The organism is Pseudomonas sp. JV449, assembly GCF_032424295.1.
In the GTDB taxonomy this organism is placed as follows: Bacteria; Pseudomonadota; Gammaproteobacteria; order Pseudomonadales; family Pseudomonadaceae; genus Aquipseudomonas; species Aquipseudomonas marginalis.
The window spans coordinates 173,015-288,357 of record NZ_VYKD01000015.1 but is presented as its reverse complement, the minus strand read 5'-3'; the positions used below and the strand labels follow the sequence as shown (position 1 = coordinate 288,357).

Sequence of the window (115,343 nt, the reverse complement as noted above, 5' to 3'; positions counted from 1 at the left end):
TGTTCCAGCGCATCGATGCCTCGCCGGCAAAGCTGTACTCGTTCACGGAGGTCGCGAAACTGGCGCCCAGGACCCGGATATCTTCCGGGTAGACCCAGGAATATTCGCCGACTTGCCCGGTACTGAAGTTCGGCCCGGTGGCATTCGGCTTCAAGTACAGCGTTGGGGTTTTCTCGTGATATTGAAGTGCGTACAGGCCGTAATCCGTCGTCCCGGTGTTGTACTTGAGCTGCAGGCCGCCCTGGCCGGAACTCCTGGCTTTCTTGTCCTTGCCATGGAAAAACGCAGCCGGGCTGTTGGCATTACCGCCGAGGAAATCCGGGAACGGCCCGCCGGTGATCAGCCGTTCATTGCCGTCGCCGATGGTATCGCTGGTGGAGAAATAGCTACCGGCGCCCGGCAAGCGGGTGGCTTCCCACTCCAACTGGTAGAAGGCGCCCAATGACACATCGTCGGTTAGTTGGTAGGCGGTCGAGAGCTGGTTGACCGGTCGGGTGATTTCCTTGAATTGGGTGTTGGGCACCGATTGCGCCTTGACCACGTCCACCGGCGCCATGGCTCCGGCAATGCCGTTGCCGCCGAAGAACAGGCTCTCGCCCCAGATCAGCCCGTGGCGCCCGGCGCGAACCGACAAGGTACGGTCGGCCAGCTCACCGTTCCAGTAGACGAACGCATCCAACAGTTCACCGTCACCGCCGTGCAGTTGACGGGTATCACTGGTGAACTCGTTGAAACCCACCGAACGCTGGTTGGCACTGGCCGCGTCGTTGTTGTCGTTGCGGTCCTGGTAGACAGTGTCGTACCAGGCCGCACCGCTCAGACGGGCACCAAAGTTGTGAAAACCGATGTCCAGTTCGGAAAGAATATCCAGGCGATTGGAGATCAGGCCCTTGCCGAAGTTGTGATCACCGTCATTCTGGTTCAGCGCCGTCTGCCCCTCGCTAAGCTTGCTGCTGGGCTCCTTCAGGCGCCAGGCCGCGCTGTACTTCAGCGTGTTGTCCCAGCGTAAGCTGAGATCGGGACTACCGGTGTCGATCTGAAAGGCCTGGGCAGCCGAAGCGCCAAGCCCCAGGCTGGCCGCAAGGGTCAGGGTGAAGGGGACGCGCCGCGACGCAGCGAACTTGCGAGTAGCCATCGAAGTAACCCTCTTTATTGTTGTTGTATGTCAGCTCTTCTGGTGGAACGGCGCCCGCAGTCGAACCGGGCCAAGCCTGCACAGGCATGAAGCATCCATGGGAGAGCAAATTCAGTTTTGCCGGCGCCTCAGATAGGCGCTGCCGTGACGTCGAGCATCCGCCTGACCAGGCCGATCCGGTCGAAGCTGCTGTCGTGGGCCATTTCCTTGTCACCGGCCAGCACCGAGCTGTCGCTGATGAATTTGCAGCGCTCATAACGGCGCGCCATAAAGCGTTGGAGCTGCTGTTCGAGGCTGCCGCCGGCGATCAACTCTTCGCCAAGCACGACAGCATCTTCAATGGCCATGCCGGCCCCTTGGCCCAAGTGCGGCGTCGTGGCATGCACTGCGTCGCCAATCAACACGACACGGCCGCGGTACCAGGGCTCGCTGACGAACAGCACCTCCAGCGGCTTGTAGACCACCTGGTCGCTGTCGGTTATTTGCTCGCGCAGTTCGCCGATCAGCCCGGTGAAACCACTCAGGCGCTGGCGCATCTGGGTCGCCAGCGTGGCAGCCTCCATCCTGGGGTTGGCGGGCTCATGGGAAGTCACGAACAGGTACATCTGGTCGCGGCCCAGCGGCACCAGTCCGGCGTTACCGGCAGGTCCCTGGAAGGTGGCCAGATGATCAATTCCAGCGGCACGAGGAAAGTTGTAGCGCCACACCGATTGACCGGTGAAGCGCGGCAGGTACTGCTCGCCAAACAGCAGACCGCGCAGGTGGGAGTACAGGCCATCGGCGCCGACGACCAGGTCGTAGCGACCGCGACTGGCATCGGTGAACAGCACATCGACGCCCTCGCCCATCTGCTCCAGCGACTCGACACTCAGGCCCAGACGAACCGAGACGCCAAGGGCAGCAACGGTTTCGCTGAGGACTTGATGCAGGGCCAGGCGCGAGATGCCGACGTTGGCTGGATACTCGGGCCCCGCCAGGCGCTTGCCGGGAATTCGCGCCAGTTGTTCACCGGCGGTGGTGTTGATGGTCACATCCTCGAACGCGTAGGCGGCATCCAAGTAGCCGTCCAACACACCCAGCTTGGCCATCTCACGGACGACGTTACTCTGCTGGATGATGCCAACGCCATAGACTGTCCACTGCGTCTTGAGCTCGACAAGATCGACTTCGATGTCCTGGCGACGCAAAGCGATTGCCGCACATAGACCACCGATACCACCACCGACGATAAGCACCTTTTTCACTGCGTTCATGCTCGTCTCACTCTTATTCTTGTTATTCACGCTAGCGTTCTGCCGGAGCGATCCCAGGCTTGACCACCGGCTGTGTTTGCACGCATTCGCTACCGCGTTGTGTTCACTTTCTCGGCAAAGCAGGCGTTTGACTAATCGCATGTAGGGATACGATGTATCAGCTACCGCGATACGTTAATCAGGATGCATACGCCTCCAACTGATCCGCTTCGAGCACCAGCCAATCGGCCTCTGCATGCCATTGCAGTGCGCTCAGGCTGTCCCCCAGGCACGGCCCGTAGACGCACAGACCACTGTCCGGAAGGAACCGGGCACCATGGGCGTAACAGACGATCTGGCGGCCATCGACGCTGAGAAAACGATCCTTGCGGTACTCCAGGCGCACCTCCAGGTGCGGACAGCTGTTGCGATAGACCCGCACTTCGCCGTCATGGCGCAGGGCGAACACACTGTCCTTCCCCGTGCCCAGGGGATCGAACCCGCGGGCCTGCCCTTCCACCAGTTCATCCAGGCAACAGAGCACCAGGGCCTCGTGACTCATGGACAACCTCCACACTCAGGCCTGCTTGGGCGGAGGGCCGCTCGGGAACCATTTTTCCCGGGAGGTGAACAGGAACAATTGCGAATTATCCGCCGACAGTGGCGCCTGGCGCGCTTGCCAGGCGTCATCGTGCTTGTCCATATCGGCGTCGTATTCGATGTGACAGCCCAACGGACTGTTGAAGTACCAGAACCAGTTGGAACCGAAGAGATGGCGGCCCGGCCCCCAGAAGCTGGTCCAGCCTTGCTGCTCGAAGCGACGTCCGGCCAGCAGGACTTCCGTGCCGCTGCCCATGTGAAAGGTGAAATGCTCGCAACCCTTCATGTGTGGCGGTGTCTGGATCATGAACAGGCAGTGATGGTCATCGGAACCGGCCGGCCGCATGAACGGACCCGCGCCGACAAAGGTGTCGGTGGTCACGAAGCCCAGGCGCTGGTAAAAAACCTCGGCCTTGGCTGCATCCGGCACGAAATACACCACGTGGGACAGGGTACGCGGCAAAGCCTGCATATCGGGGCTGATGCCCGGCTGGTTGACCGGCCGCTGGGGGACATGGCCCGGTGCGTTAGTCAGGTCGGCGGGCGCGCTGTACGCACGCCGCACGCTGATCTGGAAACCAATGGCAAAGCCCATATCGTCCACGCTGTGCACGGAGCCATCGGCACCGCGGGTCACCGGGCGGTCGCGCCCCAACTCATCGGCGATGGCCTCGAGGTCAGCCACGCCGGCCACGCCATAAACGGTTTCCCGAATCGAGGGAGCAGGCCCGATGGCCAGCGGCAAACGAGCATCGTCTGCATGACGGATAATCACCGCCGTGCCGTCGAGGGCTTCAAAACGACCGCCCTCGCTGTCGACATCGACAGGGCGCAGGCCGTAGTCACGCAGGCAATGGGTACAGGCTTGAATATCGTCGACGCCAAAAATCAAGGCATCAAGGCCAATGATGTTCATTGAGTTACCACTCCATTGTAATTATTCAGCGCAGGCCAGCACCCCGCTTATGGGAACCGTGCCAGGCGGAGCGCTGCCGAGGCGGGTCTTGAAGTCGATGAAGCGTCACGCCAACCGACTGTGGGCCGATACTGAAGGGGCAAAAACCCACTGACTAATCGCTTGTCGGGATGCGACCTATCGGCAAATGCGATACCTGGCTGCGCGGCGCAAGTGACATGGAAAATCGAACCAGGCGTCGTTCGATTCATCCATTCACGGGACTTGACGCCGCGATAGGAAGGCCGGAAGGTATTTACAAAATAAATACAAGAATCGAGACCGCCATGCGCTTCAACCACCTGGATCTCAATCTCCTGGTGGCGCTGGATGTGTTACTGGAAGAGCAGAACATCACCCGCGCTGCCGAACGCCTGCACATGACTCAATCCGCCACCAGCGGCGTACTGGGCAGGCTGCGCCTCTACTTCGAAGATGAACTGCTGGCGCAGGTCGGGCGCAAGATGCAGCCCACGCCCTATGCCCGCGAGCTGGCGGCGCCCGTACGCCAGGTGCTGCTGACGATCCAGTCCTCGATCACCGCCAAACCGGTGTTCGATCCCGCCACCAGCAAGCGCCATTTTCGCCTGATCACTTCCGACTATCTGATCAGCGTCCTGTTTGCCCGGGTGATCCAGAAGATCTCCCTGGAAGCCCCGCACATCACCTTCGAATTGCTGGGTCCCGGTGACACGTCCACTGAGATGCTGATGCGCGGCGAGGCCGATATGATGATCGTGCCTGAGCGCTACCTCATCGAAGGCCACCCCTCGCAGCTGCTGTTCGAAGAAGAGCACGTTTGCGTGGTGTGGGACGGCAACACCCAGGTGGGCGACAGCATCACCCTCGATCAGTACATCGAGATGGGCCATGTCTCGGTGATTTTTGGCCGCAACCGGCAATTGAGCGTCGAAGAGTGGTTGATGAGCCAGTATGGATTCACCCGTCGCATGGAAGTGGTGACCCATGACTTCAACACCCTGCCGCAGTTGATTGTCGGCACCCAACGTGTCGCCACCATGCTCCAGCGCATGGCCAGGCTCTACGCCAACTACCTGCCGCTGCGCATCTTGCAGCCTCCGGTGAAAATCCCGGTGATGCGTGAGTTCATGCTCTGGCACCGAACCATGGAAGGAGATCCGATGCACCGTTGGTTGCGGGCGAAAATCAGTCAGATCATCAACAAGCTGGAGCAGTAGTCGCTCCCGCTGCTCGGCGGCGAGCCAGGATTCATGCGCGCGCCGAGACTCAAGCCAATGGCGCATGTGCGCCCTATCGCCGTTCGCAATACCTCCCATCCTGACTCGCGATTGGCCAAACAATGGGCCTCACCTTAGCCTGCTTCGAACCGTCAGGTCTGGCGTACCCCGCTCCGGATTTGGCCGCCTGCCTTTGCTTGCACAAGGACAATAACAATCATGTTTCGCTACTTCCCGACCAACTACGTGTGGAATCTTTCCGTCGACCTGGCCATTGAAATGGGCGCCCGCATCGGCGAAATCGAGGAAATGTGCGCGCCGCTGCAAGAAGCCGCCAAACAGCCGGATGCCGCCGGCAGCAAAGCCTTCCGTGAAACCTGGGCGAACATGGCCGACAAGCTGTGCGGCCTGGCGGAAGAAGACGAAGGCAAGGGTCGACTGTTGTCTGCCGGTGAAAAATACAACCGCGCCGCGACCTATTACCTGAGCTGCGAACGCCTGCAGGCCCACGGTGCACCGGGCCGCACGGAGCTGTACCAGCGCTTTCTGCACACCTTCCAACGGAGTATCGAACTGGCACGGGAAAATTGCGAGCGCGTTGAAATCCCTTACGAAGGCAAACACCTTTCCGGTCTGCTGGTCCGTGCCGAAGGCGTCAGCGGCCCAGCGCCGATCCTGGTGCAGGTCAATGGACTGGATTCCACCAAAGAAATGAAATACCGCGTCGGCCTGCCCGCCTGGCTGGCCAAACGTGGCGTGTCATCGTTGATCATCGACCAACCCGGGACGGGCGAAGCGCTCCGGCTACATAATCTGACTGCGCGTTTCGACAGTGAGCATTGGGCCAGCCGCGTGGTGGATTGGCTGGAAACCCGCGACGATGTCGACGCCAAACGCATCGGCCTGGAAGGTGTGTCGCTTGGAGGCTACTACTGCCCGCGCGCGGTAGCCTTCGAGCCGCGCTTCGCGTGCGGCGTCGTATGGGGGGCCAACCATGATTGGCGTGATGTGCAGAAACGTCGAATGGAAAAGGAAGGCAGCTTCCCGGTGCCGCATTATTGGTCGCATGTGTCTTGGGTCTGGGGTGCCAAGGACACGGACGAGTTCATGACCATCGCCGAGAACGTTCATCTGGACGGCATCCTGGACCGCATCAAGGTGCCCTTCCTGGTCACCCACGGAGAACAGGATTCGCAGATTCCATTGAAGTGGGCCCACCGCACTTACGAACAGTTGGTCAACAGCCCCAAACGCGAACTGAAAATCTTCACCGAACGTGAGGGCGGCGTGCAGCATTCGAGCTTCGACAACAGTATCAATGCCGGCCAGTACATCGCCGACTGGGTGGCTGAGGTACTCGGCGGTCGTACTGCATGACTATTCGTTTCAAACTTGAGCAAACGCTCGTTGCGGAAATGCTTCTGTGCCGGGCAGCGCCTATCGCTCTGGAATCGATGACCCGCCACTACCGTTAAAAAAGCTTCCCCGTCTGGCCTGCCGCAAAATCTTCGCAACGGCCAGATGGGGAAGCACACAGCATGATGGGACAGCTATCGAGTGGATAGGTGTCCGCTTCGGTGTAGTCGATCAGGTGTTGAGCGATGCCGAAACCTGCACTGCAATCAAGGAAGCTGAAGCCCGGGGTAAAGCCCACACTTCTGGAGGTTGGTCTGGGTACTGTCGAACAGAAACAAGCCGATTGCTACGATGGCAATAACGGCAATACTCTGGAATAGCCATGCACGCACTTTTGGGATCAGTCCAGACTGATCCACATGGTCGCGAGCCATCTGCAGGAGTTTGCATAGGACCCTCTCCATCAGCACGCTGGCAGAATACGATGGAGCAGGGTAAAGAAAAAATGGTGCTGGATCGGTTAGGTACTGCACCTGGTCTCGACCGACTCAAACCAGAAACTGTTCAACTAACCGAACCCAGTAACTAGCCCCAGTCCCCAGGCAGTCATCGTTGAAGTCGTAGCCTGCGTTATGCACCATGCACCCCCCCTCCCCATCACCATTACCGATAAAGAGATAGCTGCCAGGACAATGCTCAAGCATCACTGCAAAATCTTCACTGGCAGCGATGGGTGCCATGTCTTGAATCACCCCTTCTTCTCCCAACCAATCTACAGCGACCTGACGGGCAAACGCAGTAAGCTGAGGATCATTTATCAGGGGCGGCAATGATTCTCCCCTATCAACCTCCACACTGACACTGGCGCCGAAGCTAAGCGCCTGAGCTTGGGCAACCTGAACAATCCGCTTGAGAAGGTCAGCTCGAACGTTAGGCTTCAAAGCGCGAACGCATAGTTGGAGTACCGCATGCCCCGGAATAACGTTGGGCGCCTCACCAGAATGAAAGGAACCCACAGTGATAACCGCCATCTCCAGAGGATCCGTATTGCGCGACACAATACTTTGCAGCGCCATGACAATTGCCCCTCCAGTAAGTATGGGGTCAATGGCTTTATGTGGCATTCCTCCATGCCCACCCATACCATCAATTCGAATTTCAACAGTATCAGTAGAGGCCATGAACGGCCCGGCCCGAAAACCCAACTTCCCTACTGGCAACCCAGGCATGTTGTGCATGCCGAACAACGCATTACAGGGAAATCGCTCCAGGAGACCATCATCCAGCATTTTCTGCGCGCCCCCATCGCTTTCTTCGGCAGGCTGAAAGATGACCACCAGCGTACCGTCGAACTGCCGGCTGTTGGCTAGGTGCTTCGCGGCAGCCAGCAGCATTGCAGTATGGCCGTCATGACCACAGGCATGCATGGCACCTGGATGCTGGCTCGCATACGGCAATCCAGTCTGCTCCAGAATCGGCAACGCATCCATATCTGCCCGAATACCAATGATCTTACGTCCACAACCATGCTGCAAACGCCCTACGACACCGGTCCCCCCAAAACCACGATGCACCTCAAATCCCCACGACTGGAGCTTGGCAGCAACCAGATCTGAGGTTTTGAACTCCTTAAGGCTGAGCTCCGGATAAGCATGAAGATGGCGGCGCAACTCAATCATTTCAGCTTCAATGGCACGGATACCAGGCAGCATGGGTCGAACGATCATGGACTTCACCCGTTTCAGAGAAGGGAGGCTCGCCTGCAAAGTGCGAGAATATAAAATTTCTTCAACGTTAAGTGCTGCGAGCTCTGCCCAATCATAGGGAGGCAGAAAGCAGTACTTTATGACTGAACTTCTGATTGGCAATCATCATGGTTTATCCATAGGCTTGGAGTGTTGTAATTGTTATTCGATACCAAGGTGCGTCGATGAAGGCTTGATGACGGCCAACTCTGGATAGGCCGCCAGTTTCTCGATATACAGCTCAGCACTTTCCAACCAACGTTCAGTGAGCGAGCGGAAATGCCCCATATCCCGGCAACGCATGCGTAGACAGTAATCAAGCGCACCACTGATGAGCTGGCACTCAATGACTTGCGGGCAAGCAACGGCTACGGCTTCAAACGCCTTTTGCCCGCAGAGCCCCTTGCCATCAGCCAATCCAACCAGCACCAGCAGAGATAAACCAGGTGAGAGCTTGTGCTCGTCGATGAAGGCCCCATAGCCACGGATGACCCCTAGCCTTTCCAGCTTACGTACACGTTGCTGGCAAGGGCTCTCACTCAGGTTCACCAATGAGGCGAGTTTTTTATAAGTGATACGCCCGTTATGGCGCAGCACATCAACGATCGCCTCGTCGATACGCCCCAACGTTGCAACAGCCATCTGGGTTTCACTTGCAGTTTTCATACAGAAGGTTTTTCACTTCAGCCCATTAGACAAAAATTGTTGCAGACGCTCACTGCGCGGGTTATCCAGGATCTCCGGCCCGCCTTGCTCTTCGACAAGCCCCTGATGAAGAAACAGCAGTTGGTTCGAAACCTTGCGGGCAAATCCCATTTCATGGGTCACCATGATCATGGTCCGCCCTTCTTCTGCGAGCCCTTGGATGACTTTCAACACTTCGCCCACCACTTCAGGGTCCAGCGCAGACGTAGGCTCGTCGAACAGCATGACTTCAGGCTCCATCGCAAGTGCGCGAGCAATGGCCACCCGTTGCTGTTGCCCCCCGGACAGAAACGCTGGGAATTGATCGGCAACACGGGCAGGCAGTCCCACCTTTTCCAAGTATCGCCGGGCACGATCTTCCGCATCTTTTTTGCTCACACCCAGCACCCGCCGAGGAGCAATGGTGATGTTGTCCAACACGGTCAGGTGGCCCCACAGGTTGAAGTGCTGGAACACCATGGCCAGGCGGGTGCGCAATCGTTGCAATTCACGGTCATCCGCCACGCGCAGCCCCAAATGGTTTTTGACCATGCAGATCGGTTTGCCATCCAGACTCATGGCACCGTCGTTGGGTGTTTCGAGAAAATTAATGCAGCGCAGGAACGTACTCTTTCCAGAGCCACTGGCGCCGATCAGGCTGATCACGTCGCCTGTTTTGGCATGCAGGGATACGCCCTTGAGCACTTCATGGCTACCGTAACTTTTGTGTAGCCCTTCAACAGTCAATTTGTACATGTTTGCAGTCATCCTCTAACGCGGATTGGAGCAGCAGTGTCAGCTACTGGGCTCAGTGAGTCGGACCAAGAAAAGCCAACCAGTGACGCTCGGCGATTCGAAACAGGCCGACCAGGGCAAAGGTCACCGCCAGGTAAATCAATGCCGCAATCCCAAACGATTGAAAGGTCAAGAAGGTCGCGGAGTTCGCGTCGCGGGCGACTTTAAGAATGTCCGGCACCGTTGCGGTGAATGCCACCGTGGTCGAGTGCAGCATCAGGATGACTTCGTTGCTGTAATACGGCAGCGAGCGACGCAAGGCTGATGGCATGATCACAAACGCATAGAGCTTCCAACCTGAGAGGCCATAAGCTTTCGCAGCCTCAACCTCGCCATGGGCAATGTTGCGAATTGCCCCTGCAAATATCTCCGTGGTGTAGGCGCAAGTATTCAGGGCAAAAGCAAGAATGGTGCAATTCATCGCATCGCGAAAAAACGCATCAAGCACAGGTTGTGTTCGTATGGCAGCCAGGCTGTAGATCCCCGTGTAGCAGATCAACAACTGAATGTAGAGCGGCGTCCCCCGGAACAGATAGGTGTAGAACTGCACCGGCCAGCGCACATAAAACCTGGGCGACACTCGAGCGATGGACAGCGGAATCGACACAATAAAGCCGATGAACAGTGAGGCACTGAGCAGCCACAAGGTCATGGCCAGCCCGGTTATTTGCTGACCATCGCTGTAGAAGAAAGGCCTCCAGTACTCCTGTAGAAGTTCAATCATCGCACCGCCTCCCTTGAACCTGCTGCGTAGTGCCTTTCCAGGTAGCGCAGTACAACATTGGAGAGGCTGGTGATGACCAGGTACGTCAAGGCAGCGAGCACCAGGAAAAAGAACAACTGGTAGGTGCTTTTCCCCGCATCCTGGGCGGCTTTTACCAGGTCAGCCAAGCCAATGATCGAGACCAGTGCAGTGGCCTTGAGAATGACCATCCAGTTGTTGCCAAGCCCAGGCAAAGCGAACCGCATCATTTGCGGGAACATCACGAAGCGAAAACGCTGAGTACGGCTTAACCCATAAGCCGTGGCCGCTTCGACCTGGCCGCGAGGGACTGCCAGCATCGCGCCGCGGAAGGTCTCGGTGAAATAAGCACCGTAGATGAAGCCAAGGGTGATAACCCCCGCGACAAAGGGGTTGATCTCTATGTATTCCCACCCCAGAGCCACTGTAATCAGGGTCAGCCAGGTTTGCAGGCTGTAGAAAATCAATAACATCAGTACCAGATCCGGCACCCCCCGGATCAGTGTGGTGTAGAGCTGCGCTGGCAGACGTAGTAGCTTGAGGCTGGACAGTTTGGCGCTGGCCCCGATCAGCCCCAGCAGCACACTCAGCGCCAGGGAAGAAAGGGACAGCTTGACGGTCATCCAGGCGCCTTCGAGCAGTAAAGGGCCAAACCCCTTCAGGCTGAATGCAGAGAGCCCCAGCACGCCTAATAGTGTGTCGAACATGATCAGCAACCTATAGCGAAAAGCGCCCATCCAGGGGGTGAGCGCCGGGTGGTTATTTGCCGCTGTAAAGATTCAGATCGCCGAAGTGCTGCTTCTGGATCGAATCGTAGGTGCCATCTTCGTGCAGGGCCTGGATCGCTTTATCGAGCAATGCCTTGAGTTCCACGTTGCCCTTGGCAACGCCGATGGCGGTTTTGGAGGGAAGATAAGGGCTCTCGACGGACGGGCTGATTTCGTAATCGGCACCCTGCGGCGAGTTGAGAAAACCTAACTGGGCCTGTAATGCGTCCTGCAGGGATGCATCCAGCCGCCCCGCTACGAGGTCGTAATACACTTGGTCCTGGTTCTGATAGGACTGAATTTTAACGCCTGCTTTATCCAGAACAGCTTTTGCATAGGCTTCCTGGATGCTGCCCTGGAAGTAGCCGACCGTTTTACCCTTGAGTGACGCTACGTCTGCGTTGAGGCCCGAACCTTTTTTGAACACGTAGGCCGTGAACCCAGAAAACAATTCATTTGAAAAGTCGATGGCTTTTGCGCGCGTTGGCGTCACTGTCATGGATGAGAGAATACCATCGAACTTACCGGCTCTGAGGCCTGGGATCAGACCGTCAAAATCGCTCTCGACCCAGATGCATTTAACTTGAAGTTTGGCGCAAATCGAATTACCCAAATCAATGTCAAAGCCCTTGAGGCTGCCATCAGCCGCTTTCGACTCGAAGGGCGCGTAGTTAGCATCCACGCCAAAGCGCAGGATTGTGTAATCTTTGGCCCACGCCACATTCAAACACAGTGGAAAGAGCGCGATAAAACACATTTTTCTTAGCGAGTTCATATGTACATCCCTAGGTATTGTAATTGGATTCAAGGGCAGTAAAAATTCTATAGCTGAACACATAGCTCCGTAAGTTATTATTATGAGGCGATCGCCTTATTACCAACACTACATTGGCAATGCCACTTCAGAGAATATGGCAAACTGATCAATTTCATGAGCAAAATGCTCGAAAATTTATGTCGAAGCCACTTTCATCATGACCAGACCGGAAATAATTAAAATCGCGGCAGCTACTCGCAGAATACTGGCTGGCTCTCCGAGAAAAGCGATGCCAACTAAAAAAGCGCCAACCGCCCCGATACCCGTCCAGATCGTATAAGCGGTGCCTAGCGGAAGACTTTTCATCGAGAAGGAGAGCAGCGCGAAGCTGGCTACCACCATAACCAAAGTCACAATGGTGGGTACTACGCGTGTAAAGCCCTCAGATTGTTTCATTGAAAACGCCCAAACCACTTCGAGCAGCCCAGCAACAATCAAGCTTATCCAAGCCACAATTAATCCCCCTAAGCCCCGTTAACTAAAAATCACCTTTCTCGTTTCAGGCAAGATTCGGCAACACATGCGAAAATTTATCTAAAATTAAAAAGACCCCCGTATGTACGGGGGTAAAGACGGGTTGACCAAACCCTGTGCGTGATACTGTAAGACAAAAACCAATAATCAAATTTGCCAGGTCATTTGAACGTTTCATCCAAGGCCAGGCAAATATCTTTAATCAGATCATCTGCGTCCTCAAGCCCCACCGATAAACGCAAGTGGCCGTACTCCTGAAATTCCTTGGGATACTTGTCAAAGCCGCCACGACCCTCAGCGCCTACATGAACAATGAGCGTCTCATCATGGCCCAGTGAAACGGCAGACGTAATAATGCGCAAGTTAGAAACAAAGCGATTTTGGGTGTCTGGATCACCTTTCACTGCGAAGGCCATCATTGCCCCAAAACCACGACCGGCAAATTGCCGCTGAGCTAATTCATGCTGCGGATGAGAGGCAAGCCCGGGGTAATAAACATAGGCAATACGGTCATCTGAATCGAGATACACAGCCAGTTTTTCCGCATTGCTCAGGTGCTGTTTCAAACGCAAAGGCAGGGTGACTGAGCCCCGCATGATTAACCAGGCATTGAACGGCGAGATGGTTGCCCCAAGGTCAACCAGTGCATCGTGCTTGATGTGATTCATCATCTTGGTAGAACCCAAGACCACACCGCCCATCGAGTCACCATGACCGTTAATGTATTTGGTCAACGAATGAACAACCAGGTCTACACCATGCTCACTGGCACGGAAAAAAGGTGGCGGTGTAAACGTCGCATCTACAGAGATCAACGCGCCCTGAGCGTGCGCAATCTCGGCCAAGGCAGCAATGTCCGCGACCTTGGTCGTAGGATTCGCGATCGTTTCAGTGTGAAGCAGCTTTGTATTGGGCCTGAATGCCTGCCGGACAGCGTCCAGATCGCCCATATCTACAAACGTTGCTTCAATACCATAGCGCTCAGGCAGAAGCTCGGCGAACAACCGCCATACGGCTTCATAGGTGACATCACTCACAAGGACATGGTCACCACTTTTCAAAAATGTAAAAAACACTGCATGCAACGCAGCTACGCCGGTTGCAAACACAACACTAGACTCAGTCCCCTCAAGTGCTGCGAGCTTTTTCTCCAGGCACACTTGGTTGTGCCCTTGGTTACGGGTATACACAAGGCCATCTGGGCTGGACCAATCCATTGTCGAAGGATCCTCCGGCAGTAGATAGGAGTTGGCCATGACTAATGGCGTACGCACCGCGCCGGTCGTCGCGTCGATTACGTTACCCCCATGAACAGCCAGTGTGGCTGCAGATAGCGTGGTCAGATTTTTCTTGTCAGGACGCATGGGTCTATTCCTCCAAAGGGCATTGTCGTTGTGCTTGTTCAATTTTGAAGTGGAGTACCTGAGTGGCGGAGAGCCTGATCAACAGGGACCAAATCCTGGTTCTCATCGAATACCAGTGCCCCTGATTCAATCCCACGCACACGGCCACGTACCATGTACCAACCGACTACAAGCACTGCGGCGTAGATGGGCAGCGAAGCAATTGAATACGTCCCTACGGGATAATCCATCGCAATCAGTACCAGCACCAAACCAAAGAAAATAAGCGTGGCGTAACCACTGTACGGAGCGAAAGGCATACGAAACTGCGGTCGTTCCAACTCCCCAAGCTGGGCATACTTGAAAAGCTTGATTTGGCACAAAATGATCGTTGACCATGAACCAATCAGCATCACAGCGGTGAGGGTCAATGCAATTTCGAATGCTTCCCCGGGAACAATTGCATTGAGAAAGACCCCGATCAGGGATGCGACGGTTGTCAGCATGATGCCGGCGAATGGAACCCCCTGACGATTCATCTTCGCCAGAAAACCAGGCGCTGAACCACTGATGGCGAGGGACCTTAGTACTCGACCGGTTGAATAGATGCCCGCATTCAAAGATGAAACAGCCGCCGTGATGAGGACCATATTCATAATGGCGTCCGCGCCCTTGATTCCCAGTGAGCCAAAAAAGGTTACAAATGGACTGACACCTGCTGAATAGGCTGTGTGGGGGAGTAGCATTGCCAACAGCAGTATGGAGCCTACATAGAAAACAATGATGCGGAACACCACTGCACGAATGGCCTTCGGCATGACTTTAGCAACATCCTGGGCTTCACCCGCGGCAGTACCGACTAACTCCACACTTCCGTAGGCGAATATCACCCCTTGGATCATGATGACTGCGGGCAAAAGCCCTGCTGGAAACCATCCGCCATTGTCGGCGATGAGTTGGAATCCAACTTCATGTCCCCGAAGTGGCGTGCCAAACAGGACCATATACACGCCTATACCTAGAAAGGTAGTCAAGGCAGCCACTTTGATCAGGGCAAACCAGAACTCGAGTTCCCCGAAAATCTTTACCGACACCAAATTAATTGCGGTGACGAGGGCTAACGCGGCAAGTGCAAGCAACCACTGCGGAATATCGCCCATAACGGGTAGATAGGCCTTGAAGAAGTTCAGATAGAGCGCGATGGCAGTAAGGTCAGCAATCGCTACCATCACCCAATCGGTCCAGTACATCCAACCCACTGTAAACGCCCATTTCTCCCCATAAAATTCTCGAGCGTAAGAAACGAAAGAACCGGATGAAGGCCTGTACATCACAAGCTCGCCCATAGCTCGAATGATGAACCAGGCAAAGAAACCACATAGTGCAAAGACAAATACTAGAGAAGGCCCCGCCTCTGCGAGACGCGCTCCGGCGCCCATAAAAAGCCCGCTGCCAATCGCACCACCAATGGCTATCATCTGGACCTGGCGCGGCTTGAGCACTTGTTGGTAACCCGATTCCTCAGCGCTGAAGTCTGTTCTTCGAGCGACACGGGATGCCTGCTCGGGCGCAGGATTAAAATCGCTGATACTCATCTCTGTTACCTTTTTATTTTTATTCTGAACGCGACTCTTCAAGGCAGAAGAGTCTCGCCAAGGATCGCACTGAAGCGTCAAGTCCTGCAGGAGCGACTTGTTTAGTTCTCACTCACGCCGTTAATGCACACCACTTTGGGTTGCGTCATATCTTCATAGGCGAAACGCACACCTTCGCGGCCCATGCTCCCGTACTTGAAACCACCGAAAGGCATTGCGTCGAATCGATAGTCCGAGGAGTCGTTGATCATGACGCCGCCCGCTTCAAGTCGCTTGGCTGCCTTCATCGCAACATTCAAATTACTGGTGAAGATCCCCGCGTGCAGGCTGTATTCAGGTTCGTTGGCAAGCGTCAGGGCCTCGTCCAGGGAACCAATGCTCTGAAGTATCACGACAGGACTGAACACTTCCTCGCACCACAGTTTGCAGTGGCGGTCGACGCTTTCCAGAACAGTGGGCGAATAAAGCGAACCGTTACGTACATTGCCGAACAGCAGCGCCGCGCCTCTGGCAATCGCGTCATTCACTACTTCTTCAGCATGCTTGGCTGACGCCTCAGTAATCATAGGACCGACATCCGTCTGATCATCTGCAGGATTACCCACGATCAACTGACTGGTTTTCTCAACGAAGCGCGCCTTGAACGCTTCGTAGAGTGGCGCCTCGATTAAAATCCGCTGAGTACCAATGCAATTCTGCCCGGCCGCCCAAAAAGCCCCCGACACACAAGCGTCGACTGTTTCATTCAGATCGCAATCAGCCATCACGATAACCGGGGCATTTCCCCCAAGGTCCATCGCCAGCTTTTTAAGCCCAGCCGTGCGCGCGATTTGCTCCCCGGTAACGAAACCACCTGTGAAAGACACCATACGCACCGCACGGTGTGCGACCAGGGCCTTGCCCAATGCAGCCCCTCCTGTGGCGACTGTTACAACAACAGGCGGCAGGCCAGCCTCGATCAGGCAATCCACCAGCTTGATCGCCGAGAGTGGTGTGAGCTCGGACGGCTTGAGAACAACCGCGTTCCCGCCCGCAATGGCAGGGCCCAACTTATGGGCGACCAGATTGAGGGGATCGTTGTAAGGAGTAATCGCGACGATTACACCCAGGGGCTCGCGAGTGAACCATCCCTGGCGAGATTCGGATCCCACATAAGCATCGAAAGGGATCACTTCGCCCGCATTGCGCTTGGCTTCTTCCGCCGACAACTTCAACGTATTGACGCAGCGCAATACCTCTTTCTTTGCCTGCTTCAGTGTTTTGCCCGACTCCGCCACAATCAGTCGGGCAAAGGCGTCCTTATCACGCTCAACCGAGAACGCCGCCTGTTCCAATATACGTGCACGTTCGTGTCGTGGCAGGTCCTTGGCAATCAACGCACCCAAAATAGCGGTGTCGACTATTGTGGTGGCGGATGAAGCAGGCATGTCGACCACCTCACCCACTTTGCTACCGTCAAACGGGCTATGCACAGTGATCGCTTTATAATCAGCAGCCAGTGAAATACTCAAGCTATTCATGATTACTTACCTGACTGGGTTTTGTGCTTGTGAATGCTCACAATATCGGCGAGTAGAGCGAAAGCCGTTTCAAAACGACCCGCACCCGCGCCCACCACAGTGACAGGGCCAAGAATGGCGGTATTGAAAGTGATGGCGTTGGTAGCCCCGCTCACACCGGCAAGTGCGTCAGTGGCGGGCAATAACTGCGGGCTCACGGAGGCATAAATGGAGCCATCACTCAGCTTTTCTGCGCTGCCGATAAGCTTCCATCGAGCATTGGCTTTTGTCGCTTCGGTAATGTCCTGGGCGGTAATCTCGGAAATACCCTTGCACAGGACATCGCTAGGCTTGAGCTTTGCGCCGAGTAACTCATTCGCCAAAATGACGACCTTTAGACGAACATCATGCCCTTCCACATCGGCTGTTGGATCTGCTTCGGCATAACCTAGCGCCTGGGCCTTCGCAACAGCACTGGAGAAGTCCAGCCCCGTCTCCATACTGGAGAGGACAAAGTTCGACGTGCCGTTGAGAATTCCTTTGAAACCGCTGATTTCCGAGCCTGCGAGAGATTCCTTAGCCAACCGGATAACTGGCGTTCCGCTCATGACAGAACCTTCGAACTCAAACTGAGCACCGGTGCTTTGGGCAAGCGCCTTCAAACTTTGCGCATGCAGCGCCACTGGACCTTTGTTGGTAGTCACGACGCTGATGCCCTTCTCCAGGGCCCAACGGCAGAACGTAGTGGCTGGCTCGCCGTCCACGGGATTGGTAAATGTAGCCTCAGCAACGATATCGGCACCCGCAAACCGAATGACGGACTCATTGGCAGGTTCATCACTGCCGCCTCGCAGGGCTTTGAGACTGCCTTTGGCTGCAGGCACCGCGGCCAGCTCATGAGCATCCAGACCGTCTTTGTTGATAACCGAGCCAAGAAAGAGATCACTGACGCCGATAATCTTCAGAGTAAACCCCAGCTCATCTGCCCAGCGCGAATTCTTATCAGCGATAAGCTGAGTCAGCGCGCGGTTGACGCCACCGAAGCCAAGCAAAGCAATTTTATATTCAGTCACGACAAAGATCTCATTGTTATGTTTGGGTGCTGAAATAGTAAGTCGCCAACGCATTTTCACGAATATGGCAAACAGAACGTAATTGCGAGCAAAATGCTCGTTCGGCAGCGCACTTTGCTTTATCCATACTACTTGGTGCAGGATAAAACGAAGGACGTCACAGTATTTAGGACGCCTGGCAGCGCTGAGATTTCACTCCAAACTCTATGGATACGGTCTGAACTCATCGCCTCGACCGTCAATACAATATCAAGGTCGCCGCTCATCACATTGCATGAAATAACCTCAGGCATCGCTATGACAGAACGAACAACGTCAGCATCACGCATTCTATCTTTACGATAAACGAAGATTAAAGCGTTGATCGGCCCAGCATCCGCCGAGGGCATTCCTTTAATAATCGTATACCCTCTGACGTACCCATCACGCTCCAATCTTTCGATTCGCAGCCTGACCGCATTCCTCGACAAGTTAACTTTCATCGCAATGTCATTGTGAGCCAGCCGCGCGTTACGCGTCAGCTCTTCCAATATTTTCTCGTCAACCTTATCTAACACACGTTTCATCTCTAACTCCAAACTTATAACGAGCGAGACTCCGTGTCTGTGGACAACGTCCCGATGAGCTGCTTAAGAGCGCCAACATCGTTAGGGATTGAAACACATCGATAATCAGGCCCAGGAAGAGCGCCGATCCCTTTGATGACCCCCAGCGCATCTGTTTCATCAGCCGCTGCGGCACTCTTGGAGGGATGTGTCGTCGCCAGACAGATCATCGGGATAAGCAAGCTACGCCTACTGGCACGCGCCGCTCGCAAACCAATTGCAGTATTGGGGCTGATCAGATAACCACTTTGCGCAAACACCTCATGAATGGTCCGGAAAGCATCTGCGTCCTCCACGGCCAGCGAGTCGAAAAGCTTACGTGCCTCCAACCATTCATCTTGCTCTAACTGAATCGAACCCTCCCCCTCTAACAACTCCATATTCCTGGCTACTTTTTCTCCGCGGCGGTTAAGAATACTCCACTGCATGCGTTCAAAATTCGAGGCCAATGAGACGTTCATACTAGGCGTATTAGTAATACGAATCTCACTTCGGCTATAGAGATTAGTTTGCAGAAAATTATGCAATCCCGCATTGACATTGGTGGCAACGATCAATTGCCGAATCGGCAACCCCATTTCCCTGGCAATATAACCCGCGTATAACGCTCCGAAATTGCCGGTGGGCACACTGAAGGCTACTGCCCTGTCAGGCGCGCCTAATTGAAGTGCTGAGTAAAAATAGAAGGGAAGATGTGCAAGCACTCGCACCCAATTCACGGAATTGAAGGATATCAGTTGCTGCGTTTCGGTATTGTGTTTGAAGAACTGTTCGCAGAGGCGATGACAATCGGAATAATCCCCTTCGACAGCAACATTAACTATGTTTTCTTCACCCGCGCTCAATAAGCGGCGTCTATGCTCTTCCGTTATTCCTCTCGAGGGATGCAGCACAATAACGGTCACACCTTGCATACCGGAGAAGGCTTTTATAGCCGCAGCGCCTGTGTCTCCACCGGTGCAACCTACAACAAGCGCTTTCTTGCCAGATCTCAACAAGTCGTGCCCAACCAGGCGAGCCATCAATTGGAGACCAAAGTCCTGATAGACGCCAGCTGGCCCATGAAACAATTCCAATATCCACTCGTTGCTCGCCGTTTGGTAAAGCGGTGCAACCGCTCTGCTTTTGAAGCAGTCGAACGTTTCCTCGAGAATCTGAGGCAGCTGATCTTGAGGTATCCAACGGCCTACAAACGGCTCAATCACGTGACGTGCCAGTTCATGGAAAGGCAGCCATTCCAGCTTGGAGAGATCTTCCCTTTTGAAGTGAGGAACCTTGAGAGGAACGAATAACCCTCCATCCGGGGCATACGCCCCCATGAGCACACCACCAAAGTCGAATGTTTTGCCGGGTGTCCGCGTACTGACGTATTTCATAACTTGAGACACCCTCTCGCAATCTCTGAGCTAGCCGCCTCTCTGGCGGTGCCCTGCTGAAATCCAACACCACGATTTAAATCGCTTGTCATCCAGCTTCCATCTATTGACTATAAAAGTCAATATAGTGACCATTGCATTTATCCACCAGCTTTTTTCAGCCAACCGCAACGAAGTCTCTGGCGCTACCTCGCCAGGTAGCGCGGGACACCTGTCAGCTAGAAATCAGGGAGAACACCATGAGCGCCAAAAACCTTCTGCATTCGCTTTACCAGTACAAGGCATGGTCTGAGGAGGAACTATTCAAATACTTGAAAGCCTCAGCGGCAAAATCCTATCCAGACGAAATGGCGAAAGCGATGTATTGGCTCAACCACATCAACATTGTTGATCAGTTGTTCATCGCCAGACTGAAAGGAAAGCCGGACGAATTTGACTCCGTCGTGACCGACCAACCGCAGAACTTGAGTCAGCTTGAAGAGCAATTCTCCAAGGCGAATCAATGGTTTGTCGAATACACCAAAGCCGTCACGCCAGCGGAACTGGCTGATCACGTGACGTTTACTTTCAAGGACGGAAAGCCTGGCAACATGACTAAGGAGCAAATACTGGCGCATGTGCTATCCCATGGCCTGCAACATCGGGGGAGTGTCGCAACGATCTTGCCAGGCGAGATCCTGCAGGATCACAAGGACCACTTCACAACGTTTTTGAAACGCTAGAAACCTGCGCGCTTGCCACATGGAGCATGATTGGCAAGCGCCCTCTTTCTAAGTAAGAAGCCAGGTTCAGCTCAGCTCCAGCTCGTCGATCACAGCGGCAATTTGCTTACGCCCTTCTCATCCACGCCCTGTTCATTCATAGGCGTCAAGGGAAATGCGCTAAGGCCGGTAAATATCATTCATGACTCCAGGGTTTCGTCTTTTGACTAATTAGATCCAGGACCAATCAGTGAGCTTTCAATTTGAACGCCTGGCATCATCAGTTGCAGGCCTTCGATAAGCTTGTCGCCTGCCTCTGTCAGCGCTTCAAGAGGCATCGCCGGCAAACTTTCCAGAATGAACCACATCTGTTTTGCACCAGAACCCAGGCGTGTTCTGACACCTTGCCGCCAATTCCAACGACGGCATGTCACGCCTTTATCATCCCGCCATACCACTTCGCCGGCGTCTGGATACTCGTGAGCGGGAGCGCCTTCTTTCACGGTGTCAAAAGGCTCGGTACCGTCTGCGACGACGAGCCGCGGAGTGCCCACATAGGCGTCTATATTTTCCCCGCCTACAGGGATCGCGTACTCGATACTGATGGCATTGTAGAGGTCAACGATGGGGTCCAGGCTCGGTAAGCTGCCGTCTCGTAGAACACGCTTGCGCAATGCTTCAGCCGAGCAAGGCGTGCGTTGTGGCTTGGCCCCAAACTTTCGGAAGGTCTCAGCCCAGGCTGCCAGATGCGCCTCTCCCCAAGCGGGCCCGCTTGCCAACACTGCCTGGCAAGCGCGGTCCAAGGCCTCTTGAGCGACACCAGGGTTGGTCAGGGGCGCAGCCTTCACAACGATACTCAGCGCCCGGAAGCCCGGTGCCAAATCTGCAACAGATTGGTCAATTAACGGCAGTACGGACAGCATCAAAAACCTCCAATGATCTACATGTGGTTTCATGCTATCCATTAGCGACCAAATAAGTCAATATATCGACTATACCAATAAGATCCCGCCACTGAGCAGATTGACGACACCAGCAGCAAGCGTCGAGAATCCCTCCAACTCTCTCTCATGACCCTGAACAATGACCCTAAACAACGTTATATCGACCACGCCCGGCGCCGATGCTCAGACTGTGGGCCTGGCAGTTGCGCGCACGCTCAAACAGGCACGAAAGAATCAGAAAATCACCTTGGATGAGCTATCTCGCCGCTCAGGCGTAAGTAAAGGAATGGTCGTCGAAATTGAGAAATGCACGGCTAACCCGAGCATAGGCATCCTGTGCAAAATCGCCGCCGCGTTGGGGCTTTCTGTTGCAGACATCGTCAATGTGACAGACGCCCCTGCTGCCCATATGATCGACAGCCAGGAGATCCCCACTCTCTGGACTGGTGATCTGGGCGGGACAGCCCGTCTTCTTGCAGGGACCACAGGGCCTAACATGATTGAGCTGTGGCGCTGGGAAATGTTTCCAGGGGAGTCCTTTTCGTCACAAGGGCATCCTCAGGGCACAATTGAATTATTTCATGTCGAGAAAGGGACGCTTAAATGTGTTGTCGGGGACACTGAATTAGTCATCCACGCAGGTTGCTCAGCGGTCGCAAAAACAGATGTTCCACACTCCTACGCCAATGCGGGTAGATCCAAGCTGGTTTTCACCATGTCAGTTACAGAAATTCACCAGTGAGCAAACCTCCAGCTTATGAGAGCTGGCAATCCCGATCGGACAGCGCTAATTGTCACCCTACCGAATCGCTTCAATGTTTCCCAAGACTCATTCAGATCATTGGCTCAGCATTGCTCTTGGGCAATAGTGCCTGGAGCAACACATCTGCGCCCGCCGTCGACCACTCCGGCGAAATCTCCTCTGCCTCGTTGTGGCTCAGCCCGTCCACGCACGGCACGAAAATCATCGCCGTCGGCGCCACCTGGTTCAGGTAGCAGGCGTCATGCCCGGCACCGGAAATCATCGGGCGATGGCTGTATCCCAGTGCCTCCGCAGACGCCTGCACCACGGCCACGCAATCACTGTCGAAGGCAATCGGCGCGTACAGGAAGATCTGCTTCACGTTGTGCTGCAAACCGATGCCCGCAGCAATACGCGCCACAGCGTCGCGCAATTGCTGGTCTTGACGCGCCAGCACTGCTTCGTCCGGGTGACGGAATTCCACGCTGAAAAACACCCGCCCCGGCACCACGTTGCGCGAGTTGGGAAAGATATTCGTCATACCCACCGTGGCCCGCCCTTCGGCGCCCTGCTCCAGACCCAAGCCATTCACCGCCTCGGCCACGCGGGCAAAACCGAGCAACGCATCCAGGCGGTGGTCCATCGGTGTGGTACCGGCGTGGGCGCTGCGCCCGCTCAACTCCACCTCATACCAGCGCTGGCCCTGGGCGCCGGTGACCACGCCGATGGTAATGCCCTGCGCTTCGAGGATCGGGCCCTGCTCGATATGCAGCTCAAACGCGGCATGCACGGCCTGGCCGCCCACCGCATGCGGGCCGGCATAGCCAATGTGCTGCAACGCCTGGCCGATGCTGCCCCCGGCCTTGTCCTTGCGGGACAGCCCATATTCCAGGTCAAACACCCCGGCATACACGCCCGACGAAATCATCGCCGGGGCAAAGCGCGAGCCCTCTTCGTTGGGAAGCAATCGTACAGATCGAAGAAGGCATCAACGAACGCAACACGCCCCGCCATATGCTCGGCCGCGACCGTCGGGTGGTGGTAATCGAGCAATACCTAAGCCTGGTACCGCTGTTTGATCCAGTACTCGAAGGCCTGCGTAGTGCCGTGCGTTACGAGCGCACGTTCTTCGATAAGATCGTCGCCTCCCTGCTGCCGCTGTTGGAAAAATTGACCAGCGGCAGCATTGCCCAATTACTGGCCCCGGACTACACCGACCTCAACGACGCACGGCCAGTCTTCGATTGGATGCAGGTGGTACGCCAACGAGCAGTGGTCTACGTCGGCCTGGACGCGTTGTCGGATGCGGAGGTTGCTGCTGCCGTGGGCAACTCGATGTTTGCCGACCTGGTCTCGGTCGCCGGCCACCTTTATAAATTCGGCCTGGATGATGGCCTGCCTGGCGCGACAACCAACGCCACGGCCGCAATCAATGTCCATGCTGACGAATTCAGCGAACTGATGGGCGACGAGTTCATTCCCATGGTCAACAAGGGAGGCGGCGCCGGTATGCAGGTCACCGCCTACACCCAGACCCTCAGCGATATCGAAGCACGTCTCGGCAACCGCGCCAAGGCTGGCCAAGTGGTGGGCAACTTCAACAACCTGATCATGTTGCGCGTACGTGAAACGGCCACCGCAGAGCTGCTGACCAAACAACTGCCAAAGGTCGAAATCGCCGGCATCTCCCCCATGAGCAGCGCCACTGACAGCTCCGATCCACACGGACGAACAGCATTTACCTCCAGCAGCATGGATCGCATCACCACCAGCGTACCGCTGCTGGAACCCGCGCATATCGTCGCATTGCCCAAAGGCCAGGCCTTTGCCCTGCTCGAAGGCGGCATCCTGTGGAAACTGCGGATGCCGTTGCCTGTACATGAGCCAGATGCCGATATGCCCAACAATCTGCTCGACCTGGCTGAACACATGCGCCGCCAATATGGTGAGAATCAAACAATCTGGCACAACGAAAGCCGCCGTCATGCGTGATCCGGCCAGCGTTGCCCAGCAACAGCAGGCTCGGCAGCAAGGATTGCTGCTCTCCCTGGTCTCCCTACCATTGCGGTTTATTGGAGTGTTGTTGGGGTCTCTGCTGCTGTGTCTGGCGATCGAACTGATCGGAATGCATCTGTTCTGGACGGAGCAAGGCTGGCGGCATGCACAAGGGATGATGAATTTCGAACTGCAACAGCTTTCATCCTACTTCACCCGTAGCGTGGTGGTGCAGGAGCCGGGGCGCAGCGCGTACAGGATGGTGGCCTTGCTACACCAGAACCTGTTGCTGGAAAGTGGGCTGCCTGACTGGTTGAAGCAGGTGAACGATCAGGCCAAAGAGGCCAACACAGCAACGGGGTTCAATGCCACTTTGGCTCAAGCCGTGGTGTACATGGAGGGGTATGTGCTGGCGACGTTCTACACCTTAGCGACGTTTCTATTGCGATTGCTGGTGTTGATATTGACCTTGCCGTTGTTCGTGCTGGCGGCGTTAAGCGGACTGGTGGATGGGCTGGTGCGGCGGGATTTGCGCCGCTTCACTGCGGCGCGGGAGTCGGGGTTTCTGTACCACCGGGCACGGGCGATGATTCTGCCGTTGGCAGTGTTGCCGTGGGTGGTGTATTTGTCGCTGCCCATCAGTGTCAATCCGATATTGATGGTAATACCAGCGGCGACAATTCTTGGAGCTACCATCAGCGTAACCGCGAGTAGCTTCAAAAAATATCTGTAAAGGTCTATCAAAGACACTCAAGTTGAATCGCGCCTGTTTTTATTACCCAATCATTGCCAAGCTTTACTGGCTTGAATCGAGGGACACCAGGCATGTCTTGGTGCGGCAGCAAAAAGTAGCCAGATCCATCGGCCATTGGCTCAATGTGAACGATATACCTTCCAACATCCTCTGCGGTCCAACCAATATCCGCAGCGATTATCGCGTGATTCGAAGCGTTACGAATGACCATCACGACATCCTTGACTCGTGAGATTGAGTTCAAAGCATAGCTCAAGCCCGCCTGTGCTCAATGCCCAGTCAGTAAGAACGCTATTCGATGCTGATTTTCACATCTGGCTCTGATTTCAGAGTTGGGCGACGTAGTTCAGGATCGCCTGCATCAAGACAACGAAATTGCAGCTCCGCATTAGCATTTAGGCACTCTGCCACAGCAATGTACTTTGCAGCCATAGAACACTTCGGTACACCGATAAGGGACAGACGCCATTTCCCATTCAAAGGAACATCGCGCCCAGCCAAAGATGCAACATTTACTCCTGTTTTTCAGGGATTTTAGTAAATGTTGGGATATCGAGGTGTTCACCAATGGCATCAACATTTACTGGCCATCGGCTTAACGCTGACGTCAGTGCTTTGGCCTGCTTCCGGCACAGCCACAGAGTCTGCTCGTCTATCACTGTTGCTTCGCCATCTAAACTTAATTGAAGGCCTAGCCGAAGACAGCGTCCGCCTACCCCGTGACGAAACCTCCCGCTACCACTTCGACTACAAACGCCTCCGCAACGACGTGCAACGTATACGCCAAGGCGTCCAGGACCACCTGAGCCCCCAACGTGCACAACCGCGCGATCCCTTGCCGTTGCAGGGAGACTATCGTCAAGACACGGAGGTGGCCCCCATGAGCCTCAGCGCCGATCAGGCGTCAGCCTTCCTGGCCCATGGCGGTTTCACACACGACGCGAGTGCCACGTTGCTGCTAGGCATGGTGTTCGCCGTACTGCTGGTTTGGGGCGTATGGGCATTACGCACAGCCTATGTCGGTTGGGCTGAGCACAAGCTGAGCCAGCGGCAGCTGCTGGGCGTCGCGGTGCGATTTGCCGTGATGTATGTGGTGCTGACCTATTTCCTGCTGTCTTGAGAGAGGTTGTATGAAGCACTTCGATCAAGGTCTCCCCATTGTGTACATGGCAGGTGTGGCTGCGGTGTTGCTGTCACCCACCTGGGCGCTAGGCGGGCTGCCATCACTGGAAGACCCGTCGCGCGGTACCGGGGATAGCATTCTCACGACGCTGCAGAACTACGGCTACGACATCGTAATGCTGGTGGCACTGCTGGTAATTGCCTCCATGTTTATCGGGGTCTGCTACCGCGCCTATACCACCTATTCGGAGATCCACGCAGGACGTAAGACTTGGGGACAGTTTGGCCTGACCGTAGCGGTGGGTGCCCGATTGCTGGTGGTCGGTATCTGGTTACTGACCCAGGCCACCGGAATTCTCTAGGAGACAAACATGCCGAGCGAATCAAGGCAGGATCAAACTCTGACTTTTTTGCCCCATCGACTGAACCGGCAGCCGATCCCCGGGATAGCTGACAACAGCAACACCATGCTCTAAACCTGCGGCACAGGTCAGGCTTTGGCGGACCGGAGTGCATGGAGTCTAACTGGGGATGATCCAGCCTACCTCGCTACCGTCATGAACTGGTTACGCTGGATGTCGATCCTGCCTAGAGCTCCTTGAGTGCCGTCGCGGTGCCTGAGAGGATTTCGTCGGACAGGCCCCCGTCGCCGATTGCTCGCGCCATGGCAAGGGCACCAACCAGTGCACTGAGTACCAAGCAGGCGCGAAGTCGATCACCAGCGGCGTCCGTACCCGGCGTCAACGCGGCCAGAAGCTCGATGTACTGCTCGACCTGACGTCCATAGGCCGAGCGAGTTCGGTCATCCGCGCGCGAAATGCCCTCAGCCAACCCGGCCACTGCGCATCCGGCTTCAGGATGCGCGCGGTGGGCTGGACTGAGGTAATCGTCGACGATCGCTTCGAGCGCCCGTCTGCCGCCTTGGCCGGACGTAGCCACAGTCCGTGCACTTCCCTGAGCCAAAGCGCGTTCCACCGCGGCACCGACCAGTTCATCTCGAGATTCGAAATGACGGTAGAAGCCGCCGTGCGTCAGGCCGGCTTCCCGCATCAGCTCCGCTACTCCGAAACCGTTAATGCCACTGCGGCGCATTCGAGCCGCAGCGATGTCGACAATTCGATCGTGGCTTGCCGCCTTGTCTGCTTTCGAACTACCCATGAATGGGACACTCCTCCCGATGCAACACTAGTTATATCCTAACGATTTTGGTAACGATCCAGTTCAAGCGAATATACGCCAAGGCTTCGACCCCACTCTTTGGCGCTGCAGTTGCTGTTATCGGGTTTCGGTACTGAGATTGCCGAGGTGATAACCCATGCGTGCCTCGAAATCAAGACCCACTTCGTCGCGCTTTTGCGCGATTCGTGCTCCCCGCTCATGGACAGTCGGCCAAGAGAACGCATTAAGGAAAGCGTCCTGTGTCTGCATCAGGTCCTCCGCGGACGGCAGGGTTCTACGATTGATCAGCTGCTTCGCCTCGGCGAGCGCAGGTTTGTCGAAGGACGCGATGCGCCTAGCGAGGTTGTCGACGAAGGCGTCAAGCTCGTCATCGGGGAGTGCACGATTCACCCACCCGTAGTTCGCTGCCGTTGCTGCGTCGAAATCGTCGCTGCCGAGAACGATTTCGAGCGCCCTGGCCCGTCCGACGAGGAGTGGCAGGCGCTCGGTTCCGCCACCACCCGGAAAGACGCCTGCCCCGACCTCGATCTGAGCGAAGATCGCGCGCTCCTGGCTGGCAAAACGCATATCACATGCCAGAGCAATCTCAGAACCCCCGCCGCGCGTGCGACCTCGAATCGACGCAATGGTCACGACCGGGGAGATGGTTAACCGTGTCGTGGCATCGACGAATGTTGGCAGACCGGTCGGCCCCGGCGTCAGGGGAAAATCGGCAACCCGGGAGACGTCGTAGTGATTAACGAAGAAGTCCGGGTCAGCACTATCGAACACGACCACCCGCAACGTGTCATCGGACTCGATGAGGCCGACGATCTCCTGCAGCTCTAGGAGGGTCTCCGGATCGCACAGATTGATCGGCGGATTGTTGAAGGTCACTCGCCAGTATCCCGGCGCTGCCTCGGTAATCATGAACTGGGTCAGTGGAGCATTCATTCGAAAGATTCCTTCGTTCTAAGGCGCTGGGCGCCGGAGGTGTCGGGGGCGCAGACCATCTGGTCGCTGACAATGAGGATGATGCTCATCATCCTCATTGTCAAGACGCGACCGCATCGAGGCCACCGGGCAACCGTTACGGGAGTTTGGGGAAGCGGAGCGGCTCAACAGCTCGGCGCTTCGATAGCGTCGATCGAATCGCCCATGCAGATACTCGGCAATCGTTGGGTTAGCGAAACCGGTCGGCATTGCTGCATGAGCGATGAGCGCAGGCACGCAGGAAACCGGAGAGACGACAGCGTTGCCGAGAACCGGGCCGACCTGCCATCGCTTGATAAGGGCGCCATAGAGCGAAAACGTCAGGCCCTGTAGCACAAAGGGTGCTGTTCCGACAGGTGACAAACGCTTGTCTTGGAATGTGTTGTAGATAAACAGAATAAATTCCACGTATCCTGGAGCAGCCCTCGCCAGATGCACTCAAGCCAGCGGCTACATCCGTTGTCACCGCTCGAAGACAGCACCTCAGCTCGAGCTCAGGGTCCTGCAGACAATCCGCATGGTAATTTCGAAATTATCCATGGTGAGCCCATCGATTGGCGAATGACCCTTTAGCCGCTCATGAGGTTTACACAGCGTCCGATAAAGCCTCCATGCATCCACATCCGGAGACCGCGCTAATACCGTGAGCACCAACTTGTGCCGTAACGCATCAAGCTGCCAGTCCGGAATGCGCTGACCACGATTCCCCAAGCTCAGGGACAGAAGACGTCGAGCCTTAATATCCCGATTGATCTGATCGCGGGATTTGCCTGCCAGTCTGGCGAAGACCAGCAGCGGCAAATTACTCGAAGCTTCAAACGTGGCCAACATTTCGGTCCGTTCACGCTGGGCTTCAGACACGTGAGATTTGTGAGGCTTTTCAGTCTGTATTGGAACGGGCACGACAGGCGATTGGTTGGGCCTCATGGGGCCTTTCTCGCTACCTACCAGCATCGTCGATGAGGTCGCCGCAGCAAAGTTGCTGCTGTAAAGAACGACATTTCCCTTAGAGTTTTCCAGTAAGGGCAGCGAGGCTGCGCCCTCCAAACGAATAGTCAGCGGAGAGCTTGCTGCTTTCGGCTTACCCTGCCCCCAAAGGTCCAATCTATTCGCCCAATCCTGCATCATGGTCCGACGTTGCTCGACGTATTCCGCGTGGTTGTAGGCCGCACTCACCTTGCCTGAATCGGCATGAGAAAGCTGCGCATCAACCCATACCTTGGGGTAGCCAATCTCGTTAAGCGCCGTCGAAATCGTGGCCCTCATCCCATGCCCGGTGAGTTGATCGGCATACCCCATTCGACGCAACGCCCCATTCAAGGTGTTCTCGCTAATGCGCTTGCTTAGGTCGCTCCGGTGCGCTAACAAATAACACTGCGCGGGGACAACTTGACTCAGCATCTCGCGCACGATTTCAAGCGCCTGGACCGACAATGGCACGATGTAAGGCGGTATGTTTGAGGTCTGCTTCCCCGCCCTGCGCATCCCCATCTGAAGCTGTTTCACCACTTCCGGCGGGATGATCCACAACCGCTGCTTTAGATCAAACTGGTCGGGCGTCGACAAGCGCAACTCGCCGGTACGCACCCCCGTTAGCAGCAACAAGCGAAGACCTAGGCGTGTTTGGTTCGCACCACCGTAATCTCGAAGCGCGGCCAGCAATGTAGGCAGCTCGTCCATACGAAGAAAGGGATTATGTGCGACAGGGGGTTTCGGAAGCGCTACCACATCAAGGTCCGACGCAGGATTCTGGTCAAGCCCCTCCACCTTCACCAGGGCATAGCGGAACAATTGCTTGAACCAGGTCCGACATTTTTCCGCTGTCGTTAACGCCTTGCGTTGTTCGATTCCGCTCAGGAGGTGCATCAGGTCGTGGCGATTGATGCCGTAGATGGACCGCCTGCCGAGCGTTGGCAGGAGGTCTTTTTTGAAGATTCTCAATATCTGCGAGAGTGTGCTCTGGCGCCCCTCCTTCAGGCTCAGCATGCGGAACTCCACCCACTGATTGAACACGGCCTCGAAGGTATGCTCTGCCGCAAAACGAACAGCACGGCGCTGTTGCTTACGGTGCTCATAGGGATTGATGCCTTGGGCGACCAAGGCTCGCGCCTCGTCACGTCGGGCACGGGCTTCTTTGAGGGAGATTTGTGGGTAACAACCCAAGGACATGCGCTTCTGCTTGCCTGCCCAGTAGTAACGGAAGAGCCAGACTTTGCCGCCTCTGGCCGTCACATTGAGAGTGAGACCATCACTGTCACCGAGGGTGTAGCCATTACCGGTGATTCGGGCATGCCGAACTGTCATTTCTGAGAGTGCCATCGCGAGCTCCTGAACAGAGTCAGGGCCAGATACTCATCTCGCTGCGCAAACTGCTCCAGCAACAAACCGATTCAGGGCATGTCCGGATTCTGGACTTAATCCTGGACTTAAACGCACCGGATAGTACTGGATTTCAGTGGTTCCCGCCGGAACGAAAAAAAGGGCCTAAAGACCCTGATTTCAATCACTTACAGAATTCAGTGGAACTCTGTAGCGCAATATTTGGAGCGGGAAACGAGACTCGAACTCGCGACCCCGACCTTGGCAAGGTCGTGCTCTACCAACTGAGCTATTCCCGCTTGGTGATGCGCATTCTATAGAATCCTCAGCACCCGTCAACCCCTTGATTCAAAAAAGTTTTATTTCTTTTCAACGGTGGTGCGCAGATGCGGCCAGGCGGCGCGCAGATATTGGAGCATCGACCACAGGGTCAGGCCCGCTGCGATCAGCAGCAAGGCATAACCCGTGAGGACCCAGAACGAGAAGTCCGACGGGTTGGCCAGCAGGATAACCAGCGCGAGCATTTGCGCGGCGGTTTTCCATTTGCCCATGTTGGACACGGCCACGTGGGCGCGGGCGCCGATTTCAGCCATCCATTCGCGCAGGGCCGAGACGACGATTTCGCGGCCGATGATGACCGCTGCCGGCAGGGTCAGCCACAGGTTGCCGTGTTCCTGCACCAGCAGGACCAAAGCGACGGCCACCATGAGCTTGTCGGCCACCGGGTCGAGGAACGCGCCGAAGGGCGTGCTCTGTTCCAGGCGACGCGCCAGGTAGCCGTCGAGCCAGTCGGTGGCGGCGGCAAAGGCAAACACTGAACTGGAAGCCAGATAGCTCCATTCGTACGGCAAATAGAACAACAGAATGAAAATTGGGATGAGCAGGACGCGTAGAACGGTGATCAGATTAGGGATATTCATCGGCACAACTGGCTACGAGGTGGAAAGGCATTCTATTCGCTATGCAGATTCGCATAAATCAGCTCAGCGAGCTTTTTACTGATACCGGGTGCTTTGGCTATCTCGTCAATGCTGGCACGGGACAGCTCCTGCAAGCCACCAAAATGTTTAAGCAAGTCGCGACGCCGCGTCGGGCCAACCCCTGCCACCCCTTCCAGGGTTGAGGTTCGCCGGGTTTTGCCACGGCGGGCGCGGTGGCCGGTAATGGCGAAACGGTGGGCTTCGTCGCGAATCTGTTGAATCAAATGCAACGCGGGTGAGTCGCCCTTCAAAGTGAACTCATGGGCGGCATCATTCAAGTACAACGTCTCGAAACCCGCCTTGCGCGTCGTTCCCTTGGCCACGCCCAACAGAATCAGGTCAGGCACCGCCAGCTCATTGAGCACGTCGCGGGCCATGGACAGCTGGCCCTTGCCGCCGTCGACCAGGAGGATATCCGGCAACTTGCCCTCGCCATCCTTCAACTTACTGAAGCGGCGCGTGAGGGCCTGGTGCATGGCGGCGTAGTCATCGCCGGCAGTGACGCCTTCGATGTTGTAGCGCCGGTAATCGGACTTGATCGGCCCTTCCGGCCCGAACACCACGCAGGATGCCACCGTGGCCTCGCCACTGGAGTGGCTGATGTCGTAGCACTCCAGGCGCTGGGGCGGCTCTTCCAGGTTAAGGACTTCAGCCAGGGCGTCAAAGCGTGCGGCGACGTGCTGTCGGTTGGCCAGGCGCGCGCTCAGGGCTTGCTCGGCGTTAGTCACCGCCAGTTGCTGCCAGCGTGCGCGGGTGCCACGCACGCGGTGGCTGATGTCCAGCTCGCGGCCGCGCAGTTCGTGGATGGCTTCGATCAACGCGGGGAAGTCTTCGTGCACCACATTGACGATCAACTCCGACGGCAGGTCGCGCTCGGGGCTGCTCACGTAGTATTGGCCCAGGAAAGCGGCCATGACTTCGGCGACCTCCTCATCAATACCGGTCTGCGGAAAGAAGTTCTTGCTGCCCAGCACTCGCCCACCGCGCACGCTGATCAGGTGCACACAGGCACCGCCCGGATTGACGAAGGCCGCGATCACGTCGACGTCGCCGGTGCCACCTTCCATGCTTTGCTGGTCCTGGACACGGCGCAGCAGCGAAATCTGGTCGCGCAGCTCGGCGGCCCGTTCGAAATCCAGGGTGCTGGCCGCCTGCTCCATGGCGGTGGAAAGCTCATCGGTGAGGGCATTGCTGCGCCCTTCGAGGAACATCACCGAATGGCGCACATCCTCGGCGTATTCGGCCGGCTCAACCAACCCCACACAGGGCGCCTTGCAGCGCTTGATCTGGTACTGGAGACAGGGCCGGGTGCGGTTCTTATAGAAGCTGTCTTCGCACTGGCGTACAAAAAAGGTTTTTTGCAGCAGGCTCAGGCTTTCCCGAATGGCCCCGGCGCTGGGATAAGGCCCGAAGTACTTGCCCTTCGCCCTCTTCGCCCCACGGTGAATGCTCAGGCGTGGGAAGTTGCCATCGGATAAAAACACATAGGGATAGGATTTATCGTCACGCAGCAGAATGTTGTAGGGCGGCCGCCATTCCTTGATCAGCGTCTGCTCAAGCAGCAGCGCTTCGGTTTCGTTGGCGGTGATGGTGGTTTCGACCTGGGCGATACGCGCCACGAGGGCCGCGGTTTTCGGCGCGAGACCGGTCTTGCGAAAGTAGCTCGCCAGACGATTCTTGAGGTTTTTGGCTTTGCCGACATACAGCAGGCGCGCCTCGCTGTCGAACATGCGGTACACGCCAGGGCGGCCACTGCAGGTTGAGAGAAAGGCACTCGGATCAAACGGTGTGGTCATGTCAGGCGCTGGCGTCCACCATGCCGTGGCGCACCGCGAGCAGGGTCAATTCAACATCACTGCTGATGGCGAGCTTCTCGAAGATGCGATAGCGGTAGGTGTTGACGGTCTTGGGCGACAGGCACAGCTTGTCGGAGATCGTCTGTACCTTCTGGCAACCGACGATCATAAGGGCAATCTGGATTTCCCGCTCCGACAGCGCATCAAACGGCGAGTCGCTGGTGGGCTGGAAGGACTTGATAGCCAATTGCTGGGCGATCTGCGGGCTGATATAGCGCTGGCCGGCAAACACCAGGCGAATGGCCTGGACCATTTCCGCCAGGCCCGCACCTTTGGTGAGGTAGCCGGCAGCGCCAGCCTGCAGCAGGCGTGTCGGAAACGGGTCTTCCTCGCACACAGTCACCACCACGACCTTGATGTCCGGATGGCTGCGCAGCAATTTGGTCGTCGCGCCAAGACCGCCGATGCCAGGCATCTTGACGTCCATCAACACCACATCGGGTTTCAACTCCCGGGCCTTGATCAGGGATTCCTCGCCTGACTCGGCCTGACCGACTACTTGCAGGCCATCGATGTCAGCCAGCATTCGTGTAATGCCTGTACGAACGAGATCATGGTCATCGACTACTAGCACCCTAATCAAGCAGACACCTCGCGAAATGGTCTTATAGGTTGCTGAACACCTTAGCAAAAAACCAAGGCACAGACCTAATAGCACGCGTCATATAGAGAGAGATTGATTGGGCGACAGCCATCCGCCGGGCGGCGGATGGCTCAATTTGCTGGGCGAAGGGTCAGGAATCCTGGGGCTGGGGCTTGGGTTTTCCATTCATCGCAATCGAATGCTCGGCCAACGTCGAGGTCAGGCGACGGATCGCAGCCTGGTCTTCCTTGAACATTGCGCGATAGTCCCCGAGGACTTTCTCTTCAATCTGGCTCAGATTCTCCAATTGAATCGGCGTGGCTGCACCGGTCAACACGTAAAGTACATCCACGCCTCTTTGGGCGACACGAGACAGGTAATCCGCTTTAGGCGCACGCCCTCCACTTTCATATTTACCTTGTGCGTTGGCTTCAACGCCGCCGATTTCACCAAACACTTTTTGCGACAGGCCAAGCCGCTCCCTTTCTTGCCGTAAACGCGAACCGATTCCACTCATTTGGATGTATGATCCTATTTGGCACACCCCAAGAGGTGACACATTCATCTCTTATTAAACAAACTTGAACGGTTTTGAACTATGCCCGGAATCCGTACCGCTGCACAAGCCAAGGCCTGGCTGGAACATCAAGGAAAGTCAGTTCAAGCGTTCGCCCGTGAACATGGCGTAGATCCGGCAACCACCTATCAAGTGCTCGCTGGGCGCAAAAAGGGACGGCGTGGGGAAGCCCATAAGGTAGCGGTCCTTTTGGGCATGAAAGAAGGGATCATCCTTGCTGAGACGGGAGACCTGAACAACGATCAGGAAGTCGGCGCCTGAGGCCAGTATGCGCTTATAAGGAGTGGGTGCACGTTTTAGCTTGAGCGACAAACACGCTCCATACGCCAGAAGCAGTCTTCTTCACCTACGATGCTGAGCCCCATGCGCTGATAGAGCCTCCTGGCCGGGTTGGTCTTGAATACGGTCAAACGCAACAGTCCCAACGTTTGCGCCTTGAGCGCCATCTGCTCCAACACCCAGCCACCCGCGCCCAACCCGCGATACGCCTCGAGCAGATGCAACTCGCGAATATAGAGGGCCCGGCTGTCGCGGCTCAGGCTGATAAAACCCAAGACCCTGTCGTCCCGGCAAATCAGCCAGTTTTCCCGACCGGCCCAGGCAGTATCAAAGCCTTCGTTGGACCACCACAATCCGTACTGCACGTAGTAGCGGGCCATGGCCTCGTGGGTCAACTTCCGCGCAAAGGGAAGGTCCTGGTCCGTTGCAGCGCGCAGGTGAAAAGCCATTAGAGAGCCAGCACGTGGCTGACCCACCCCCCGCCATCGCGACGGGCAATCAGCAACGCATCCCCCACGCCAGGTACAGCAGCAAGCAAACGGCCATTGGCGGCCCAGATCGCACTGCGACCGGCGCAGGCCCAGCCACCCGACGGGCCGCCATGATTGGCCATCAACACCAGCAGGCCATGTTCAGCGGCATAGCCTTGGAGCAGCGCACTGTCCGTGGCGTAGCCGCCCTCACTGATCAACACCCCGGCGGCATACACCGTGGCGCCCGCTCGCGCGGCGGTACGGGGATGGCTGGCATGGGAAAAATCTGCGCACACCGCCAGCGCAATCCGCTCATTCCCTCGCTCAAGTACTGCACCGCCCTGCCCTGGGACAAACACAGCCTCTTCGCCGGCATGCAGATGCTGCTTGGTGTAGACCGCCAGGGAGCCATCCGCTCCGAGCACCAACGCACCGATCAGCACGCCCGCCTCTGGCGTCAGTCGGATCGGCATCCCCACCACCGCCGTCAGTCGCAGCTCACGCGCCATCTCGCGCAGGGGCGCCAGCACCTTATCCCCCGGCGCAATCGCCAATTCAGCGGCCAGCGACGGCTCATACCCCGTCAACGACAACTCTGGGAACACCAGTAATTGCACACCCTGTTCCGCCGCCGCGCGCATAAATGCGAGGTGCCGTTCAATATTGGCCGGGACATCGCCCGCGATGGAAATGGATTGAGCAGCAGCAAGAGTGAAGGCAGTCATGGTCGCGTCCAAGCAATCAGTATCAAAGTGCAAACAGCATATCGGCACTCCCCCCATAGCCGTAAGTCCCCCACTGCAATAGAAATTACTGATTGAATCTGCCTGCGTGCCTCGAGTAAGCTCCCCCATAAATTTGGAGACACACCATGTTGCAACTCACCCACACTCAGGTTTGCCCTGCTGCCAGCGCCCAGCGCTCGGTGTCGGCTACCCGTGTGAACGGTTCGAGTGCACTGGTCAGCTTTTATTTTGGGTATTGGTTTAGCCACTGGCGCGCCTGATACCTGAAATCGGCGCCCACTCACCAAGGGGTCGCCTACCAGAGAAATCTAACCCCCGGTCGGCTCCCCGACCGGGGGTTTTGTTTTTTCAGGTCCCCATAAACTTTTCAACTTGATCAAGAACACTTAAAGGAATCCCGACATGAACTACGCCACCTATTACCGCTACGACATGTGCACTGCATGGCGATTTAGCCAGCTCCGCTCGGGACAGCCTGCCGCCTCCGATCGGTCACCTATCGGTGGCAAACCAACACACGTCGCCGATACGGCGAATTGTCGAACACCCCAGTAGGCCGAGCGCGCGGGAATAGCCCGCCGCTTGCCCAGGAAGCCTTGAATATGAACTCCTCCGTCGCCGCTCTGCCCCTCTCTGCCTTGAACAGTGCCAATGAAGCCCTGACCCAGCGCCTGCCCAGCTCGCTTGAGCTCAAGCACCAGTTGCCCCTCAGCCCGTTCCTCAACGAACAGATCCACGCCCACCGCCAAGCCGTGCGCGCCATCCTCAATGGCGAAGATTCACGCTTGCTGGTCATCGTCGGTCCGTGCTCGATCCATGACCCGGAATCGGCGATGGAATACGCCCGTAACCTGAAGAAACTGGCCCTCGACGTCGGCGACCAGATGCTGCTGGTGATCCGCGCCTATGTCGAAAAACCCCGCACGACGATCGGCTGGAAAGGCCTGGCCTACGACCCTCGCCTGGATGGCAGCGATGACATGGCCGCCGGCCTGACCCTGTCCCGCGAGCTGATGCGCGAAATGCTGCGCCTGGGCCTGCCGGTCGCCACCGAGCTGCTGCAACCCATGGCCGCCGGCTACTTCGATGACCTGCTCAGTTGGGTGGCGATTGGCGCGCGTACCACGGAGTCGCAGATCCACCGCGAGATGGCCAGCGGCCTGGGCATGCCCGTGGGCTTCAAGAACGGCACCGATGGCGGCGTCGCGATTGCCTGTGACGCCATGCGCTCGGCGTCTCACCCGCACCGCCACTTCGGCGTCGACAGCCAAGGCCATCCGGCGATCATCCAGACCCCGGGCAACCCCGACACCCACCTGGTGCTGCGCGGCGGGCATCACGGGCCGAACTACGATGTGCAGAGCGTGGCGCGGGTAAGACACGACCTGGCCAAGTCCAAGGTCACCCCGCGGATCATGGTCGATTGCAGCCATGCCAACAGCAACAAGGACCCGCTGCGCCAACCGGCCGTGTTCAACGATGTGTTGGAGCAGCGCTTGCAGGGTGATACCTCGCTGATCGGCATGATGCTCGAAAGCCATTTGTTCGAAGGCTGCCAACCATTGAGCCCGCCGATGAAATACGGGGTGTCGGTGACCGATGGCTGCCTGGGCTGGACCGCCACCGAGCAGTTGCTGCGTGCGGCTGCCGAGCGCCTGCGCGCTTAAGGCTGATGGATCGAGGCGCTGCTGCCGCAGGTACAGCGCCTCATGAGAACCTGCGGCACACAGGCCATTCGTGACGTGCAGGCAAGAGTCCTTTTCGGCGTCGACGGTGTTTCCGACGCAACGACGAGGGGATACTCAACGCCATTGCCTACGGCCCTATTGGAGTTACCGATGTCTACCCTCACGCCAAAAGTCCCTGCCTTCGGCCTCGGCACCTTTCGCCTGCAAGGCCAGGTGGTGATCGATTCCGTCAGCACCGGCCTGGAACTGGGCTACCGTGTCATCGACACCGCGCAGATCTACGAGAATGAAGCGGACGTTGGCCGAGCCATCGCCGACAGCGGCATCCCGCGGGACGAGCTGTTTATCACCAGCAAGATCTGGATCGCCAACTTCGCTGAAGGCCAATTGATCCCAAGCCTCAAGGAAAGCCTGCGCAAGCTCAAGACCGATTACCTGGACCTGACCCTGATCCACTGGCCATCGCCAGAGAACCAGGTGCCCGTCACCGAATTCATGGGGCAGTTGCTGGAAGCCAAACGCCTGGGCCTGACGCGCCAGATCGGCATTTCCAACTTCACCATCGCCCTGATGAAGCAGGCCATCGCAGCCGTGGGTGCCGAGCACATCGCCACCAACCAGATCGAATTGCACCCTTATCTGCAAAACCGGCAGGTTGTGGATTTCGCAACCGCCAACGGTATCCAGATCACCTCGTACATGACCCTGGCCTACGGTGAAGTACTCAAGGATCCGGTGATCCAGCAGATTGCCGAGCGCCATCAGGCCACAGCGGCGCAGGTGACCCTGGCCTGGGCCATGCAATCAGGTTATGCGGTCATCCCGTCCTCAACCAAGCGTGCCAACCTGCAAAGCAACCTCAAGGCCCTGCAACTGACCTTGAGCGCTGCTGACATGGCGCACATTGACGGGCTGGAACGGGGCCAGCGCTTGACCAGCCCCAAGGGCATCGCGCCGAAGTGGGACTAAACCCCCGCCACCGGTGTGCGGGATAACTCGCGCAGCCATGGCAACACCCGCAGGCCGGCAGTGGCCTCGGGTGGGTCGATGATGTCCATGAAGTGTTCGAGATTGACGTTGTCCGGCACGCCGGGCAGCCGCACCAGCACCGCTGGCGTTACGCCAGGGTGTGCCCCCACATCCAGGTGATCGTAGACCAATACATGGCGCACCTGGGGCTGGGGCCCACAGGCCTGGGCCGTCAGCCCCGCATTGATGATCAGCACGTCGAAGGGTTCGGCCGGGATGGCCGTGAGTATCTGGACTTCCTCGAAGGTTTGTACCGGCACGATCCGGTGGTACCCCAACTGATTGAGCATTTTTTCGATGTACAACCGTTGCAGGTGTTGTTCATCGGCAATCAGGATGGTCAGTGCTTTGTTCGGCATGGCAAACCCCTGGGCAGGCAGCGCTCGTCAGTGAGCGAGGCCCATTTTCCAGACATATCCCGAAGACAAAATCAGGCATGTTCCCCCTTCTTGTAGGAGTTCTCCCAAATCAACCGAATGGCCAGCTCCCGCAGTCAAGCCTGATTGCCATACCGGCTCAAGCTGTGATGCAACTGTTCGATGGCCGAAGCTACCGCCTCTACCGCAGCGTCCGATGCATCGTTGTCATGCCGCTCACACACGCTCTCCAATGTCTCGCAGCACGTGATCAACACCTGAGCCTTGACCATGCGCGCGCCCCCTTTAACGCGGTGAGCCAAGTCATGGAGCTTGGCGAAATCAGCCGGCGATTTCAGGGACGGCAACAGCGCACGGTCCTCCTCGAGGCTATTGAGCAACGGCGTCAGCAGCTCGTTGAGAGCATCCTTATCACCCTGCGTCAGCATGATCAGTGAACTTAAATCAAACGCCACTTCCACTTCATCCGTTAGCGCGCCAGCGGTCCGTGATGCCAAGGCCAGGCGCAAGTCCTCAAGCCCGGTCGGCTTGAACAGGCAACCGTCCATGCCTGCTTGCCGGCAGCGTTCGGCTTCCTGCGGCAAGGCATTGGCGGTGAACCCGAGGATCAGGCACGGCGCCAACCCACGCTGGCGTTCCTGTGCACGAATATCACGCGCCAACGCGTAACCGTCCTTGAAGGGCATATTGCAATCGGTGATCACGCCGTCAAAATGCCCGGCCTGCCACAGTGAAAATCCTTGGGCGCCGTCCTCGGCCAAGGTGATGCGATGCCCCAGGAAACTCAGCTGTCGAGCCAGCAACAAGCGGTTGGCCGGGTAGTCATCCACCACCAGGATATTCAACCCGCGCGCTGGCGGAACGTGGGGGACCGGTACATTGGCAGGCACGGCCGAGGTCAGCGCCAGCGTCAACGTCACATCCACCCGCGTGCCCTTGCCCAGCACACTGCTCAAGTGCAATTGACCGCCCATCATCTCGCACAGGTTGCGACTGATCACCAACCCCAGGCCCGATCCGCTTCGCGCCGGCTGTTCGTTGTTGCTGCCCTGGATAAAGGGGTTGAACAAGCGCTGCTGATCTTCGGCACTGATGCCAATACCCGTGTCCTCCACCCACAACCGCAGGTGCAACTGGTCGTCGGTCAATACCGGTGCACCCTGGGCGCCCAGGCGCACCTGGCCGGAGGCGGTGAACTTGATCGCGTTACCCAACACATTGGACACCACCTGCTTGAAGCGCAGCGGGTCAACCAGCACCGGCCGGTCGATCAACGGGTCGAGTTCCACCTGCAGCACCAGGCCCTTGTCCCGCGCCAGCCCCTCAAACACCCGCGCCACTGAGGCCAGCAGTTCGTGCAGATTGTCCGGTTCCAGGCTCAGGGACAGGTGGCCGGATTCGATTCGCGCAATATCGAGAATATCGCCGATCAACTCCAGCATGCTCCGGGACGCCACCGACGCAACCTCCAGCGCATCGCGGTCAGCCACGCCCTGCTCGGCGTTTTTCAGGGCCAGTTCGATCATGCCGATCACGGCATTCATAGGGGTACGGATCTCATGGCTCATGGTCGCCAGGAAGGTGGTCTTGGCACGGTTTGCGGCGTCGGCCTCCTCCTTGGCTTCCTGCAACTGCCCCAGCAAGCGCTGGCGCTCGCTGACATCCACCCAACCGGCGATCATGCCCACCACGCTGCCATTGCTGTCACGGTACGGGAGCATCCATTGGTAGATGGTCAACACCTCGCCGCCGGGCACCTTGAGCACGCGGTCATAAACCTGCGGCTCGCCCAACGCCATCAAACGCAAATAGTCGGCATGGAACGACTGGGCCTGGGGCGGGTTCCCCGTGTCGGTTTCCACCACGGTCTTACCGATGACGTCTTCCAACTTGAAGCCGAACACATCGAGGTAGGCATTGTTGCAGGCCATCAGGCGCCCCAGGCGATCGCGCACATAGATCGGGTGCGGCGTGCCGTCGATCAACACACTCATGAACCGCATCTGGTCGCTCAACGCACGCTCGGCCTGGGTGCGCTTGCGAATCAGGCTGCGCAGGTAGAACACCCATCCCAGGGTGACCAGCAGCAGCAGCGCGGCCAAGCCAAACCCCTGGAGGATGATGTTGCGGTGGCGTATCCAGTAGTTGTCTTCGATGATGATCTCGCTGCGCCAATGGTTGGTCAGCTCGTCCATTTCTTCTGGAGTAATGCTCAATAACGCCTTGTCGAGGATCGAGTACAGCTCCAGTTGGCTGCGGTTGACCCCAAAGGCAATGCGTGCAGGCTCACTCCCGACAGTGCTGGTGATGCGCAGCCGCTTGCGGTAATTGCGGGCGATCATGTAGCGCGCGCTCATCAGTGAAACCGCAGTCGCATCGACACTGCCGTTGACCACCAATTCCATGGCCTGCTCCGGGTTCTCCACGTCGACAAACCCGATGCCTGGGTAGTCCCGGCTGATTTGCCCGGCCAGGCTGTTGCCGCGAATAAGCGCCATGCGTTTGCCAGGCATATCTTCCAGGGTCACCAGATGCTCGTCGTGGGTGCGCACCACCAATACATAGGGACTGGACAGATAAGGGCGAGTAAAGCGGATCTTTTCGGACCGCTCGACACTGGGGGTGACGACCGCCAGCATGTCCACGCGACCGGCACTGGCCTGTTCAATTTGCCGCGGCAGCGAACTGCCCCGTTCTACATCAAACCTCAAGCCCGTACGCAGACTGATACGCGAGAGGACCTCGGAGCTCAATCCCTCGAATTGCTCTTGTTCGTTGAAAAAAGACAACGGCACGAATTTATCGAGCACCGCCACTTTCACCCGCGGGTGCTTCTCCAGCCAGCGCTGTTCACTTGCGCTCAAGCGCAGTTGCTCCGCCTCCAGGAACCCGCTGCCGCCGGCACTCCAACGGCGCAGGATTTCCATCTGCTGGTTGGCCGGAACGGCGGCCAGTGCGCTATTGATGATGCCCAACAGGCGGGTATTGTCCTTGGCGAATGCGAACCCGAAAGGGTTGACCTCCAATGCGGAGAAATCCGCCATGCGCACGTTATTAAGGTGGTTCTTGTTGATCAGGTAGCGGGTGCTGATGGCGTCACCCAGGTACACATCCGCCTGGCCGAACGCAACGGCGCCAATGGCTTCGAAGGTCGAGGCAAACAAGAGCAATTGCGCATCGGGGTAAAAGGCCTGGACGGCCTCGGGCTGCATGTAGTGGTAGAGCATCGCCAGGCGCTTGCCGGCAAGGTCAGCCTTCAGCGCCTGGTTTTCTCCCGCACGCGTCACCAGCGCGGGTTGGTCATTGGCGTAGGATCGGGACAGCACCAGCTCCGGGTCGGCCGCCTCGAACCCGTTGGCCGATCCCACAAAATCCACGGCCCCGGTCTTCAGGGCTTCGATCACCTCATCACGGGTGTCGTAGCGCTTCACGTCGATGGTGATATTCAGCGCCTGGGCAACCAGTGCCGCAAAATCGGCCGTGATGCCCTCGAGCTCGTCATTGTTGCTCAAGTCAAAGGGCGCGTAGTCGGGGGCCGACACCCCCATCAGGAGCGTGCGGCGCTCGCGTAGCCAGCGCCAGTCGGCTTCGTCCAACACCACCGAGGGATTTTCAAGAGTGGAGTGACCCAGCAGTTTCAGATCGTGGGATTCCTCCAAGGCCATCACCGCCCAGGGCAACAGCCCCATCAGCAGGATGGCCGCGCGTTTCACCCGCCGGGAGGTGAGCATTTCAGATCAGATGATTGCGCTGGGCGAACTTGGACAGATGCACCACCGACGACATACGCAACTTCTCCTTGAGCCGCGTCTTGTACGTACTGATAGTCTTGTGGCTCAACAGCATATCCTCGGCAATATCCTTGTTGCCCAGGCCCAGGGCCAGCTTCTGCAGCACGGTCAATTCGCGATCGGATAACGCCTCCACCAACTCCTGCTCGGTCGATTGCAGGTCGTCGCGACGCACCGAACTGGTGGGCAGGCTGGGGAAGCAACTGTAGCCGGACCTGATCGCCCTGATCGCCTTTTGCAGCTCATCCAGTTCACCGGTCTTGGCAACAAAACCCATCGCTCCGGCGCGCATGCAGCGAGTGGAAAAAAACACCGCCAGATACGAGGTCAGCACCAGGATCCGGCAGGGCAACTCCAGCGCCTTGATCCGGCTGATCACCTCCAACCCACCGAGCTTGGGCATCGCCAGGTCGAGAATGACCAGGTCCGGACGTTCTTCGCGAGCAATCTGCATGGCATCAGCGCCATTACCCGCTTCGTAGATAGTATCGAAACCTTCCTGCCTCAACAGATACTTCACGGTAGCGCGTATAAAAGGGTGATCATCCACGATTAAAGCTTTGTTGCTCATAAGACTCCCCTGGGAAGATCAGTACGCTTACATATCACGCGAGACCCCACTACCTGTGAAAAGTAACAGTTCCGACAAGCGGCACTGATTACTCAGTCAAACACCTCAGGCAGTACAGGCCCCTCCTTTTGAAAAACACAGTAAACATGTGAAGCCACGCCTTGATTCCTGAACAGGCGCAAGCGCGCAACCTTAGCAACCGCGTGTTTTTGCCAATGAAGGGATAATCTCGACTAAATGTAGGACTTTTCCTCAGAACTCTCCAAAGCTACTCGGTGGTGCTGGGGCTCCAGAAGGCCTGCACCACCAGGGTCGACCTGGAAATGCGCGCCACCAGGGCGTCCAACTCGTCACCGTCTACCGAGGTCACCGCCAGTGTGGCTTCGATTTCAACTTCCTCAGTGCCGAACGGCCGCACATCGACATCGCTGGCCGGGTAGTTACAGCGCGCCAGTTCGGCTTCCAGCAACGCCAATACCGCGGTTTGCTGGGTGCGCCGGGCAATCACATAGAGGATGTTGGTGACCTCCGCCGACACCACATCCAGAGGTTGGCGGTTGATGTTATTGACGATGGGCCGCAGCAGCGTATTGGCCGCCAGCACAAACAGCGTGCCTAACAACGCTTCGAGGACCAGGTCGGCACCGGCGCACGCCCCCACCGCTGCCGACGCCCAGAGCGTGGCGGCGGTGTTGAGACCGCGCACATTGCCTTCTTCGCGCATGATCACGCCGGCCCCCAGAAAGCCGATGCCCGACACCACATACGCCACCACCCGCACGGCGCCTTCCGCACCGCCGAGGCGGTTGGCCATGTCGACGAAAATCGCCGCACCCACCGCCACCAGTACGTTGGTGCGCAGGCCCGCCGTACGTTGGCGGTACTGGCGCTCGAAGCCGATCAGGCCACCGAGGATAAACGCGGCGGTGAGGCTGACCAGGGTATCGACCAGGGAGTTGAGGTTGATGTTGTCGATTGCTTGCATGGGAAACCGTCCCTGTTCACTGCCAGCCAAACTTACGGATGTAGTAGCCCTTCACCGCCTGGGTCAGCGCCATATACGCCAGCAGGATCACCGGCAGGAACACAAAGTACAGCGACGGCAGCGCCTGCAATTTGAAGTAATGCGCCAGCGGCCCCATCGGCAGGAAGATCCCCACGGCCATGATCACCGCGGTCATCACCATCAACGGCATCGCCGCGCGGCTTTGCAGGAACGGGATTTTCGGGGTGCGGATCATGTGCACGATCAGCGTCTGGGTCAGCAGCCCCACCACGAACCAGCCGGACTGGAACAGCGTCTGGTGGTCAGGGGTGTTGGCATCGAACACATACCACATGAGTGCGAACGTGGTGATGTCGAAAATCGAACTGATCGGCCCGAAAAACAGCATGAACCGCCCCACGTCCCCCGGCTGCCAGCGTTGTGGTTTGGCGAGCATGTCCTCGTCGACGTTATCGAACGGGATCGCGATCTGCGAGATGTCATACAGCAGGTTTTGCACCAGCAGGTGCATCGGCAGCATCGGCAGGAACGGGATAAACGCACTGGCCACCAGCACCGAGAACACGTTGCCGAAGTTGGAGCTGGCGGTCATCTTGATGTACTTGAGCATATTGGCGAAGGTGCGCCGGCCCTCCAGCACGCCCTCCTCCAGGATCATCAGGCTCTTTTCCAGCAGGATGATGTCGGCGGCTTCCTTGGCGATATCCACCGCGCTGTCCACAGAGATACCAATGTCTGCTGTACGCAGCGCCGGTGCATCGTTGATGCCGTCGCCCATAAAGCCCACCACATGCCCGTTGGCCTTGAGCAGGCGCACGATGCGTTCCTTGTGGCTGGGCGTCAGGCGGGCGAACACATTGGTGGTTTCCACGGCCTTGGCCAACTGGGCGTCGGTCATGTCCTCGATGTCGTTGCCCATCAACAGGCCTTGTTGCTCCAGGCCCACTTCACGGCAGATCTTGGCGGTGACCAGCTCGTTATCGCCGGTCAGCACTTTGACCGCCACACCATGGGCTTTCAGCGCCTTGAGAGCGGGCGCAGTGCTTTCCTTGGGCGGGTCGAGAAATGCGACGTAGCCGATCAGCGTGAGGTTGTTTTCATCCGCCAGGCTGTAAGTGTCGCGCCCCGGTGCCATCGGTTGCGCAGCCACGGCCACCACCCGCAGGCCTTCTTCGTTGAACGCGGCAGTGACCTGGCGAATGCGCGCCAGCAGGTCGTCGGTCAGCGCTTCGTTGACCTCGCCATGGCGCACGCTGTTGCACACCGAAAGGATCTCCTCCACCGCACCTTTGCAGATCAGCAGATGCGGCCGGCCCTGTTCGGCCACCACCACCGACATGCGGCGGCGGTTGAAGTCGAACGGGATTTCATCCACCTTCTGGAACGCGGTGCCGACCTTCAGTTCGCGATGCACCTCCACGTGCTCGAGCACCGCCACGTCCAGCAGGTTTTTCAGGCCGGTCTGGTAGTAGCTGTTGAGGTAAGCCATCTCCAGCACGTCGTCGGACTCCTCGCCCCACACGTCCACATGACGCGCCAGGAAAATCCGGTCCTGGGTCAGGGTGCCGGTCTTGTCGGTGCACAGCACATCCATCGCGCCAAAGTTCTGGATCGCATCCAGGCGCTTGACGATGACCTTCTTGCGCGACAGGAACACCGCGCCCTTGGCCAGGGTGGACGTGACGATCATCGGCAGCATTTCCGGGGTCAGGCCCACGGCAATCGACAGCGCGAACAGCAGCGCTTCGGTCCAGTCACCCTTGGTGAAACCGTTGATGAACAACACCAGCGGCGCCATCACGAACATAAAGCGGATCAACAGCCAGCTGACCTTGTTAACGCCGTGCTGAAACGAGGTGGTCGCACGGTCGGTGGCGGTCACGCGTTGGGCCAGCGCACCGAAATAGGTGCTGTTGCCGGTGGTCAGAATCACCGCCGTCGCGGCGCCGGACACCACGTTGGTGCCCATGAACAGGATGTTCTCCAGGTCCAGCGGGTTGCGGGTGTTGGTGTCGTGCTGCTGGGCGAACTTCTCCACCGGCATCGATTCACCGGTCATCGCCGCCTGGCTGACGAACAGATCCTTGGCGTTGAGCACGCGGCAGTCGGCGGGGATCATGTCCCCGGCCGAGAGCACGATCAGATCGCCTGGCACCAACTGCTTGATGGGCAATTCAATGCGCTTGGCATCATCCCGGCGCAGCACCGTGGCGGTGTTGCTCACCATGGCTTTCAACGCATCGGCTGCCTTGTTGGACTTGGCCTCCTGCCAGAACCGCAGCAGCGTCGAGAGCACCACCATGGAGAAAATCACCGTGGCGGCCTTCATGTCTTCGGTCAGCCAGGAGATCACCGCCAGCAAGGTCAGCAGCAGGTTGAACGGGTTCTTGTAGCAATGCCACAGGTGCACCCACCACGGCAGCGGCTGCTCGTGCTCGACTTCATTGAGGCCGTATTGCACGCGCAGGGCGTCGGCTTCCAGGCTGCTCAAGCCCTCGGCATGGCTGCCCAACGTACCGAGCAATTGCACGGCACTGCTGTTGGCCGCGACCACCAGGGTTTGCGCCAGGGTGGGCGGCACTTCGCGGCTGACGCTGGCATCGGTGACGGTTTCGAGCATCGCCAGGCGGCGGAAATGCCGGGCGATATGCCGGGTCCGCAGGAAGCCGGCGAAGAACTCTTTCAACAGAGTGAGGTTCATGGTGTGTTACTCCTGCGCGAGGAAAAAACCTTCGTGCAGGTACTGCCTGTCCCACCGCGCCCGCTTCATAGGCACAGTCAGCCCGGCCCGCCCGCCGCAAAAGGCAGGCGCGTCCGTAGCATCCCGAGGTTAACCGGGTGCTGGTCAGCGTCGATGAGAGGGATCGCACAGGGGCCAGGACTGGCCGCTGTCGGGATGCCGCTTCTCGCTAGGTGGCGAGACAACGGCATCGAAAAAATGCGCGTTATCTTGCCAAGTATGTGCCGGTTACCGAGACCGGCCGACAACTGTCACTCGAACAAGTACCCACTGAGGGTCTCCGCTATTGATGAAAACGCGCGAAGCTTACGCCCCGATTTAAGGAGAGTAAACCGTAGGAAAGTTTCCATATGGTGAATAAGAGGATTCTTCAGGGAGGGTTCAGGAACCCCCATCCTGAAGCCGCCGATGCTTGAATGTGAGGTGGCAGGTTCGCCAGATCCCGTAGCAGCTGCCGAGCGCAAGCGAGGCTGCGTCAGCGGTTCGTCTGACACACCGCGAACGCAGCCTCGCTTGCGCTCGGCAGCTGCTACGTACGAGGTGGTGGGCCAGGTTTTTGCGAAATTAATCGTCCCGCGTCAGCACTTCCAACAACTCAATCTCAAAGCGCAGATTGCTGTTGGGCTTGATATGCGCGCCCATCGACCGTTCGCCATAGGCAAGGTGCGCCGGCACAAACAACCTGCGCACCCCGCCGACCTGCATGCCCATCAAACCCAGGTCCCAGCCCTTGATCACCCGCCCGGTGCCGATCACACACTGGAACGGCTTGCCCCGCTCCCAGGACGAATCGAAGACCGTACCGTCTTCCAGGGTGCCGGTGTACTGGGTGGTGATCAGTGCGCCCTTGACCACGGCTTTGCCGGTGCCTGGTCGGGTGTCGGTGATCTGGAGTTCGTCGGGGCTCATGGGGTTCTCGTTGAAGGCGTAAAGGCTGGGGTTTTCCCAGAATCGGTGGGGTTTGGCAAGTGCAGGAACAGTCGCAGCCGTGACATTTCCCTTTAACTTGCAGGACGTTTCCGAGAGAATCCCAAGCGCTTGCGCCGCTCAAGCGAGGGAGCTTGCTTCCGTTGGGCTGCGCAGCGACCCCGTTGCTTTAGTACTGCCCCCCACAAAAATCCCGTAGATATAGCGTCGGCCCGACTTGAACACGCCATAAGCCGATACAGAGTGCTCGCTTGTGCTTACTTACGCAGAGAGCTCACGCAGCGCTGCCGTCGCCAAAAAACCTGACCGCGATGCATAGCGATGATCCTTTTGCACACGCTCGTCAATCCGCTGCAAGAGGTGTTCCGGCAGAGAGGCATTGAACCGCACTGATTTCCCCAGATAAGGCGTGAGGTCAAAGTCGACTATCGCCCAGACACCACCGGCAAAATCCGGATTACCCAAATGGGCATCAACCTCCAGCGCCTGAGGAAGCTGTTCCTGATCGGCAACCAGGCCTTCGAGGTGCAGAGCCAATGCCTCACGTACATTGTCCAGCGCTTCGGAAAAAGACCCGCCCGCCGAGAAACACCCCGGCACATCAGGGACGGTCACGCTGTAATCCGAATCAGCATCTTTGTGTACTACCACTGGGAATTTCATTGTTCCTCCTCTGACCGAGCCCGTGGGAGCTCGCCCAATTCATCCAGCAGGCAATTATTTGAGACCGGCTGATTTGAAAATACTGTGCAGAGTGCCCTTGGCAATCTCTGACTTGGGATGAGGGACGGTGACTCTTCCCCGCTTCATGGGGTGCTTGAACTGATGATGACTGCCCTTCACTGCCACCTCAAACCAACCATCCGCAACCAGCAGGTCAATCACCTGCTCGACTTCTCATCGCCTCACCCTTGGGTGTGTATATACACCCCACTAAATGGTAATGCGTTTTTTTGCACACACGAGACACACGGATAAAAAATCTTGCGACTTGATGATGACGGCGGGCAAACCCCTTAGCCAATGAAGTAATATCAATCTTTGTGCTCTGGATCGCTCTCACGCGGAGCGTGGAACAATCAAAACACTCGGGCCAGTTCCCCTTCACCTACAACAGAACACGACATACCCTAGCCAAAAATCACATCCTGCTTATTGTCTCTTCCAGAACCTATATTCAACCTATGAATAGAAAATCAATTCTGAACGAGAAAGATCAAAAATGACCATCGGCTCAAACTTTAATTATCCAGCAGATATAGCTCAACAAAGTCATCGTAAAAAGCGCACTGCAAAGAACAAATGGAGAGCACGGTTCCCTAGCCCGCCAGATTTGTGTTTCGATTACCGAGCATTGGTAGAGCAAAAAAACGGCGTTGCTCAAACGACCGATACTGATCACAAAATTTGCATTATTGGTGCGGGAATTACAGGTTTAACAACTGCACGCGAGCTGCATAGGTGCGGTTTTAAAAATATCACACTAATAGAAAAGTCAAAGCGTATAGGCGGTCGACACCTGACAGCCCTTGGTAGTAATAATACGAATACTGTTGGCCGCCCTCCTTTTGAGATGGGCGCAATGAGAATGCCGTTCTTCAATAGATCAAATGAGCAGCCCAAAGATGGTCGTTCGCTCATGGCTTATTACGCAAATGAATTTGAATTAGTTTACTCCGACTTCCCAAACCCCGGCAGCCCCAGCGTCCACTCAACTGGAATCTACCTGAGAGAAGGGAGCTTGGAAGGAGACAGTGAACCCACAATGCTTATCTGGAAAAACCCAAACGGAAAAACAGCACCACCCGGTGAAATCTTAGGGTCCGTTTTTGCGAAGTGGAAGGCATTTGCTGAACGGATGGCGCTGCACGTTTCCGAGCATTTCGGCTCTGACGCTTGGGAAGACATGTGGGACGCCATAGTAAAAAAATATGAGGGCATGTCATTTCGTGACTTGGTGAAGATGCCAACCATCGATCACTGGCGGCAAAGTGATCCTGGCAACTTTGGCGGAATGGGAATGACCGCACAGGAGTCGGCTGTTTTTTACTCAATCGGCATTGGTGATGGCAGTTGGGGAGCGTTCTATGATGTCTGCTCGATTTACCCAATACGCACGGCGATATTTGGTTTCAGCAGTCATTTGCAACTGATCCACGGCCGTGTGAACTCAGAAGGTGCCCCCATGGCGTCACCTTATCTTGACGTCACAGAGACAGTTGACTCGAGAGGCCTAAAATTTAATAAACCAAATTACATTGGTCTTGGCTCACTGGCCGAGTCCCTGCTTTTTATAAAAGCGCAAGAGACCACCGAATCACTATATGAACACTTACTGAAAAGCCCGTACGGTTTGCTGACCAACAGCGCTGCAACGAAAATAAAAAAACTTGAGAACGGAAAAATAAGGGTTTATTACGACTGGAATACTACACAGCCGAGTAAAACAAAAAGTGAATTTATCGATATCGATTCACTTGTAATCACCCTTCCATCATGGCTGATAGAAACACAAATTCTTATCGAGAATTTCAGCCAAGATATGCTTCCCTTCGAAACAATCGCAGCCTACAAAACGGCTCATTGGGAAACCAGCTGCAAGGTGTACGCGCCCCTCAAAAAATCCTTCCTCTCATTCAATAAAAACATACCTCAAGCTATTGTAACCGACAGCTTCATACATGATATCTACACTTATCGATACAATGAAAACCACACTTACGACTGTATCCTCTTAAGCTACACGTGGGAGGATGATGCAACAAAGCTTTCGCTGTTCAGCGACGGAGAACTGGTCGACAAATGCATAGAAGAGCTGGACAGGATACTTCTGAAGTCAACAAATATTAAAAAACGCATTTCTCCCTATATAGGACGTGACCAAGCAATCGTTCAGCGCTGGATGAACGATAAACACGCCCTTGGCTGTGCAAAACTCTATCGCCCTGGCACCTACTACGACGCCGTAGGCCTGATGAAATACAACAGGGACTTCTCTCTCACATCCGGGCTTTATCTTTGTGGTGAATCTTTTTCTGTGGATGCTGGCTGGACAGAACCTTGCTTCAGAGGCGCCATTGATACTGTGATCAATATCTGCAACAAGACCCAAGCAAAATTCAATGGAGACTTTTGCATGCAAGATTATCCAGAGTACAAGACAGAGACTAAAACTACATCAAGAGAATCCGGCTACGTCACAACAGGAATTATCTGACTTTTCTTTAAACATTTCTTCACCTCTTATAAACATCCAACCAAAATCCGGTTGCATAACAATAAGAGGTCCCCCCCATGAACGAACCAACAAGCCCTGCCCGCGTCGCCGTCATTCAGTTCAACCCACAGGTCGGTATAGCCAACCAAAGCGACAACCTGCGTCAAAGTCTTCTACTGGCGACTGAAGCAGTAAACGGCGGCGCCAATCTGATCGTGCTGCCGGAGCTTTCCAACTGCGGCTATTTCTTCAGCAGCCGCCAGGACGCGTTTGATCATGCAGAGGCAGTGCCGAACGGACCGAGTGTGCGGGAATGGATCGATTTTGCCTGCAAGCACCAAGTGTATCTGGTCGCCGGTCTTAGCGAAATCGATGGTATGCAGCTGTTCAACACAGCCGTATTGCTGGGGCCCGACGGGTTCATAGGCAAATACCGCAAAGCCCATTTATGGAACCTGGAAAAGCTTTGGTTCACCCCGGGGAATTCTGGCTTTCCAGTGTTTGAAACGCCGATCGGTCGTATCGGCCTGCTGATCTGCTGGGACATCTGGTTTCCGGAGGTACCGCGCATTTTGAGCCAGCAAGGCGCCGATATCATTTGCAGCTTGAACAATTGGGTGTGGACACCCCCACCGTTGTTCGATGAGGCAGGAAAGTGCATGGCGTCGTACCTGACGATGACCGCTGCACATGTGAACAACGTATTTATCGCGGCCGCCAGCCGCATTGGTGAAGAGCGGGATGCCCGCTATCTCGGATGCTCCTTGATTGCAGGGACAAATGGCTGGCCAATCGGCGCCGTGGCTTCGGCCAATCGCCAGGAGATCCTGTTCGCCGACATTGACATCACCAGCGCCCGCAGCGCGCCGATCTGGAACAGCCTCAATGATCTGCAACGGGACCGTCGCAATGATCTTTATGATCAGATGCTCGGGTATTCCCAGCACCCTGCCCTGCCTCGCTGAGAGGAGGGCAATCTATGGAACCGTTGTTTGCCAGGAAAACACCAACCCGCTCACGAGCGGATATCACAGTTGTTGTACTGGGACTCGTCGCTACCTTGCTCGCGGTATGGGTTGTATCCAGTCATCAAGGTTCATGGCCAGGATACAACGAGATGGTGACGGCCCTCCCCCAACCCGTAGCGTGGTTGCGGTGGGTAGTGGGGGATATAAGCGAAGTTGCCTTTTACAAGCATGAACTCGCGTCATTGGGCCTATTGAGTGGTGCCTATCTGGCATGGTGGGCAAACAAACGTGGCAAAGCCTGGCAGGGCTTTTCCATTTGCTATGGCACCGGATTGTGGCCTTGGGTGGTGACCAGTTCGTTGATCGGGCTGTTGCTGAGCAACCTGCTGTGGGGTTGGAGCGTTACCGCCGAAACCTGGCAGCCTACGTTTGCGGCGTTTGTTTCATTGCCAGCAGCGATGGTGCTTATGTTTGGCAGCGGTTGGAAGGTCGCCCTCAATGGTGCAGTGCTGGGAGCTTTACTGGTTACTCCACTGTGCTTGTTGATCGTCAATCTGGTGTGTGTGCCACTGGGTTTACCAGCCGTGGTCGGTAATGTGCTGGGCATGGCTATCGGAAGCGTCATCGCATTTGCCCTGTGTCGTCGGGTGCCCTCGCTGGTGCGTTCGGACTCTATCGCTCCAGACCGACCGATACCTGTTACCCCGCCCAGTTACGGAGTGTTCTGGAGCCTGCGCCGAGTGCTGGCGGACTTTTCCGAAGCACCCTTTTTTGGAAATGAGCTCGCCAGTCTCGGACTGTTGGCAGGCGTGTTGCTTGCCTATGCCCTCAACCCCATGAGCCCGGCTTATGGCTCTGGCCTGCTTTTGCACATGGTGGGAGCGCAGGCACTGACGTCGGCTTTTGGCGTAGTGATCTGGCGCCATCAATGGATAAAGCGGGGTTGGTATCCCACCTATGTACCGTTGGTATCAGTGGTGCCGGCAGCAGTGTTGACCCACGGTGGCAGTTGGATGGTGGTGACTTCAAGTGCATTGCTGGGCGCACTGATCGCACCGCCGTTGGCCTGTGCAATTGCGGCGAGACTGCCTGCCCATTTTCATCCGTACATTGGCAATGTAGTTTCAATGGCCTTGAGTACGTTGATGATTGTGCCGATCGTAGGTTGGCTGGCAACTTGAATGGTGTGGTTAGGGGAACCCCCTAACCACCTTTGAACACAACAATCAATCAAGCCAACGGTATCCGACGCATCGTCTGCGCCATTCGCCCCACAAAGAAACTCAACGCCGCACGGGGCAGCTGCTTGGGCGTCACTTCACGATTTTTCTGCTCGGCCTGTTGCTTCACGCGCAAAGACACCAGGCCACCTGGTGCATTCGCACCCCACGCCGCGCAATTACCCTGCACTATCCTGACACCGGGCTGTCGTACTTCCATGCGCCTAAAACCCGGAGAAACCATGACCCAGGATGTCCTCGCCAAAGAAACCAATCGCCGCCAACTGCAGCAGATCATCTCCGGGCTGTCCGACGGGATCATCCTGGCCGAAGTCGACCAGACCATTCTCTGGGCCAATGAAGCCGCGCTGGCCATGCACGGTGTGGAGGACGTCACGGCACTGGGTGCCAATACCCAGGAATACGCCGAACGGTTTAGCCTGCGCTATCGCAATAATCATCCCTTGCCCCTGGAGAATTACCCCCTCGCCCGCGCGGCGGCAGGCGATGAATTCAGTGACGTGGTAGTGGAGGTCATGCCCACCTCCGACGAAGAAAAAACCTGGGTGCACCGCCTGCGCAGCCTGGTCATCAGCGATTCTCATGGCACGCCTGAATTACTGGTATTGATCCTCAGCGACGCCACCGAATGGGCCAGCGCCGAACAGCGCTTCGAAAAAACCTTCAACGCCAACCCGGCGCCGGCGGTAATCTGCCGCCTCAGCGACCTGCGCTATATCAAAGTGAACCAGGGCTTCCTGGAGATGACCGGCTACACCCGCGACCAGGTGATCGGCCGCTCCGTGTATGAACTGGACGTGCTGGAGCATGCCGAACGCAGGGAGCTGGCCGTTCAGCGCCTGGGGGAAGGCGCGACCATCCCGCAGATGCAGGCCGAGCTGAAACTGCCCGGAGGCGGCAGCAAACTGGTGATCGTCGCCGGCCAGCCGCTGGACATGAACGAGGAAGACTGCATGCTGTTTTCCTTCACCGACCTGGAGCCACGCCGCAAGGCCGAGATCGCCCTGCGCCAGAGTGAAGAGCGCTTCGCCAAGTCGTTTCGCCTGACGCCGGTGCCCACCTTGGTGTGCAACGCCGCCAACCGGCAGGTGGTGGATGTCAACGAAGCGTTCATGACCATTACCGGGTACACCAGCGAAGAGCTGATCGGTAAATCCATCGAAGACATCAACTTCATCGACAGCCAGGAGGCAGCCGCCCAGTTGTTCGCCACCCTGGAGAAAGCCGGCAACCTCGATGGCCAGGACCTCAAGGTGCGCAAGAAAGGCAACGAGGTCATCGACTGCGTGGTCTCGGCGGACACGGTGACCATTCAGGATGTGCCCTGCTACCTGCTGGTGATGATGAACATCACCGAACGCAAGCGCTCGGAACTGGAGTTGGTGGCGGCCATCGAGGAAGTGATGCAGGACGCGTCCTGGTTCAGCCAGACCCTGATCGAGAAACTGGCCAATGCCAAGAGCGTCAACAGCCCCAACCTGCCGAACGTGGCCTTCACCGACCTGACCGCCCGCGAGCGCGATGTACTCGGCCTGATCTGCGAGGGCCTGGCCGACAAGGAGATCGCCTCACGCCTGAAATTGGCGCCCAACACGGTGCGTAACCATGTGGCCACGGTGTACTCGAAACTGGGGGTGCATAGCCGTAGTGCAGCGATTGTCTGGGCCCGTGAACGCGGACTGTTTGCCGGTGAACTGCGGGTTAAGAAAACCCGATAAAAGTGCAAATGCACTAGTGCGGCTAGTGCGAATTCGCCTTATCCCGCGCAGTCCCAATCCCTAACCTTCAGGGTGTGAGTACAGGGCTTTCAACCTGTGCCGTCGTAAAACGACACCCTGAAGGAACCCACATGTTTACGCTCTCTCAACTGCGAAATTGCATCGAAGAAGGCCTCGCGCCGCTGACATGCGAGTTCACCCTGTGCCGGGATGCGTCGCTGACCCTCAAGGTCTACGACGCCGACACCGGCCGGGTGGACCTGGTGGTGACGGGGATCAGCACCAACCGGCTGCAGACCCCGCAAGACGTGGAAAAGATGGTGGAAGAACTGCGCTACGAACTGCAAAGCAACAACATGGGCAAGGTCACGCTGGAAGACGCGCCTTCAACGACGAACCAATGAAATAGAACACCCCGCCCGCGACGATGAACGCCCCCAGCATGTAGAACATGTAGTGGGCCGGCAGGCTGGCCAGCACCAGCCCGCACAACACCGGCCCCAGCGCCGCCCCCAGGTTGGACAGGTTCTGTGCGCCGTAGTACATGCCGCGCAGGTGGTCCGGGGCGATCCGGTCGATAAACATGTATTCGGCCGGGAACACGATGATTTCCCCCACGGTAAATACTGCCATCGCCAGCACCCACCACAGCACGCTGGTGGACAGCGCAAAACCAATCAAGCCCAGCATGAACATGCCCAGGCCGGCAATCAGCCATTGGCTGAGGTAACGGTGGGAAATACGTCGACCAATCACGTATTGCAAGGCGATCACCAGCACGGCGTTGGTGGTGAGCACGGCACTGATGACGGTGTAGGTGTATTCAGCACTGGTGGTGGTAACCAGGTACTGCGAGAGGTAGGCGGTGAACTGGCCGAACACCACGGCGCTGAGCACACCCCCAAGGGTGAAGCACACCAGGCGATGGTCACGCAGCAGCACGCGGCCGACGGCCAGGAACGGCACCGGCTTTTGCGTCACATCGATGGTCGCCAGGGTGCGATCGCCCCAGCGCCAGTACAGCAGGAAAAAACCCGCCCCCAACAACGCCGACAGGATGAACGGCAGGCTGATGTCCAGCTTGGCCACCATCGCCCCAAAGAACGGCCCCGCGGCATAGCCGATATTGGTCAGCGTGTACTTGATGGAAAACACTTCGCTGCGCGCATCTTCCGGCAACAAGCTGGCAAAACCGGCCTTTACCGCAATATCGATGACCGCGTAGGCCAGGTTGATCAGGATCAGGCAGCTGTAGAACGCCCAGATGTTCTGCGCCAGCACCGTACCGATAAAACCCAGCCCAAACAGCACGCTCAACCCCAGCAACAGTCGATAACTGTTGATGCGGTCGACCAGAAAACCGCCATATACGCTGAGCAGCGAGCCAAGGATCAACGAGCTGCCGATCACCAGCCCAACCTGGGTGATATCGAGGGCAAATTGGCGGGTGAGGTAGATCACCAGGTAGGGAAAGGTAATCGCCTTGGCCAGCGTCAGCAGCAACGTGGCGGACAACAGCAGGTTCACGGCGCGGGGGTAGTTTCTTATTGTGGCAAGCATCCTGCTCTCTTTCGTCTAAGGTAACGCGGTCTTGATGGCCGGTTACCTTAACGCAAGAGCGAGGAAAAAACGCGGGTCATTTCTTGACGGGCGTGATCTCCAGGATGGTGCCGTTGGTGGTTTTGAGCAGCACGAACCTGTCGCCCACACGGGCCCACTGGCTGTCGGCTTCAGGCTGCTTGAGACCGCGTTTCTTCCAGTCGCTGACCGCCGACTCCTTGCGCATCAGGATGTCCGGGGCACGGTCGCCTTCTTTCAAATCACGGGTATTGATGTTCGAAGGCTGCACGGTTTCCTGGGGAGTGTCGCCGGCCTGCACGACAAAGCTGGCGGTGGACAGGCTGGCGGCGACCAGGACACAGGCAGCGAGGGTTTTGGACTTCATGGGTGCTCCTTCAATGAATGATGCGTACCCAGGTTCCGACCGCAGGCGCATGAAATCATTCAGCCTGTTGAACCTTGATCCCCTGTGATGAGCATAGGTATCTACACAACTTTTCAGACCCTGACAAATCTCCCTGTGGTGAGCGGGCTTACGCGCCCTGCCCATTGCCGCCATGAAATAAATCCTGTAATTTTTCATGAAATTATTAGATATAAATTTCATGAACCAGCAAGAAGAACTCGACGCCCTGGCGATCCTGATCCACGACCTGCGCAAGTACAAGAAGCTCACCCTCGCCCAACTCGCACAGAAAATCGAGCGTTCGGTGGGCTTCCTGTCCCAAGTGGAACGGGGCTTGTCGCGTCCGACCGTGGCGGATCTCACCGCCATCAGCCATGCCCTCGACGTGCCCACCACCTATTTCTACAGCCTGTCCAAACCCAAGGCCGTGAGCTGGGTCACCCGCCCCAACGAACGCCGCACGGTGTATTACGCCAACGGCATCACCGACATCCTGGTGTCCCCCAGCATGAATGGCGCCTTCTCGATGCTCGACAGCCTGCTGGCCCCGGGTGCCAATAGCGGTGAACAAACCATGAGCGACCGCGCCGAGCAGGCCGGATTTGTACTGGAAGGGGAATTGACGCTGTGGGTAGAGGGCGAGGCCGATTCGGTCACCCTCGGCCCCGGTGACAGCTTCCACCTGGCCAGTTTCGCCCACTGCCGCTACGCCAACCTCACCGACCTGCCCGCCCGCGTGCTGTGGGTTTACAACTAGGAGCAACACCCGTGAAAAGCCAAGCCTCCACGTTACTGGCCGAAGTACGGACCTTTCGCCAGAACCATCCCGACGTGCGTTATGTCGACCTGATTGCCCTGGACATCCCCGGGCATTTCTACGGCAAGCGCTACCCCATCGAGATGCTGGAAAAGGTCGCCGCCGGCAGCCCCTTGAAGCTGCCGCAGAACGCCGTGCTGCTGGGGGTTCAGGGCGGGCTGTTCAAGATCGGCGACTACTGCTTCCACGACGGCGACCCGGACGCCAACCGCCGCCTGGTGCCCGGCACGCTCAAGCCGGTGAGCTGGGAGTCGCAGCCGTTGGGGCAGATGTTGATCACCTCGGACGGCACCGAGGCACCGATCGAATTCGAACCTCGCGAAGTCCTGGCCAAGGTGCTGGAGCGCCTGCACCATAAAGGCATTCACCCGGTGGTGGCCTTTGAACTGGAGTTCTACCTGTTCGACAAAAAGCTCGACAACGGCCTGCCGCAATTCGCCCGTGACCCGCTCAGCGATGACACCGACGACCAACCCAACCTGCATATCGAACGGCTGTCGCGCTTCAGCGAGGTGCTGGACGACATGGCGCAGACCGCCAAGGACCAGGGCATCGACATCACGGTGATCACCGCCGAACTCGGCCCCGGCCAGTTCGAGATCAATTTCGGTCACCTCGACGACGGCCTGCGCGCCGCCGACTGGGCGGCCCTGTTCTGTCGCAGCACCCGTGGCGTGGCGCTGAAGCACGGCTACCGCGCCAGCTTCATGGCCAAGCCTTACCTGCAATTTCCCGGCAGCGGCATGCATGTGCATGTCAGCCTGTACGACGGTGCGGGCAACAATGTGCTCGCGGCGCACCAGCAGCAACCCCTGCGCCATGCCGTGGCCGGTTGCCTGGAATTGCTGCCCCACTGCATGCCGATCTTCTCGCCCAACCACAATGCCTTCCGCCGCCTGGGCGGTACGGTCAACGCGGCCACCCGCGCCTGCTGGGGGTTTGAAGACCGCGATGCGTGCGTGCGCATCCCCGACTCCGACCCGCGCAACCTGAGGATCGAACATCGCCTGGCCAGTGCCGACGCCAACCCGTACCTGGTGCTGGCGGCGATCCTGGTCGGCCTTGAACATGGCCTTGAAGCCGGGCGAGAACCTATCGCGCCACTGAACGAGGACCGCAGCAGCGGCACCGACTTCCCCGTGGAAATGCTCGATGCCGTGCGCGCCATGCAGCATCAGCCGGTAGTGCGCGATAAGCTGGGCGCCGAATTTGTCGACGTGTACTGCGAGAACAAACGCCAGGATCACCTGGCCTTTCAACAAGAAATCCATGCGCGGGAATACCGCTGGTTTCTCTAACGACGGAATAACCGATGACCGACCAAAGCGCCCCGGCCCTCAAGGAAATCTTCAACCTCGAACGCCTGGAACACATCGCCAGCGAGATGACCGCGGTGTACCCGGCGTTCGACGCCAAGGGGTTTCTCAAGCATGCCAAGGCCGGGCTCGCCGAGTTATCGGTGATGCAGCGTATGGCGCGGGTCAGCGAAAGCCTGCACGCGGTGATCCCGCTGGACTATGCCCAGACCCTCAAGCTGCTCTACGCCCTGGCCCCGCGCCTGAACAGCGGGTTTGTCAGCCTGTGCCTGCCGCACTACGTGGCGAGCTACGGCCTGGATGACTTCAAACGCTCCATGGCCGCGCTCAAATACTTCACCCCCTTTGGCTCGGCTGAGTTCGCCATAAGACCCTTCTTGCTCCACGACTTCGAACGCACCTTGGCGGTCATGCAAACCTGGTCGCGGGATGACAACGATCACGTGCGCCGCCTCGCCAGCGAAGGCTCGCGCCCGCGCCTGCCGTGGTCGTTTCGCCTGGCCAAGGTGCAGGCCAACCCCGAGCTGTGCGCGCCGATCCTCGATAACCTCAAGGCCGACAACAGCCTCTACGTACGCAAATCCGTGGCCAACCACCTCAACGACATCACCAAGGACCACCCGGATTGGGTGCTCAGCCTGATCGAAGGCTGGAACCTGGATAACCCGCACACCGCCTGGATCGCCCGCCATGCGCTGCGCAGCCTGATCAAGCAGGGCAACACCCGCGCGCTGACGATCATGGGCGCAGGCGCCAAGGCCGAAGTGAAGCTCCATCACCTGAGCGTGACGCCGGCGGAGATCACCCTGGGCGAGCGGATCAACCTGTCATTCAGCCTGGAATCCACCGCTGCCACTGCACAGAAACTGGTGGTGGACTATGCCATCGACTACGTCAAAAGCGCCGGGCACAGCGCGGCCAAGGTGTTCAAGCTCAAGGCGTTTACGCTGGGCGCGGGTGAACGGCAGAGCATCCGCCGCGAGCAGCATATTCGCGCGTTGACCACGCGCAAGCACTATCCCGGCAGGCATGCGGTGCATGTGCTGGTGAATGGAGAGCGATTGGGCAGTGCTGAATTCGAATTGAGGGATTAATCCGATTCAACCAACACCACAGATCAATGCGGGAGGGTTTCTTCAGCTGGATTCGCCGAGCAACAGTGGCTGCTCCCGCGCGCACAATTCCACCACGTAGTCCCACAACACCCGCAACCGCACCGACTTGTGCAACTCCCGGCGCGAGCTGATCCAGTAGCTGCGCTGGATCCCCTCCCCCGGCAGCAACGGCACCAGCTCCGGGTCGCCCGACGCCATGAAGCACGGCAACACCGCAATCCCCAAACCGGAGCGGGCGGCCTGGTGCTGGGCGATGACGCTGGTGCTATGGAACACCACCTTGGGGTTGCGGCAGAAGCTGCTGAGAAATTTCAGTTCCTGGCTGAACAGCAGGTCGTCGACGTAATCGATCCATGAATGGGCTGCGAGGTCTTCGCGTTTTTCAATCGGTGGTGTGCGCGCCAGGTAGGCGCGGCTGGCATAGAGCGCCAGGCGGTAATCGGTGAGTTTGCGCGTGACCAGTTGATCGACGCTGGGGCGTTCGAGGTGGATGCTGATTTCCGCCTCGCGGTTGAGGATGCTGACGAAACGCGGCACGGCGAGCAGTTCCACTTCCAGGCCGGGATAACGTTCGAACAGCCCGCCCATGCGGCCGGCGAGGAACATCACCCCCAACCCTTCGGCCACCCCGAGGCGGATCTTGCCCAGGGGTGCAGCGGCGTGGGTCAATTCGTCCTCGGCCAGCAGCGCGACGTTTTCCATGGCTTCGGCGTGTTTGAGCAGGGCTTCGCCGGCGGGGGTCAGTTCGTAGCCCTGGGCGTGCTGTACGAACAGCGCGGTGCCGAGGCTCTTCTCGATGGCTTCGATATGCCGGGCCACCGTGGCGTGCGTGGTTTTCAGGCGCTGCGCGGCGGTGAGCAGGCGGCCGCTGCGCTGCAACTCCAGAAAATACCGCAGGTCATTCCAGTCGAACATGTCGCCTCCATTGCATGGCCCGGATAGCGCTGTTTAAAAACGCACAGCAGCTGGGTAAAAACTAACATTTTTAAGACGAAAACTAACAACTAGGATGGAGCCAATAAGAAAAACAAGCGAGACCTCAGATGCCCATTGCAGCTGCGCAATACGATTATGTGGTAGTAGGCGCCGGCCCCGCAGGCTGCCTGCTCGCCAATCGACTGTCCGCCAACCCCGCCCACCGCGTGCTGCTGCTTGAAGCCGGTGGCCGCGACAACTACCCCTGGATCCATATCCCCGTCGGCTACCTGTTCTGCATCGGTAACCCGCGCACCGACTGGTGCTTCAAGACCGAAGCCCAGGAAGGCCTGCAAGGCCGTGCGCTGAGCTACCCACGGGGCAAGGTGCTCGGCGGCTGCTCATCCATCAACGGCATGATCTACATGCGCGGCCAGGCCCAGGACTACGATGGCTGGGCGGCGGCAGGCAACGACGGCTGGGCCTGGAAAGACGTGCTGCCACTGTTCAAGCAGAGCGAAAACCATTTTGCCGGCAGCTCGGAATTCCACAGTGACGGCGGCGAGTGGCGAGTCGAACAGCAGCGGCTGCACTGGCCGATCCTGGACGCCTTTCGGGATGCTGCGGCGCAAAGCGGCATTGCCACGATCAGCGACTTCAACCAGGGCGATAACGAAGGCTGCGGCTACTTTCAGGTCAACCAGAAGGCCGGGGTGCGCTGGAACGCGGCCAAGGCGTTTCTCAAGCCGATCCGCCAGCGGCCCAATCTCACCGTGCTGACCGAGGTCGAGGTAGACCGCGTGGTCCTGGAAAACGGCCGCGCTTCGGCCGTGATCGGGCGTCAAAACGGCCAGCCAGTGAGCTGGAAGGCCCGCAAGGAAATCGTGCTGTGCGCCGGCTCCGTGGGCTCGCCGGGCATCCTGCAACGCTCGGGGATCGGCCCGTCCAGCGTGCTCAAGCCGCTGGGCATCGATGTGCGGCATGAACTGCCGGGCGTCGGCGGCAACCTGCAGGATCACCTGCAGCTGCGGCTGATCTATAAGCTGGAAAACGCCCGCACCCTGAACCAGATCGCAGGCACCGTATGGGGCAAGATGGGCATGGGCCTGCGCTACCTGTATGACCGCAGCGGCCCGCTGTCGATGGCGCCCAGCCAGCTCGGCGCGTTTGCCCGCTCGGGCCCGGAACAGGCCTCGGCCAACCTTGAATACCACGTACAGCCGCTGTCCCTGGAGCGCTTTGGCGAACCGCTGCATGGGTTCCCGGCGTTTACCGCCTCGGTCTGCGACCTGCGCCCGCAAAGCCGTGGCCGCATCGATATCCGCTCGGCCAACCCGGCGGATGCGCCGCTGATCCGGCCCAACTACCTCAGCCACCCGGAGGACCTGCGGGTGGCCGCCGACGCCATTCGCCTGACCCGACGCATCGTCGCCGCACCGGCCCTGAGCCAATTCAAACCGGTGGAATACCTGCCCGGCGACGCACTGCAAACCGAAGAGCAACTGCATGAAGCCGCCGCGCGTATCGGCACGACGATCTTCCATCCAGTCGGCACCTGTCGCATGGGCAGCGATAAAGACGCGGTGGTCGACGCCCAGTTGCGCGTACATGGTGTGCCCGGCCTGCGTATCGCCGATGCCTCGGTCATGCCGCGCATTACCTCCGGCAATACCTGTTCACCGACGCTGATGATCGCGGAAAAAGCCGCGCAGCTGATCCTTTCGCCGAACACTGTAGGAGCGAGCTTGCTCGCGAAAAACACAAAAGCGCCGCTGCCCTCCGGGTTTCCCGCGTAATTGTTGACAACGTTCGCGAGCAAGCTCGCTCCTGCAAGGAACTGAGAAATAGCGGCGCTGAGCCTGGCGCCGACAGTGGAACAACAATAAATAATCACTGTGAGGGCTTCCCGATGTCAGAACATGCTCAAACCCTGGGCTCGGCCACCAACGCGAGCACCGGTAACGAATCAAGAAAAGTCATCTTCGCCTCGTCCCTGGGGACGGTGTTCGAGTGGTATGACTTTTTCCTCTACGGCGCCCTGGCGGCGGTGATCAGCAAGCAGTTCTTTGCCGGGGTCAACGACACCACGGCGTTTATCTTTGCCTTGATGGCCTTTGCGGCCGGCTTTGTGGTGCGCCCGTTCGGCGCGCTGGTGTTCGGCCGCCTGGGCGACATGATCGGGCGCAAATACACGTTCCTGGTGACCATCATCCTGATGGGCGTGGCGACCTTCTGCGTCGGCCTGCTGCCAACCTACGCCAGCATCGGCATCGCGGCGCCGATCATCCTGATCGTGCTGCGCATGCTGCAAGGCCTGGCATTGGGCGGCGAGTACGGCGGTGCGGCCACCTATGTGGCCGAGCATGCGCCAGCCGGCAAACGCGGCCTCAACACCAGCTGGATTCAATCCACCGCGACCCTCGGTTTGCTGCTGTCGTTGCTGGTGGTGCTGGCATGCCGGTACTTCACCGGCGATCAGTTCGAAGTGTGGGGCTGGCGTATCCCGTTCCTGTTTTCCATTGTGCTGCTGGGTATTTCCACCTGGATCCGCATGAGCCTGCACGAGTCGCCGGCATTCCTGAAAATGAAAGAGGAAGGCAAGGCCAGCAAGGCGCCGATCCGTGAGTCCTTCGGTAAATGGGAAAACCTCAAGGTGGTGCTGATCGCGCTGTTCAGCATCAACGGTGGGCAAGCGGTAACGTTCTACGCGTCGCAGTTCTATGTGCTGTTTTTCCTCACGCAGTTCCTGAAGATGGACCCGGCCCTGGCCAATATGCTGCTGATCATCAGCGTGGTGATTGGCGCGCCGTTCTTCGTCTTCTTTGGCTGGCTGTCGGACAAGGTCGGGCGCAAGCCGGTGCTGATGCTCGGCCTGCTGCTGGCCACCGCGCTGTACTTCCCGATCTTCAAGGGCCTGGCGCACTACACCAACCCTGCGATGGACCAGGCCAGCCGCCAGGCACCGATCACCGTGCTGGCCGACCCGGCCACCTGTACCTTCCAGTTCGATCCGGTAGGCAAGGCGAAATTTGACAGCCCGTGCGACAAGGTCAAGACCTTCCTGGTCAAACAAGGCCTGCCGTACAGCAGTGCCGCCGCCCCGGCCGGCAGCCCGGTGCAGGTCAGCGTGGGTGAAGTGCGCATCGACGGCTTCGACGAGGCAGCGCTGCGCGGTGCAGTGGCCCTGGCCGGCTACCCGACTTCTGCGGATGTGGCGCAGGTCAACAAGGTGATGGTGGTGGTGCTGATCGTGGTGCTGATCCTGATCGCCGCCATGTGCTACGGCCCGCTGGCGGCGCTGATGGTGGAGCTGTTTCCGACACGTATCCGCTACACCTCGATGTCCCTGCCCTACCACATCGGTAACGGCTGGTTTGGCGGCTTCCTGCCGACCGTGTCGTTTGCGCTGGTGGTGTACACCGGGGATATCTTCTATGGCTTGTGGTACCCGGTGGTGGTGACGGGGGTGAGCCTGATTGTCGGATTGTTTTGCCTTAAAGAAACGCGGCATGTGGATCTCGACAACAATTAAACCGATCGCCTGAACACAGGAGATCCCTTGTGGGAGGGGGCTTGCTCCCGATAGCGGTGGTTCAGTCACAGTTGCGTTGACTGATATGGCGCTATCGGGAGCAAGCCCCCTCCCACATTTATTTCCGCAACGCTTACACGAATTGCTGTACATCCATACAGATAATAGTTGCTCAAATTCCTCTGACTGAGCATCCTGCAAAGCATCAACCCGATCTGATGTGATGACCATGCGGCTGTACCTCTGTGAAAAACCCTCCCAGGCCAAGGACATCGCGGCCGTGCTCGGCGCCAGTCGCCGTGGCGACGGTTGCTGGTTGGGCAATGGGGTCACCGTCACCTGGTGCATCGGCCACCTGCTGGAAACCGCCCCGCCCGACGCCTACGACGCCAAATACAAACGCTGGGTGCTGGCCGACCTGCCGATCGTCCCGGAAAAATGGAAGATGCTGGTCAAGCCCAAGACCGCCAGCCAGTTCAAGGCCGTCAAGCGCCTGCTGGGGGAAGCCCAGGAACTGGTGATCGCCACCGACGCCGACCGTGAAGGCGAGATGATCGCCCGCGAACTGGTCGAGCATTGCCGCTATCGCGGGCCGATCCAGCGGTTATGGCTGTCGGCACTGGACGATGCCTCCATCCGCAAGGCCCTGGCGGCGCTCAAGCCCGGCGCCGAAACCTTCAGCCTGTACCACTCGGCCCTGGGCCGCTCCCGCGCCGACTGGCTGATCGGCATGAACATGAGTCGCCTGTTTACCTTGCTGGGGCGTCAGTCCGGCTATCAGGGCGTACTGCCGGTGGGCCGGGTGCAAACACCGACCTTGCGCCTGGTGGTGGACCGCGACCGCAGCATCGCCGACTTCGTGCCCGTGGCGTACTGGGCCATTGATGTGGACCTGCGCCACCAATCCATCACGTTTACCGCACAATGGCGCGCGACCGAGGATGCCTGTGACGACCAGGGCCGCTGCCTTGACCCGCAGTTGGCCCGGGACGCTGCCGACGCCATGAGCAACGCCGCCAGCGCACGCCTGATCAAGCTGCGCACCGAACGCATGCGCGAGGTGGCCCCCCTGCCCTTCGACCTCGGCACCCTGCAGGAAATCTGCTCGAAGAAGCTCGGCCTCGGTGCCCAGGAAACCCTGGATATCGCCCAATCCCTCTACGAAACCCACAAGGTCATCACCTACCCCCGCAGTGACTGTGGTTACCTACCATTGAGCCAGCACAGCGAGGCGCCGAAGATTCTCGCCGCATTGGGCCGTGCGGATGCAGCAGTCAATGAGCTGATGCCGCATATCGATCCCCAGCGCCGCTCACGGGCGTGGAACGATGCCAAGGTCAGTGCGCACCACGGCATCATTCCCACCGGCGCCGGCAAGGACGTCGGCCAACTCACCGGCAAGCACCGTGCGGTCTACACCTTGATTCGCGCGCGCTACCTGGCGCAGTTCCTGCCCAACCATGAATACGATCGCACCCAGGCGGATTTCGACTGTGCGGGCCAGGCGTTGCGTGCGGTGGGCAAAGTGGTGATCGAACCGGGCTGGAAACGTGCCTTGCCCGAAGCCCTGGCACCGGCAAAGGGCCGTGAAGCACCGGCCCCCCAGGCCTTGCCGACACTGGTGCAGGGCCAGGATTACGCGGTAGCCAAGGTCAACCTCAAGGACCTGTGGACCCAACCACCCAAGCCCTTTACCGAAGGTGACCTGATCAAGGCGATGAAAAACGTCGCCAAGCTGGTGGAAGACCCGCTGCTCAAGCAAAAGCTCAAGGACACCACCGGCATCGGCACCGAAGCCACTCGCGCGGGGATTATCCAGGGGTTGCTCGACCGGGGTTACCTGGTGAAGAACGGCAAGGCGCTGTCGGCCACCCCGGCAGCCTTCAGCCTGATCGACGCGGTACCCCGCGCCATTGCCGACCCCGGCACCACCGCGATCTGGGAGCAGGCGCTGGACATGGTGCAAAGCGGTGAGATGAGCCTGGAAGAATTCGTCGCCAAGCAGGCGGCGTGGATGAGCAAGCAAGTGGCGCGTTGCAACGGCATGCGCATGACCATCAGCGGGCCGGCCAGCCCGCAGGGCCGAGGTGCTGCGCCGTGGAAAAAGAAGCGCAAGGCGGCCCCTCGCAAGACCGCCACTGGCCCAGAGCGCGCCAGGAAACCGAAAAAAACCGGGTGAAAGGCGAAAAAAACCGGCGAATGACGTTTTTCGACGGGTTTAACGCCGCATTGGACCTTGCCCCGGCGAGTGCCGTCTAGGATTCTGTAGGAGATAACAACAACACCGGAGTGGCCGCCATGAAAACCGTCGCACAATTGCTCAAAGCCAAGGACCAGAAAAACCAGGACGTCCACACCATCCAATGGGACCACACTGTGTTTGAGGCGCTGGTGCGGATGTCGGAGAAAAACGTCGGCGCCTTGCCGGTGGTCAAGGAAGGCACGGTGGTGGGGATCATCAGCGAACGCGATTACGCACGCAAAATAATGCTCAAGGGCCTATCGTCAGTCACTACAAAGGTCCATGAGGTCATGAGCTCGCCGGTGATAACCGTCGATACCCATAAAAGTGTCGAAGCGTGCATGAACATCATGACCGACAGTCACCTGCGCCACCTGCCGGTGGTCGAAGACGGCAAACTGCTGGGCCTGCTCTCCATCGGTGACCTGGTCAAGGAAGCCATCGCCGAACAGGCAGACCTGATCAAGCAGTTGGAGCAGTACATCCGCGGCGAATAGGGGTCCCCATGCTCGATACCCTGGAACATCAACAGGACCACCTCGACACCCTGCACCGCGCCATGGCCGAACGGCGCTTCCTGGTATTGACCGGTGCGGGCATCAGCACGTCGTCGGGAATCCCCGACTACCGCGACAGCGAAGGCGTGCGCCGGGGCAAGGCGCCGATGATGTACCAGGAGTTCCTCGCCACTGCCCAGGCGCGGCGGCGCTATTGGGCACGGGCGATGCTGGGGTGGCCGAGGGTACGTATCGCCCAGCCGAACAACGCTCACCGGGCACTGGCGACCTTGCAACAACGCCAGCACATCAGCGGCCTGATCACGCAAAACGTCGACACCTTGCATGACCAGGCCGGTAGCCATGACGTGATTGAATTGCACGGCAGCCTGCACCGGGTGCTGTGCCTGGATTGCCAGCTGCACAGCACGCGCGACCTGATCCAGCGCCAGATGGAAATCGATAACCCGTACCTGGCGCAAGTCCATGCGGTACAGGCGCCTGATGGTGACACCCTGCTTGATCCCGCGTTTGAAGAGCGCTTCCAGGTCCCCCGCTGCCCCCATTGCCAGGGTGAGCGACTGAAACCGGACGTGGTGTTTTTTGGCGAGAACGTCGCACCGGCGACGGCAGCCAGGGCGATGGCGGCGGTAGCCCATGCCGAGGGGCTGCTGGTGGTAGGTTCATCGCTGATGGCTTACTCCGCATTTCGCCTGTGCAAGGCAATGGTCGAACAGGGCAAACCGGTGATCGCCATCAACCTGGGCAAGACCCGGGGTGATGAGTTGTTGCAGGTAAAGATCGAAACCTCGTGCGAACAGCTTCTGCCCTTGTTGGCAGACCGCCTGCAGTCAACCCCTCCTCAGCCATAGCGACCGTCCAGCGCAAAAAATGACGCTCGAGTCACGCATTTGCCGTATCTCCCCATAGCCACGACGAATTATGTAGTGATCAAAAATAATCACTACATAACCGTTGACGTAACCTTTTTGTCCTTGCATGATCTAGACGTCTCCCGGATCGGGAGCGTTGGTAGCAAGCGTTTTGAACAAGCTCGTCTGACCGCCGAGCTGTTTTTTCCGGATGTGCACTGCCCACAAGGCAGATTGATGAAGCTGACCGACCCGAAAGGATCGGTACAAGGCGCTCAAATGCGGCTTGTCTTCGTTATGAAACCATTGCGTAGCAGTTCATCAGCAAGACTACATGCATCAGGTTCAAGACCCTGCCCGTATTCGGCAGACCGTCACTGACGCCCGGTTTTCCAAGCCGGAGACAACTAAGCAGTTTTAACGGAATCAACTGATAGATCGCCAACTGGTCAAGGGGCTTACACATGAATCTGAACAACCAACCAACTATCGATGAATTGGCTGAGATGTTCGCAGCGCAGAAAGACACACTCGACGACCATATCCTGTGGATTGGCAAATCGGGCGAAGTGCAAATCGACTGCCTGGCGCCCCACACCGAAGAAGCCGAGTTCGACCGCAATAACCGTGAACTGGCGGCGCGCCTGAAGATGTACCGCCGTGGCCAGGGTTATGTCGGCAAGAAGGCCGCGGCCGATCGCAACTTTATCGAGCAAGTATTCCACACACTTAATACCGAATGGCAGAACCTCAAAGGCCAATCGCACGTTAAAGTGATTGATAGATACTGCTGATAACAGTGCCACTTTAAATTTAAGCCCGCTGGTTTATTCGAGCGGGCTTTTTAATAGCTGTTTTATAACACCGCCGGAAACCTGCCCTTCCCCGCCTCATCGCGAAAAATATCAAACAACACCTGCGCCGCCGCCGACAGTTCATGCCCAGGCTTGGTCAGCACCCCAATCGGCCGCTCGATCACCGGATCGGTCAAGGTGATGCAATGCGCGCCCGCCTCCTGCATCTGCTGCGCACACAAGGCCGGTACGGCGCTGACACCCAGGCCGCTGGCGACCATCTTGCCCACGGTTGCCAATTGATGGCTTTCCAAGGCCACCGGCAGCTTCATCTTCAAGGCCCCCAGGTGCTCCTCCAGCATCACCCGCACCGTGGAAGGCCGCTGCAACGTGATGAACGGGTGCTCCAGCAAGGTTTTCCAGTCGACCTCGGCACACTGTGCCAGCAGTGAATCACCGGGCACCACCGCAATGAAGCGGTCCAGGTACAACGGCGTAAAGGCCAGCGACGAGCCTTCCGAGGGTTCAAACGCGACGCCCAGTTCCACATGGCGGTCGCGAACCATCTCCAGCACTTGCTCATTGATCAAGTCATGCACCGTCACGTTCACCTGAGGGTAACGGGCGCGGAATATCTTCAGGATCGGCGGCAGCAGGTTGCCGGCAAACGACGGCATCGCCGCCACGGTCACCCGCCCGCGTTGCAGGGTGAACAGCTGACGCAGTTCGTCTTCGGCATTGTCCCAATCGGCCATCAGCCGACGGGCCAGGGGCAGCAGGGATTCGCCCTCGGGCGTGAGGGCCACGTTGCGCGTATTGCGGCTGAACAAGCGCCCGCCCAGCCCTTCCTCCAAGCCCTTGATGGTCAGGCTCAACGCCGATTGAGAAAGGTGCAGGCGCTCGCAGGCGGCGGCAAAACTCAGGCTTTGGGCCACGGCCAGAAAGGCACGCATCTGTTTAACGGTCATGACGCTACTCCGGGCGGCGGGTTGACTATGCTGTTTTCTAAATCAATCAACCTTAAAAAACAACTTAACAAATCAATCCGTCGGCGCAACACTCGATTCATTGGCTGGCCCACAAACAATAAAAGAGGTGCATATGGCAGGTTTCGATAAACGCGTGGCGTCCTACGAGGAAGCACTGGCAGGCCTGGAAGACGGCATGACCGTGCTCTCCGGTGGTTTCGGCCTGTGCGGCATTCCGGAAAACCTCATCAATGAGATCAAGCGCAAAGGCACCCGTGACCTCACCGTGGTTTCCAATAACTGCGGCGTCGACGGCTTTGGCCTGGGCGTGCTGCTGGAAGAAAAGCAGATCAGCAAGGTGATCGCTTCCTACGTCGGTGAGAACGCCCTGTTCGAGAAGCAGTTGCTCAGCGGCGAAATCGAAGTGGTCCTCACCCCCCAAGGCACCCTGGCGGAAAAAATGCGCGCAGGCGGCGCCGGTATCCCCGCCTTCTTCACCGCCACCGGCGTCGGTACTCCGGTGGCCGAAGGCAAGGAAACCCGCGAATTCAACGGTCGCCCGTACCTGATGGAAGAATCCATCACCGGCGACTTCGCCATCGTCAAAGGCTGGAAAGCCGACCACTTCGGCAACGTCATCTATCGCCACACCGCCCAGAACTTCAACCCGCTGGCCGCCACCGCTGGCAAGATCACCGTGGTCGAAGTCGAGGAAATCGTCGAACCGGGCGAGCTGGACCCGGCGCAGATCCACACCCCTGGCATCTACGTCGACCGGATCATCTGCGGCACGTTCGAGAAGCGCATCGAACAGCGCACCGTGCGCAAATAATCCGCCTCCAGCCCGAACAATAAGGACTCATAAAAATGGCTCTTACCCGCGAACAAATGGCTCAACGCGTCGCCCGCGAAATGCAGGACGGTTTCTACGTCAACCTGGGCATCGGCATTCCGACCCTGGTGGCCAACTACATCCCCGAAGGCATGGAAGTCATGCTGCAGTCGGAAAACGGCCTGCTCGGCATGGGTCCGTTTCCTACCGAAGACACCATCGATGCCGACATGATCAACGCCGGCAAACAGACCGTGACGGCGCGCATCGGCGCCTCGATCTTCTCCTCCGCCGAATCCTTCGCGATGATTCGCGGCGGCCACGTCGACCTCACCGTGCTCGGCGCCTTTGAAGTGGACGTACACGGCAACATCGCCTCGTGGATGATCCCCGGCAAACTGGTCAAGGGCATGGGCGGCGCCATGGACCTGGTGGCCGGTGCGGAAAACATCATCGTGATCATGACCCACGCCTCCAAGGACGGTGAGTCCAAGTTGCTCAGCCAATGCAGCCTGCCGCTGACCGGCGCCAACTGCATCAAGCGCGTACTGACGGACCTTGCGTACCTGGAAATCGAAAATGGCGCTTTTGTCCTCAAGGAACGCGCACCTGGCGTCAGCGTTGAAGAGATTGTGAGCAAGACCGCCGGTAAACTGATCGTCCCGGACCACGTTCCAGAAATGCACTTCCAGTGAGGACAGATTCCATGCAAGACGTCGTGATTGTTGCTGCCACCCGCACCGCCGTGGGCAGCTTTCAAGGTTCGCTGGCAAGCATTCCGGCACCGGAACTGGGCGCCGCCGTGATCCGTCGCCTGCTGGAGCAGACCGGCCTGGACCCGGCCGAAGTGGATGAAGTCATCCTCGGCCAGGTACTCACCGCGGGTTCCGGCCAGAACCCCGCGCGCCAGGCCTCGATCCTCGCCGGCCTGCCCCACGCCGTGCCGAGCCTGACCCTGAACAAGGTCTGCGGCTCGGGCCTGAAAGCCCTGCACCTGGGCGCCCAGGCCATCCGTTGCGGTGACGCCGAGGTCATCATCGCCGGCGGCATGGAGAACATGAGCCTGGCACCCTATGTACTGCCTGCTGCGCGCACGGGCTTGCGCATGGGCCACGCCAAGATGATCGACAGCATGATCACCGACGGCCTCTGGGATGCGTTCAACGACTATCACATGGGCATCACCGCCGAGAACCTCGTGGACAAATACGGCATCAGCCGTGAAGCCCAGGATGCTTTCGCCGCCGCCTCCCAGCAGAAAGCCACCGCCGCCATCGAGGCCGGGCGTTTTGTCGATGAGATCACGCCGATCCTGATTCCCCAGCGCAAGGGCGACCCGATTGCCTTCGCCGTCGATGAGCAACCTCGCGCCGGCACCACCGCCGAATCCCTGGCCAAGCTCAAGCCGGCGTTCAAGAAAGACGGCAGCGTCACCGCCGGTAATGCCTCCAGCCTGAATGACGGCGCCGCTGCGGTGCTGCTGATGAGTGCCGACAAGGCCAAGGCCCTCGGCTTGCCGGTATTGGCCCGTATCGCCAGTTACGCCAACGCGGGTGTCGACCCGGCAATCATGGGCATCGGCCCGGTCTCGGCCACCCGCCGCTGCCTGGACAAAGCCGGTTGGAGCCTGGCCGACCTGGACCTGATCGAAGCCAACGAAGCCTTTGCCGCGCAATCCCTGGCGGTAGGCAAAGAGCTGGAGTGGGATGCGGACAAGGTCAACGTCAACGGCGGCGCCATCGCCATCGGCCACCCCATCGGCGCTTCAGGCTGCCGCGTGCTGGTCACCCTGCTGCACGAAATGATCAGGCGCGATGCCAGGAAAGGCCTGGCGACCCTGTGCATCGGTGGCGGCCAGGGCGTAGCCCTGGCCCTCGAACGCAGCTGATAAACGAGCAACACGGAAAAGGCCCGGCTCCACGAAAAGCCAGGCCTTTTCTTTATGCGGTTTCCCTGAACAAACACAGTCCCTCCCCTATAAGATCTTTATTGCCTGTCAGCGAGAGGCACGGCAAACACCGCATTCGCCCGCGCCACCACCTTCTCTCCCACCTGCAGGCTCACCGTGGCAAACGCCATTTGCCGCCCTCGCTTGTGATGTTCCAAACGCACGGTAATCCACTCCCCCACCTGCACCGCCCCCAGGTAATCCACGGTCATGCTCGCCGTAATCAACGGCAACGGCGGCTCACTGGAAAACGCCATGGCATAGCCCATACCGACATCCGCCAGGGTCGCCAGCACCCCGCCGTGCACCGTTCCACGCCCATTGGCATGGCGATTGTCGGCGCGCAGGCCGATTTCCAGTTGCAGGCCGTCACCTCGGCAGTACGCCGGGCCAAGCAAATCCAGCAACGGGCTGCTGCGCGGCAGCGGGACAAAACCTTCGGGCACGGCGTGGGCAATCATGACGAGTCTTCCTTGGGGTCGAATTTGAGGTGTACGCCACACGCCCAACGGCAGCCATCACCATCAGCCTTGCAAATCCTGCACGATACTTTGCGTTAATTCGCCGGACCCGCTTTAATCGCCGCCAATGTCCCCCCCACATCTCAAGGAACTGCAATGCGCCATCCGGACGGCCCCCTTCAATCGCTTCGCGCGCCCCTGTTGATCCTGCTGGCCGGCCTGGCCCTGGTCGGCTGTTCACCCAAGGACCACTCCCGCGCCACGGTGATCAATGGCGAACAAGGCCGGGCCGGTGCGCAACTGGCCTATGAGCACGAACTGACCCTGGCCCTGCCCGGCGCCCTGCTCGCGCCGCGCATGCAGGCCACCCGTGAGGCCTGTGAATCGGCGCGGTTTGGCGCGTGCAATATCCTTGGCATCACCGAAGACAGCAACGGCGGCGAGATCATCCTGCGGATCGCACCTAGCGGCGTCGAACCGATGGTCACCCTGGCCGCTGAGGGCGGCAAACTCGGCCAGCGCATCACCACCGCCGAAGACCTGGCCGACGCGGTCGCCGATATACGTCGCCGCCAGGATCGCCTGCAAGCCCAGCAACAGCGCCTCGATGAACTGGCCAAGCGCAAGGACATCAGCGTCAGCGACCTGATTGCCTTGAGCAAGGAGCAGGCGGGCGTTGAAAACGAACTGCAGGAACTCGCCCAGGTTGCCGCCGGCCAGCAACGTCGCCTGGATACCAACCGCGTCACCCTCAACTTCCGCTCTGCCGACGGCGCGAACCAACCGTCACGCTTCAGCCGGATGTTCAGCAACCTGGGCACTAACCTGGTGGACGGCACCGCAGACGCCCTGGAACGCGCCAGCTATGTGCTGCCGTTCGTGATCCTGGCGTTTCCGGTGGTGTGGTTGTGGGTGTGGCTGTGGCGCAAATTTGTCCGGCGCCGCAGCTGATCAGCGCTTCATGCAGCGCTGGTACCGCTCATCCACGCGCTTGGCAAACCACGCCGTGGTCAGGTTGCGGGTGATCTTCGGGCTTTTGAGCTCGATGCCCGGCAGGATCGCACGGGGCATCGGCTTGCCGGCGGCCTGGTCGGCCAGGGCAAACACGCGCTTGTAGAGGGTGGTGTCTTCAAAATCCAACTGTTCGCCCTGTTCCAGCTGGCTGCGAATGCTGGGATTGCGCATGTCCAGCTTCGCGCCCAATGAGCGCACCGCCAGTTCGGTGGTGCCGGGCAGCAATGAGCCGTAGCGAATCAAATCCCCGTCCAGCGCCAACTCAGTGCCCGACGCGCGGCTGACAGCCGCCTGGAACGCCGCATTACGGCTGGCGTACCAACCCGCATTGAAGTCGGCAAAGCGGTACAGCGGCTGGTCATAGCTCACCGGGTAACCGAGCAGATGGGCGATACCGAAGTACATGCCGCCGCGCCGGGTGAAGACTTCCCGACGAATCGTGCCATCCACCGTGTAGGGATAACCCCGCGCCTGCTTCTGGGCGAAGTCGATACTGACCTGCATGGGACCGGCGGTGTGCACCGGATTGAAACCGCCAAACAGGGTGTTGCCCAGGGGCACCACGCTGATGAAGTCATCGAAGATGCCACTCAGGTCCTTCTCCGTGCGGGCGGCATTCAAGCGGTCGGCATAGGACTGGCCGGTGGGCGAGCGCAGCTGCAGGGCGCTGCGCACCACAAAAGCGGGCACATGCACCTTGGCGGCACGGCGCAGGATTTCATCCTGGGCGATCTTGCCCATATTGGGTACGGGCGGGTCGACCTGATAGGTGGACTCCTGCTCGGTCACCGCCAATACGGCACAGATATTCTCGGTACTGGGGTAGATCTTTTGAGTGTCAAAGGCGGTGTAGATGTCCTGGGCCCAGCCGTTGCGGTCTGGAACCTTCGCCGGGAGCAAACGCACGATCTCGGCCTTCACCTCGGCTTCGCTGCGCGCTGGTTGCTGCGGGCCGCGTGGCGTGGAACAGCCGGCCAGCACCACCAATGAGGTGAGGCAGAGGATCAGGCAGCGTGGGGACATGGGGCTTCCTTGAGGACGATGGGCCAGGCGTTGCGGATATGGACCGGTAAGTCTAACGCGGGTTCGCCGATTCGCCTTCTCGCCAACCCGGGCCGAACGTGACAGGATCTGTCATCCCTCATTCGTACACGGAGTTTGAATGCCATGCTCAGCCTGAACTTCCTCATCACCTGCCTGATTGTCGTACTGATCCCCGGCACCGGCGTGATCTTTACCGTGTCCACAGGCCTCACCGCTGGCAAGCGCGCCAGTGTGTTCGCCGCGCTGGGTTGTACGGCCGGTATCCTCCCGCACTTGCTGGCATCCGTGCTCGGCCTTTCCGCACTGCTGCATACCAGCGCGCTGGCCTTCGAAGTCCTGAAATACGCTGGCGTCGCCTATCTGCTGTATCTGGCGTACGCCACCTGGCGTGATCGCTCGGCCTTCGCCATGAATGACGCACCGGCAGTCGCCACCGCGTGCAGTTTGATGCTGCGCGGTTTCCTGCTGAATATTCTCAACCCCAAACTGACCATTTTCTTCCTGGCCTTCCTGCCACAGTTCGTCACGCCCGGCAGCACGGCAGCCGCCGTGCAAATGCTGGTGCTGAGCGCGGTGTTCATGGCAATGACATTTGCGGTGTTTGTGATCTACGGCCTGCTGGCCAACGGGTTTCGCCGCGCGGTAATCGAGTCGCCACGGGTGCAGAACTGGCTGCGCCGCAGTTTTGCGGCGGCGTTTGCAGGGCTGGGGTTGAACCTGGCGTTCGCGCAGCGCTGAAGGCTTTTTGATACGTCGCCCAAAAGGGACGATAGCCGCTGAAAGCTCCCACGTAACGGCAAGATAAGCTCTACAGCCCCAGCCTGAAAACCGCTGCAAAGTCCCTCGCCTGAATACACAGTGCGAGGGATTGCAGATGGTGGTTTTCGTTAAAGCCCTGGTTGAAGGGGCTGCCTCTTGAACCCGGCCATTGGCAGGCTGGCCCTGGCCCCGATGGATGTGAAGACGGTCGACGTTGAAAGCGTCTTCCGTGACTTTCGCGAATGCCTGAATACATTCGATGACTGGGCGCAAAGCTTCTGGCGCTTCTCGGCGCTGGAGGTCGAGCAGGTCTTCAAGGTCGGCGATGAGGTGGCGCTGGTCGCACCGATCAATCGCTCAATCATCCCCAGCAGCACCGTCGCCACGTGCCCGGCCAATGGCACCCTGACGCTGGTGCATATGTTCCAAAGCACGCGCTTCGTGCCCATCGGCGACACGCCGGTGATGCTGCAGCGCGTCGATCCCAATGGCGGCCCCTTGGGCGAGCCGATCCACAAGACCATCGGCCCCAGCGGCCTCCTCGAAATCACCGAGTGTGATCGCAACCAGCCGTACCGGATCACCTTCTATCCCAACGTTTCCAGGGATCACGTCAAGGCGCTGTATGGGTCTTATCAGTCGGTGATCGTGGGGTTGGAGGCGCGCCTGCGTGAAGAGTGGACCCGCACTTTCCAGGATCAGTGGAAAGACTATGCCGAAGCCAAGCCCCTCGATCGGCGCCGAATGCTGGAAGCAGCGTTTTTCAGCGGCCTTGGAAAAGCCCTCTTCAATGTGTGGGACAACGTTACGCAGCTGTATGACCTGCTGGCGGACCTCAAGCCCAACGGCGAAAAGCTGTTGGCCTACCTCTCCCAGGCCGAACTTGATGAACTGCTGAAGCTCGGCAACGACACGATTGCCAATGGTTTGCTGGTGCTCAGCGATGAGCCGCTGTTGTTTATCTACCTGTCGGCGATGGTCAGTTGGATGCGCCTGCTGCCACCGCCGCAGATGACTGAACTGTGGGGTGAGATCACTGGCGAGGTCCTGATCAATCTGCTGTTGATTCGTGTATTGGGTGCGATGGGGGTGGTGGCGCGGCTGGGGGCTCAAGTGCTGAGCGCTATCAAATCCAAGCGCGCGCGGGAGTTGTTGGAGTTGCTGGCCAAGCAGCTTGTAAAGCCGACGTTGGACGCGCATGTCGAGGCGGTGAAGCCTTTGCTGCTCGGTGGCCCCGCGACAGCGATCAAGACTGTACCGGTTGCGCCGTTGAAGGTTGGGGAGCATGTGGTTTCGAACCCGGTGCCGGCGGTTCGCAGGAAGACTCAGCAGACGGTGTTGGTCAGGCAGGAGCCTGTCGATGATGTGCCCGTTTCAGGGAAGAACCCGAACGGGGATGCGGCGGCCCCTTCGGATAAGACCGTCACCAACGGCTGCCCCGTGTCGATGGTTACCGGGGAGGAATTGCTCACCCTCACCGACGGCACGTTGGATGGAATCTTGCCGTTCGAGTGGACACGGTTGTACCGCACCAGTGCGGTGGAAGTGGATGTCGGGTTGGGGTTTGGCTGGAGTCATTCGCTGGCGCATCGGCTTTCTGTTTCAGGCGATTCGGTGGTGTGGACGGACCATGAGAATCGCAGTACTTCGTTTCCGATGCCGACCGTTGCTCGGCCTGCAATCACCAACAGCTTGGCCGAAGCAGCGATCTATTTGGGCGCATCGCCAGATGAATTAGTGCTGGCCCAGGCATCACGGTTTTATCAATTTCGCGACGGTGTGCTGGTCTCGATCAGTGATGCCTACGACAACCGGTTGCGGATTGCTCGGGATTTTCTGGGGCGGATTGAGCGGCTTGATAACGGTGCGGGGTGTGCGCTGTTCCTGCGCTATGAATCGGACCGCATCGTGGCGGTGGACTACCAGGTGCAGCGGGCCGAAGGCCGTGGCCCGTATGTCTGGCTTACTGAGCAGAGCATTGTTTCCTACGCCTATGACGACGCTGGCCGGCTGGTTTCGGCGACCAATGCGGTAGGTGAAAGCGAGGTTTATCGCTACGACGATCAGCACGTGATTCTTGAACGTGGACTGGCCGGTGGGGCGAGTTTCTTTTGGGAATGGGAACGGCCGGGCAAGGCTGCGCGATGTGTGCGGCATTGGGCCAGTTTTTCCCAGATGGATACGCGGTATGTCTGGGGGGACGACGGCCGTGTCACGCTGCACAACGCCGATGGCAGTCAGGAAGTGTATGTCCATGACGACCGGGCGCGGCTGGTGCAGCGGATTGATCCGGACGGTGCCCAGCATTTCAAATCCTACGACGCCAAAGGCCGGCTGACGGTTGAGCAGGATCCGCTGGGGGCGGTGACGGCGTATCAGTACGACGACGCCGGACACTTGGTGGCGTTGTTTCCCGGGGATGATGAGCCGACGTCCTACGAGCATGACAATGGCTTCGTACGGGTTGTAAGGCGGGGTCTGGCGGTCTGGAAGTACGAGCGTAACGACCAGGGCGATGTCATTCGTAAGATCGATCCCGACGGACATGTTACGGATTACAGCTACGACAAATACGGGCAACTGGTTGGGGTTTGGTACCCGGATCACAGTTGTCAGCGGCTGGTGTGGAATGAGCGGGGGCAACTGGTTAAGGAGCAGTTGCCCAATGGCGGGATCAAGCGGTATCGCTATGACGATCTTGGCCGTCAGGTGGCGCGCGCGGATGAGCATGGCGCGCTGACCCAGTATCAGTGGGACAGCGTGGGTCGCTTGGTTCGCGTGGTGCTGCCCGGTGGGGCGTGTCGGGAATACAGCTACAACCCCTACGGAAAAATCACCGCCGAACGCGACGAACTGGGCCACGTCACCCGCTACGAATACGCCGACGGGTTGCACCTGATCAGTCGGCGCATCAACGCTGATGGCACTCAGGTCAAGTACCGCTACGATAACGTGCGGTTATTGCTGACCGAGATCGAAAACGAGGTCGGCGAGACCTACCGACTTGATTACCACCCCAATGGCCTGATCCAGCAGGAAACCGGCTTTGACGGGCAGCGTACGGCCTACGTCTACGACCTCAACGGCAACCTGCAGGAAAAGACCGAACACGGTGACGATGGTAGTCAGCTCGTTACCCGTTACGAGCGAGACCACGCCGGACACCTCGTCAGAAAAACCCTGCCCGACGGCAGCCTTGTTGAATATGCCTACGACCGTCAGGGCAACCTCCTCAGCGTCGACGACGGCCACTGGGCGCTCGCCTACGAATACGATAGCCAAAACCGCCTCACCGCCGAACACCAGGGCTGGGGCACCTTGCGCTACGGCTACGACGCCTGCGGCCAGCTTCAACACCTGCGCCTACCCGATAACAACCGACTGGTTTTTAACCATGCGAAAGGCGGCCACCTCGCCACCATCGAATTAAACGGCGCGCTGCTGACGTCTCATCTGTTCAAGGCCGGCCAGGAACATCAGCGCCAACAAGGCCAACTCCTCAGCCACTACCACTACGACGACCAACACCGCCTGCACGCCCACGCAATCACCCAGCAACAGGACCACCTCTACCAACGCCAATACGACTATGACAAAACCGGCAACCTCACCCGCCTGCTCGACACGCGCAAAGGCGAACACCACTACCACTACGACCCACTAGGCCGCCTCACCCGCGCCGACCACTCCCAAGACCTGCAGGAACGCTTCGGCCACACACGGGCCGGCAACCTGCTGATGCAAGACCGCCCCGGCCCCGACATCGTCGCCGGCAACCGCCTGATGATCCAGGGCGACCGCCACTACGACTATGACGCCTTCGGGAACCTGATCCGTGAACGGCGGGGTCGTGGGCACGCACTCGTCACCGAATACCGCTACGACTGCCAGCATCGGCTGATAGGCCTCACCCAACCCAACGGCCAAACCGCCAGCTATCGCTATGACCCGTTTGGGCGGCGCATCAGCAAAACCGTGGACGGCCTAACGACGGAGTTTTTCTGGCAAGGCGACAGGCTGATTGCCGAACACCATGCGGATCGCCATCGCAGCTATCTCTATGAACCCGACAGCTTTCGTCCACTGGCCCTGTTGGAAGGTTTCGGCCCAGAAGAAACGAAGCCGTACCACTACCAACTCGACCATCTCGGCACACCGCAGGAACTCACCGACCCCGACGGCGAAATCGTCTGGTCCGCGCATTACCGCGCCTACGGCCAGATCAGCCGACTCGACAAAGGAACAATCGACAACCCGCTGCGTTTCCAGGGTCAGTACTTTGATCAGGAAAGCGGGCTGCACTACAACCGTCATCGCTACTACAATCCGGATATTGGGTGTTACCTGACGCCTGATCAGGTGAAGTTAGCGGGTGGGATCAACGCGTACCAGTACGTGCCCAATCCTACGGGGTGGATTGATCCGCTGGGGTTAAGCACCTGCCCGGGGGCAGATGGTTGCAAACCAAGGCCTACCGCTCAAAACCCAACTGGAGGTGTTGATCACGGAGAGCCCGCACTACCGCAACTGACACGTGTGCAGCGACAGGCGAGAATTGAGGAGCTAACCGAGGCCAATGCGAAGAACCGAGTCTTGGAATACGAAGCAAAGTACGACATGCATATGGTCGGTAAACACGGGCCAGAGGTACAGGACACCAAAATGAGTCGACGATCAATAGATGGGAAGGATCCAATAACGGGTAATACTCCGAAAAACAAAATGGGGGTCCCAAGCTCACAATTCAATAGCTGGAAACTCCAACTCCAGGCATGGACGAAAGCCACCTCCAGGGCTGAAAGGGGACTACCGCTTTACACGGGCATTGATGACAAGAAAAACGATATCGTACGTTTAGAACTACCAGGAGCAGGACGCGGCTACAAACCCAACAAGAAAGACAAAAATAACCCAACCTTCAACCCATCAATGAATGGCGCCGAGATGAAATTTCGTGAAGACGGCACACCCTTTACTCTATTTCCTACTAAGGAATAACAAATGCTATTCCATCCTTCTTCAGACCAAATACCTTTCGACGCTAGCCTGTACTATTTCGTGGGTATTTTTGATATTTACGACCAAGAGGAAACCAAGGGAGAAAAACTATCCCACTACAACCCTAACGACAGTAAAGACAGGGAAAGTCTCATACTCAAATATTGCCTAGATCCATACAACAAGCTTTCCTATCGTCACAGATACAAGCTAGTTGAGAACTTATCCCTTGCTTTACATACGGAAAACTATAACTTCCACTCTTACTTTGAGAACGATCCAGAGGAGTACTCAACGATGGCTTGGGACGAGACTGAAATAGAAGACCCCCGAAGTTTATTCTCCGAAATCTATCGTTTAGCGAACGAGGTCTGGAAAGACGACCTCCAAAAAGCCAGCCTCGAAGACCAGTCAACTTGGTAGTCCCACCGCAACTCCCCCTGGCAAACCACAATCCCCTGTGGCGAGCTCCCTCGCCACAAAAGCGTGCTCATCCCACGATGAATGGGTGAGCGACCTCATCACCACTTCGAAAGCTCCATAATCATCCGACTCAGCAAGTAGATCCGCGGTGCAACACTCTCCACCTCCGCATACTCCTGCGGCGTATGAATATTCCCCCCTACAATCCCAAACCCATCCAACGTCGGCGTCCCCACCCCGGCGGACAAACTGGCATCCGCCGCCCCGCCGCTGCCTTCAATGGTCAACTTTTTACCCAACTCCCCATAGATCCCCTGGGCAATCGCCACCAGCTTGTCCGACTCCGGCGTCTGCGGCATGGGCGGCAGGCCGCGTTTGAGGGTGGTGGTCACTTCGGTTTCCGGGATCAGCTTGTTGGCGGAGACCCGCACCAGGTCCTTCTCGATCCGGTCGAACTCTTCCGGCAATGCCGCGCGTACGTCGGCCTTGGCGGTGGCTTGGTCGGGGATGACGTTGGTGCGGTCGCCCGCCTTGATGACGGTGAAGTTGATGGTGGTTTTCTTCTCTTCATCACCCAGCTTGCCCAACTGCAGGATCTGATGCGCGGCTTCCATGGCGGCGTTGCGCCCCAGCTCCGGGGCCACGCCGGCGTGGGCAGCTTTGCCTTTGACTTCGACCACGGCGGTGGCACTGCCTTTGCGCCACACCACCAGGCCGTCGGCTGGGCGGCCGGGTTCCAGGTTCAGCGTGACGTCGTGGGCCTTGGCGGTGTTGCGGATCAGTTCAGAGGCGATGTCGGAACCGGTTTCTTCGCTGGCATCGAGCAGGAAGGTAATCTGTGCATAGTCCTTGAAGCCCTGGTTTTTCAGGACTTTGAGTGCGTAGATACCGGCGACGATGCCGCCCTTGTCATCCATCACCCCGGGACCATAGGCGCGGCCGTCCTTGATGTGAAACGGCCGTTCGGCCGCCGAGCCTTCCTTGAACACGGTGTCCATGTGGGCCATCAGCAGGATTTTGGCCTTGCCGTTGCCCTTGAGGGTGGCGATCACATGGCTGCTGTTGGCGGCGGCATCCGGCACCCGTTCAATGGTGAAGCCCAGCTGTTTGAGTTCATCGACGGCGATGTCACTCACCTGGGTCAGGCCTGGCCCGTAGCCGGAACCCGAATCGATATTCACCAGGCGCTCCAGCAGTTTCAGGGCCGGGGCCTTGTACTGTTCGGCGTCCGCCTGGATCTGCCGGTGGGGTTCGGCGCTGTAGGCCGGGAGTGCGAAGGACAAGGCCAGCGTGGCGGCCAGGAGAGTACGCGGGAAGGTGAAGGGCATGAACCGGTCCTTGTTTTTTGTTGGGGTGCCGCCTCACCCTACCCCACTAGACCGACCGCAACCAAGTGCCGTGCACCGAACTGACCCGGTTGCGCCCGCTGCTCTTGGCTTCATACAGCGCCAGGTCTGCGTCGTTGAGCCACGTGGTGGAATCGGCGTGCCCCGGTTGATACGGCGCCAGGCCGATACTCAAGCTGGCGCGCAATGAAGGGTCCTGGGCGTACGCCAACGCGTTGAAGCGATCGCGCAAGACATCCATCACTTCCGTGGCACGGTTGAGCGGCATGCCCGGTAGGATCACGCAGAATTCATCGCCGCCGTAGCGCCCGGCCAGGTCGGTGGCGCGCAGGTTCTGGCGCAGCACTTTGCTGAGTTGGCGCAGCACGATGTCGCCGGTGACGTGGCCATAGGTGTCGTTGATAAGCTTGAAATGGTCGATGTCGATCAACGCAATCGCGGCCCCTTGCTGTTCGCGGCGGCAACGTTGGAACTCGATCTCCAGATGGTCTTTCCAGGCGCCATGGTTGAGCAGGCCGGTCAGGCTGTCGGTGCGACTCAGCGCCAGCAATTCGCGTTTGTGCCGGGCCAGGGTCACCGCCTGGCGGTAACAGATCCAACCCAGCGCCAGCGGGTACAGCATCAGAATCGGCAGGCAGGCATAGAGCTGGACCGGGGTGGTCGTGGCGATAAAGGCCGGCGTGAATATCAACAGCGACGTGCCGATGCCCAGCGCCTGCGCCGCCCACCCCGCCAGCATGAAGCGCGGACCGCCGATGGCGACGTTGTTCATGGTCATCATCGACAGGGTCGTCACACCGGGCAGCGGGTTGAAATGCATGGCCGCGACCCAGAAACCGCCGCAAAACGAATCGAACAGCAAATTGCGCCGCTCACTGCGCAGCGTATGGCTAGTACGCAACGAGCGCTGAAAGGCCACGACCGGCCAGACAAATGCATTGATCACCATCCAGGCCCACACCCATGGCGCCGGATCCAGCGGATACATGCCAAACACTACGCACACAAAACCGAGCGTCAGCCCTAAGGTGCGGGATTTATACAAACGGGTAGCGAGCGGAAATCCTTTTCCTCCGACGGCAGGCATGGAGGGCTGTAATCCTGGATGAATGCCCGGAGTCTATCAGGGCGCCAGCAATTCGCCACTACTGCTCATTCCCCATCCAAACCATTCAGTGGGGAAAACCGCGGGCCAGCATCAACGCCACACCCAGCAACAGCACCGCAGTGATCCGCTGCAACAGCACACGGCGCCTGGGGTTTTCCAGCACGTGCTTGATGCGTTGGCCGAAGTAGCAATACAGGCAACCGCTGGCAAATTGCAGCACCAGGAAGGTCGCCCCGAGGATGGCGATATCCACCGCCGAACGTTGCTCCCCTGCCCCGGCGAACTGTGGGAATACAGCGCTGAACATGATGAGGGTCTTGGGGTTGGAGAACCCGGTCAGCAAACCCTTGCCGAACAAGCGGCGTGCGCCCTCTACTCCAGCGGCCTTATCCATGGCGACACCGCTGCTGGTCCATTGTTTGTAGGCCAGGTAAAGGATGTAGACCACGCCGATTATCTGGATGCTCTGGGTGATGGCGAGATTGCCCTTGATCAGTGCCGAAAAGCCCACGGCAAAGATCAGGATCGAAATCAGGTACGACACACTGGCGCCGAATTGGGCCGGCAGCGAACTGCGCAGGCCGTCCTTTAAGCCCAAGCTCAACAGCAGCAGGGTCATAGGGCCGGGGCTGAAGGTCATGGTGGCGCAAAACAGCAGGAAGTAGAGAAACGAAGAGAGCGTCAATGCGCTGGTCATGGCCTTGGACCCAGGGTGAGAAGGCCTGCAGTGTAGGCAAGCGCCGTTGCACAAGGCAGGTAAAGTCAGGCCTAATCCGGCCAAACTTCACCGGTAAAAGCACCGGCAAACACAAGGACAGTTTATGTTTGTATCCGCCATCGCGTTCGTGGACGGCACACCCAAGGTGCAGCAGATCGTCGAGGCGTTCAGCCAGCGCATCGAGAGCGGCGAATGGGCGCCCGGCAGCAAGTTGCCGTCGGTGCGGGAGTTGACCCAGACCCTGGGCGTCAGCAAGTTCACCCTCAACGAAGCCCTGGACCGCCTGCGCGGGCGCAACCTGCTGACCTCCAGGCAGGGGCGTGGCTACTTCGTGGCGATGGACAGCACGCGTCCGGTCTCGGTGGCGTGGGTCGACCTGCTGCCCCAGGACCTGCTCAGCGTGCTGCGTCGCCCGCTGGTCACCGCCGGCGGCGAGCTGCGCCCCGGCGGCGGCCACCTGCCGGAAGCCTGGCTGGACGCCGAGGGCATCCGCCAGGCCATGCGCAGCGTGGTGCGCACGCCGTCGTTGCGCATCGCCGGGCTGGGCACGCCCGCCGGGCTGCTGCCCTTGCGCCTGGCCCTGCAACAGAAGCTGCACGCCGACGGTTTGTCGGTCCCGGTGGAACAAATCATCACCACCCCCAACACCCTGCAGGGCCTGGACATGCTCATGCGCCTGCTCGCCAGGCCCGGCGACACGGTGCTGCTGGACGCACCGTGCTATTTCAACTTCCACGCCAACCTGGCGCTGCACGGCGTCAAGGTGGTGACCATCCAACGCCGCCCCGACGGTTTCGATTTCACCGCCCTCGAACAACTGCTGGCCGAACACCGTCCGAGCCTGTACCTGACCACCAGCGTGCTGCATAACCCGACCGGCCACTCCTTCAGCCCCAGCCAGGCGTTTCGCCTGTTGCAACTGACCCAGCAGTACCACTGCCATATCGTCGAGGACGATCTTTACGGCGACCTGCACCCCAACCCGCCGCCACGCCTGGCCACCCTCGCCGGGCTGGACCAGGTCACCTACCTGTCGGGTTTCTCGAAGATCCTCAGTGCCAACACCCGCGTCAGCTTCGTGGTGGCCGCGCCGCAACTGGCCGCCAACCTGACCAATATGAAGTTGATGAGCGGCGGCGTGACCTCGGAACTGTTCGAGCAGATCGTCTACCGCATGCTCAGCGAAGGCAGCTACGCCAAGCATCGCAAGCGCATGGTCCAACGCCTGATGGAAGCCGGCGGGCGCGTGGAGCAATGGCTGCGGCGCTGCGGGTGCGAGTTGCCGATGGCCTATGAGGGCGGGATGTTTATCTGGGCGCGCCTGCCAGCGGGTGTGAACGGCGAATGGTTGGCCCAGGAAGCGTTGAAACGCAGCCTGGTACTGGCGCCGGGCGCGCTCTTCGGCTACGACCCGGCCCATCGCGATTCGATGCGTTTCAACGTGGCCCACAGTGATGAGCCACGGGTGCAGCAGGTGTTTGAAGCGCTGTTACTCGAGGCTGCGGGCGGGTCCTGAAGGACAGCGGCGGTTCTGCCACCCCCTGCGACGTTCGATCCTTTCTTGTTCGTTGACCCATTCTGTTACACACCATATAGTGTGCCAACAAACAGAACAGACCACTACATAGTGTGCAGCATCGGTAATCACCGACCACACTCTGCGCAGTATTTCAATGCCTGGCAGCCTGCAGATCGTATTTTTTTGGACGGGTTCACATGCCGTCAAAACAGAACAGAAGGGAGTATTTCAATGCTGAGTTGGGATGAAGTCGACAACGAGGACACCGGTGCAGCCGTGATCAAGGGCGCCAACGCCGGCCATGCCAGCGAAGCCAACATGGACCGCCTCGACGGTGCCGGTGCCGCTGCCGCCATCGAAGCACGCGCCGTCACCGCCAGTGACTCCGCCGCCATCGTGCGCGCCAAGGCCGCCCTGGACAAACTCGACGTCGCCGAAGGCCTCGCCGAACTCGAAGGCGCCTCCGCCCGCGTCGCCGTTGACGAAAAGCGCATGATCAACTGCCGCGCCGACCTCAACCAACTCGTGCCCTTCAAGTACGACTGGGCCTGGCAGAAGTACCTCGACGGCTGCGCCAACCACTGGATGCCGCAAGAGGTCAACATGACCGCCGACATCGCCCTGTGGAAAAACCCCGAAGGCCTGACCGACGACGAACGCCGCATCGTCATGCGCAACCTCGGCTTCTTCTCCACCGCCGACTCCCTGGTCGCCAATAACCTGGTCCTGGCCGTGTACCGCCTGATCACCAACCCGGAGTGCCGCCAGTACATCCTGCGCCAGGCCTTCGAAGAAGCGATCCACACCCACGCCTACCAGTACTGCATCGAATCGTTGGCCATGGATGAAGGCGAGATCTTCAACATGTACCACGAGATTCCATCGGTGGCTAAGAAGGCAGCCTGGGGCCTGAAATACACCCGCTCGATCTCCGATCCGAAGTTCGAAACCGGCACCGTCGACACCGACAAGGAACTGCTGCGCAACCTGGTCGCCTACTACTGCGTGCTGGAAGGCATCTTCTTCTACTGCGGCTTCACCCAGATTTTGTCCATGGGCCGCCGCAACAAAATGACCGGCGTGGCCGAGCAGTTCCAGTACATCCTGCGCGATGAGTCGATGCACCTGAACTTCGGTATCGACGTGATCAACCAGATCAAGATCGAAAACCCACACCTGTGGGATGCCGAGATGAAGGAAGAAGCGACCCAGATGATCCTGCAGGGGACTCAGCTGGAGATTGAATATGCGCGGGATACCATGCCGCGCGGGGTGCTCGGTATGAACGCCGCGATGATGGAAGACTATTTGAAGTTCATCGCTAACCGTCGCCTGTCGCAAATTGGGTTGAAGGAAGAGTATCCGGGGACGACTAACCCGTTCCCGTGGATGAGTGAAATCATGGATTTGAAGAAAGAGAAAAACTTCTTCGAAACCCGTGTGATCGAGTATCAGACCGGCGGTGCGCTGAGCTGGGATTGATTAAAAAACGGCCCCTTTCTGGGGCCGTGTTGTTTCACTTGTCGATATTTTTTATGCCCAATCAAACCATCAAGACCCCCTGCGTCGGCCTGTGCTCCACCGTTTACGGGGACCTGGTCTGCCGAGGCTGCAAGCGTTATCACCATGAAGTGATCCAGTGGAATGGCTACAACGCCGAGGAAAAGCAGGCGGTATGGCTGCGCCTTGAGCAGTTGCTGGTGCAGGTGATGGCCAGCAAGCTGGAAGTGTTCGACCCGCAGCGCCTGCGCCAGCAACTGGAAGACCGCAAGATTCGCTTTATGCCGCACCAGTCGCCGTATTGCTGGGCGTACCAGCTGATTGCCCGGGGCGCGCGGGTGATTTCCAGGCTGGACGCCTATGGGTTGGCGTTGTTGCCGGAGTTTCGCGAACGCAGCCTGGCGGATTTGCGCGATGCCATTGACCGGGAGTTTTTCCTGCTGTCCGAGGCGCATTACGAGCGGTATATCGCCCCGGGGTTTATACGCGAAGTGTTCGGTCAGCCCCTCATCGCCAGCAGCATGTGACCGTCGTAGCAGCTGCCGAGCGCCAGCGAGGCTGCGTCAGGCGCGCTGCCGATTCAAGCTCGAGTCTCGGCCTACGCAGCCTCGCCGGGGCTCGACAGCTACGGATTTACGCGGTGTTGTATCTACGGGGGGAATCAGCAGGTCCAGGAAGCTGCGCGATCCACCTGCAAGCCATACCGCTCAATCGCCTGCTGGCACACCTGCCGCTCAAGACTGCCCTGCTCCACCAACGCGGTAAGCGCCGCCAGCACGATGTGATGCCGATCCACCTCAAAGAAATCCCGCAGCGCCGCCCGTGTATCACTGCGACCGAACCCGTCGGTGCCGAGCACGGTGTAGCTGGAGTCCAGATAGGACGCAATCATCTGCGGTACTGCGCGTACGTAGTCGGACACGGCAACCACTGGCGCACCTGCCGGCAAGTAGTCATTCAGGTGACTGACGCGCTTGCCGGCCTGCGGATGCAGGCGGTTCCAGCGTTCCACTTCCCGCGCCTCCCGTGCCAGTTCGCTGAAACTGGTGACGCTGTACACCTCGCTCGCCACGTGCCAATCCTCAGCCAGTAACCGCGCGGCGGCCTGGGCTTCACGCAGCAAGGTGCCCGAACCGAGCAGGCGTACCCGGGCGTCGGCGGCGCCTTCCAGGCGATACAGGCCCTTGATGACCGCCGCCTCCACGCCTGCGGGCAGGCTTGGCTGCGGGTAGTTTTCGTTCATCAGGGTCACGTAGTAGAACTCGTCCACATCCTGTTCCAGCATCTGGCGCATGCCGTGGTCGAGGATCACCGCAAATTCCCCGGCAAACGCCGGATCGTAGGCGCGGCAGTTGGGCACGGTGGCGGCGGTGAGGTGGCTGCTGCCGTCCTGGTGCTGCAAGCCCTCACCGCCGAGTGTGGTCCGCCCGGCCGTGGCACCGAGCAGGAAGCCACGGGCGCGCTGGTCGGCGGCGGCCCAGATCAGGTCGCCGACGCGCTGGAAGCCGAACATCGAGTAATAGATGTAGAACGGCAGCATGCGCAGGCCATGCACCGAGTAACTGGTGGCCGCCGCGACCCAGGAACTGATGGCACTGGCCTCGCTGATGCCTTCTTCAAGAATCTGCCCGTCGGTGGCTTCGCGGTAGCTGAGGATCGAGCCGATGTCTTCCGGCTCATAACGCTGGCCGACACTGGAATAGATGCCGATCTGCTTGAACAGGTTGGCCATGCCGAAAGTGCGCGCCTCATCCGCCACGATGGGCACGATGCGCGGCCCGAGCGCCTTGTCCTTGAGCAGGTTGGTCAGCATGCGCACGAAGGCCATGGTGGTGGACATTTCCTTGCCGTCGGCCGCCGTGGCGAAACCGGCGTAACCGCTCACGGGCGGGACGTTCACCGGTGCCGCGGCCTGGCTACGGCTGGGCACATAACCGCCCAAGGCCGTGCGCCGCTGATGCAGGTAGCGCAACTCGAGGCTGTCATCCGTGGGTTTGAAGAAGCTCAGCGACTCGGCCTGTTCATCGCTCAGCGGCAACTGGAAACGGTTGCGGAAAGCGAGCAGCGCGTCGCGATCGAGCTTTTTCTGCTGGTGAGTGGTCATCTTGCCCTGCCCGGCCTCGCCCATGCCGAAGCCTTTTTTGGTCTGGGCCAGGATCACCGTGGGCTTGCCCTTGACCCGGCGCGCGGCATGATAGGCGGCGTGGATCTTGACCATGTCGTGGCCGCCACGCTTGAGGCGGTCGATCTGCTCATCGCTCATGCCCTTGACCAAGCTGGCCAGCGCCGCGCTCTGGCCGAAGAAGTGTTCGCGGTTGTAGGCCCCGTCCTTGGCAGCGAAGGTCTGGAATTGGCCGTCCACGGTGTTCGACAACGTGTTGACCAGGGAACCGTCGGCGTCCTTGGCGAGCAAGGCGTCCCAGTCCGACCCCCAGACCAGCTTGATCACGTTCCAGCCCGCCCCCGCGAACAATGCCTCCAGCTCGTCGATAATCCGCCCGTTGCCACGCACCGGGCCGTCGAGGCGTTGCAGGTTGCAGTTGACCACCCAGGTCAGGTTGTCGAGGCCTTCGCGCGCGGCCAGGGTCAGGGCCGACATGCTTTCCGGCTCGTCCATCTCGCCGTCGCCGAAGACACCCCACACGTGACGCTCGGCGGTGTCCTGCAGGCCGCGATGCTGCAGATAGCGCATGAAGCGCGCCTGGAAAATCGAACTGATGGGGCCAATGCCCATGGAACCGGTGGGGAACTGCCAGAAGTCAGGCATCAACCACGGGTGCGGGTAACTGCACAGCCCACTCGCCCCGGCCTTGGCGCCACCGAGTTCCTGGCGATAGTGGGCCAGGTCGTCCTCGCTCAAGCGCCCTTCAAGGAAGGCGCGCGCATAAATGCCGGGGGCCGAATGCGGCTGGTAGAACACCAGGTCGCCGCCAAAGTCGTGATTGCGGGCGCGGAAAAAGTGATTGAAGCCCACCTCGAACAAATCCGCCGCACTGGCGTAACTGGCAATGTGGCCACCGAGCTCGCCATAGGCCTGGTTGGCCCGCACCACCATGGCCAGGGCGTTCCAGCGTACCAGTGAGGCCAGGCGCTCTTCGGTGGCCAGGTCGCCGGGAAACGCCGGTTGCTGCTCGACGCTGATGCTATTGATGTAGGGCGTACCGTGGCGGGGTTTCCAGTCGATGTGCGGAGCGCTGGCATCGCGGGCCAGCAGATCGAGGATCTGGCGTGCGCGCTCAGGGCCGGCATTGGCTACCAGCGACGCCAGCGCGTCGCGCCATTCGTCTAGCTCTGGTTGATCCAGGGCTGTGTGATTCACTGCACTCGCGAAACCGTTCATGGGCACCTCCGGGCTTTTTTTCCAGTTTATGTCGGCGCTTGAGGATTTTTTGCCTGTTATCAGGCGCGGTTTACAGAATTTTGAGCATGAATCACTGCCCATGGGCTTTTTCCCAGCACGTTGTGCTCAAACAACCCGAAACCTCACCAGTGTGTTTAAAATGCCGCCCGCTCAATGACCGACGCTCAACGATGAACCCAGACGCACTCGCTACCCTGCACGCCCACCTGCTCACCGCCCTGGCCAGCCCGCCGGCTGAAACCCGGCGCCTGTTCCATGGCCGTGGCCGCTGCTGGCCGGGCCTGGAGCAATTGACCGTGGACTGGCTGCAAGGCGTGGTGCTGGTCGCGCTGTTCAAAGAGCCCGAAGCGCCCCATCTGGAGGGGTTGAAACAGCTGTTGATCGACTTCGACTGGGCCCGATCCGGCGCCCACAGTGTGGCGCTGCAACACCGCTACCTGCCGCAAAGCACCACGGAATGGCTGGTGGGCGCAGCCATCGACGAGCTGACCATCACCGAAGGCGGCCTGCGTTACCTGATCGACCTGGGCAAAAAGCAGAACAGCGGGCTGTTCCTCGACATGCGCTACGGCCGCAACTGGGTGCGCGAACAGGCCAAGGGCCAGCGCGTGCTCAACCTGTTTGCCTACACCTGCGGCTTCTCGGTCGCGGCCATCGAGGGCGGCGCCAGCCACGTGGTGAACCTGGACATGGCCCGTGGCGCCCTGAGCCGCGGCCGCGATAACCACCGCCTGAACGGTCATGACCTGAGCAAGGTCACCTTCCTCGGCCACGACCTGTTCAAATCCTGGGCCAAGGTCACCCACAGCGGCCCCTACGACCTGGTGATCATCGACCCACCGTCCTTCCAGAAAGGCAGCTTCCTGCTGACCAAGGACTACCAGCGCGTACTGCGTCGCCTGCCGGATTTGCTCACGGCCCAGGGCACTGTCCTGGCGTGCATGAACGACCCGGCCTTCGGCGAAGACTTCCTGATCGACGGCGTCACCCGCGAAGCACCGGGCCTGCGCTTTATTGAACGGCTGCAAAACCCGCCGGAATTTCCGGATATCGACGCGCAAAGCGGACTGAAGGCACTGGTGTTTCGCCAAGGCTGATGCCGAAACGTCCTACGCTTGCTACGCTATGTGATGCGCCGGGCGGTGAACCTTATGACCCCCTTCCCGGTCGATACCTGCATTCCCCGGCCAGACTCGACAGCGTCACGTTGTCGGCTGCCCCGTTTCACCTTTTGGAGAACCGCCCGTGATATCGACCCTGCATGTAGCCAGAATCAAAGCCTGGGGCGCCCACGGCTTTACCGCCACCGGTGTGGTATTGGCCTTCCTGGCCACCCTGGCGCTGCTGGAAAACTCACCCAAGGCCTGCCTGCTCTGGCTGGGCCTGGCCCTGGTAGTAGACGGCGTCGATGGTTCCCTGGCGCGACGGGTGAATGTCAGCACGGTATTGCCCAGCTTTGACGGCTCGGTACTGGACCTGGTGATCGATTACCTCACCTATGTGTTTATTCCGGCACTGTTTATCTACCGCTATATCGACCTGCCGGACTTTACCCACCTGTTCACCGTGTCGGTGATCCTGGTGTCATCGCTGTTCTGCTTCTGCAACGTGAACATGAAGAGCAAAGACAACTACTTCGTCGGCTTCCCCGCCGCCTGGAACGTGGTGGCCTTGTGCGTATACATCATCCAGCCGGACGCCTGGGTCACCTTGCTGACCGTGATCGGCCTGGCCCTGCTGACCGTGACGCCGATGAAGTTCCTGCACCCGTTCCGGGTCAAGCGCTTCATGCCGATCAATATCGCAGTGACCACCATCTGGTTGCTCTGCAGCTTTTTGATGGTGGTGGATTATCCCAACACCAACCCGTGGACGTTTGGGTTGTGGTCGGTGATGTCGGCGTATTTCCTCGGGATTTGTGTGTGGCGCACGGCGCTGGAGTGGATGGGGACTCACAAATAGGCAACTGACACACCGTGGGCAAAATGTGGGAGGGGGCTTGCTCCCGATGGCGGCCTGACAGCCGACCAGGATGTTGGCGTGGAATGAGTACATATCCGTTGCTGCGGTAACGGCCACTTATGGTTACGCCCTTACGGCGTGTCACTTTTGGAAAAGCGCCAAAAGTAACCAAAAACGCTTCGCCCCACCACTCGGTACCTCGCCTAGGCTCGGTATGCCCGAACGAAGGCTTTGGAGCGTGGGTAACCCGGCAGGACGCCGGGTTAGCCGCGCTGGGCCAAGGATGGCCCATCGCGGCGGCCCACGCTCCAAAGCCGGAGTGAGGGCACACCGAGCCTAGGCGAGGTGCCGAGTGTTGGGGCGAGGACCTTTTGCTTACTTTTGGGTCCCTCCAAAAGTGAGTCGCTGTAAAAGCGAAACCATAAGTGGCCGTTACCGCAGCCACGGATATGTACTCGGTCAAAACCAACGACATGGTCGGCCCGAAGGCCGCCACGGAAACAAGCCCCCTCCCACATTTGGTTCTGCGTACATCAGGCAGGTAAGATGGCAGCCCTTCGCACAGCGTTTTGCTGCGCACTGCCAACCATAAGCACTCCCCCATGCCCTTCGAACTCAGCGTAGACCTCACCACCCTCGCCATTCTCGCCGTCGTGGCCTTTATCGCCGGCTTTATCGACGCCATCGCCGGTGGCGGCGGCCTGCTTACCACCCCGGCGCTGCTCACCGCCGGGATGCCGCCCCACCTGGTACTGGGTACCAACAAGCTCAGCTCCACCTTCGGTTCGGCCACGGCCAGCTTCACCTTCTACCGTCGCAAGCTGTTCCACCCGCGCCAGTGGGTGCATGCGATCATCGGCACGTTGATCGGTGCGCTGGCCGGTGCGGTGGTTGCCCACTACCTGCCCGCCGAAACCCTGAACAAAATGCTGCCGGTGATCGTATTCGCTTGCGGCGTGTATTTGCTGTTTGGTGGCACGCCCAAGGCGCCATTGGACGCCGACGCGCCGATCAAGAAGAAATGGCAAGGCACCCAGGGCTTCGGCCTGGGCTTCTACGACGGCGTGGCCGGCCCCGGTACCGGTGCATTCTGGACCGTGAGCACCATGCTGTTGCACCCCATCGACCTGGTGAAGGCCAGCGGCGTGGCGCGCAGCATGAACTTCGTCAGCAACGCGGCGGCGCTGTCGGTGTTTATCTTCAACGGCTCGGTGGATTGGATTGTCGGCCTGGCGATGGGCGTGTCGGTGATGTGTGGCGCGTTCTTTGGCGCGCGCAGCGCGATCAGCGGCGGCGCCAAATTCATTCGCCCGGTGTTTATCACCGTGGTTCTCGGCCTGACCGTGCGCCTAGCCTGGCAGCACTGGTTCAGCGTGGCCTAGGCGACGGGCCAGGTAGAGGTCGATCAGGTAACGCGCAATCGAGCGTGACGCCGGCAACGGCGGCAGGTCGTGGATGCTGAACCACTGCGCGTCCTCGATCTCGTCGGCCTGGGGCACGATGTCGCCACCGGCGTACTCGGCATGGAAGCCCAGCATCATCGAATGGGGGAACGGCCAGCACTGGCTGCCCATGTACTGGATGTTCCTGACCTCCACCTGCACTTCTTCACGCACCTCGCGGATCAGGCAGTCTTCGGCCGACTCCCCCGGCTCGGCAAAGCCCGCCAAGGTGCTGTAGACCCCGGTGACAAACCGTGGCGAGCGCGCCAGCAGGATCTCGTCGCCACGGGTCACCAGCACGATCATGCTCGGCGAAATCCGCGGGTAGCTGCGCAGGTCGCAGGCCTGGCAATACATCGCCCGTTCCCGTGGCACCTGGACCATGGCCTGGCCGCAACTGCCGCAGAACCGATGCTCCCGCGCCCAGGTGCCGATCTGCGCGGCGTAGCCCAGCACTTTGTAGAGGGTGTGATCACCTTGCAGCATGAAGCCGCGCAGGCCCTGCCAGCTGCAACCAGGCACTTCGCCCGCCGAGTCGAGTTCCAGCAGATACACCGGCTCACCGTCGAGGTGGCCGATGCCATGTTCGGCAAACACCGAAAGCTCCTGGCGCTTGAGCCATTCCCGAGGGAACAGCGGGCCGTTGGCGTCATGCAAAAAGCCGTCGCGGCTGCGGGCGACGGCCCAGCCGCCGGGGGCGTCGTTGTCCAGCAGCGTTGTGGTAATCCAGCCTGGGGTCATGTCAGTCAATCCACGAATTCGGGTTTCTGCTTGCTCATATGGGCCGCGATGGCCACGCGCAGGTCGTTGGATTGCAACATAGCCGAGTTCCAGGTGGCAACGTATTCCAGACCGTCATTGACCGTATGGTCACGCATGTAGCTGATCATGGCTTTGGTGCCAGTGACCGCAATCGGCGATTTGGCCGCGATTTCATGGGCGATCTCGAACACGCCGGCCAACAGGCTTTCCTGGTCGGCATACACGCGATTGACCAGGCCGATGCTGCGCGCCTCCTCGGCACCGAACGGGCGGCCGGTGTAGGCCAGCTCACGCAGCATGCCGTCGCCGATGATGCGTGGCAGGCGTTGCAGGGTGCCGACGTCGGCGGCCATGCCGATGTCGATTTCCTTGATCGAGAATTGCGCGTCTTCAGCCGCGTAGCGCATGTCGCAGGCGCTGATCAGGTCGATGGCGCCACCGATGCAGTAACCCTGGATCGCCGCCAGTACCGGTTTGCGGCAGTTGTCGACGGCGCTGAACGAGGCTTGCAGTTCGAGGATCTTGCGCCGCAGCAGGCGTGCATTGCGGCCCACATCCTTGCCGAAGTCATTGGCCACCGAGGCCAGCATCATCAGGTCGATGCCGGAGGAAAAATGCTTGCCGGCACCGCTGAGCACCACGGCGCGTACGGCGTCGGTGTCTTCGATCCATTGGAAGATGTCGATGATCTCGGTCCAGAACGCGGCGTTCATCGCGTTGATCTTTTCCGGGCGGTTGATCTGCACATGGGCTACGTTGCCGCTGAGTTCGACGACGAAAGCTTGATATTCGGACATGGCAGTGATCCCTGGCTGGCGAGTGATAAGGCCTGAACTATAACAAGGGTACGTGACGGCGCATCGGCCAAAAGCGGGACTGGCAACGGCGATGGAAAAGACGCTGGATAAAAGCCCCGGCACACGCCATCCTTCGCGCTTTGAGCCGCCCCATCAGCGGCGTTCGACGTTTAAAGGATATGCCCATGCACGCCCAACCCCTCGCCCCCGCCGATTTCGAATTCATCGAAGAAACCCTGTTGAAATACGGCGACGACCATTCGGTGCTGAACCTGGCCGAACTCGACGGCTACTTCACCGCGCTGGTGTCCAGCCCCGCGCAGGTGGATATTGCAGAGTGGTTCCCGGCGATCTGGGGTGGGCAGAACCCGGAGTGGGAAAGCGCCGAAGAGGCCAAGCAGTTCCTGGACCTGTGCGTGCGTCATATCAACCTGCTGGCCGGACAACTGGCGACTGACGCCGAGGGCTTCAAGGCGCGCTTCGATGAAACCGAACACCAGGGCCAGGACGTGACCCTCGCCGAAGAGTGGTGCTTTGGCTATATCCGTGGCGCGGCGATCGGCAACTGGCCGGAATTGCCGGCCGAACAAGCCGCACAGCTGGAGAAAATCTCCTGGTGCGCCGAACAGGACAACTTCGAGTTGCCGGCCGACCTCGATGTGCCGGCCCATCAACAACGCGTCAGCGAAATCGAACCGGCGGCGCGGGCCCTGCATGATTACTGGCTGGCCTTGCGCTAAGCCTCGACAAGCACCGCACCTTTGGCCGATTATTCGGGTCCGCCCGTCGGCCACTCCGTACCACCTTGCCTTGATCAGGAGCCTTGCACCTTGAGTTCGCAGAAAACCGTGACCGTTACACCGCCCAACTTCCCCCTGAATGGCAAGGTCGCGCCCCCCGGCTCCAAATCCATTACCAACCGCGCCCTGCTGCTGGCGGCGCTGGCCAAGGGCACCAGCCGCCTGAGCGGCGCCTTGAAGAGCGACGACACCCGGCATATGTCGGTGGCCCTGCGCCAGATGGGCGTGACCATCGACGAGCCGGACGACACCACCTTCGTGGTCACCGGCACCGGCAAGCTGCAATTGCCGGCGCAGCCGTTGTTCCTCGGCAATGCCGGCACCGCGATGCGCTTCCTGACGGCCGCCGTGGCTACCGTGCAAGGCACGGTGGTACTGGACGGCGACGCGTATATGCAGAAACGTCCGATCGGCCCGCTGCTGGCCACCCTCGGCCGGAACGGTATCCAGGTCGACAGCCCGACCGGTTGCCCGCCGGTGACGGTGCACGGCGTGGGCACGGTCCAGGCCAAGCGCTTCGAGATCGACGGCGGCTTGTCCAGCCAGTATGTATCGGCCCTGTTGATGCTGGCCGCGTGCGGCGAAGCGCCGATTGAAGTGGCACTGACCGGCAAGGACATCGGTGCCCGTGGCTACGTGGACCTGACCCTGGACTGCATGCGGGCCTTCGGCGCCCAGGTCGATGTGGTCGACGACACCACCTGGCGCGTGGCCCCCACCGGCTACACCGCCCATGATTACCTGATCGAACCCGACGCTTCCGCCGCCACCTACTTGTGGGCTGCCGAAGTGTTGACCGGTGGCCGCATCGACATCGGCGTGGCCGCCCAGGCCTTCACCCAACCAGACGCCAAGGCCCAGGCCGTGATCGCGCAGTTCCCGAATATGCAGGCCACCGTGGTCGGTTCGCAGATGCAGGACGCGATCCCGACCCTGGCGGTCCTGGCTGCCTTCAACAACACCCCGGTGCGTTTCACTGAGCTGGCCAACCTGCGGGTCAAGGAATGCGATCGCGTACAGGCCCTGCATGACGGCCTCAATGCGATCCGTCCGGGCCTCGCCAGCATTGAAGGCGATGACCTGCTGGTCGCGGCCGACCCGGCGCTGGCCGGCACGTCGTGCAACGCCCTGATCGACACCCATGCCGACCACCGCATCGCCATGTGCTTTGCACTCGCGGGGTTGAAAATCGCGGGAATCCGCATTCAGGACCCGGACTGCGTGGCCAAGACCTATCCTGGGTACTGGAAGGCCCTGGGCAGCCTTGGGGTCGCGTTGAGCGACTGACTCAACGGCGTCGGAATGGGGAGGTAAGGATCATGACCATTCGCCAACCCTGCCCACCCGGTGCCTGTGTCTGCGACCGTGAACAACTGCTGGAAGCCCCCGGCGCGGACCTGCGTATCCTCAGCCTGACGCGGCAGGAAGAGAAACGCCTGGTCGAGCGCCTGGAAAACCTGCAAAGCCTGCAAGACCTGGAGCGCATGCAACAGCGGATGCACGAGCTATTGGGCATCCGCGTGCATATCGCGCCGGGGCACAACGAGGTCAAGAGCATGCGCGGCATCCAGATCGTCATCGACGAGCTGCCAGGCATGTGCCGCAAGACCCGGCAAGCGATCCCGGCGGCGATTCGCCGGGGCCTGGAGAAAAATCCGGAAATTGCCTACCGCCTGCTGGACGCCCACGACCTGCTTCGCGAAGGTTGAATCAACCGGCGACCGTCTCGGCCTCGAACAGTTTCTGCCCTACCGCCCTGGCTGTTTGCAGATGCGCGGTCGCCGCGCCATCTTCCGACTCCAGCAACAACGCCGACGTCACCACTTTCGCTCCACAGTAATCAAAAATCCCGTAGTCGATCTGCGTGCGCATCGCCTTGGCGTAGCCGTGTCGGTCAAACGCGCTTTCATCGGCCGCCCCCAGGGCCAACAGGTGCACGTGCAAGTGCCGCAGTTTTTTCACCACGGGCATGTCCGGGCCGTAATCGATCGCCCAGCCGTTGACGAACACGCGGTCGACCCAGCCCTTGAGCAGGCCCGGCAGCGACCACCAGTAGATCGGGAACGCCAGCACCAGGGCATCGGCGCGGTCGATGCGTGCCTGTTCCGCCAGCACGTCGGCCGGGGGCGTGGCGCGGGTGTGGTGTACGAGGTGGTCGGCGGCGGTGTAGCGCGGGTCGAAGCCTTCGGCGGCGAGGTCGGCGATTTCGAAGGTGTGGCCCTCAGCAGTCAGCCCGGCAGCTACCTGCGCGGCCACGGCGTGGGTGAGGGATTGTGGGTCGTGATGGGCAACGACGATGAGTGCGTGCATGACTTTGACTCCCTTTGGGTTTAATCTACTTTTGGTAAGTTAACACCAGCAAGTTACTTTTGGTATATAAGCATGTCAAGCCCTGAATCCCCTGCCCCACGTCGTCGCCTGTCCCGTGAAGATCGCCTGCGTCAATTACTGGAGGTGGCCTGGCAACTGGTGCGCGAGGAAGGCACCGAAGCCCTGACCCTGGGCCGCCTGGCGGAACTGGCCGGCGTCACCAAACCGGTGGTCTACGACCACTTCGTCACCCGTGCCGGGCTGCTCGCCGCGCTGTATGAAGACTTTGACGCGCGTCAGACCCAGGTGTTTGCCGAAGCCCTCGACGCCAGCAGCGCGACCTTGGAAGAACGTGCCTGGGTGATCGCCTCGTGCTATGTCGATTGCGTGTTATTGCAGGGCCGGGAAATTCCGGGGGTGATTGCCGCACTGAGCAGCTCGCCGGAGCTGGAAGCGCTCAAGCGTAAGTATGAGGCGATTTTTCTCGACAAATGCCGCGCCGCGCTGGCGCCCTTTGGCCAGGTTTCACAGCCAGGATTACGGGCGATGCTGGGGGCGGCGGAAGCGTTGTCCGATGCTGCGGCGAGCGGCGAGATCAGCCGGGAAGAAGCGCAACAGGAACTACTGGCAACCATCCTGGCGATGGTCAATCGCGCACAGCGTTGAAGACTGAAGAAGCTTCTGTGGTGAGCGGGCTTGTTGTGGTGAGCGGGCTTGCCCCGCGCTGGGCTGCGAAGCAGCCCCAATAAGAGCACTGCAGTGTGCCAGGCAGCTCAGGGGCTGTTTCTGGGGCCGCTTCGCAGCCCAGCGCGGGGCAAGCCCGCTCACTACAGAAGCACTACAAAAAAGCCAAGCAGGCCAGGCTAACGCCCTGCCACAAACAGCTGGACCTTGCGTGCCAGTTGATCGAGGTGCCGGTCCCGCTGTTTCTCGGCATCCACCATCGCCCGCTTGCCGTGTTTTTGCAGCAGGTAGGTATGGATCTGGCGTACCTCCAGCGAACTGTAGATTGCCGCCACATCCAACACGCCCATCAAGCCATCGGTGCCGTAGGCCCGGGTATTCATCAACACCTGGGTGCCCCGCGCACCCCGCACTTGAAAACCCATGGCCTCGAAGGCCGCTACCTTCTCCACGGCACATGCCAACTCGGCATGGGGATAGCGCGCCACCACGTCCGCCATCATCCCGCGCGCCACACCCTGACGCCGGAAACCGGCCTGTACCGCCATAAAGGCGATGCCACAGGCTTCAGGATCATCTTTCACCGGCAGGTACAGGCAAAAGCCAATCACCTGCTCCTCGAGCATCGCCACGATCAACTCAACGGCAATCCCCTTCGACCCGCCCAATGCCTCCAGGTACAGGTGCACCTCAAAGCCGATGGCATATTGGTAGATGTTGTAGAGCAGGTTGCTCGGCGGCAGTGCGACGCTGCTGATGTCGGTGAGGTTGTCCACCACCATCTGCAGGATCTGGGCATTGATGGGCTCGGGGCACGGTGTGGTGTAGCGGGTAAGGCTGAACATGCAGATTCCTGGGGTTTCGCGTCAAGGCAGCGGCGATTGTACCTGTTGCAGGCCGTTCAGTGTCCGCACACCTCACGCACGCACCCGCGCAACCAGCGGTGGGCCAGGTCGGCATCCAGCCGCGGATGCCAGAGCATCGCCACGGTGAACGGTGCCAGCGTCAACGGCAACGCAAAGCTGTACAGGCCTTCGCGCTGATGGGCGGTGTAGCGTTCGGGCACGCAGGCAATCAGGTCGGTGTCGCGGGCCAGGGCGATGGCCGTGGCGAACCCGGCGACGATGGTGCCGATCTGCCGCGTCAAGCCCAGGGCGTCAAGCCCATCGTCGATCTGGCCGCGCTCCTGCCCGCGCCGCGAGACGTAGACGTGGCGCCCCTGGGCAAACCGCTCGGCACTGATGTCGCCCTGGCTCAGGGGATGGCCGCTGCGCACCACGCCAATCAAACGGTCGCGAAACAGCGCCTGGGTCAGCACTTCGGGGCTGGCGTCAGGGTCGACCACGCCGGTTTCCAGGTCGACGCTGCCTTGGCGCAGTAACGTGCTGTCCTTGTCGGTCTTGCTGACGAAACGCAGGCGTACACCGGGCGCCTCCCGTGCGATGCGCGCCAGCAACACGGGACCGAAGTTTTCGACGAACTCATCACTGGTGCGCAAGGTGAACGTGCGCTCCACCTGGGCCAGGTCCAGGGCGTGTGCCGGGCGCAGCACCGCATGGGCGTCCTGCACCAGGCGGCTGACCTGCTCACGCAATGCCTGCGCCCGCGGCGTCGGCACCAGCCCGCGCCCGGCGCGGACCAACAGCGGATCGCCGGTAGTCTCGCGCAAGCGCGCCAGCGCCCGGCTCATGGCCGAGGGGCTCAACTGCAAGCGTTTGGCCGCTCGGGCGACACTGCCTTCGGCCAGCAAGACATCCAGGGTAATCAGCAGATTAAAGTCGGGCATGGGCGCTCCTTAGCAGGCGTTTGACGCAGGTATTAACTGCAAACCCTGCGTCTTCCGCCATGTTAGGCCAGGCCGTAGATTTGTGACAGTTGCGTCCACCCAAGGAATCTTCCATGAATACGTCTTCACGCGGCGGCCTTGCCAGCCTGTCGCTGTCCATGTTGCTCGCCGCCCTCGGCACCAGCATCGCCAATGTCGGCCTGCCCAGCCTGGTACAGGCATTCGATGCGTCGTTTCATGCCGTGCAGTGGGTGGTGCTGGCCTACCTGATGGCGATCACGGCGGTGATTGTCATGGCCGGCCGAATGGGCGATCGCCTGGGCCGTCGCCGGCTGTTGCTCGCCGGGCTGCTGTTGTTTGCGCTGGGCAGTGGGCTGTGTGCGGGCGCGCCCTCGCTGGGCTGGCTGATTGCCGCACGCCTCCTGCAGGGCTTGGGCGCGGCGAGCATGATGGCCATGGCGCTGGGGATGGTCGGCGACACGGTGCCCAAGGAACGCATCGGCCGGGTGATGGGCCTGCTGGGCACGATGTCAGCCGTCGGTACCGCCATGGGCCCCGCCGCTGGCGGGTTATTGCTCAGTGTATGGGGGTGGCGCGCGCTGTTTCTGGTGGGCATGCCCTTGGGATTACTCACGGCCAGCCTCGCGTGGCGCTACTTGCCGGTTGATCGACGCCAAGCAGGCTCACCTTCCAGCGTCTGGTCACCGTTGAAGGAAGCACCCTTGCGCACGAGTCTCGCGATGAGTGCGTTAGTAGCGGCGGTGATCATGGCAACCTTTGTGGTCGGCCCTTTCTACCTGTCCAAGGGGCTGGGGCTGGACCCGCAATGGATGGGCCTGGCCATGGCCGTCGGGCCCTGTGTCGCGGCGCTCAGCGGTGTACCGGCGGGGCGCCTCACCGACCGCCAGGGCTGGCGCCTTATGACTTTCGCCGGGTTGGGCATCCTGTTTTGCGGCGCATTACTGTTGTCGTTGGCCTCGGGATTGATCGCCTACCTTGGGGGGCTGGTGATTCTGACGACGGGCTATAGTCTGTTCCAGGCCGCCAACAACACTGCGGTGATGTGCGATGTAGACGGTGCGCGCCGAGGTACGGTCGCAGGCTTGCTCAACCTGTCACGCAATATCGGGCTGATCTTCGGTACCTCGGCCCTGGGGGCGGTGTTCGCCTGGGCGACCCCGGATGTCACCCGCGCCAACGCGCAATCCGTGACCAGCGGCCTGCATGCGACTTTCACCGTCGCCGTGGGCTTGATCCTGCTGGCCACCGCGATGGCAACGGGCCGCATCCGCGCCGTGAATGCCCCACAGAATACCCGTTGAGGCAAAAAAACAAAAAAGGCGTTGCGCCAGACGGGGTTACATCGCGCATCATGGGCACTTTCAAGCTCAAGGGTAACGTCCATGCGCGTTCTGTCATTGATGATGGGTCTTACGACGCTGGCCGCCAGTACGGTGTTCTGCGCCAGCGCGATGGCGAATGAAGAAAGTCAGTTGGTGCAACAGATCAACGAGTACCGCAGCCAGGTGCAGCGCTGCGGCGACCAGGGTTCCCAGGAACTGCCACCGTTGGCCAACGATACACGGCTGGTGCTGCCGGCCAATAACGTCGGCGACCTGCAGCAGGCCCTGGCCCGTGCCGCGTACCCGATGGTCAATGTGCAGGCGATCAGCCTGTCCGGGCCCAAGGACGCCCAGGCAGCCATGAAAGCCGTGCGCGAGAGTTTCTGCCGGGTGGTGCTGGACCCGCAATTCGTCGACATCGGCGTGAGCAACAGCGGCCAGGACTGGCGCATCGTGCTGGCCCGCCCGTTGCTGTCCAGCGGCCTGGGCGATTGGCAAACCGAAGGCCGCAAGCTGCTCGACCTGATCAATGCCGCCCGCACGCAACCGCGCCAGTGCGGTACCCAGGCGTTTACCGCGACCACGCCATTGTCGTGGAACGAGGCGCTGGCCGGGGCCGCCAACAGCCACACGCGCAACATGGCCAACGGCAATTTCTTCGACCACCTGGACCACGACGGCCGCACGCCTGGCGACCGCGCGGAACTGGCCGGGTATATCGCGAAGAACATCGGCGAAAACATCGCCGCCGGCCTGGACACCCCGCGCAAGGTGGTCGACGGCTGGCTCGCCAGCCCAGGTCATTGCGCCAACCTGATGAACCCGCAGTTTCGCGAATTGGGCTCGGCCTATGCCATGGACCCGAAGAGTGACGCGGGCATCTACTGGACCGCTTTATTCGGCACGCAGTAAGGGTTGGGCAATCGCCCGCCCCCCGGCCTTCGCTCTTTCAAACGAATACAGCATCAAAATGCCATCTAGCGGATAATCGTGCTGAACTGGCAGCGACCAGACAGGTCTGTAGCTTTACGCCACATCCTTGCGGGCGCGTTGAAGATTCCGGAATACAAGGTGTTCTCCCAATGATGAATTGGCTGCAAAGCAGCAGCGACATGGCTGAGCAAGTACGTCAGCATGATTGGGCCAATACGCCCCTAGGACCGCTGGAACAGTGGCCGGACGTGTTAAAGACCACCGTGGCGCTGTGCTTCGCCTCCAGCTTTCCCCAGGCGATTGTCTGGGGCCCGCAGCTGATCACGCTCTACAACGATGCGTTTATCCCGATCCTGGGCAGCAAGCCCTACGCGTTGGGGCGCCCGTTCAACGAAGTGTGGGCCGAGGTGTGGGATGACGTCAGCCCCATCGCCAACGCCGCCTTCGAGGGCCACGCCACCTATATCGAAAACTTTCCCCTGGTGATTGAACGCGGCCCGAGGCGGGAGCAGGCGTACTTCACCTTCTGCTACAGCCCGATCCGCGATCCCCAAGGCAAGGTGGTCGGCATGCTCGACACCGTCACCGAGACCACCGCCACGGTGTTCCTGGCACGCCGCCTGGCGGTGCTGGACGCCATCGGCAACGCGGTGGTCAACGCCGTCGATGCCGAAGCCATCATGACCAGCACGACCCGCTTGCTGGCCGAGCACCTGCAGGTGAGCAATTGCGCCTACGCCGACATGGACGCCGATGAAGACGGCTTTACCATTCGTGACAATTGGACCGCGCCCGGCTCGCCCAGCATCATCGGCCGCTACAGCCTGGCGGCGTTCGGCGAGATGGCCGTCAAATGCCTGCGCGCCGGCGAGCCCCTGGTGATCCACGACAATCTGCGCGAGTTGCCACCCGCAGAGTCCGCCACCTTCCAGGCCCTTGGGGTGACGGCGACGATCTGCATGCCGCTGATCAAGAACGGTCGCCTGACCGCCCTGATGGCCGTCCATGACAAAAACCCACGCGCCTGGTCACCCTACGACCTGGCCCTGTTGCGGGAAGTCACCGAGCGCTCCTGGGCGCATATCGAGCGCGTGCGTGCCGATGCCGATGTGCGCAAGGGCCTGGCGGCCTATGCCGAACTGAACACCACTCTCGAACAGCGCGTCGAAGAACGCACCCTGGCGCTGGCCAAGGCCGAAGCCGCGCTGCGCCAGTCGCAGAAACTCGAAGCCATCGGCCAACTCACCGGCGGCGTGGCCCATGACTTCAACAACCTGCTGACCATCATTCGCTCATCGGTGGACTTCCTGCGTCAGCCAGACCTGCCGGAACAGCGTCGCCAGCGCTATATGGGCGCAGTGGCGGATACCGTAGAGCGGGCGAGCAAGTTGACCAGCCAATTGCTCGCCTTTGCCCGCCGCCAACCGCTGAACCCGGAAGTCTTCGACGTGGGCCAGCGCGTACAGAACATCGGCGAGATGCTGGAGAGCGTCACAGGCGCGCGTATTCATGTACGTGTCGAGATGCCTTCGCAGGCGTGTTTTGCGCGGATTGATGCCAGCCAGTTTGAAACCGCACTGATCAACATCGCCCTCAATGCACGGGACGCAATGGAGGGCCAGGGCACCCTGACCCTGAAGGTCCTCGGGGCACAGCCGTTGCCCCACATTCGCGGCGACGCCGGGTCGGGTAAGGCGTATGTCGCCATTTCGCTCGCCGATACCGGCCCCGGCATTCCCGAAGACACCGTCGAACGCATTTTCGAGCCGTTCTTCACCACCAAGGCGGTGGGTAAAGGCACCGGCCTGGGCCTGTCGCAAGTCTTCGGCTTCGCCAAGCAGTCGGAGGGCAATATCGATGTGACCAGCACGCCTGGCCAAGGCAGCGTATTCACCTTGTATCTGCCCCAGGTCGAAGCCGAAGCAGCGCCGCCCCCCTGCGAGGAAACGCTGGCGTCGTCCCACGACACATCACAGTGCCGGGTGCTGATTGTGGAGGACAATCTGGAGATCGGGCGGTTTGCCAGCCAGATTCTTCAAGACCTGGGCTACCAGGCCAGCTGGGTGACCGATGCCGAACAGGCCCTGACCCTTGCGGGGCACGATGGGAGGGCCTTCGATGTGATCTTCTCCGACGTGGTCATGCCCGGTATCACCGGCGTCGCCATGGCCAAGCTGCTGCGCCAGCGTCGAGCGGACCTGCCGGTGATACTGACCTCGGGCTACAGCGAAGAGCTGGCCGATAATGGCTATGACGGCTTCGAGTTCCTGCCCAAGCCTTACTCTGCCGAGCAGGTTTCGCGGGTATTGATCAAGGCCATGCACAAGGATTGAGCAGCGCCCTACTCCGCCACGGCCACTTGGTTGCGGCCCAATGCCTTGGCCCGGTACAGCGCTTTGTCGGCGCTGTTCATCAGGCCGTGCAGGTCCTCGTCCACGGCATGGGTAAACGCCACCCCAAGGCTGGCTGACAGCCCCTTGACCGGCTCGGCGGCCAAACCGGCTATAGCCTTGATCAGGTCCTCGGCAATATTGCGCGCGGTGTCCAACGACGTATTGGGCAACAACACGGCAAACTCTTCGCCGCCCAAGCGACCATACACATCGGCCTTGCGGAACGACGCACTGATCACCCCGCCAATCTGGCGCAAGACCTGATCGCCGGCCTGGTGCCCATAGGTGTCGTTGATTTGCTTGAAGTGGTCCATGTCCATCATCAGCGCGCACAGCGGCTGCTGGTTATGACGGCATTGCGCATACAGCAATTGCGCATGTTCGAAAAACGCCCGGCGGTTCATCAGGCCGGTCAGCTCATCGGTCTGTGCGGCACGGGTCGAGATGTTATGGGCCCGTTCCATTTGCCGGGTCAGGCGAAAGGCTTTCTCCAGTGCATCGGACAACTTGCGCGTGGCACTGGCCACAAACGTGGAAAACACCAGGACCGCGATGCCGATACCCACTTGCATCGATGTCGGCTGGAACAACAGCCACAGGGTGCACGGCAGCAACACCAGACCGATGGACACCAGGGTCATATAGCGATAGGCCGAATAACACGACACGGCACTGACCGACATCCCCACGGTGAACAGCATCACCAGCGCCTGGGACAACCGATCATCGGGGGGCATCAGCGCGAGTGCCCCAGCCCCCCAAATGCTCGCGGACAGTACCAGCGTGACCCAGTAGCGGCGCTCCCAGCGATCCGGGGTGCGTTCGCTGTTGGGGCAGCGGAACCAGTCCAGGAACATCTTGACCCGCAGCAGCGACGACGCGCCCAGCACCACCAGCCACACCACCATGAACGTGTGATCGAAGCGCTCCCAGCACAGCCAGCAGAGCATGGCGGCTGCCATGTAGCTGCCGAAAATGGCTGCAAATGACTGGCGAAACAACTGGTGCAAACGGTCGGTTCGCACCTGTGCCTCTATAAAGCAATCCTGATCCCGCCCATGCCCAAGGCCATTCATGAAATTCGCCTGATTCGACTGCCATGACAAAGGCGCCATTGTGGCACCCTGCCACCAGCGTGGACAACTGAATCCAGCAGGGTAGAGCCTTTAACTCCCGTCAGGCCGCAAAATCAGCACCCCCAACGGCGGCAGGTTCAACGACAGTGACACCGGTTGCCCATGGCGTGGCTCATCCTCGGTGAACACGCCACCGCCATTGCCGTAATTGGAACCCGCGTAGGTATCGGCGTCACTGTTGATCACCTCGCTCCAACGCCCACCGAACGGTACGCCCACCTTGTAGGCCTCACGGGGCACCGGGGTGAAATTGGCCACCACCAGCACCGGCTTACCGTCCTTGCTCCAGCGTAGCCAGGCGTAGACGCTGTTGATCGCGTCGTCGCCGATCAGCCACTGGAACCCCTGAGGCGCATCATCCTGCTCGTGCAGCGCCGGCTCTTCGCGATACAGGCGGTTCAAGTCACCCACCAGCTTTTGCACGCCTTTGTGCTCGGCGTACTGCAGCAAGTACCAGTCCAGTTGCTGGTCGTGGTTCCACTCGCGCCACTGGCCGAATTCGCAGCCCATGAACAGCAGCTTCTTGCCCGGATGCATCCACATGAACGCCAGGTAGGCGCGCAGGTTGGCAAACTTCTGCCAACGGTCGCCCGGCATCTTGTCGATCAGCGAGTGCTTGCCGTGCACCACTTCATCGTGGGAAATCGGCAGGATGAAGCGCTCGGACCACGCATACACCAGGCCGAAGCTCAGCTCGTTATGGTGATGGGCGCGATAGACCGGATCCTGCTGGATGTAATGCAAAGAATCGTGCATCCAGCCCATGTTCCACTTGTAGTTGAAGCCCAGGCCGCCCTGTTGGGTGGGCTGGCTGACGCCGGGCCAGGCGGTGGACTCTTCGGCGATCACCAGGGCGCCGGGCGCTTCCAGTGCCACCACGTCGTTCAAGTGGCGCAGGAAATCGATGGCTTCCAGGTTCTCGCGCCCGCCATGGCGGTTGGGCACCCATTCGCCGGCCTTGCGCGAATAGTCGCGGTACAACATTGACGCCACAGCGTCCACGCGCAGCCCGTCAATGTGGAAGTGTTTGAGCCAATGCAGTGCCGAGGCCAGCATGAAGCCGTGGACCTCAGTGCGGCCCAGGTTGTAGATCAGCGTGTCCCAGTCCTGGTGGAAGCCTTCCAGCGGGTTGGCGTATTCATACAACGCAGTGCCGTCGAATTGCGCCAGGCCGTGGGTGTCGGTGGGGAAATGCGCCGGCACCCAGTCGAGGATCACGCCGATATCGGCCTGATGGAGCGCGTTGATGAAATAGGCGAAGTCCTCCGGCGAGCCAAAACGCGCCGTCGGTGCGAACTGTGAAAGCGCCTGGTAACCCCACGAACCGCCGAACGGGTGTTCCATGATCGGCATCAATTCGACGTGGGTGAAGCCCAGTTGCTGCACATACGGCACCAACCGCTCGGCCAGCTCGCGCCAGGTGTATTGGCGCGCTACTTCGCCGGCCTCGTCCAGCTCGCACTGCCAGGAGCCCACATGCAACTCGTAGATCGACAGCGGCGCCGTGGCCTTCTGTCGCTCGACCCGCGCTTGCATCCACTCATGGTCCTGCCAGTCCACCTGCAACGGCGCGGCGACTTTCGAGGCGGTATCGGGTGGCAACTGGGTCGCCAGCGCCATCGGGTCGGCCTTGAGCGGCAGAATCCCGTGGGCGCCGAGGATTTCGTACTTGTAGGCGGCGCCAGGTTGCAGGCGGGGAATGAAGATCTCCCACACGCCCGACGGATGCCGCAGGCGCATCGGGTGGCGGCGGCCGTCCCAGATATTGAAGTCCCCCACCACCGAGACCCGCCGCGCATTCGGCGCCCACACGGCAAAACGCACGCCGTCTACGCCATCGACGCTGGTCACCTGGGCCCCCAGGCAACTGCTGAGGTCACGGTGGTTGCCTTCGGCGAACAGGTACAGGTCCATCTCCCCCAGCAACAGTTGCTGGAAGCTGTAAGGGTCTTCGGTGATCTGCTCGCCACCGGCCCACTGGATTTTCAGCAAGTACGCCTGGCGGGTGTTGAACTGCCCGACGAACAGGCCCGGCACCTGGGTCGCATCCAGGCTGCCGATCTGTTCACCGCCATCGCGGCTCAGCACCTGGACACTCAAGGCCTCCGGCAGGAACGCGCGGATAAATTGGCCGCCCTGCTCGTCATCGTGTGGCCCGAGAATGGAAAACGGGTCGTGGTGCTCGGCGCGCACCAGCGCTTCGACGTCCTTGGACGCCGGCATGGCTGTCAACTTCGGTTGCAGCGGTTCTTTATTCGTAAAGCTCATGACGTCTCCCCACCGCGTGCAGTGTTCGATTTAGATGTAATCCCGCTCAACAACCCGTGCAAGCCCCGCAGGGGCACCGGCAACCAAGTCGGGCGGTTTTCCGCTTCGTACGCTACCTCATACGCGGCCTTCTCCAGGCTGAACAACGTCAGCGCGGCGTCCTGGCCCTTGGCATCCTGCCAGTCATGCGCCAGTGTAGACGCAGCGGCCTGATAAGCCTGGATAAATGCCTGGCGGGCCTCTTTCAGGTAGCGATCGGTCACGCGCCTGCGCGCCTGGTCCGCTGCGGGCGAGTGATCCACCCCTTGTACGTTCAAGGCCATGGCCGCCGCGTAGTCAAAGGAGCGCAACACGCCGCTCACATCTTTATACGGGCTGTGCTTGCCGCGCCGTTCATGCAGCGGCCGCGCCGGTTCGCCTTCAAAGTCGATCAGGTAGGCATCGCCCTTCACCACCAGCACCTGGCCCAGGTGCAAGTCACCATGAACCCGAATGCGCAGCCCGCCCAAGGTGGCTTTCGCCAGCGCCTGGACATGCGCGCCGATGGCTTTTTTCTGCGCCAGCAATTCACTGACCAGCGCCTGATCGGCAGGGTTCAATTGGCTTTGATGCAGCTTGAGCAATTGCAATGCACGGTCGATCTGCGTCCCAACGTCCTTGGCCCAGGCTTGGGTATCCTTGGCGCTGGTCGGTTCGGGGTTGAAGTCCTTATTGGTCGTGTTGGCACCCAGTACCCCGTGCATTTCACCCAGGCGCTGGCCGAGCAGCCCGGCGAAGTCCGCCAGCTCGCCCAATGCGTTGTAATGCTGTTCCTGTTCGGAGATGGCCTCGGCCAGTTCATCGCGGATGGCACGTTCCAGATTGTTCTGGGTCCAGCTCCATGCGTCACCCTGGTTGCTCAAGTAGCCCTGGGCGATCATCAGCAGGTTGTCCTCGCCTGCGCCATCATGGCGAATCACCGAACCCATCAGCGGCGAGATATTCGGGTAACCCGCCTGCGTCAGGTACGCGCTCATTTCCAGCTCCGGGTGCACCCCGGCGCTGACTTTGCGGATCAGCTTGAGCACCAGGCTCTCGCCCACCACCACCGAGCTGTTGGACTGCTCGGCAGACAAGTAACGTACCGGCGACTCGTCCGTCAGTTGCAGCGTGTCCAAGTGTGGCGTGGCTTCAAAACGCAGGTCGCCGTCGCTGCCGTTTAACACGGTACCGGCCTGCAGGCCTTGGATCACCGCGCGGATAAAGTGCTCCAGGCTGAAGGCGTCCGTCACCAGGCCGACCTGACGCACCCGCCGTACCCGGGCCAGGGCCAACTGTTGCGGCAAGGCGCTGGTGAACTGGTCTTCGCCAAGAAAACCGAACGGCAGCTGATAACGGCTGACCTGGCCACCGGCGGTCACCTCAAGCTCGCTGAGCAAGACCGGGTGCTGGGGGTCGCCAAAGCGCACACCGTAGGCGATGCGCACGCTGTCGATGGCGGTGTCCTTGCCGGCAAACCAACGGCGCTTGGGCAGCCAGGCGGGCAGCGAGGTCTGTTCGAGGGCGGTGCGACACGGTTCGTCGAGCAGCTCTTCCATGCGTTTTTTCAATACCAGGGTGGTGAAGTCCGGCATGCTTTGCGCCGGCTCCACGTGCCAGCTGGGCATCTGGTTTTCCGCCGCCAGCACGAACCAATAGAAGCCATACGGCGCCAGGGTCAGCAGGAAATTCAGTTGGCCGATGGGCGGGAACGCATTGCCGCCGAGCATCTCCACCGGGACCATGCCAGCAAAGGCCGACAGGTCCAGCTCGGCCGCCTGGGCGCTGCGCGAGACGTTGGCCACACACAGGATGATTTCGTTGCGCCCGTCTTCGCCGGTGAATTCGCGGGTATACGCCAGGATGCGGCGATTGCTTGGCGAGAGCATTTTCAGGCTGCCGCGCCCAAACGCCTTGGACTGCTTGCGCACCGCCAGCATGCGGCGGGTCCAGTTCAACAGTGAGTGCGGGTCCTGGGCCTGGGTTTCGACGTTGACCGACAGATAGCCGTATTGCGGATCCATGATCGGTGGCAGCACCAGGCTGGCCGGGTCGGCGCGGGAGAAACCGCCGTTGCGGTCAATGGACCATTGCATCGGCGTGCGCACGCCATCGCGGTCGCCGAGGTAGATATTGTCGCCCATGCCGATTTCGTCGCCGTAATACAGGGTCGGCGTGCCGGGCATCGACAGCAGCAGGCTGTTGAGCAACTCCACACGGCGGCGGTCGCGCTCCATCAAGGGCGCCAGGCGCCGGCGAATGCCCAGGTTGATGCGTGCGCGGCGGTCAGCAGCGTAGTAGTTCCACAGGTAGTCGCGCTCTTTATCGGTGACCATTTCCAGGGTCAGTTCGTCGTGGTTGCGCAGGAAGATCGCCCATTGGCAGTTGGCGGGGATCTCCGGGGTCTGGCGCAGGATATCGGTGATCGGGAAGCGATCCTCCTGGGCCAGCGCCATGTACATGCGCGGCATCAGCGGGAAGTGGAACGCCATGTGGCACTCATCGCCGTCATCGCCCTTGCGGTCGCCGAAATACAGCTGCGTGTCTTCCGGCCACTGGTTGGCCTCGGCGAGCAGCATGCGGTCGGGGTAATGGGCGTCGATCTCGGCGCGGATCTGCTTGAGGACGTCGTGGGTTTCCGGCAGGTTTTCGTTGTTGGTGCCATCGCGCTCGATCAGGTAAGGGATGGCGTCCAGGCGCAGGCCGTCGATGCCCATGTCCAGCCAGTAGCGCATCACCGACAGCACGGCTTTCATCACCTGCGGGTTGTCGAAATTGAGGTCCGGCTGGTGGGAATAAAAACGGTGCCAGAAGTACTGGCCGGCGACCGGGTCCCATGTCCAGTTGGACTTTTCGGTGTCGAGGAAAATGATGCGGGTGCCGTCGTATTTCTGGTCGTCATCGGACCACACGTAGAAGTCCCGCGCCGCCGAGCCCGGCTTGGCCTTGCGTGCCCTCTGGAACCACGGGTGCTGATCGGAGGTATGGTTGATCACCAGTTCAGTGATGACCCGCAACCCGCGTTTGTGGGCTTCGGCGATAAAGCGCCGGGCATCGGCCATGGTTCCGTAGTCGCTGTGCACGCCCCGGTATTCGGCAATGTCATAGCCGTCATCGCGGCGTGGCGAGGGGTAGAACGGCAGCAGCCAGATGGTGTTGACACCCAGGTCGGCGATGTAGTCGAGCTTGGCGATCAGGCCGGGAAAATCACCGATGCCGTCGTTGTTGGAGTCGAAATAGGATTTGACGTGAACCTGGTAGATCACTGCGTCCTTGTACCAGAGCGGGTCTTTGATGAAGGTGGCAGCCTTGGGTTTCTTCGCCATTGGAAACTCCTGAAATACTCGAAAAATCGTGCAGACTGAACCGGGTCAATGTGGGAGGGGTTTGCCCCCTCCCACATGTTGCTCTTCACCAGGCTCAGGAGGTGCTGATGCGCCAGATCCCGAACGGCATCTGCGGCTCCAGCCGCGTCCACTGGGTCTTGCCATACCAGGTCCAGCGGTGGCCGTTCATCAGGTCTTCGCCCTGGGTCTGCGCATCGTCCGGCAGGCCCAATTCCCACAACGGCAACTCAAAGTGGGCCTCCTGGGCATTGAACGGATCGAGGTTGACGGCTACGAGGATGAAGTTGCTGCCGTCCTCGCTGCGCTTGCCGAAGTACAGGATATTGTCGTTCCAGGCGTTGTAGAGCTTCAGGCCCAGGTGGGTCTGCAAGGCCGGGTTTTGGCGGCGGATGCGGTTGAGCTGGGCGATCTCGGCGATGATATTGCCGGGTGCGGTGAAGTCCCGAGGGCGAATCTCGTATTTCTCCGAGTCCAGGTATTCCTCTTTGCCCGGCACCGGTGCCGCTTCACATAGCTCAAAGCCCGAATACATGCCCCACAGGCCCGAGCCCATGGTGGCCAGCGCGGCGCGGATCAAAAAGCCCGGGCGCCCGGATTCATGCAGGAACCCTGGGTTGATATCCGGTGTATTGACGAAAAAATTCGGCCGGTAGCATTCGCGCCACGGCGACTCGTTCAATTGCGCCAGGTATTCGGCCAGTTCGGCCTTGGTGTTGCGCCAGGTGAAGTAGGTGTAGCTCTGGGAGTAACCGACCTTGCCCAGGCGCGCCATCATCGCCGGGGTGGTGAAGGCTTCGGCGAGGAAGATCACCTCGGGATGCTTTGCCCGTACATCGGCGATCAGCCACTGCCAAAAGGGCAGCGGCTTGGTGTGGGGGTTGTCGACGCGAAAGGTCTTCACGCCCTCTTCCACCCAGCCCACCACGATGTCGCGCAGTTCAGTCCACAGGCCTGGGATCGCATCCGCGGCATAGAAGTCGACGTTGACGATGTCCTGGTACTTCTTTGGCGGGTTCTCGGCATATTTGATCGTGCCGTCCGGGCGCCAGTTGAACCAGCCCGGGTGCTCTTTGAGCCACGGGTGGTCCTGGGAGCACTGGATGGCGAAATCCAGGGCGATCTCCAGGCCATGCTCGGCGGCGGCCTTGACCAGGCGACGGAAGTCTTCGCGGCTGCCCAACTGCGGGTGGATGGCCTCGTGGCCGCCGTCCTCGCTGCCGATGGCATAGGGGCTGCCCGGATCATCGGGGCCTGCGGTCAGGGAATTGTTCTTGCCTTTGCGGTGGCTGCGCCCGATCGGGTGGATCGGCGGGAAGTACAGCACGTCGAACCCCATGTCATGGATCATCGACAGGCGCGAGTGCACGTCGTTGAACGCACCGTGGCGGGCCGGATCGTCGGTGATCGAACGGGGAAACAGCTCGTACCAACTGGCAAATTGCGCCGCCTCGCGCTCCACATCAATCGGGTAGACGGTGCTGATGCTCAAGTAGGCGCGGTGGTCGGCCTGGGTCATCAGGTGTGCACTGTCTTCGTGCAAAAACAGCGCGACCTGCTCGGTTTCCAGCAAACCGGAGAGTTCGTGGTGCAACAGCATCAGGCGGTCACGCAGTTCGTTGTCGCTGCGTTCGGCGGCCTGCAGCACCAGGCTGCGGCCTTCCTGCAACTCCAGGCTGACCGGCACCCCGGCTTCATGTTTTTTGCGCAGTTCATAGCAGAAGCTGGCGTAGGTATCGATCCAGGCCTCGATGCAGTATTCGTGAGGGCCCTGGACGGTGACGGTAAACGCCCCTTCCCAGCCATTGTTGCC

Annotated in this window: 98 protein-coding genes, 1 tRNA gene and 5 pseudogenes (2 of these 104 running past the window's edge); 46 read left to right on the top strand and 58 right to left on the bottom strand. The window is 59.4% G+C overall.

Annotated features, from left to right (window positions below):
• From F6S08_RS15160 to F6S08_RS15145, 4 genes are all read right to left on the bottom strand, one after another.
• Window positions 1-1,135, bottom strand: the 5' portion of a protein-coding gene (locus F6S08_RS15160) for a DUF1302 domain-containing protein (protein WP_065926047.1). It extends 545 nt beyond the left edge of the window; the window shows 1,135 of its 1,680 coding nt (coding positions 1-1,135); the start codon lies at window positions 1,133-1,135; its stop codon lies off the left edge, out of view.
• A 128-nt stretch (window positions 1,136-1,263) separates the two neighbouring features.
• Window positions 1,264-2,388: an FAD-dependent oxidoreductase gene (locus F6S08_RS15155; RefSeq protein ID WP_065947821.1), complete on the bottom strand. Its 1,125-nt coding sequence runs from the start codon at window positions 2,386-2,388 to the stop codon at window positions 1,264-1,266.
• Between the two features lie 178 nt (window positions 2,389-2,566).
• Window positions 2,567-2,929 (bottom strand): Rieske (2Fe-2S) protein, encoded by a 363-nt coding sequence (locus F6S08_RS15150; RefSeq protein ID WP_065926045.1) that lies wholly within the window; start codon window positions 2,927-2,929, stop codon window positions 2,567-2,569.
• Window positions 2,930-2,944: 15 nt separating this feature from the next.
• Window positions 2,945-3,883, bottom strand: coding sequence for a VOC family protein (locus F6S08_RS15145; protein WP_315871819.1), 939 nt, complete (start codon window positions 3,881-3,883; stop codon window positions 2,945-2,947).
• Between the two features lie 326 nt (window positions 3,884-4,209).
• Here F6S08_RS15145 and F6S08_RS15140 point away from each other — a divergent pair, with 326 nt between their 5' ends.
• Window positions 4,210-5,121, top strand: coding sequence for a LysR family transcriptional regulator (locus F6S08_RS15140; RefSeq protein ID WP_065926044.1), 912 nt, complete (start codon window positions 4,210-4,212; stop codon window positions 5,119-5,121).
• A 219-nt stretch (window positions 5,122-5,340) separates the two neighbouring features.
• Window positions 5,341-6,498 (top strand): alpha/beta hydrolase family protein, encoded by a 1,158-nt coding sequence (locus F6S08_RS15135; RefSeq protein ID WP_315871818.1) that lies wholly within the window; start codon window positions 5,341-5,343, stop codon window positions 6,496-6,498.
• A 184-nt stretch (window positions 6,499-6,682) separates the two neighbouring features.
• On the opposite strand, the pseudogene F6S08_RS15130 reads toward F6S08_RS15135, so the two are convergent.
• From F6S08_RS15130 to thrC, 14 genes and pseudogenes are all read right to left on the bottom strand, one after another.
• A pseudogene (locus F6S08_RS15130) lies at window positions 6,683-6,927 on the bottom strand (amino acid ABC transporter permease); the annotation flags it as partial.
• 98 nt (window positions 6,928-7,025) lie between these two features.
• Complete coding sequence (locus F6S08_RS15125) at window positions 7,026-8,204, bottom strand: M20 aminoacylase family protein (protein ID WP_065926042.1); 1,179 nt, start codon at window positions 8,202-8,204, stop codon at window positions 7,026-7,028.
• 180 nt (window positions 8,205-8,384) lie between these two features.
• On the bottom strand, window positions 8,385-8,888 hold the full coding sequence (locus F6S08_RS15120; RefSeq protein WP_065926041.1) for an Lrp/AsnC family transcriptional regulator: 504 nt from the start codon (window positions 8,886-8,888) through the stop codon (window positions 8,385-8,387).
• 12 nt (window positions 8,889-8,900) lie between these two features.
• Complete coding sequence (locus F6S08_RS15115; RefSeq protein WP_065926040.1) at window positions 8,901-9,662, bottom strand: ABC transporter ATP-binding protein; 762 nt, start codon at window positions 9,660-9,662, stop codon at window positions 8,901-8,903.
• 52 nt (window positions 9,663-9,714) lie between these two features.
• Window positions 9,715-10,425, bottom strand: coding sequence for an ABC transporter permease (locus F6S08_RS15110; RefSeq protein WP_065926039.1), 711 nt, complete (start codon window positions 10,423-10,425; stop codon window positions 9,715-9,717).
• Window positions 10,422-11,150, bottom strand: a complete 729-nt coding sequence (locus tag F6S08_RS15105; RefSeq protein ID WP_065926136.1) for an ABC transporter permease — start codon at window positions 11,148-11,150, stop codon at window positions 10,422-10,424. The genes F6S08_RS15110 and F6S08_RS15105 overlap by 4 nt, the downstream gene beginning before the upstream one ends.
• Window positions 11,151-11,202: 52 nt before the next feature.
• Complete coding sequence (locus tag F6S08_RS15100) at window positions 11,203-11,967, bottom strand: transporter substrate-binding domain-containing protein (protein ID WP_315871857.1); 765 nt, start codon at window positions 11,965-11,967, stop codon at window positions 11,203-11,205.
• A gap of 195 nt (window positions 11,968-12,162) precedes the next feature.
• The gene (locus F6S08_RS15095) at window positions 12,163-12,480 is read right to left on the bottom strand and encodes a multidrug efflux SMR transporter (RefSeq protein WP_315871817.1); all 318 of its coding nucleotides are present in this window, start codon (window positions 12,478-12,480) and stop codon (window positions 12,163-12,165) included.
• 182 nt (window positions 12,481-12,662) lie between these two features.
• A complete protein-coding gene (locus F6S08_RS15090; RefSeq protein WP_315871816.1) occupies window positions 12,663-13,865 on the bottom strand; it encodes an aminotransferase class I/II-fold pyridoxal phosphate-dependent enzyme in 1,203 nt (400 codons plus the stop codon).
• Window positions 13,866-13,903: 38 nt separating this feature from the next.
• Complete coding sequence (locus tag F6S08_RS15085) at window positions 13,904-15,439, bottom strand: amino acid permease (protein ID WP_315871815.1); 1,536 nt, start codon at window positions 15,437-15,439, stop codon at window positions 13,904-13,906.
• Window positions 15,440-15,540: 101 nt separating this feature from the next.
• Entirely contained in the window at window positions 15,541-16,959 is a 1,419-nt protein-coding gene (locus F6S08_RS15080) for an aldehyde dehydrogenase family protein (protein WP_065926034.1), read from the bottom strand.
• Between the two features lie 2 nt (window positions 16,960-16,961).
• Window positions 16,962-18,011 (bottom strand): homoserine dehydrogenase, encoded by a 1,050-nt coding sequence (locus F6S08_RS15075; RefSeq protein WP_065926033.1) that lies wholly within the window; start codon window positions 18,009-18,011, stop codon window positions 16,962-16,964.
• A gap of 128 nt (window positions 18,012-18,139) precedes the next feature.
• Window positions 18,140-18,577 (bottom strand): Lrp/AsnC family transcriptional regulator, encoded by a 438-nt coding sequence (locus F6S08_RS15070; protein ID WP_065926032.1) that lies wholly within the window; start codon window positions 18,575-18,577, stop codon window positions 18,140-18,142.
• A gap of 14 nt (window positions 18,578-18,591) precedes the next feature.
• Window positions 18,592-19,992 carry a threonine synthase gene (gene thrC, locus F6S08_RS15065; protein ID WP_315871814.1) on the bottom strand — a complete coding sequence of 467 codons (1,401 nt, stop codon included), beginning with the start codon at window positions 19,990-19,992 and terminating at the stop codon, window positions 18,592-18,594.
• Window positions 19,993-20,231: 239 nt separating this feature from the next.
• Between thrC and F6S08_RS15060 the strand changes: the two genes are divergently transcribed.
• A complete protein-coding gene (locus tag F6S08_RS15060; protein ID WP_315871813.1) occupies window positions 20,232-20,714 on the top strand; it encodes a DinB family protein in 483 nt (160 codons plus the stop codon).
• A gap of 206 nt (window positions 20,715-20,920) precedes the next feature.
• Here the strand turns inward: F6S08_RS15060 and F6S08_RS15055 are convergent, their stop codons facing one another.
• Window positions 20,921-21,616, bottom strand: a complete 696-nt coding sequence (locus F6S08_RS15055; protein ID WP_065926029.1) for a B3/4 domain-containing protein — start codon at window positions 21,614-21,616, stop codon at window positions 20,921-20,923.
• 160 nt (window positions 21,617-21,776) lie between these two features.
• Here F6S08_RS15055 and F6S08_RS15050 point away from each other — a divergent pair, with 160 nt between their 5' ends.
• A complete protein-coding gene (locus F6S08_RS15050; RefSeq protein WP_065926028.1) occupies window positions 21,777-22,379 on the top strand; it encodes a helix-turn-helix domain-containing protein in 603 nt (200 codons plus the stop codon).
• Window positions 22,380-22,470: 91 nt separating this feature from the next.
• Here the strand turns inward: F6S08_RS15050 and F6S08_RS15045 are convergent.
• A pseudogene (locus F6S08_RS15045) lies at window positions 22,471-23,337 on the bottom strand (M20 family metallo-hydrolase); the annotation flags it as partial.
• On the opposite strand from F6S08_RS15045, the pseudogene traD reads away from it, so the two are divergent.
• Window positions 23,328-24,353 (top strand): annotated as a pseudogene (gene traD / locus F6S08_RS15040) (conjugative transfer system coupling protein TraD); the annotation flags it as partial. The pseudogenes F6S08_RS15045 and traD overlap by 10 nt on opposite strands.
• Before the next feature lie 10 nt (window positions 24,354-24,363).
• A complete protein-coding gene (locus F6S08_RS15035) occupies window positions 24,364-25,107 on the top strand; it encodes a TIGR03747 family integrating conjugative element membrane protein (protein WP_315871812.1) in 744 nt (247 codons plus the stop codon).
• Window positions 25,108-25,114: 7 nt separating this feature from the next.
• On the opposite strand, the gene F6S08_RS15030 is transcribed toward F6S08_RS15035, so the two are convergent.
• Entirely contained in the window at window positions 25,115-25,339 is a 225-nt protein-coding gene (locus tag F6S08_RS15030; protein ID WP_065926026.1) for a hypothetical protein, read from the bottom strand.
• Window positions 25,340-25,669: 330 nt separating this feature from the next.
• Between F6S08_RS15030 and F6S08_RS31410 the strand changes: the two are divergent.
• The 3 genes and pseudogenes from F6S08_RS31410 to F6S08_RS15020 form a co-directional block, all read left to right on the top strand.
• Window positions 25,670-25,978: pseudogene (locus tag F6S08_RS31410) on the top strand (RAQPRD family integrative conjugative element protein); the annotation flags it as partial.
• A gap of 30 nt (window positions 25,979-26,008) precedes the next feature.
• A complete protein-coding gene (locus F6S08_RS15025; protein WP_065926203.1) occupies window positions 26,009-26,248 on the top strand; it encodes a TIGR03758 family integrating conjugative element protein in 240 nt (79 codons plus the stop codon).
• 46 nt (window positions 26,249-26,294) lie between these two features.
• A complete protein-coding gene (locus F6S08_RS15020; protein WP_315871856.1) occupies window positions 26,295-26,612 on the top strand; it encodes a TIGR03745 family integrating conjugative element membrane protein in 318 nt (105 codons plus the stop codon).
• Between the two features lie 226 nt (window positions 26,613-26,838).
• On the opposite strand, the gene F6S08_RS15015 is transcribed toward F6S08_RS15020, so the two are convergent.
• From F6S08_RS15015 to F6S08_RS14980, 8 genes are all read right to left on the bottom strand, one after another.
• Entirely contained in the window at window positions 26,839-27,408 is a 570-nt protein-coding gene (locus tag F6S08_RS15015; RefSeq protein ID WP_065926205.1) for a TetR/AcrR family transcriptional regulator, read from the bottom strand.
• A gap of 117 nt (window positions 27,409-27,525) precedes the next feature.
• The gene (locus F6S08_RS15010) at window positions 27,526-28,362 is read right to left on the bottom strand and encodes an enoyl-CoA hydratase/isomerase family protein (protein WP_065926206.1); all 837 of its coding nucleotides are present in this window, start codon (window positions 28,360-28,362) and stop codon (window positions 27,526-27,528) included.
• A 522-nt stretch (window positions 28,363-28,884) separates the two neighbouring features.
• Window positions 28,885-30,720, bottom strand: a complete 1,836-nt coding sequence (locus F6S08_RS15005) for a tyrosine-type recombinase/integrase (protein WP_137212796.1) — start codon at window positions 30,718-30,720, stop codon at window positions 28,885-28,887.
• A gap of 223 nt (window positions 30,721-30,943) precedes the next feature.
• Window positions 30,944-31,019, bottom strand: a tRNA-Gly gene (locus tag F6S08_RS15000).
• Window positions 31,020-31,079: 60 nt separating this feature from the next.
• The gene (pgsA, locus tag F6S08_RS14995; protein WP_027603207.1) at window positions 31,080-31,640 is read right to left on the bottom strand and encodes a CDP-diacylglycerol--glycerol-3-phosphate 3-phosphatidyltransferase; all 561 of its coding nucleotides are present in this window, start codon (window positions 31,638-31,640) and stop codon (window positions 31,080-31,082) included.
• A 32-nt stretch (window positions 31,641-31,672) separates the two neighbouring features.
• A complete protein-coding gene (uvrC, locus tag F6S08_RS14990) occupies window positions 31,673-33,496 on the bottom strand; it encodes an excinuclease ABC subunit UvrC (RefSeq protein ID WP_137213031.1) in 1,824 nt (607 codons plus the stop codon).
• Window position 33,497: 1 nt separating this feature from the next.
• Window positions 33,498-34,139 (bottom strand): UvrY/SirA/GacA family response regulator transcription factor, encoded by a 642-nt coding sequence (uvrY, locus tag F6S08_RS14985; protein WP_003190387.1) that lies wholly within the window; start codon window positions 34,137-34,139, stop codon window positions 33,498-33,500.
• A gap of 151 nt (window positions 34,140-34,290) precedes the next feature.
• The gene (locus tag F6S08_RS14980; RefSeq protein ID WP_065947534.1) at window positions 34,291-34,656 is read right to left on the bottom strand and encodes a helix-turn-helix domain-containing protein; all 366 of its coding nucleotides are present in this window, start codon (window positions 34,654-34,656) and stop codon (window positions 34,291-34,293) included.
• A gap of 81 nt (window positions 34,657-34,737) precedes the next feature.
• On the opposite strand from F6S08_RS14980, the gene F6S08_RS14975 reads away from it, so the two are divergent.
• Window positions 34,738-34,977, top strand: coding sequence for a DNA-binding protein (locus F6S08_RS14975; protein WP_065947535.1), 240 nt, complete (start codon window positions 34,738-34,740; stop codon window positions 34,975-34,977).
• Window positions 34,978-35,012: 35 nt separating this feature from the next.
• On the opposite strand, the gene F6S08_RS14970 is transcribed toward F6S08_RS14975, so the two are convergent.
• Together F6S08_RS14970 and F6S08_RS14965 are read right to left on the bottom strand one after the other, a co-directional pair.
• On the bottom strand, window positions 35,013-35,444 hold the full coding sequence (locus F6S08_RS14970) for a GNAT family N-acetyltransferase (protein WP_074845356.1): 432 nt from the start codon (window positions 35,442-35,444) through the stop codon (window positions 35,013-35,015).
• Window positions 35,444-36,193, bottom strand: coding sequence for a carbon-nitrogen hydrolase family protein (locus F6S08_RS14965; RefSeq protein ID WP_315871811.1), 750 nt, complete (start codon window positions 36,191-36,193; stop codon window positions 35,444-35,446). The genes F6S08_RS14970 and F6S08_RS14965 overlap by 1 nt, the downstream gene beginning before the upstream one ends.
• Window positions 36,194-36,816: 623 nt before the next feature.
• Here F6S08_RS14965 and F6S08_RS14960 point away from each other — a divergent pair.
• Window positions 36,817-37,881: a 3-deoxy-7-phosphoheptulonate synthase gene (locus F6S08_RS14960; protein ID WP_065926222.1), complete on the top strand. Its 1,065-nt coding sequence runs from the start codon at window positions 36,817-36,819 to the stop codon at window positions 37,879-37,881.
• A 171-nt stretch (window positions 37,882-38,052) separates the two neighbouring features.
• Window positions 38,053-38,871, top strand: coding sequence for a 2,5-didehydrogluconate reductase DkgB (gene dkgB, locus F6S08_RS14955; RefSeq protein WP_065947537.1), 819 nt, complete (start codon window positions 38,053-38,055; stop codon window positions 38,869-38,871).
• Here the strand turns inward: dkgB and F6S08_RS14950 are convergent.
• The 8 genes and pseudogenes from F6S08_RS14950 to F6S08_RS14915 form a co-directional block, all read right to left on the bottom strand.
• Window positions 38,868-39,290, bottom strand: coding sequence for a chemotaxis protein CheY (locus tag F6S08_RS14950; protein ID WP_065926224.1), 423 nt, complete (start codon window positions 39,288-39,290; stop codon window positions 38,868-38,870). The two genes, dkgB and F6S08_RS14950, sit on opposite strands and share 4 nt — an antisense overlap.
• Before the next feature lie 134 nt (window positions 39,291-39,424).
• Window positions 39,425-43,039, bottom strand: a complete 3,615-nt coding sequence (locus tag F6S08_RS14945) for a transporter substrate-binding domain-containing protein (protein WP_315871810.1) — start codon at window positions 43,037-43,039, stop codon at window positions 39,425-39,427.
• Window position 43,040: 1 nt separating this feature from the next.
• Window positions 43,041-43,670 (bottom strand): response regulator transcription factor, encoded by a 630-nt coding sequence (locus F6S08_RS14940; protein ID WP_027603197.1) that lies wholly within the window; start codon window positions 43,668-43,670, stop codon window positions 43,041-43,043.
• A gap of 268 nt (window positions 43,671-43,938) precedes the next feature.
• On the bottom strand, window positions 43,939-44,655 hold the full coding sequence (locus F6S08_RS14935; RefSeq protein ID WP_065926226.1) for an MgtC/SapB family protein: 717 nt from the start codon (window positions 44,653-44,655) through the stop codon (window positions 43,939-43,941).
• Window positions 44,656-44,671: 16 nt separating this feature from the next.
• Window positions 44,672-47,377 carry a magnesium-translocating P-type ATPase gene (mgtA, locus tag F6S08_RS14930; protein ID WP_065947539.1) on the bottom strand — a complete coding sequence of 902 codons (2,706 nt, stop codon included), beginning with the start codon at window positions 47,375-47,377 and terminating at the stop codon, window positions 44,672-44,674.
• A 603-nt stretch (window positions 47,378-47,980) separates the two neighbouring features.
• The gene (locus F6S08_RS14925; protein ID WP_315871809.1) at window positions 47,981-48,325 is read right to left on the bottom strand and encodes an FKBP-type peptidyl-prolyl cis-trans isomerase; all 345 of its coding nucleotides are present in this window, start codon (window positions 48,323-48,325) and stop codon (window positions 47,981-47,983) included.
• A 279-nt stretch (window positions 48,326-48,604) separates the two neighbouring features.
• On the bottom strand, window positions 48,605-49,006 hold the full coding sequence (locus F6S08_RS14920) for a type II toxin-antitoxin system HicB family antitoxin (RefSeq protein ID WP_065947540.1): 402 nt from the start codon (window positions 49,004-49,006) through the stop codon (window positions 48,605-48,607).
• Window positions 49,007-49,060: 54 nt separating this feature from the next.
• Window positions 49,061-49,244: pseudogene (locus tag F6S08_RS14915) on the bottom strand (type II toxin-antitoxin system HicA family toxin).
• Between the two features lie 321 nt (window positions 49,245-49,565).
• Between F6S08_RS14915 and F6S08_RS14910 the strand changes: the two are divergent.
• From F6S08_RS14910 to F6S08_RS14890, 5 genes are all read left to right on the top strand, one after another.
• A complete protein-coding gene (locus F6S08_RS14910; protein ID WP_315871808.1) occupies window positions 49,566-51,560 on the top strand; it encodes a flavin monoamine oxidase family protein in 1,995 nt (664 codons plus the stop codon).
• Window positions 51,561-51,637: 77 nt separating this feature from the next.
• Complete coding sequence (locus F6S08_RS14905) at window positions 51,638-52,525, top strand: nitrilase family protein (RefSeq protein WP_065927803.1); 888 nt, start codon at window positions 51,638-51,640, stop codon at window positions 52,523-52,525.
• Window positions 52,526-52,539: 14 nt separating this feature from the next.
• Window positions 52,540-53,709: a hypothetical protein gene (locus tag F6S08_RS14900; RefSeq protein WP_074845342.1), complete on the top strand. Its 1,170-nt coding sequence runs from the start codon at window positions 52,540-52,542 to the stop codon at window positions 53,707-53,709.
• Window positions 53,710-53,990: 281 nt separating this feature from the next.
• Window positions 53,991-55,487 (top strand): helix-turn-helix transcriptional regulator, encoded by a 1,497-nt coding sequence (locus tag F6S08_RS14895; protein WP_315871807.1) that lies wholly within the window; start codon window positions 53,991-53,993, stop codon window positions 55,485-55,487.
• A gap of 131 nt (window positions 55,488-55,618) precedes the next feature.
• Window positions 55,619-55,891 carry a DUF1652 domain-containing protein gene (locus tag F6S08_RS14890; protein WP_027603187.1) on the top strand — a complete coding sequence of 91 codons (273 nt, stop codon included), beginning with the start codon at window positions 55,619-55,621 and terminating at the stop codon, window positions 55,889-55,891.
• On the opposite strand, the gene F6S08_RS14885 is transcribed toward F6S08_RS14890, so the two are convergent.
• Window positions 55,854-57,047: an MFS transporter gene (locus tag F6S08_RS14885; RefSeq protein WP_027603186.1), complete on the bottom strand. Its 1,194-nt coding sequence runs from the start codon at window positions 57,045-57,047 to the stop codon at window positions 55,854-55,856. The two genes, F6S08_RS14890 and F6S08_RS14885, sit on opposite strands and share 38 nt — an antisense overlap.
• A 76-nt stretch (window positions 57,048-57,123) precedes the next feature.
• The gene (locus F6S08_RS14880) at window positions 57,124-57,432 is read right to left on the bottom strand and encodes an RcnB family protein (RefSeq protein ID WP_027603185.1); all 309 of its coding nucleotides are present in this window, start codon (window positions 57,430-57,432) and stop codon (window positions 57,124-57,126) included.
• Window positions 57,433-57,652: 220 nt separating this feature from the next.
• On the opposite strand from F6S08_RS14880, the gene F6S08_RS14875 reads away from it, so the two are divergent.
• The 3 genes from F6S08_RS14875 to F6S08_RS14865 are packed head-to-tail and all read left to right on the top strand — an operon-like array spanning window position 57,653 to window position 60,680.
• A complete protein-coding gene (locus F6S08_RS14875) occupies window positions 57,653-58,210 on the top strand; it encodes a helix-turn-helix domain-containing protein (RefSeq protein ID WP_027603184.1) in 558 nt (185 codons plus the stop codon).
• A gap of 11 nt (window positions 58,211-58,221) precedes the next feature.
• Window positions 58,222-59,568, top strand: coding sequence for a glutamine synthetase family protein (locus tag F6S08_RS14870; RefSeq protein WP_315871806.1), 1,347 nt, complete (start codon window positions 58,222-58,224; stop codon window positions 59,566-59,568).
• A 14-nt stretch (window positions 59,569-59,582) separates the two neighbouring features.
• A complete protein-coding gene (locus tag F6S08_RS14865) occupies window positions 59,583-60,680 on the top strand; it encodes a DNA alkylation repair protein (RefSeq protein ID WP_315871805.1) in 1,098 nt (365 codons plus the stop codon).
• A 42-nt stretch (window positions 60,681-60,722) separates the two neighbouring features.
• Here F6S08_RS14865 and F6S08_RS14860 read toward each other — a convergent pair whose 3' ends face one another.
• Window positions 60,723-61,616, bottom strand: coding sequence for a LysR family transcriptional regulator (locus F6S08_RS14860; RefSeq protein WP_065947546.1), 894 nt, complete (start codon window positions 61,614-61,616; stop codon window positions 60,723-60,725).
• Window positions 61,617-61,744: 128 nt separating this feature from the next.
• On the opposite strand from F6S08_RS14860, the gene F6S08_RS14855 reads away from it, so the two are divergent.
• The 6 genes from F6S08_RS14855 (at window position 61,745) to F6S08_RS14830 (ending at window position 69,553) form a co-directional block, all read left to right on the top strand.
• Window positions 61,745-63,412, top strand: coding sequence for a GMC family oxidoreductase (locus F6S08_RS14855; protein WP_065947547.1), 1,668 nt, complete (start codon window positions 61,745-61,747; stop codon window positions 63,410-63,412).
• 113 nt (window positions 63,413-63,525) lie between these two features.
• Complete coding sequence (locus tag F6S08_RS14850; protein WP_065927812.1) at window positions 63,526-65,148, top strand: MFS transporter; 1,623 nt, start codon at window positions 63,526-63,528, stop codon at window positions 65,146-65,148.
• 229 nt (window positions 65,149-65,377) lie between these two features.
• Window positions 65,378-67,327 carry a DNA topoisomerase III gene (locus F6S08_RS14845; protein WP_137213039.1) on the top strand — a complete coding sequence of 650 codons (1,950 nt, stop codon included), beginning with the start codon at window positions 65,378-65,380 and terminating at the stop codon, window positions 67,325-67,327.
• 119 nt (window positions 67,328-67,446) lie between these two features.
• Window positions 67,447-67,887, top strand: coding sequence for a CBS domain-containing protein (locus F6S08_RS14840; RefSeq protein ID WP_027603177.1), 441 nt, complete (start codon window positions 67,447-67,449; stop codon window positions 67,885-67,887).
• 8 nt (window positions 67,888-67,895) lie between these two features.
• The gene (locus F6S08_RS14835; protein ID WP_065927813.1) at window positions 67,896-68,759 is read left to right on the top strand and encodes an NAD-dependent protein deacetylase; all 864 of its coding nucleotides are present in this window, start codon (window positions 67,896-67,898) and stop codon (window positions 68,757-68,759) included.
• A 464-nt stretch (window positions 68,760-69,223) separates the two neighbouring features.
• Window positions 69,224-69,553, top strand: coding sequence for a hypothetical protein (locus tag F6S08_RS14830; RefSeq protein WP_016977362.1), 330 nt, complete (start codon window positions 69,224-69,226; stop codon window positions 69,551-69,553).
• Window positions 69,554-69,615: 62 nt separating this feature from the next.
• Here F6S08_RS14830 and F6S08_RS14825 read toward each other — a convergent pair whose 3' ends face one another.
• On the bottom strand, window positions 69,616-70,521 hold the full coding sequence (locus F6S08_RS14825; protein ID WP_027603175.1) for a LysR family transcriptional regulator: 906 nt from the start codon (window positions 70,519-70,521) through the stop codon (window positions 69,616-69,618).
• 133 nt (window positions 70,522-70,654) lie between these two features.
• Here F6S08_RS14825 and F6S08_RS14820 point away from each other — a divergent pair, with 133 nt between their 5' ends.
• The 3 genes from F6S08_RS14820 to F6S08_RS14810 are packed head-to-tail and all read left to right on the top strand — an operon-like array spanning window position 70,655 to window position 73,241.
• Complete coding sequence (locus tag F6S08_RS14820; RefSeq protein WP_032886653.1) at window positions 70,655-71,353, top strand: CoA transferase subunit A; 699 nt, start codon at window positions 70,655-70,657, stop codon at window positions 71,351-71,353.
• A 35-nt stretch (window positions 71,354-71,388) separates the two neighbouring features.
• Window positions 71,389-72,048, top strand: coding sequence for a CoA transferase subunit B (locus F6S08_RS14815; RefSeq protein WP_027603173.1), 660 nt, complete (start codon window positions 71,389-71,391; stop codon window positions 72,046-72,048).
• A gap of 11 nt (window positions 72,049-72,059) precedes the next feature.
• On the top strand, window positions 72,060-73,241 hold the full coding sequence (locus tag F6S08_RS14810; RefSeq protein WP_065947548.1) for an acetyl-CoA C-acetyltransferase: 1,182 nt from the start codon (window positions 72,060-72,062) through the stop codon (window positions 73,239-73,241).
• Window positions 73,242-73,339: 98 nt separating this feature from the next.
• Here F6S08_RS14810 and F6S08_RS14805 read toward each other — a convergent pair whose 3' ends face one another.
• Window positions 73,340-73,762, bottom strand: coding sequence for a PaaI family thioesterase (locus F6S08_RS14805; RefSeq protein WP_065927817.1), 423 nt, complete (start codon window positions 73,760-73,762; stop codon window positions 73,340-73,342).
• Between the two features lie 156 nt (window positions 73,763-73,918).
• Between F6S08_RS14805 and F6S08_RS14800 the strand changes: the two genes are divergently transcribed.
• Complete coding sequence (locus tag F6S08_RS14800; RefSeq protein ID WP_074845321.1) at window positions 73,919-74,713, top strand: DUF4349 domain-containing protein; 795 nt, start codon at window positions 73,919-73,921, stop codon at window positions 74,711-74,713.
• Here F6S08_RS14800 and F6S08_RS14795 read toward each other — a convergent pair whose 3' ends face one another.
• On the bottom strand, window positions 74,714-75,799 hold the full coding sequence (locus F6S08_RS14795) for a DUF1615 domain-containing protein (protein ID WP_315871804.1): 1,086 nt from the start codon (window positions 75,797-75,799) through the stop codon (window positions 74,714-74,716).
• A gap of 144 nt (window positions 75,800-75,943) precedes the next feature.
• Here F6S08_RS14795 and F6S08_RS14790 point away from each other — a divergent pair, with 144 nt between their 5' ends.
• The 3 genes from F6S08_RS14790 (at window position 75,944) to F6S08_RS14780 (ending at window position 82,000) form a co-directional block, all read left to right on the top strand.
• Window positions 75,944-76,558: a LysE family translocator gene (locus tag F6S08_RS14790; RefSeq protein ID WP_065947550.1), complete on the top strand. Its 615-nt coding sequence runs from the start codon at window positions 75,944-75,946 to the stop codon at window positions 76,556-76,558.
• A 213-nt stretch (window positions 76,559-76,771) separates the two neighbouring features.
• Window positions 76,772-81,577: an RHS repeat-associated core domain-containing protein gene (locus F6S08_RS14785; protein ID WP_315871855.1), complete on the top strand. Its 4,806-nt coding sequence runs from the start codon at window positions 76,772-76,774 to the stop codon at window positions 81,575-81,577.
• A 3-nt stretch (window positions 81,578-81,580) separates the two neighbouring features.
• Window positions 81,581-82,000, top strand: a complete 420-nt coding sequence (locus tag F6S08_RS14780) for a hypothetical protein (RefSeq protein WP_141606241.1) — start codon at window positions 81,581-81,583, stop codon at window positions 81,998-82,000.
• Between the two features lie 98 nt (window positions 82,001-82,098).
• Here the strand turns inward: F6S08_RS14780 and F6S08_RS14775 are convergent, their stop codons facing one another.
• From F6S08_RS14775 to F6S08_RS14765, 3 genes are all read right to left on the bottom strand, one after another.
• The gene (locus tag F6S08_RS14775; RefSeq protein WP_315871803.1) at window positions 82,099-83,328 is read right to left on the bottom strand and encodes a M20/M25/M40 family metallo-hydrolase; all 1,230 of its coding nucleotides are present in this window, start codon (window positions 83,326-83,328) and stop codon (window positions 82,099-82,101) included.
• 46 nt (window positions 83,329-83,374) lie between these two features.
• A complete protein-coding gene (locus F6S08_RS14770; protein ID WP_315871802.1) occupies window positions 83,375-84,433 on the bottom strand; it encodes a diguanylate cyclase in 1,059 nt (352 codons plus the stop codon).
• 85 nt (window positions 84,434-84,518) lie between these two features.
• On the bottom strand, window positions 84,519-85,151 hold the full coding sequence (locus tag F6S08_RS14765; RefSeq protein ID WP_065923925.1) for a LysE family translocator: 633 nt from the start codon (window positions 85,149-85,151) through the stop codon (window positions 84,519-84,521).
• Between the two features lie 124 nt (window positions 85,152-85,275).
• Here F6S08_RS14765 and F6S08_RS14760 point away from each other — a divergent pair, with 124 nt between their 5' ends.
• From F6S08_RS14760 to F6S08_RS14750, 3 genes are all read left to right on the top strand, one after another.
• Entirely contained in the window at window positions 85,276-86,688 is a 1,413-nt protein-coding gene (locus F6S08_RS14760) for a PLP-dependent aminotransferase family protein (RefSeq protein ID WP_074846512.1), read from the top strand.
• Between the two features lie 234 nt (window positions 86,689-86,922).
• The gene (locus F6S08_RS14755) at window positions 86,923-88,173 is read left to right on the top strand and encodes a ribonucleotide-diphosphate reductase subunit beta (RefSeq protein WP_046067981.1); all 1,251 of its coding nucleotides are present in this window, start codon (window positions 86,923-86,925) and stop codon (window positions 88,171-88,173) included.
• 53 nt (window positions 88,174-88,226) lie between these two features.
• Entirely contained in the window at window positions 88,227-88,718 is a 492-nt protein-coding gene (locus F6S08_RS14750; protein WP_065948623.1) for a DUF1289 domain-containing protein, read from the top strand.
• A 134-nt stretch (window positions 88,719-88,852) separates the two neighbouring features.
• Here the strand turns inward: F6S08_RS14750 and mdeB are convergent, their stop codons facing one another.
• On the bottom strand, window positions 88,853-91,531 hold the full coding sequence (gene mdeB / locus F6S08_RS14745; RefSeq protein WP_315871801.1) for an alpha-ketoglutarate dehydrogenase: 2,679 nt from the start codon (window positions 91,529-91,531) through the stop codon (window positions 88,853-88,855).
• 191 nt (window positions 91,532-91,722) lie between these two features.
• On the opposite strand from mdeB, the gene F6S08_RS14740 reads away from it, so the two are divergent.
• From F6S08_RS14740 to F6S08_RS14730, 3 genes are all read left to right on the top strand, one after another.
• Complete coding sequence (locus F6S08_RS14740) at window positions 91,723-92,649, top strand: class I SAM-dependent methyltransferase (protein WP_065927823.1); 927 nt, start codon at window positions 91,723-91,725, stop codon at window positions 92,647-92,649.
• 148 nt (window positions 92,650-92,797) lie between these two features.
• Window positions 92,798-93,514 (top strand): phosphatidylcholine synthase, encoded by a 717-nt coding sequence (pcsA, locus tag F6S08_RS14735; RefSeq protein WP_027606368.1) that lies wholly within the window; start codon window positions 92,798-92,800, stop codon window positions 93,512-93,514.
• Window positions 93,515-94,116: 602 nt separating this feature from the next.
• Complete coding sequence (locus F6S08_RS14730) at window positions 94,117-94,896, top strand: TSUP family transporter (RefSeq protein WP_065927824.1); 780 nt, start codon at window positions 94,117-94,119, stop codon at window positions 94,894-94,896.
• On the opposite strand, the gene nudC is transcribed toward F6S08_RS14730, so the two are convergent.
• Entirely contained in the window at window positions 94,864-95,697 is an 834-nt protein-coding gene (gene nudC / locus F6S08_RS14725; RefSeq protein WP_065927825.1) for an NAD(+) diphosphatase, read from the bottom strand. The two genes, F6S08_RS14730 and nudC, sit on opposite strands and share 33 nt — an antisense overlap.
• A gap of 5 nt (window positions 95,698-95,702) precedes the next feature.
• Window positions 95,703-96,515 (bottom strand): crotonase/enoyl-CoA hydratase family protein, encoded by an 813-nt coding sequence (locus tag F6S08_RS14720; RefSeq protein ID WP_315871800.1) that lies wholly within the window; start codon window positions 96,513-96,515, stop codon window positions 95,703-95,705.
• A 185-nt stretch (window positions 96,516-96,700) separates the two neighbouring features.
• Here F6S08_RS14720 and F6S08_RS14715 point away from each other — a divergent pair, with 185 nt between their 5' ends.
• From F6S08_RS14715 to F6S08_RS14705, 3 genes are all read left to right on the top strand, one after another.
• Window positions 96,701-97,255 (top strand): UPF0149 family protein, encoded by a 555-nt coding sequence (locus F6S08_RS14715; protein ID WP_315871799.1) that lies wholly within the window; start codon window positions 96,701-96,703, stop codon window positions 97,253-97,255.
• A gap of 90 nt (window positions 97,256-97,345) precedes the next feature.
• Complete coding sequence (aroA, locus tag F6S08_RS14710) at window positions 97,346-98,602, top strand: 3-phosphoshikimate 1-carboxyvinyltransferase (protein ID WP_315871798.1); 1,257 nt, start codon at window positions 97,346-97,348, stop codon at window positions 98,600-98,602.
• A gap of 32 nt (window positions 98,603-98,634) precedes the next feature.
• Window positions 98,635-99,024, top strand: coding sequence for a hypothetical protein (locus F6S08_RS14705; RefSeq protein ID WP_315871797.1), 390 nt, complete (start codon window positions 98,635-98,637; stop codon window positions 99,022-99,024).
• Between the two features lies 1 nt (window position 99,025).
• Here F6S08_RS14705 and F6S08_RS14700 read toward each other — a convergent pair whose 3' ends face one another.
• Window positions 99,026-99,625 carry an NAD(P)H-dependent oxidoreductase gene (locus tag F6S08_RS14700; RefSeq protein WP_065927829.1) on the bottom strand — a complete coding sequence of 200 codons (600 nt, stop codon included), beginning with the start codon at window positions 99,623-99,625 and terminating at the stop codon, window positions 99,026-99,028.
• A gap of 72 nt (window positions 99,626-99,697) precedes the next feature.
• Here F6S08_RS14700 and F6S08_RS14695 point away from each other — a divergent pair, with 72 nt between their 5' ends.
• Entirely contained in the window at window positions 99,698-100,291 is a 594-nt protein-coding gene (locus tag F6S08_RS14695; protein WP_065927830.1) for a TetR/AcrR family transcriptional regulator, read from the top strand.
• Window positions 100,292-100,488: 197 nt separating this feature from the next.
• On the opposite strand, the gene F6S08_RS14690 is transcribed toward F6S08_RS14695, so the two are convergent.
• Window positions 100,489-101,154 carry a GNAT family N-acetyltransferase gene (locus F6S08_RS14690; protein WP_065927831.1) on the bottom strand — a complete coding sequence of 222 codons (666 nt, stop codon included), beginning with the start codon at window positions 101,152-101,154 and terminating at the stop codon, window positions 100,489-100,491.
• 56 nt (window positions 101,155-101,210) lie between these two features.
• The gene (locus F6S08_RS14685) at window positions 101,211-102,095 is read right to left on the bottom strand and encodes a LysR family transcriptional regulator (RefSeq protein ID WP_315871796.1); all 885 of its coding nucleotides are present in this window, start codon (window positions 102,093-102,095) and stop codon (window positions 101,211-101,213) included.
• A 113-nt stretch (window positions 102,096-102,208) separates the two neighbouring features.
• Here F6S08_RS14685 and F6S08_RS14680 point away from each other — a divergent pair, with 113 nt between their 5' ends.
• From F6S08_RS14680 to F6S08_RS14670, 3 genes are all read left to right on the top strand, one after another.
• Window positions 102,209-103,417, top strand: a complete 1,209-nt coding sequence (locus F6S08_RS14680) for an MFS transporter (RefSeq protein ID WP_074846482.1) — start codon at window positions 102,209-102,211, stop codon at window positions 103,415-103,417.
• Window positions 103,418-103,498: 81 nt separating this feature from the next.
• Complete coding sequence (locus F6S08_RS14675; protein WP_065927834.1) at window positions 103,499-104,350, top strand: CAP domain-containing protein; 852 nt, start codon at window positions 103,499-103,501, stop codon at window positions 104,348-104,350.
• 170 nt (window positions 104,351-104,520) lie between these two features.
• On the top strand, window positions 104,521-106,704 hold the full coding sequence (locus F6S08_RS14670) for a GAF domain-containing protein (protein ID WP_315871795.1): 2,184 nt from the start codon (window positions 104,521-104,523) through the stop codon (window positions 106,702-106,704).
• Window positions 106,705-106,712: 8 nt separating this feature from the next.
• On the opposite strand, the gene F6S08_RS14665 is transcribed toward F6S08_RS14670, so the two are convergent.
• The 4 genes from F6S08_RS14665 to F6S08_RS14650 all read right to left on the bottom strand — a co-directional run.
• Window positions 106,713-107,879 (bottom strand): sensor domain-containing diguanylate cyclase, encoded by a 1,167-nt coding sequence (locus F6S08_RS14665; protein WP_065927836.1) that lies wholly within the window; start codon window positions 107,877-107,879, stop codon window positions 106,713-106,715.
• 51 nt (window positions 107,880-107,930) lie between these two features.
• Window positions 107,931-110,168, bottom strand: a complete 2,238-nt coding sequence (glgB, locus tag F6S08_RS14660; protein ID WP_065927837.1) for a 1,4-alpha-glucan branching protein GlgB — start codon at window positions 110,166-110,168, stop codon at window positions 107,931-107,933.
• Window positions 110,165-113,512 carry a maltose alpha-D-glucosyltransferase gene (gene treS, locus F6S08_RS14655; RefSeq protein WP_065927838.1) on the bottom strand — a complete coding sequence of 1,116 codons (3,348 nt, stop codon included), beginning with the start codon at window positions 113,510-113,512 and terminating at the stop codon, window positions 110,165-110,167. Before treS ends, glgB begins: the two co-directional genes overlap by 4 nt.
• Window positions 113,513-113,606: 94 nt before the next feature.
• Window positions 113,607-115,343, bottom strand: partial view of an alpha-1,4-glucan--maltose-1-phosphate maltosyltransferase gene (locus tag F6S08_RS14650; RefSeq protein WP_315871794.1) — the 3' portion only. 252 nt of this gene lie beyond the right edge of the window; the window shows 1,737 of its 1,989 coding nt (coding positions 253-1,989); its start codon lies off the right edge, out of view; the stop codon is at window positions 113,607-113,609.

Excerpts from the sequence above, each read along its gene's own strand:
- F6S08_RS15155 (WP_065947821.1), bottom strand. The coding sequence starts at position 2,388 with ATGAACGCAGTGAAAAAGGTGCTTATCGTCGGTGGTGGTATCGGTGGT.
- F6S08_RS15150 (WP_065926045.1), bottom strand. The coding sequence starts at position 2,929 with ATGAGTCACGAGGCCCTGGTGCTCTGTTGCCTGGATGAACTGGTGGAA.
- F6S08_RS15145 (WP_315871819.1), bottom strand. The coding sequence starts at position 3,883 with ATGAACATCATTGGCCTTGATGCCTTGATTTTTGGCGTCGACGATATT.
- F6S08_RS15140 (WP_065926044.1), top strand. The coding sequence starts at position 4,210 with ATGCGCTTCAACCACCTGGATCTCAATCTCCTGGTGGCGCTGGATGTG.
- F6S08_RS15135 (WP_315871818.1), top strand. The coding sequence starts at position 5,341 with ATGTTTCGCTACTTCCCGACCAACTACGTGTGGAATCTTTCCGTCGAC.
- F6S08_RS15125 (WP_065926042.1), bottom strand. The coding sequence starts at position 8,204 with ATGATCGTTCGACCCATGCTGCCTGGTATCCGTGCCATTGAAGCTGAA.
- F6S08_RS15120 (WP_065926041.1), bottom strand. The coding sequence starts at position 8,888 with ATGAAAACTGCAAGTGAAACCCAGATGGCTGTTGCAACGTTGGGGCGT.
- F6S08_RS15115 (WP_065926040.1), bottom strand. The coding sequence starts at position 9,662 with ATGTACAAATTGACTGTTGAAGGGCTACACAAAAGTTACGGTAGCCAT.
- F6S08_RS15110 (WP_065926039.1), bottom strand. The coding sequence starts at position 10,425 with ATGATTGAACTTCTACAGGAGTACTGGAGGCCTTTCTTCTACAGCGAT.
- F6S08_RS15105 (WP_065926136.1), bottom strand. The coding sequence starts at position 11,150 with ATGTTCGACACACTATTAGGCGTGCTGGGGCTCTCTGCATTCAGCCTG.
- F6S08_RS15100 (WP_315871857.1), bottom strand. The coding sequence starts at position 11,967 with ATGTGTTTTATCGCGCTCTTTCCACTGTGTTTGAATGTGGCGTGGGCC.
- F6S08_RS15090 (WP_315871816.1), bottom strand. The coding sequence starts at position 13,865 with ATGCGTCCTGACAAGAAAAATCTGACCACGCTATCTGCAGCCACACTG.
- F6S08_RS15085 (WP_315871815.1), bottom strand. The coding sequence starts at position 15,439 with ATGAGTATCAGCGATTTTAATCCTGCGCCCGAGCAGGCATCCCGTGTC.
- F6S08_RS15080 (WP_065926034.1), bottom strand. The coding sequence starts at position 16,959 with ATGAATAGCTTGAGTATTTCACTGGCTGCTGATTATAAAGCGATCACT.
- F6S08_RS15070 (WP_065926032.1), bottom strand. The coding sequence starts at position 18,577 with ATGAAACGTGTGTTAGATAAGGTTGACGAGAAAATATTGGAAGAGCTG.
- thrC (WP_315871814.1), bottom strand. The coding sequence starts at position 19,992 with ATGAAATACGTCAGTACGCGGACACCCGGCAAAACATTCGACTTTGGT.
- F6S08_RS15060 (WP_315871813.1), top strand. The coding sequence starts at position 20,232 with ATGAGCGCCAAAAACCTTCTGCATTCGCTTTACCAGTACAAGGCATGG.
- F6S08_RS15055 (WP_065926029.1), bottom strand. The coding sequence starts at position 21,616 with ATGCTGTCCGTACTGCCGTTAATTGACCAATCTGTTGCAGATTTGGCA.
- F6S08_RS15050 (WP_065926028.1), top strand. The coding sequence starts at position 21,777 with ATGACCCTAAACAACGTTATATCGACCACGCCCGGCGCCGATGCTCAG.
- F6S08_RS15035 (WP_315871812.1), top strand. The coding sequence starts at position 24,364 with ATGCGTGATCCGGCCAGCGTTGCCCAGCAACAGCAGGCTCGGCAGCAA.
- F6S08_RS15030 (WP_065926026.1), bottom strand. The coding sequence starts at position 25,339 with ATGGTCATTCGTAACGCTTCGAATCACGCGATAATCGCTGCGGATATT.
- F6S08_RS15025 (WP_065926203.1), top strand. The coding sequence starts at position 26,009 with ATGAGCCTCAGCGCCGATCAGGCGTCAGCCTTCCTGGCCCATGGCGGT.
- F6S08_RS15020 (WP_315871856.1), top strand. The coding sequence starts at position 26,295 with ATGGCAGGTGTGGCTGCGGTGTTGCTGTCACCCACCTGGGCGCTAGGC.
- F6S08_RS15015 (WP_065926205.1), bottom strand. The coding sequence starts at position 27,408 with ATGGGTAGTTCGAAAGCAGACAAGGCGGCAAGCCACGATCGAATTGTC.
- F6S08_RS15010 (WP_065926206.1), bottom strand. The coding sequence starts at position 28,362 with ATGAATGCTCCACTGACCCAGTTCATGATTACCGAGGCAGCGCCGGGA.
- F6S08_RS15005 (WP_137212796.1), bottom strand. The coding sequence starts at position 30,720 with ATGGCACTCTCAGAAATGACAGTTCGGCATGCCCGAATCACCGGTAAT.
- pgsA (WP_027603207.1), bottom strand. The coding sequence starts at position 31,640 with ATGAATATCCCTAATCTGATCACCGTTCTACGCGTCCTGCTCATCCCA.
- uvrC (WP_137213031.1), bottom strand. The coding sequence starts at position 33,496 with ATGACCACACCGTTTGATCCGAGTGCCTTTCTCTCAACCTGCAGTGGC.
- F6S08_RS14980 (WP_065947534.1), bottom strand. The coding sequence starts at position 34,656 with ATGAGTGGAATCGGTTCGCGTTTACGGCAAGAAAGGGAGCGGCTTGGC.
- F6S08_RS14975 (WP_065947535.1), top strand. The coding sequence starts at position 34,738 with ATGCCCGGAATCCGTACCGCTGCACAAGCCAAGGCCTGGCTGGAACAT.
- F6S08_RS14970 (WP_074845356.1), bottom strand. The coding sequence starts at position 35,444 with ATGGCTTTTCACCTGCGCGCTGCAACGGACCAGGACCTTCCCTTTGCG.
- F6S08_RS14965 (WP_315871811.1), bottom strand. The coding sequence starts at position 36,193 with ATGACTGCCTTCACTCTTGCTGCTGCTCAATCCATTTCCATCGCGGGC.
- F6S08_RS14960 (WP_065926222.1), top strand. The coding sequence starts at position 36,817 with ATGAACTCCTCCGTCGCCGCTCTGCCCCTCTCTGCCTTGAACAGTGCC.
- dkgB (WP_065947537.1), top strand. The coding sequence starts at position 38,053 with ATGTCTACCCTCACGCCAAAAGTCCCTGCCTTCGGCCTCGGCACCTTT.
- F6S08_RS14950 (WP_065926224.1), bottom strand. The coding sequence starts at position 39,290 with ATGCCGAACAAAGCACTGACCATCCTGATTGCCGATGAACAACACCTG.
- F6S08_RS14945 (WP_315871810.1), bottom strand. The coding sequence starts at position 43,039 with ATGCTCACCTCCCGGCGGGTGAAACGCGCGGCCATCCTGCTGATGGGG.
- F6S08_RS14940 (WP_027603197.1), bottom strand. The coding sequence starts at position 43,670 with ATGAGCAACAAAGCTTTAATCGTGGATGATCACCCTTTTATACGCGCT.
- F6S08_RS14935 (WP_065926226.1), bottom strand. The coding sequence starts at position 44,655 with ATGCAAGCAATCGACAACATCAACCTCAACTCCCTGGTCGATACCCTG.
- mgtA (WP_065947539.1), bottom strand. The coding sequence starts at position 47,377 with ATGAACCTCACTCTGTTGAAAGAGTTCTTCGCCGGCTTCCTGCGGACC.
- F6S08_RS14925 (WP_315871809.1), bottom strand. The coding sequence starts at position 48,325 with ATGAGCCCCGACGAACTCCAGATCACCGACACCCGACCAGGCACCGGC.
- F6S08_RS14920 (WP_065947540.1), bottom strand. The coding sequence starts at position 49,006 with ATGAAATTCCCAGTGGTAGTACACAAAGATGCTGATTCGGATTACAGC.
- F6S08_RS14910 (WP_315871808.1), top strand. The coding sequence starts at position 49,566 with ATGACCATCGGCTCAAACTTTAATTATCCAGCAGATATAGCTCAACAA.
- F6S08_RS14905 (WP_065927803.1), top strand. The coding sequence starts at position 51,638 with ATGAACGAACCAACAAGCCCTGCCCGCGTCGCCGTCATTCAGTTCAAC.
- F6S08_RS14900 (WP_074845342.1), top strand. The coding sequence starts at position 52,540 with ATGGAACCGTTGTTTGCCAGGAAAACACCAACCCGCTCACGAGCGGAT.
- F6S08_RS14895 (WP_315871807.1), top strand. The coding sequence starts at position 53,991 with ATGACCCAGGATGTCCTCGCCAAAGAAACCAATCGCCGCCAACTGCAG.
- F6S08_RS14890 (WP_027603187.1), top strand. The coding sequence starts at position 55,619 with ATGTTTACGCTCTCTCAACTGCGAAATTGCATCGAAGAAGGCCTCGCG.
- F6S08_RS14885 (WP_027603186.1), bottom strand. The coding sequence starts at position 57,047 with ATGCTTGCCACAATAAGAAACTACCCCCGCGCCGTGAACCTGCTGTTG.
- F6S08_RS14880 (WP_027603185.1), bottom strand. The coding sequence starts at position 57,432 with ATGAAGTCCAAAACCCTCGCTGCCTGTGTCCTGGTCGCCGCCAGCCTG.
- F6S08_RS14875 (WP_027603184.1), top strand. The coding sequence starts at position 57,653 with ATGAACCAGCAAGAAGAACTCGACGCCCTGGCGATCCTGATCCACGAC.
- F6S08_RS14865 (WP_315871805.1), top strand. The coding sequence starts at position 59,583 with ATGACCGACCAAAGCGCCCCGGCCCTCAAGGAAATCTTCAACCTCGAA.
- F6S08_RS14860 (WP_065947546.1), bottom strand. The coding sequence starts at position 61,616 with ATGTTCGACTGGAATGACCTGCGGTATTTTCTGGAGTTGCAGCGCAGC.
- F6S08_RS14855 (WP_065947547.1), top strand. The coding sequence starts at position 61,745 with ATGCCCATTGCAGCTGCGCAATACGATTATGTGGTAGTAGGCGCCGGC.
- F6S08_RS14850 (WP_065927812.1), top strand. The coding sequence starts at position 63,526 with ATGTCAGAACATGCTCAAACCCTGGGCTCGGCCACCAACGCGAGCACC.
- F6S08_RS14845 (WP_137213039.1), top strand. The coding sequence starts at position 65,378 with ATGCGGCTGTACCTCTGTGAAAAACCCTCCCAGGCCAAGGACATCGCG.
- F6S08_RS14840 (WP_027603177.1), top strand. The coding sequence starts at position 67,447 with ATGAAAACCGTCGCACAATTGCTCAAAGCCAAGGACCAGAAAAACCAG.
- F6S08_RS14835 (WP_065927813.1), top strand. The coding sequence starts at position 67,896 with ATGCTCGATACCCTGGAACATCAACAGGACCACCTCGACACCCTGCAC.
- F6S08_RS14830 (WP_016977362.1), top strand. The coding sequence starts at position 69,224 with ATGAATCTGAACAACCAACCAACTATCGATGAATTGGCTGAGATGTTC.
- F6S08_RS14825 (WP_027603175.1), bottom strand. The coding sequence starts at position 70,521 with ATGACCGTTAAACAGATGCGTGCCTTTCTGGCCGTGGCCCAAAGCCTG.
- F6S08_RS14820 (WP_032886653.1), top strand. The coding sequence starts at position 70,655 with ATGGCAGGTTTCGATAAACGCGTGGCGTCCTACGAGGAAGCACTGGCA.
- F6S08_RS14815 (WP_027603173.1), top strand. The coding sequence starts at position 71,389 with ATGGCTCTTACCCGCGAACAAATGGCTCAACGCGTCGCCCGCGAAATG.
- F6S08_RS14810 (WP_065947548.1), top strand. The coding sequence starts at position 72,060 with ATGCAAGACGTCGTGATTGTTGCTGCCACCCGCACCGCCGTGGGCAGC.
- F6S08_RS14805 (WP_065927817.1), bottom strand. The coding sequence starts at position 73,762 with ATGATTGCCCACGCCGTGCCCGAAGGTTTTGTCCCGCTGCCGCGCAGC.
- F6S08_RS14800 (WP_074845321.1), top strand. The coding sequence starts at position 73,919 with ATGCGCCATCCGGACGGCCCCCTTCAATCGCTTCGCGCGCCCCTGTTG.
- F6S08_RS14795 (WP_315871804.1), bottom strand. The coding sequence starts at position 75,799 with ATGTCCCCACGCTGCCTGATCCTCTGCCTCACCTCATTGGTGGTGCTG.
- F6S08_RS14790 (WP_065947550.1), top strand. The coding sequence starts at position 75,944 with ATGCTCAGCCTGAACTTCCTCATCACCTGCCTGATTGTCGTACTGATC.
- F6S08_RS14785 (WP_315871855.1), top strand. The coding sequence starts at position 76,772 with ATGGATGTGAAGACGGTCGACGTTGAAAGCGTCTTCCGTGACTTTCGC.
- F6S08_RS14780 (WP_141606241.1), top strand. The coding sequence starts at position 81,581 with ATGCTATTCCATCCTTCTTCAGACCAAATACCTTTCGACGCTAGCCTG.
- F6S08_RS14775 (WP_315871803.1), bottom strand. The coding sequence starts at position 83,328 with ATGCCCTTCACCTTCCCGCGTACTCTCCTGGCCGCCACGCTGGCCTTG.
- F6S08_RS14770 (WP_315871802.1), bottom strand. The coding sequence starts at position 84,433 with ATGCCTGCCGTCGGAGGAAAAGGATTTCCGCTCGCTACCCGTTTGTAT.
- F6S08_RS14765 (WP_065923925.1), bottom strand. The coding sequence starts at position 85,151 with ATGACCAGCGCATTGACGCTCTCTTCGTTTCTCTACTTCCTGCTGTTT.
- F6S08_RS14760 (WP_074846512.1), top strand. The coding sequence starts at position 85,276 with ATGTTTGTATCCGCCATCGCGTTCGTGGACGGCACACCCAAGGTGCAG.
- F6S08_RS14755 (WP_046067981.1), top strand. The coding sequence starts at position 86,923 with ATGCTGAGTTGGGATGAAGTCGACAACGAGGACACCGGTGCAGCCGTG.
- F6S08_RS14750 (WP_065948623.1), top strand. The coding sequence starts at position 88,227 with ATGCCCAATCAAACCATCAAGACCCCCTGCGTCGGCCTGTGCTCCACC.
- mdeB (WP_315871801.1), bottom strand. The coding sequence starts at position 91,531 with ATGAACGGTTTCGCGAGTGCAGTGAATCACACAGCCCTGGATCAACCA.
- F6S08_RS14740 (WP_065927823.1), top strand. The coding sequence starts at position 91,723 with ATGAACCCAGACGCACTCGCTACCCTGCACGCCCACCTGCTCACCGCC.
- F6S08_RS14730 (WP_065927824.1), top strand. The coding sequence starts at position 94,117 with ATGCCCTTCGAACTCAGCGTAGACCTCACCACCCTCGCCATTCTCGCC.
- nudC (WP_065927825.1), bottom strand. The coding sequence starts at position 95,697 with ATGACCCCAGGCTGGATTACCACAACGCTGCTGGACAACGACGCCCCC.
- F6S08_RS14720 (WP_315871800.1), bottom strand. The coding sequence starts at position 96,515 with ATGTCCGAATATCAAGCTTTCGTCGTCGAACTCAGCGGCAACGTAGCC.
- F6S08_RS14715 (WP_315871799.1), top strand. The coding sequence starts at position 96,701 with ATGCACGCCCAACCCCTCGCCCCCGCCGATTTCGAATTCATCGAAGAA.
- F6S08_RS14705 (WP_315871797.1), top strand. The coding sequence starts at position 98,635 with ATGACCATTCGCCAACCCTGCCCACCCGGTGCCTGTGTCTGCGACCGT.
- F6S08_RS14700 (WP_065927829.1), bottom strand. The coding sequence starts at position 99,625 with ATGCACGCACTCATCGTCGTTGCCCATCACGACCCACAATCCCTCACC.
- F6S08_RS14695 (WP_065927830.1), top strand. The coding sequence starts at position 99,698 with ATGTCAAGCCCTGAATCCCCTGCCCCACGTCGTCGCCTGTCCCGTGAA.
- F6S08_RS14690 (WP_065927831.1), bottom strand. The coding sequence starts at position 101,154 with ATGTTCAGCCTTACCCGCTACACCACACCGTGCCCCGAGCCCATCAAT.
- F6S08_RS14685 (WP_315871796.1), bottom strand. The coding sequence starts at position 102,095 with ATGCCCGACTTTAATCTGCTGATTACCCTGGATGTCTTGCTGGCCGAA.
- F6S08_RS14680 (WP_074846482.1), top strand. The coding sequence starts at position 102,209 with ATGAATACGTCTTCACGCGGCGGCCTTGCCAGCCTGTCGCTGTCCATG.
- F6S08_RS14675 (WP_065927834.1), top strand. The coding sequence starts at position 103,499 with ATGCGCGTTCTGTCATTGATGATGGGTCTTACGACGCTGGCCGCCAGT.
- F6S08_RS14670 (WP_315871795.1), top strand. The coding sequence starts at position 104,521 with ATGATGAATTGGCTGCAAAGCAGCAGCGACATGGCTGAGCAAGTACGT.
- F6S08_RS14665 (WP_065927836.1), bottom strand. The coding sequence starts at position 107,879 with ATGGCGCCTTTGTCATGGCAGTCGAATCAGGCGAATTTCATGAATGGC.
- glgB (WP_065927837.1), bottom strand. The coding sequence starts at position 110,168 with ATGAGCTTTACGAATAAAGAACCGCTGCAACCGAAGTTGACAGCCATG.
- treS (WP_065927838.1), bottom strand. The coding sequence starts at position 113,512 with ATGGCGAAGAAACCCAAGGCTGCCACCTTCATCAAAGACCCGCTCTGG.